Source organism: Flavobacterium sp. N2820 (genome assembly GCF_025947285.1).
GTDB lineage: Bacteria > Bacteroidota > Bacteroidia > Flavobacteriales > Flavobacteriaceae > Flavobacterium.
The window spans coordinates 2,866,472-2,981,814 of record NZ_CP110008.1 but is presented as its reverse complement, the minus strand read 5'-3'; the positions used below and the strand labels follow the sequence as shown (position 1 = coordinate 2,981,814).

Genomic DNA, 115,343 nt, shown 5'->3' with positions numbered 1-115,343 from the left:
TTGGAATGTTTCAGGCGTTTTACAAGGAGAATAATTTTAGGAATAACAGAAATTGTTCAAAAATTAACCGCAAAGTTCGCAAGGTTTAAAGCAAAGTTCGCAAAGTTTTTATTGCGTTCTTAGCGATTTTCTTAGCGCTCTTTGCGGTTAAATAAATTTAATATTATTTTATTGAACCAATAATATCATATTTAGTAATAATATGATGTTTTCCATTTCCTAAATCTACTAAAACCGCTTGGTTATCTTTAGTAATTAGTTTAGAAACATCTTCTACAGGTGTCCCAATTTTTACGATTGGAAATGGTTTTCCCATTACTTCTCGAATAGGTCGTTCAGCTGTATTTTTATCTGAAATAAAACTTTGAAATAAGTCTGATTCATCTACAGATCCAACAAATCCATTAACATCGATTACAGGAATTTGAGAAATTTTGTATTTTCTCATTCTTTCAATGGCGTGCGAAACTAATTCTTCTGTACGAACTACAACTAATGGTTTGTCAATGTGTTCTTTTATTAAATCTTCAGCTTTTGTAATTTCTTCATCTAAGAAACCTCTTTCGCGCATCCAATCATCATTAAACATTTTACCAACATAACGACTTCCAGAATCGTGAAATAAGACCACAACTACATCTTCTGGACTAAAGTGTTCTTTTAACTGCAATAAACCCTTTACAGCTGCTCCTGCGGAGTTTCCAACAAAAATTCCTTCTTCTAAAGCTATTTTTCGGGTATAAACGGCTGCGTCTTTATCGGTAACTTTTGTAAAACCATCAATTAATGAAAAATCAACATTTTTAGGTAAAATATCTTCACCAATTCCTTCAGTGATGTATGAATAAATTTCATTTTCATCAAAAATTCCTGTTTCGTGGTATTTTTTAAAAACTGAACCATATGTATCAATTCCCCAAATCTTAATGTTTGGATTTTTTTCTTTTAAGTATTTAGCAACACCAGAAATAGTTCCACCGGTTCCAACACCTACCACGAAATGTGTAATTTTGCCTTCCGTTTGTTCCCAAATTTCTGGTCCTGTTTGTTCGTAATGTGCGATTGCGTTACTAGGATTATCATATTGATTTACGTACCAAGAATTTGGAATTTCTTCACCTAATTTTTTGGAAACCGAATAATACGAACGTGGATCTGTTGGTTCTACATCTGTTGGACAAACAATTACTTTTGCACCAACGGCACGAAGAATATCTGATTTTTCTTTAGATTGTTTGTCTGAAATTACAAAAATACATTTGTATCCCTTAACGATGGCAGCTAAAGCCAAACCCATTCCAGTGTTCCCTGAAGTTCCTTCAATAATTGTTCCTCCTGGTTTTAAACGACCATCTGCTTCTGCATCTTCAATCATTTTTACGGCCATTCTATCTTTTACAGAATTTCCTGGATTAAATGTTTCAACCTTAGCTAACACAAGTGCATCAACTTCTGCAGTAACTTTATTTAGTTGGACTAAAGGAGTATTTCCAATAGTTTCTAATATATTTTTAGCGTATTTCATTTTAAAAATTAGAATTTATAAATTTAAATTTAGAAAACAAGAATGCTTTCAAAATCTTTTGCAAAGATAGTGTGAATATTATGAATACAAAAATGAATGTCTTTCTAACCCTGATGTCAACGGTAGCCCTTTCTTTTTTAAACAAAAAATATAGTAAACAGTAGTAAAATGGATTACAAAAACAGCACTAACGATAAATTGCTATTTAAAGAAATTCCACACTAAACCAAAACGAATCATAAAATCGCGATAGGGATAATTTGGTGCAGAATAATAATTATTTCCTGTAAAAGAAGAGTTAAAATGCTCCGCTTTTAGAAAAAGTCTAGTTTGACGAATTCTTGCATTGATAAAAAAGTCAAACATTGGAAAGCCTCCGATTTTTTTCTCGTTTTGCACATAAAATTCTCCAATTAAAGGATTATAATCGTTTGCATAATAGTTAGTAAAGTATTGAAAAGTAACTCCTGTTTGAATAAGCATAGCTTTTTTGAATACGTAATCTGAAAAATAAAGCGTATTTCTAGTGATTAGTTGTGGAACATTAAGCACATCTTCAGATTGATCAACAGTTTGATACAAAAGAGTATTATCTAATGCAAGTTTCCAAAATTTAATTTCTTTGTTTGCTTTTACAGAAAAATAGTTGATTGTTTTATCGTATTGAAAAGGTTTAACTGTTAAAGTATCAATCGTATTTGTGATATTATCAAAATACAAATGGTCGTTAATTATTTTATATTGAACAGAGAAATTAATCCATTTTGAATTGGCATTGAAAGTAATTTGATTAAATTTTTCTGTTTTAAAACTATTAAACCAATTATAATCTACATAACTACTTTGATATAAGGTATAATTTAAGTTAGGTAAACTATTTAATTTTTGATAATTGAACTCGAATTGCAAATCCTCATTAAATTTATATTTTGCATTAGCTTCAATATTTGAAATTCCTTGATCACTAACCGATTGAGAAACTGAAAGCTTTGCAACTAGTTTATTTGCAAAATAGGTATAATTTCCACCTATCATATTAATTCTATCAGAAATTGAATTTGGCGCAATTAAATTTCCAGAAGTATCAAAAACTATACTGCTGTAATAATAATTGTAATTATTGTCTTCAATAAAAAATTCTAAATTACCATACGATTTTGTCTTGTAGGCAACTCCAAATTTATTATATAAATTATTATAACGTGTTTTATTTTTGATTTTATTAGAAAAAGAAGAACCAAATCGTGTATTTGCGTTATCCTGATTAAATTCAAAAAACTTATATTCTTGACTAAATTGGTGTGTAAAAACTAAACTGTTTGGATTGTTTTTACTTAATTTAAATGAATGATCTATAAAAAATCTATTCCCTTTTAATAATGAAGTAGCGTCTTCGAAAAAAACTTCAATTCTATCACGTTCAGAAAACTGATCGCCTTCGTTAATTTCAAAGTCATCAGTATTTATGATTCCACCATTTTCCTGGTTTGAGATATCTTGACCAGTAAAATGAGCATTTAAAAAATACCTTTTATCTTTTGTGAAATAACTTGAAGTAAATCTAAAATTCCCCGAACTAGTTAATAAATTAACGTATTTTCCTAAAGAGCGAAGACCTTTATAAGCAATAGAAAAATTTAAATTAGGCTTAGTATTAACCGTCAAAAAAGCATCGAGTGATTGTCCTTGTTCCATTACCGTTTTAAAATACAAATCTGTCAAAGGAGTTGGAACGGAATAATATTTAACATCATTAGATGCTAAATAATTAAAATGTTTTGCTGTGAAACCAATTGAAGGTAAAATTGAATATTGTTTTAAACCAAAGTCTAAAGTATTATAGGTTTGTCCTTCATTAGAAAAAGGCATCAATCCAAAAATGTCTTTTCTAAGAAGATTGTGATTATACTCACTTTTGATAGTCAGACTTGTATCAACATACGTTGTATCCTTTTGAAGAGTATATATTTTATAAAGTTCAACAGAAGGTTTTACTTCTTTTCCTTGAACTAATCCTTTGGTATTATCTAGACCATCATCTTGTGAAAAAACACCTATGCTTAAAGAAAGTAAAAAGAATAAAAAATATTTTTTCATAAGAAATATATAAGAACTGCAAATGTATAAGAAAATAGGGAATAAAAAAAGAGCTACATAAATGTAGCTCTTTTATATAATTTTATTAAAAAATTATTTTTTTCTAACAATTACTGGCTTAACATTTTTAGGTGTCATAGCAGCTCTTCCTGTTGCAAGTACAGAATTATCTGGAGCATACAATGTGAATGTTGAACCTGCTTTTTCAATATAAGCAGCGTAAATATCAGCAGCTGGACCAGTTCCAGAACCTAAATCATCTGAAGACCAAATTCCACTTAAGTCAATTGTATGAACCCAAGCTCCTGGCTTACTAATAGTTAACATTGGTTTGAATAATTGTTTAGTAACAGCAGGTTCAGCTGAAGTAGTGTCCCATAAGTCAACATAGATATCATAAAAACCATTTGGAGCTGTAGAAGCAATACCAATATATTCTGGGTGATTACCTGTAGCACCTCCTAAATCATTTGCAGGTCCGATGATGAATGTATCAAAATCAAAGTCAGCATATGAATGTGTATCTTCATCAGTACCAGTATATTCAATATCAACGATATTACCATGAGCATTAGTACGAGAAGCCCAAGTTAAATCAGCTTGAATTTCATCAAGAACTACATTAGCTAAATTAACTGTGATAGTTTCTGAAGCAGCGTCAACTAAAGAAGTAGAATTACCCATTGGATATAATCTAAATACTAAAGACTCTGTTCCTTCTGGTAAATAGTCAATAAAAGTTGAAATTGTAAATGAAGCACTAGTTGCATAAGCAGGGAAAGTAACTTTGTGACCAATAATTCCATAACCATCATCAATAACAGTTTCTTCATCAGTATCAGGGTTATTATCACCATCAACAGTATAGTCTCTAAAAGCACCTGTACCACCAACTAATTCTAATTTAAAATCAGATCTTTTGTTTAATGGTTTGTCAATAGTTAAAGTAATTGTAGCATCTTGACCTTCATTAAGATTAAATGAAGTTAAATCAGCAGTAACAACAGACTTTTCTATTCTTTCACTTGTAGCATCTTCATCATCACTACAAGCAACGAAAGAAGTCACTAAAGCTGTAGCAAACATGAATTTGTATATATTTCTTAGTTTCATATATAATATTTGTTAAAATTTATAATTTAGTGTAGAATGTTTTGAAAACTCTATTAGATAATCCTGGATAAGGAACTACATCATAAACTGTATAAAGTTGAGTAGTACTTGTAACTTCTCCATCGTTTGGAACATCGTCTTCAACACCACCTTTTACTTCGTTAGAGAATTGACCAAGATTTTGATCTAAAACAGTAATTTCTCCACAAATATCAACGAATTCATAACCTTCTGGTGTAAAAGTGCCAATATTCCAGTTTCCAACATAACGAGTTCTAAATTTATTTACATCAACTAAAGTAAATACTTCATTAGTTCTAGTAAAAGAATTCGCTCCATTATTCCAAGTTGTAACTTTTTGATAGTTACCTGCTAACTGAGATAAACAACCAACGAAAATAATTTTCAATTGGCTATATTGAGCACCTACAGTTGAACCTGGAGAAGAAGTAGTTAAATTTAAAATTAACTCTGTTTTAGCAGTAGCATTTAATTGACCAGTATTAACTTCTAAAGGGAATTCACCAAAAGAAGCTCCAGCTGGAATAACAATTTTTCCAGAAGTTTCAACCATGTTAAACTCTACACCATCAGTAGCTGTACTTGCAGCATCAATTACATAAGAAACTTCAATATCAGTATCAGAATACTGACCATTACCCATTCCTATTAAGTCTAAAGGAAATTTTCTTAAAACTACACCTTCGTCAGCAAAGTAAGTAACAGTTTGAAAGTTTGGAGTAAAACCAACAACTTTAGGACCGCTAGCTAAATTTTGCTCTGTTCTAATATCGTCATCAGTACAAGCAAAAGCTGTAGCAATAACAATCATTAATGATAAAATCTTTTTCATATTTAAAATAATTTAAAAGTTATTTCTTATTTCCAGAAAACGCCTGTTGTAAATACATCATTTACTGACTGAGCAGGAACATTAGCAGAATTACTTGCTAATTCAGATGTAGGATACATTAAACGTAATGGTTTTTGATTTGTTGGAGATGAAGAATTTAAAGGCATTGGAATATTATTAATAAGACCAGTACGTGTATACTCAATCCAAACCTCTAAACCATTAATTCCATTTAAAGCTATAGATTTTTGATACATGATAGCTTGAATTTTATTAACACTAGCAGCATAACCTTTACCGTCAACTAAGTTAACATCTGAAACGTAAGTTCCAGGAGTAGCCCCTAATTGGTTCATAGATGCAACAATAGCAGCATCAAATAAAGATTGAGCATCACCAGGAATAAATCCTCTTTCAACAGCTTCAGCTTGTAATAACAAACTTTCAGCTAATAACATAACATATCCATCTTGAGCTGAATTAATAACTAATCCAGGACCTAATTTAGACATATCAGCTGGAGCAGTTCCAGAAGGAGCAGATGAATCACCTTGATTTACACCTACAACATTTCCACTAATTAAAGTAAAAATTCTACCTCTACGTGGATCTGGTGGTGTATTATTCAATCTACCAGCAATGTAAGAAGAAGCTCTTCTGAAGTTGTAAGCCGTTCTGTAAGTAATTGTTTCTTCGTTAAGATTTTGCATCAAGTTCATCCAAGGATTTTGTTGCACATCACTTGCATTTGAATAACCTGGATTGATTGTGATATCTTCGTTAACGAAATTCAAATCTAAATTTGCAAATTCAGTATTTAAATAAGTAGCTAAAGTAGCATCAGTTTCAGCTTTTGTAGATTGACGCAATAAAATTCTTAATTTTAAAGTGTTCGCAAATCTCTTCCAGCCATCCATGTTACCACCTAACATTACGTCTTCACCACCTACAGCAACTGTATTAGCTGGTGCATTATCAATCATGTCAATTGCACTATCTAATTGTACAATTAAGTCTTGATAAATAGCTTGATCATCATCATAAGCAGGGTTAACATTATTAACACCTAAATGAGCTTGAGAGTAAGGAATATCACCATACATATCTACTAAATACTGAAAGTAAAATGATTTCATAATTTTAGCAATTGCTTTATGATGATCATAATCAGCAGATGGGTGATTGATTATATTTGTATACTCATATGTATTTCTATATAAACTATTCCATACATCTTCGTAAAAATTATTACTCATAGTAATACCAAATTCTTCAGCATAACCACCAGTAAATGAATTTACGTTAGCTCCCCAGTTATTCATAAAAACGTTACCTAATTCATTCATTCTACGTACTAAAACTGAGTAAGAACTAGTTTGAACCGCAGAAATAGATAAGTTAGGCGTAACTTGAGAAGCATTTGGATCGTTTGGAGATTCATTTATATCCAAATAATTGTCGCACGAAAATAGCGTAAAAGCTATTAAAGGCAATATTAATTTTATTTTTTTCATAACTAATTTAATTAAAATGAAGCATTAAGAGAGAAACCGAAAGTTCTAGTTGCAGGATATTGACCTGTAACTGCTAAACCTTGATCATTACCTGAAGATCTTGATTGCTCTGGATCATGATAACCTCTATTTTCTTTAGGTAATACAATGAAAGGATTTCTTGCATTAACACCTAAACGAAGCGAAGTTAAACCTGTTTTTTCAATAGACTTAGCAGGAATAGTATAACTTAATGAAAGTTCTCTCACTTTAAATGCTGTAGCATCTAATACGAAGTTTTCAACTACAGCTCTATATTCGTTAGAGAAATAATTTAAATAACTTGTATAAGTTGTACCACCAGTAACAACGCTTGTATTTTCAGTATATACACCTGGAGCAGTTTCAATAGCAGAATTAGGGAAAATAAATCCATTTCTACCGTTTTCAGCTGACTCATATAAGTGACCTGACCAAGATAACCAATCTTTAGTACCAGCCCAGAATTGGTGACCAGTTCTATAATCCATAACAGCAGCTAAACGGAATCCTTTGAACTCAACAGCTGTATTATAGTTAATGATATAATCTGGTGTAGCTTTACCTAAAACTTTATATTCTGTAGTTCTAATTGGATTACCAGTTACTGGATCAATTAATACTCTACCTTGATCATCTCTTTCATAAGCAATACCTTTAATTAAAGGAAACTCTTCTCCTTCAGTTGCAAAAATACCAACTCCATTACCTGTGAAATTTACTAAAGCAATTTCATCTGCAGTAGCTGAAACGTCATTAACAATAGTTTTATTAGTTGAGTAAGCAATACGATTTTCCCATTTCAAACCTAAGTCATTAAAGTCAGAAGCTTTGATAGGAGTAAAACCTAATTCAATTTCATAACCATCAGTAGTCGCTTTACCTAAGTTAGTTAAGTATGTAGAAATACCTGAACCAGCAGAAGTTGATTGGTTAGTAATTAAGTCTGTAGAAACCGTTCTATAAATAGATGCATCTAAAGTAACTCTACTTTTGAATAATTCTAAGTTCACACCAAAATCAACTGTAGTTAAGAACTCAGGAGATAATGCAGGGTTAACTGGAGTTTGATCTGGAGCAAAAGAACTTAATGCACCAAATGGATAACCAGCTGCCGTAGCATATAATGAATTTAAACCATATGCCCCTAATGATGAAGCATTACCAACACGTACAATATTTCCGTATACTTTTAAATAATTAACACCTTTATCAGATTTTAAACCATCAAAAGCTTTTGTAGGAATGAAAGAAACCCCAGCAGAAGGATAGAAATAATTATCTTTTTCACCACCTGTAAATGTAGAATTCCAGTCGTTACGACCTGTTAAATTCAAGAATAAATATTCTTTATAACCTAAGTCAACGTTAGCAAATAAAGAAAATCTTCTTGTTCTTGTAAATCCATTATCTCTTCTTGGGTCTCCAGTAATATTACTGATATTGTATAAACCTGGAACTGTTAAGTTATTTCCACCAACAGAAGTGAATTCAGTCATACTATCTTGCATGTTAGATCCAATATTCGCTTTGAAAGAAATATTATCTGTTAACATGTAATCAAAGTTCACCATAAAGTCTCCGTAAAAACTTCTAGAGTATTGAGTTGAAGCATCAAAAGAAGAAACAATTGTTTGATCTCCACCTCCAACTTGCAATAAGTCAGTATATCCATTAGTATATGATAAACCACTTGCATCAGAAAGTCTTAAGTTAGCTACATAATTAAAATTGATGTTTTTATTCAATTCATAATTTAATGTACCAATCATACTTACATAATTAGAACGGTTTGTATTTCTAACATTATCTCTTAACCAATAAGGGTTATTGTAGTAAGAAGTCCAGTGTCCTGATTGTCCAGAATTTTCAAAACGCTCAATTGGAATATTTGTAGCTGTTTGTAATAAATCTGTAAACAAGTTTGATGAAGTTGTTTCAGTTCTTTGAGTAATGTAGTTAATATTACCATCAACTGTCCACTTATCAAATTTCTTACCTGCTTTAAACAAGAATGAATTTCTATTTAACTCATCACCGTCAACAACAAAGTTTGTATTTTGTTTATTAGCAGACAACAACACATAACCATCGTTAATGTTACCACCACTAATAGATAAACCATTTTGAAAAACAGTACCTGTTTCAAAAAATTCTTTAATATTATCTTCAATTGGTGAATATGGAGCCATGATATATGTACCATCTGCTTGAGCCATACCTACTGGTCTAACTACGCCGTCCATTTCAGCACCCCATCCTCCATTTTCATAAGAGATATGTTGTCCATTCCATCCTTGTCCATAACGCTCTTGACGTTGAGCAATGAATGAAACGCTTTCAAAATCAACAGAAGAATTCAAAGAAACTCTTAATTTACCGTCTTTATCACCTTTTTTAGTTGTAACAATAATTACACCATTTCTACCTTGCTCACCATATAAAGCTGCACCTTGCATACCTTTAATAATGTTAGTAGATTCAATTAATTCAGGAGCTAAAGCTTGTAAAACAGAAGCTGAAGATATAACGTTATCGATTACAACTAATGCTTGGTTATCTCCAGAAATAGATCTTGTACCACGTAATACAATTCTAGTTGTTGCATTTACACCATTATTAGTAGTGTTAATTTGCAAACCAGAAACTTTACCTGCTAAAGATTGTACAACGTTAGGGTTACCAGCTTGAGTAATTTCTTTAGCGTTAACCACTTGGTTTGTAGATGTTAATTCATCAACTTTACGCTTAATACCCATTACACCAACAACAACCGTTTCATCAATCTCTACCACTTTTAAAGTAACATTGTAAGTATTTCCAGCACCAACAGTAACACTTTGTGTACTTCCAGCGTAAGAAATTACTAAAACATCACCTTGTTTTGCACTGATGGAATAATTACCATCAAAATCAGTTGTAGTACCTGTTGTTGTTCCTTTTACAACAACGTTAGCACCAGCAACAGGGCCTAGGTCATCAGAAACCACACCCGTAACAGTTTTCTGTTGCGCGAACGAAAACTGCATCGTAAACGCTACTAAAAGCGTAAAAATCCATTTGAACTTCGATCTCATATTAAATTTATTTGAGTTAGTTATTCCGCAAACTTCTTAATAATTTCTTAAATAAACAAATAATACTTCGGAATATTACTAATTTATTTTTGTTAAAGTTTTAGTTTTAAAAAAACATTTTATGGAACAATCTCATTATAAAGATGAATATATAGCAAAAAGGTTGCGTGAAAAATTATATTTTTGTCAAAAAAAGTGATGTTAAGTAAAAGTTATAGCAATTTAGTTTTAGAGTGCGGAACCGACGAAGCAGGAAGAGGGTGTTTAGCTGGTCCTGTAACTGCTGCTGCCATTTTACTTCCAACAGAATTTGAGCTTACTTTACTCAACGACTCCAAACAATTATCAGAAAAAATACGAGAGAAATTAAAACCAATAATTGAAACTACTGCCGTTTCATTTTCTGTGACTCATATACATAATACAGAAATTGACGAAATCAATATTTTAAATGCCTCCATGAAAGCCATGCAAGAATGTATTTTAAAATTAAACCCTACTCCTGAATTTATAATTGTAGATGGAAATCGACCCTTGAATGGAAAATTAGGTATGAAACAAAAAACAGGAAAAATATTTACCTCGGATGAAATTGAATTATTAAAATCAATCCCCAATACAAGCATTATTAAAGGAGATAGCAAATACTTGAGTATTGCAGCCGCATCTGTTTTAGCAAAAACGTATCGCGATGAGTATATGAATAAAATTCATGAGGAATTTCCAATGTATAACTGGAAGAAAAACAAAGGGTATCCTACAAAAGATCACAGAGAAGCAATAAAAAAATATGGCCCTTGTAAATACCATCGAATGAGTTTCCGATTATTACCTGAGCAATTGACTTTAGATTTTTAAATAATCTCGGTTTCAAACAAATTTTGAAAATGTTTTAGAATTTTTCCTTTAACTTCTTGTTCGTTTATTTCTTTACCTAATTCAGCATGCATTGAAGTTACAGCTTTACCTTTTATCCCACATGGAATAATATTATCAAAATAGCCCAAATCGGCATTTACATTTAATGCAAAACCATGCATGGTTACCCAACGCGAAGCACGAACACCCATAGCACAAATTTTTCTTGCAAATGGCGTTCCTACATCAAACCAAACTCCTGTTTCTCCTTCGCTTCTGGTTCCATGTAAACCATATTCTGCTAAAGTTAAAATAATAGCTTCTTCTAGGAAACGTAAATATTTATGGATGTCGGTAAAAAAATTTTCTAAATCTAAAATAGGGTAACCCACAATTTGCCCTGGCCCATGATACGTAATATCTCCACCTCTATTAATTTTATAAAAAGTGGCTCCTTTTGCTTCCAATTGCTTTTCAGAAAGTAATAAATTAGTTACGTCTCCACTTTTTCCTAAAGTATAAACATGAGGATGTTCTACGTATAAGAAATAATTTGGAGTAGGAATCAAAGTTTCCTCTCTCCTATTTTGAATTTTAATGTCCACAATTTCTTTGAATAATGCTTCTTGATAATCCCAAGTATCTTTATAATCTTTATTTCCTAAATCTTGAAGTTGGACTTTTTTATTCATGATAACCGAAATTGTGTTTTGAAAAAGTTTCGCAAAGATACAAATAGTTTGCTAATTAGCCCTGACAGGAGCGACATCCTTTTTGAAAAAAAGATATAACGGATGGCAGGAAAATAGAAACCAAAAAAGCCCGAACTATTATCTCCAAAAAACATTAAACTTTGAACTTGAAACTTGAAACAAAATAAATTATCTTTGCACGCTTAAATACAATACTATGCAACTTTCAGAACAAGAAATCATTAGAAGAGACAAATTAAACGCTTTACGCGAACTTGGAATTAACCCTTATCCAGCGGATTTATTTCCGGTGAGTCACACTTCAAAGCAAGTGAAGGAAAATTTTGAAGAAGGTAAGAAGGTTATTTTGGCTGGACGTTTGATGAGTGTTCGTGATCAAGGAAAAGCTTCGTTTGCTGAATTACAAGACAGCGAAGGAAGAATTCAGTTGTATTTTAATCGCGATGTACTTTGCGAAGGCGAAGACAAAACGCTTTACAATCAAGTTTTCAAAAAATTAACCGATTTAGGTGATTTTATTGGAATTGAAGGTGAATTATTCATGACGAAAGTAGGCGCTATGTGTGTTCGTGTAGATGATTTTAAAATGTTGAGTAAAACATTAAAACCGCTTCCGTTACCAAAAACTGACGAAGAAGGTCATGTATTTGATGCGTTTACTGACCCAGAATTACGCTACCGTATGCGTTATGTAGATTTAGTAGTAAATCCACATGTGAAAGAAGTGTTCATGAAAAGAACCAAATTGTTCACCGCTATGCGAACTTTCTTTAATGAAGCAGGTTATATGGAAGTAGAAACTCCTGTTCTACAATCGATTCCTGGTGGAGCGGCAGCGCGTCCTTTTATTACACATCATAACAGTTTAGATATTCCGTTATACATGCGAATTGCTAACGAATTATATTTGAAAAGATTAATCGTTGGTGGATTTGATGGCGTTTACGAATTTTCGAAAAATTTCCGTAACGAAGGAATGGACAGAACCCACAATCCAGAATTTACCGCAATGGAAATTTATGTAGCCTACAAAGACTACAATTGGATGATGGAAATGACCGAGAATTTATTAGAATATTGTGCCACTCAAGTAAACGGAACTACGGAAGCTACTTTTGGCGAACATAAAGTAAACTTCAAAGCTCCTTACGCAAGAGTGACAATGACCGATGCTATCAAACAATTCACTGGTTATGACATTACAGGAAAATCGGAAGATGAATTGCGCGAAGCTGCCAAGTCTATGGGAATCGAAGTAAACGATACCATGGGTAAAGGAAAATTAATTGATGAGATTTTTGGTGAAAAATGTGAAGGTAACTTCATTCAACCAACTTTTATCACCGATTATCCAAAAGAAATGTCGCCTTTATGTAAATCGCACCGAGATAATCCTGAATTAACAGAACGTTTTGAATTGATGGTTTGTGGTAAAGAAATCGCTAACGCATATTCAGAATTAAACGACCCAATTGATCAACGCGAACGTTTTGAAGCGCAAATGGCTTTAGCCGAAAAAGGTGATGATGAAGCCAACGGAATTATTGATGAAGATTTCTTAAGAGCATTAGAATACGGAATGCCGCCAACTTCTGGATTAGGAATTGGAATGGATCGATTAATCATGTTTTTAACGAATAATCCATCGATTCAAGAAGTGTTGTTCTTTCCACAAATGCGACCAGAGAAAAAAGGACCAGAATTAACGGAAGATGAAAAACACATCATCGAAATTTTAAAAGCAAACCAAGGTATCTCAATTGGAGATTTAAAAATAAAAGCCGATTTAAGCGGTAAAAAATGGGACGCTGCCAGCAAAGGAATTAGCAAACATGGCTTAATGAAAATTACTGTTGACGGTGATAATAAAATTGCTGAATATTTAGGGAAATAAATAAAAAAAGGAACTCAAAATGAGTTCCTTTTTTTATTACAAACTATAATTTAAATTTAAACTCCAACGGTAATTGGCTTCTAAATTACCACCATTCAAATTTTGGGTAATTGGCAACATTACATTTGCTCCAACAGAAAATTTATCTTTTCCTATTTCAAAGCCTAATTTACCAAAGAAAATATCGCCAGCAGTATTACGAACTTTTTGTCCTAACTGATAATTATCTTTATATACTTCTCCTGCAAAACCAAGTTGCGGAGCTATTGAATACTTTTCTTTTTCATACAAATAGAAAAAAGTTCCTGAATAATTGAATTGATTTCCGAAACGATAATTTTTATTGTTTTCTGTTTTTATCACATAGTTTAAAAGTGTATTTAGTCCAAATTTTTTTCTTTTTACTACATATTCAGTAGCTAAAAGATAATCCAAACTTCCTGTTCCTACTTGATAACTTGGATTGAAACTACCGTTATTTGCTTCATCAAATTTTCCAGTTGGAACTTTTATTCCTGCTCCAGCCTGCAATGAATGAACCAAAAAAGTGCTGTCTTTATGTGTTTTGTATAATTGATACATTCCTAAAATGGTGATATCTCCAATCCCGCTAACATTTTGTTTTCCATTTGCCGATTCTCGATTATGAAAATGATACGGAATTAAAGCAGAAATTTGTACTTGTTTCACCACCGGAATTCTTGCCCAAACCTGCATCGTATTGTAACTTTCGTTGTACCAAGCCGAGTTACTATACAAGCCATCCGTACTTTTATACGACTGATTAAAATAACGAATTCCAACAAAATTGGTATTTAACATAGAAGCAAAACCCATACTTCCGCCGCTTGCCGAACAGCCACAAGCATCGCAATCATCAAAAAAATCCTCAGAAACTTGATGAAATTTTAAAAACGGATTAATTGTTGACAAACTGTCTTTTTCGGTTGTAAATCCATATTGAAAAATCAATAGGAAAACGATGATATATTTTTTCATTTTAAAATTCAGAAAATTGTGGATTCGTTAAAAATTCGTTATCCGTTAAGGTTTTTAAGAAGGCAATAAGTTGTAATTTTTCGGTTGCAGTCAACGGAATTCCTAATGTTCCGCCATTGTTTAAACTTGCGTCTAAATTTTGAGTATTAGAAACACTTGACGCATAATGATTTAACACTGCTTCTAAAGTATAAAAACGACCATCGTGCATGTAAGGTGCCGTTTTTTCGATATTTCGCAAACTTGGCACTTTAAACTTGTATTTGTCAATATCCAATTCGGTTACAAGATATCTTCCTTTGTCGTTTATTGACGGATTTATTGGTAATCCATTGTTTCTAAACGAATTATCAGTAAATATATCCGTGGCATGACACGAAGCACATTTTTGATTGAACAAATCATAACCCGCTAATTCGTCTGAAGTTAATGTTCCTCCCGCTTCATTTCTTCTATATTTATCAAAACGTGAATTGGAAGAAGTGAGTAGGGTCATAAATTGTGATAATGCTTTTAACATGTTTTCGGAATTGATTTCTTCTTCTGGAAAAGCTTGACGGAATAATTTTTTATACTCACTATCATTATTCATCATATTGATAATGTTGATGATATTGCCATTCATTTCTAATTCGTTTGAAATTGGCGCCATTGATAGCAATTCGATATGATCGGCAGCTCCGTCCCAAAAAAACTGGGTTTGATAGGCCATGTTTTGAATAGGTGGTGCATTTCGAGTTCCAATTCCGTCGCCAACACCGTGACTAAAGGTGTGACCGTGATGTGTAAACGCGACTTCTTGAATGTGACAAAAACCACAAGAAACCACTCCATCTGAAGCCAAGCGACCATCGTAAAAGATTTTTTTTCCTAATTCAAAACCTTTTTCGGTTAATGGGTTATTAGCCATGTTGTAAGCTAATGGTGGAAAATTTGAAGGCACTTGATAATCAATTGGAATGTTTTGGTATTCTGAAGAATCGTCTGATGCGCAACTGCATAAAAATCCAATTGCTAATAAAATTAAATATTTTGCTTGCATAATGCTATGTTTTAGCCCAGATGGGAATGAAAAGCCCGTAAAGGAAAAACAAATTGATTTTGTTGCTAAAAAATGGCGACCTAAGAAGCCCATTTTTTTTGCTTACAAAATTTTTGTTTTTCCTGCGGACTTGTAATGTATAGCTGGATTAGCTTCTACTTAAATTAATCGTTGTGAACGTGGTGTACTTCAAACATTGTAGGAACGTTGTTAGCCGAAATGTTTTGCACTTTTGTTCCTCCCATTACGTCTAAACCTTCTTCAAAATTGATAACTGTTGTACCATCAACAATCTTCTTTAAATCGGCCATGATATGAACCTGAGGTGTAATGTTTGTTCTAACTAAAGCATTATCTGGTAAATCTAAAACAACTTCAGCATAATTGTATACATCGCCAGTTTTTCCAGTATGCACTCTGTAATTTGCATCTGTGTGCGTTGCTGAAGTAACTGTTCCTTCAAATTTTACAAATTTATATCCGGCAGCCCAAGACCATGTCATGCCTAATGCTTGCGCATCTGTCCACATGCTTCCTTGTCCGTCTGCTCCAGCATTAAATTGTGCTTGATCAACACCAATTCCGAACGTAACTTTTGTGTAATTTCCTGCTGGAATGTTTGGTAAATTTAACAATGTACTTGCCGCATCTGCTTCGTTTACAAAGAAATAGCTTTCGCTTTTAGGCACAGTATAAGTTGAACCATCTTCTTTAGTTAAAACGATATTACTCACAATATAAATTGCATTTGAAGCTTTAACAACTTCTCCGTTTGAGTTGGTGTAAGGTGTATCAAAAGCAAAATCTGCATCGCCATAAACGTTATCGAATTCTAATTTTAAGTTTCCTTCGCCGGTTATTGCGTTATTATCATCGTCTGAACATGAAGTGAATGCTAAAGCTAAAGCCATTACAGCTACTATATTTTTTAATTGAAATTTCATTTTTTGAAAATTTTTTAGTTTAAAATTTATTATTATTTGTGTTTAAATGTTGATTTCTTTAAACAAATTTGGACATAGATATCCTATCGATTCTTTGAATTAGAACCGATTGCAATAAAAAAATTAAACTAAAAAGGTGGGTGGATGAAAAGTGGACTGTATTGCAGTCAAAGCATACAAATTCTGATAGTCAGAATTTATTTTTTTGTTTGTGAAAACGAAATTTTCAGCAAAAGAAACTGCTTTAAAATCTTGACAAAACATGGTTTCAATTTCTTGTTTTACGTTTTGCTTTTTGTCAGAAGAAATAGGTTTTTCTTCTTCAGCAGATTTTGCTAATTGCTTCGCCAAGTGACATTTACCATTACATTTAAGTATTGGTTTATCCTTATTTTCACAAAGCTCTTTTACAATATAGTCATAATTAACAACATATTCCAAAAATGGAATAGCCGGCTTTGCCAGCATAAAAAAAGCGATTAAAACGACTAAATTTTTCACTTTGCAAATATACAAACGTTTTTACTATTGCAATTGATAAAAACACATTTTAATAATTTTTTGTTAAAGATTAAACCTTTTTAAATTGGCTATGTCTTATCATCAAACAATTAAAAAAATAGAAAAATGAAAAAATTAATTTTAGTCGTAACTTTAGTAGTATCGACATTAACTTTCGCACAAGAAAGAAGCAGAAAAGGAGAAAAACTAACTCCTGAGCAACAAACTGAATTACAAGTTAAAAAAATGACTTTGGAATTGGATTTAGATGCAAAACAACAGAAAGAATTAAAGGCAATTTTGTTAGAACAAGCTCAAAAAAGAGAAGTAAAAATCGCTGAAATAAAAGCAAAAAGAGAAAAAGAAGAAAAACTATCAGCAGATGAACGCTTTGAAATGAAAAATAAAATGCTTGACAATCAAATTGAACACAAAGCTCAAATGAAAAAAATTCTAAACGAAGAGCAGTTCAAGAAATGGGAAGAAAAACAAGAAAATAGAAAAGAAAAAATGAGCGAGAGAAAACAAAAAGGGAGTGAAAAAAGAAAAAAAGGGCAACCTGTAGAAAAATAGTTTTTATCTTTTTTTGGTTATCCCAAAAAAAACAATTAGTTTTGAGTTTCGAAAACTATTAAAACTATAATAATATGAAAAAATTAATTGCAGTTATTGCTTTGTTTTTTGCTTTTACAATAGGAGCTTTTGCACAAGAATCTAACGCAGAAACTTTAGCAAAAAAAGATGCTACTGAGTTGACATCAGTTCTAAAATTAAATAACGAAGTTTCTGATAGAGTATATCAAATATTCATTACTAAACACAAAACTTTAGCTTTAAATCCTTCTGAGGATGATAAAAAAGTTTTATTCAAAAACATTAGAAAAGAAATTAAAGACATGCTAACACATGAGCAATTAGTTCTTTTAGAAAACAACAGTAAAGTTTTTAATAATCTTACTTTGAAATAAAAAAAATCCCGCAAATGCGGGATTTTTTTATAACTCTTTAGCTACTTCTGCAATAGCGTGAATGGTGAAATCTAAATCCTCATAAGATAAAGCATCTGTAATAAACCACGTTTCATATGCAGAAGGTGCAATATAAACACCACGATTTAACAAACCATGAAAGAACTTCTTAAATGTTTCGTTATCGCCGTTCTTAGCTGTATTGAAGTCGTAAACAGGATTAGCATCAAAATGTACCGAAATCATAGAACCCACTCTATTGATTGTGAATTGAATATTTGCATCAGTTAAAACAGTACCAATGCCTTTTTCTAAATAAGCCGTTTTTTCTTCTAAACTTTTAAAAATTGCAGGGTTGTTATTTAAAGCTTTTAACATTTCTAGACCAGCTGCCATAGCCAATGGATTCCCAGAAAGTGTTCCCGCTTGATAAACTGGTCCAAGTGGTGCTAGATAATTCATAATTTCTTCTCGTGCAGCAAAAGCCCCAACTGGCAAACCGCCTCCAATTACTTTTCCGAAACAAACAATGTCGGCTTGAATATCGTATAATTCTTGTGCTCCACCTTTAGCAAGACGAAATCCAGTCATAACTTCATCAAAGATAAGCATTGTTTTGTTTTCAGAACAAATTGCTCTTAAAGCTTCTAAAAAACCTTTTACAGGCGGAATACACCCCATGTTTCCAGCCACTGGTTCTATTATAATCGCAGCAATTTCATTTTTATTGGCATCAAATAACGCTTTAACGTTCTCAATATCATTATAACTTGCTAACAATGTGTCTTTTGCAGTTCCTGCAGTTACCCCTGGGCTATTTGGCACACCAAAAGTACTTAAACCACTCCCTGCTGCAATTAAAAAGGAATCAGAATGACCGTGATAACAGCCTGAAAATTTAATTATTTTATCTCGTTTTGTATACCCTCGCGCTAAGCGAATTGCACTCATACAAGCTTCTGTACCAGAATTTACAAATCGAATTTTATCGATATTTGGAACCATTGAAACCGCTAATTCTGCAATTTGCGTTTCTAATGCTGTTGGCATCCCAAAAGAGGTTCCTTTTTTTGCTTTTTCAATTACTGCATTTACAACTGGTTCGTAAGCATGACCCAATATCATTGGACCCCAAGAATTGATGTAATCAATCAAGCGATTTCCATCTTCATCATACAAATAAGCCCCTTTTGCTTCTTTTACAAAAATTGGGGTTCCTCCTACTCCTTTAAATGCTCTAACAGGTGAATTTACACCGCCAGGAATTACTTTATTTGCAGCTACAAATAGTTCACTACTTCTTTTATATAACATTATTTAATTTTTATTTTTTGGCCAATATTGATGGCGTTGTCTGACAAATCATTTAGTTTTTTTAAATCTTCGACTGAAAGATTAAATTTTTTTGAAAGTGAATAAAGCGTATCTCCTTGTTGAATAGTGTATAATCCTTCTGAATTTTCTACCAAAGAATCTTTCTTTACTGGCACATATTCACGACTTAAAACCTCGTTGTCATATTTATACAATTCAAAACGTTCAATTAATCCAATTAATTTATCAGGATATTTTCTATCTGTTGCATAACCCGCATCCTTTAAGCCTTTTGCCCACGCTTCATAATCTCCTTTATCCAATTTAAATAAGTTTGCATAGCGGCTTCTAGAAGTTAGAAACAATGAATGGTCTCTGTAGGATTCTGATGGATGATTATATTTTCTAAAACATTCTTGAGCTGCATCGTCATCATGCTTTACACTTTCACCCGTCCATCCCGTATGACATTTTATTCCGAAATGATTATTTGCAGCTTGTGCTAATTTTCCTTTTCCTGCACCCGATTCTAAAATTCCTTGCGCTAAGGTAATACTAGCTGGAATTCCGTGCGACTTCATATTGTTTTTTGCAATTTCCTGAAAATTAGAAATATACAACTTAATTTCATCATCATAAGTACGTATATTTGAGGTTGCTTCTAATTGAACCTCATTCCCTTTATTTTCGCCTGAAGCTTTAGGAGTGGTTGATTTTGTTGATGCGTTTTGAGCTACTGGTTTTTTGGTAGTAGTTGTTTTAGGTTTTGATTTAGAAGTTGTTCTAACAACAGGTCGTGTACTATTACAACTTGCAACCAACACAACTATCAATAATAGGGCAATTTTCTTAATCATTATAGTTTATTGTTTCTTTATTTTTTTTTCTTAATAAATCGTTCATACCCGAAATTCCTTGTAAGCCACCCGTGTGAATCGCTAGAATTTTTGATTTTGGAGGAAAGTAATCTTTTTGAATTAAATCCAATATTCCATACATCATTTTTCCTGTATAAACGGGGTCCAACGGAACATTTGTTTGTTTGTAAAACGCATTCAAAAATCCGATTAATTCGTCAGTCATTTTTCCATACCCTCCAAAATGATAGTCGCAATTAACGTTCCAATTTTCTTTCTGTACAAAATTACGAATTACATCAGATAAAAAATCACCTTTTAAGGAAGAAAATCCAATAATTTGTTGCTTTTCCGTTGACGAATTGATAATTCCTGCAATCGTTCCGCCTGTTCCAACTGCAGTACAAACATAGTCAAAGGTAGATTTATCAGTAGCTGTTAAAATCTCTTCACATCCTTTTACTGCTAATTCATTAGTTCCTCCTTCTGGAATTAGATAAAAATCCCCGTATAAATCGTGCAAACTTTCCATGAATTTTTTATCTGATTTATCTCGATAAGTTGTTCGGTCTACAAAATGAAATTTCATCCCGTTTTGTTGGGCACATTTTAAAGAAGGATTTTCATTAATTTTATCTATTAATTCTTCACCACGAATTACCCCGAAAGTTTCAAAACCTAAGGATAGACCTGCTCCTGCTACAGCTACAATATGATTTGAAAAAGCGCCACCAAAAGTCAATAATTTAGTATGTCCCAAAAATTTTGCTTGTTGCAAATTGTATTTCAATTTTCTAAATTTATTTCCAGAAATTACAGGGTGCAACAAATCATCTCTTTTAACATAGAGTTCTATTCCGTTAGGAAATATAATTTCAATTCTTTGATTTTGACTTTTTCCCATAAAAAAAGCAGCTTAAAAAAGCTGCTTTCAAATATACTATAATAAGTTTTTATTTTTTGTAAATAGAAACTTTTTTACTCACATTAACATTATCAGCTGTAGTTACTTTTACAACATATACCCCATCACTTAATGTTCCAGTAGAAAATTGATACGAATCATTCGTTCCTAAGTTTTGTTTATTTAGAATCAATTTACCCGTAATATCATATAGTGTAATTGATTTGATATCTTTTTTATAAGTATTCAAAATAGTTAACAATCCTTGATCATTATTTTGAACTACTGCAAACATGTTATTTGCTTCATCAGGTGTAGTTAACGTTTCATCTGTATTTTTAAAAGTTACTTCGAAACGAGTTCTATCATCACCTGCTGGCAATGACATTTCAAACACACCATCTTTAATATCATAGTAGATATCCGTTGATTTATCATGAATATATACCTTTTGATTTGGATCAAAATCAACTACGTCTTTAACTTGAATTCTAAAAGAAGTTTGTGCATTACATCTAAATCCAACTGGAATCTTTTTATTTATATCAAATTGAACAGCTGTTGCTACATATTCATGAGGCATGTCTGACAAAATGTAATAAAACTCAGCCGCTTCTGAAGAAGGAGATCTACCATCAGCACCATAATCAAAACCATCAGTTGCGGTTTCTAAAAACGCTATAGTTGTTGGTCTAACACCACCTTCGTTATACATTGCATGAATTCTAATGTAGGGAGCTGTACCTTTTTTGATTGTTGTATAATCTGTTCCAGCAACATTTGGAATTTCAGGAAAGTATTCAGAATTTGGATCATATACATCTGTTGAAGCTAAAGTAGCAAGCTTTGCAAATTGAGATTGATTTACAGCACCTTCTCTAACAAATACTCTAAAAGAATTGCGCATTGTTACATTTCCAGATGCAGTTCCCATTACCATAAAACCCTGCCCAACAGGACTAAATCTTCTTTGAAAAAATGTCCCAGGACCAATAGGCACACCTTGATTACCGGCACCGTCATAGGTATAGAATGCTGCAGGAGTATAAATACTTGTACCAGGATTATAAACCCCATACCCGCCTTGATATTGATTCAACATATGTGAATTTACTACAACTTGTTCCCAAAAATAAGCTTGACCATTAATAACAGCCGCATTAGCTGGGTTTAATAAATAAGCATTTAAATCTATTGCACTTGGATAAGGATTTCCCACTAATGTAAAATTTCCAGCAGAAACTGCCACTGGAATAGTACCATCATTTGGTTTTCCTCTAAAATCATATCGTTGACCCCCTGAATTATTTGCAACTCCTTCTGTTGCATCAGCAATTGTTGCATCAGTTCCTGAAACTCCTTTCATTGAAAAACCTTCGCCTGCATTTATTGTGGAAGCAGATCCAACAAAAGCCCATTGCGCATAAGTAGAAGAAGTAACAAATTTCCATATCCAATATGGAGCAATAGCCAAAGGACTTGAAGTACCATTATAGTTTGAGGTAGGTAATATAGTAGCTGCAGTACTAGCCGTTAAACCAGTAGGTCTATATAGTCTTGTAATTCCAAATGGATTATTACCAGCCGCTGCTAAAGGAGCCCCAACAGGTGAACACCAATAATTATACTGAAAATTATTAACCGTTCCTTCTTGAAAAACAGATAAATCTCCAGCGCCAGCATTAGCACCAGCACCAGTACCCCCTTGTAACAATTGAGATGTGTTTCTTAAATAAAAGTTACCCGTGTTTTGAATGTTTACATCTTGTGTAACATACACATACTGGTTGTTAACGAATACGTAACTGCTAGGGGAAACATACATTTGAGCTTTAGCAGTAAAAATAAAGCTCAACAAAGGGACAAATAAAAGGATTTTTCTTATCATAATCTAATGGTTTAGATATATTTATAGTGCACAAATATACGTATATAATGTTATTTTACAATCAATTAAAAAAAAATCTTAAAATCTTGCTATGCTATTAATCTACGAAATTTAAACAAAATTAGTTTTAAAAATAAATAATTTTTTAACTCTACACTAGCTTAGAAGCTATTTAAAGCCAAGATGGATAAGTTTACTTTGGAAATCTCAAGCCAATAAATCCCAAAAAATATAAAAATTAAAATAATCTAGTATAAAGAAAACGAAACGATTTGCAATTCACTTAAAATAGAGACTATTAAAGACAATATATTTAATTAATTCATTTTATCGATGATATGTGTCGTTCGTCGATTAATAACAAAAATTAAGTATTGTGTTAATTTTTTTTTAATACTTTAACAAAATATTTGTATTATCAATAATAAACCCCTACTTATTATGAAAAAATTCTTACTTTTAAGCACAATACTATTCCCTATTAGTATTTTGGCACAAGTTGGCGTTGGCACTACTACACCTGCCGGCGCATTAGATGTGAGCTCATCAACAAATGGTTTGATACCCCCAAGAGTTGCATTAACTGCAACAAATGTTGCTGCACCAGTTGTTAATCCTCAAGGAGGACCTTTGGTTGCAGGAACATTAGTTTGGAATACAGCAACAGCAGGCGTAATACCTAATAATATAATACCTGGAATGTACTATTGGGACGGAACTCGATGGGTTTCGCTTGCAGGATCACCTGGAGGTTTAGATTGGTCTTTATCAGGAAATACAGGAACGAATCCAGCAACAAATTATGTAGGAACTACAGATAATGTACCCTTGATTTTAAGAGCTAATAGCATTGAAAGGATTCGAATGGGTACAACAGAAACTGTTATTAATGAAGATGCTCAAAATTATGATTTTAGAGTTGAAGGTACTGGTGAAACAGAAATGTTTTTTGTAGATGCTAGTACTAATCATGTTCATATTAGAGCAGCATCCCCATTTCCAACGATAGATATGTTTACTGCCGTGAGCACAGCTAATGATTATCCAATTAATGGCTACACTACCGGACAAGGAAATGCAGCTATTTATGGTCAACATAACACATTAGCAACTGCAGGAAACACAAATGTAGCAGGAGCATTTGACGGAATTGGCACTGGGTATTCAACACAACCAGGCTGGAATATTGGCGTAGCTGGAACTGGAGATGAGGCCGGTGTTTATGGTAGCTCTAGCACCTCATCTGGAAATAGACAAGGAGGATATTTTACTACAACTAATGGAACTAGCACACAGTCAATTGCAAGTGTAGCAGGATTTACAACAACCGGAAACGATTATTATGGAGGTTTCTTTGATGGAAATCAAAATACTGGAGATTGGGCTTATGTGGGAATTAGATCAAGTGGTACAAACTATAAAATAATTGGAGGAGGCAGTGTTTCCACTGTTGTTAAAGACGAAAATAACCAAAATAGAGTTTTATTTTGCCCAGAATCACCAGAAATAACATTTACTGATTCAGGAACCGGAAAATTAACTAATGGAATTGCTGAAATTAAAATTGACCCTATTTTATCAAAAAACATTTTTGTAGACGAAAAACATCCTTTAAAAGTTTTTGTACAATTAGAAGGAGATTGTAATGGTGTATATGTTACAGAAAAATCTACAGAAGGATTCATAGTCAAAGAACTTCAAAATGGAAACTCAAATGTTGCTTTCTCTTGGCAATTAATAGCAAGCAGAGCCGATGATAAAAACAGTAATGGCACAGTGATTTCAAAACATGTAGATGTAAGATTTCCTATTGGACCAGAAAAATTAAAATACTCAGAATCTAAATTATCAAAAACACCAAGGGAAAAATAAACCAACCAAAATAAACACGTTCAAAAGAGCTAATTTATTAGCTCTTTTTTATTAGATTACAAACAAGTTAACCACATTTTATACAGCCAACAGGATGTTTATAAAATTTTGATTAAAATTTCACTTAACACAATTTTAAACCCAAAAGAAAACAATCTTATCAACAAAATAACATTTTTTTAACAATTGTTATATTTTTTGTTGTTTTTTAAACAAAAAAAAATACATTTGTAATAATTCTATTAACCCCCTAACTATAAAATCATGAAAAAGAGCCTACTAGAAAGCAATTTTCATACATTAACTATTGTAAAAAACATTAAATTATTTATTCCTCTTTTTGTTATTTTTCTTTTTTCAAATGATTCATTAGCACAAGGTGTGGACTGTTTAAATGCTACTCCAATTATTGTCAATGGTCCTTGTTTAACAAGTACAACTTCAAATATATTAGACACTACACAAGACACTCCATTAGCATCTGGATGCTCGTTTAACACTTTTCGAAGAGAGGGATGGTATTCATTTACAGTTGTTGGAGGCCCACTAAACATAACTATTACAGCTGAGGCAAACAATAGAAATCTATTTCTTCAATTAATTTCCTCAAGTTCTTCATGCGCTGGATTATCACAAATAGGATGTGCTAATGCCGATACTACAAACAATTCATTACAAACAGAAACAATAACTGCCACATTAGGAAATGGTATATATTATGTAAAAGTTATTAACAATGGTGGAGATAACAATATGAGATTGAACAGCATATGTGTGACAAGCGCAGCTTTCTCAGGTTGTACGAATACTGATGCATTTGGAACAGCTACTGCACCCACAAATAACATCCCAGTTGAAATTTCATCATGTCAATTTCAGGATGAATACAGCACTATTAATGGTGTAGTTGCTGGCAATACCTATCTTTTAAGTAATTCATCGGGAGGCTATGTTACCGTTAGATCTGGTACATTTAATGGTCCGGTTGTTGCGAACGGCAATTCTGCTTTAAGTTTTGTAGCTCCAAGCTCGGGAACATTTTATGCGCATTGGAATACAAATGCAAGTTGTGGGACAGCCTCATCTTGTACAACTACAACAATTTCTTGTACTTCATGTGCTGCACCAATTGCACCAATTAATGACAACTGTAGCGGAGCAACTTTACTAACTGTAAATACCGATTTAAGTTGTACAACTACAACAGCTGGAACAGTTGAATCTGCAACAGATTCTGGAGTGAGCAGCAGTTGTTTTGGAACAGATGATGACGATGTATGGTACAGTTTTGTTGCAACAAATACAACACATTACGTAAGTTTATTAAACATTACAGGAAGCACAACAGATATGTATCATGCTGTTTATTCAGGAGCATCTGGTTGTGGAACTTTAGGCGCTGCACTAATTTGTTCAGATGATGAATCTAGTATGGTTTCAGGTTTAACTATTGGACAAACTTATTTCGTTCAAGTATACACTTACACAAGTGCTTCAGGACAAACAAGCTCATTCAATATTTGTATTGGCACACCTTGTAATGGTAATGGACCTGGAACAGGAACCACGACTCTGGGGTGTCCTTCAGTGATTTCTGGTGGTTTAGGACTAAATGGTGCCGATCCAATTCCGTTTGACTGTACTGCAGCTTCAACATGTGTGGATTTAGAAGCTACTTATTTAGATTTAGGAGATACTACTACTTACACTGTTGAATCAATACCTTATGCGCCACCTTATCAATTTGGATGTTTAGCAAATGCGGTTAGTGTAAATACAGACGACGTTTGGTCTCCTGCTATAGGCCTTCCTTTTGACTTTTGCTTCTATGGAACTAGTTATAACCAATGCACAATTGGATCTAACGGAATTTTATCTTTTGATATAACAAATGCAGGAACAAGTAGTGGCTATTCATTTAGTAATAATTTACCAAGTACTACTGGTGCATTATTTGAAAATACTATTTATGGTGTATATCACGATATTGATCCAGGCGCTGGTGGTGAAGTTGGCTGGGAATTAATCACTTTAAATACCGGATGTAGAGCATTAGTTGCTTCATGGAATAACGTACCTATGTTTTCTGACAATTCCATTTTATACACTGGAATGATGGTACTTTATGAAAATACAAATGTAATAGAAGTGTATATTCAAGAAAAAAACATTGACGACAATAATATTACTCCATGGAACGATGGTAATGCAATTGTAGGTATCCTAAACGGTACTGGAACAGCTGCGGTAGTTGCCCCAGGACGTAATGGTTTAGACACCAACTGGACTGCAACCAACGAAGCTTGGCGCTTTGTTCCTGCTGGAACATCTATTACTTCTTTAGCATGGCATGAAGGATCTGGTACCACTGGACCTGTAATTGGCACAACCGATGTAATAAATGTTTGCCCAACTTCAACTACAACATATACTGCAGAAATAACTTATACTTTATGCGATGGCTCTACACTTATTGAAACAGAAGAAACTACTGTAACAGTTAGCGGAAGCAAAGTTTGGGATGGTTCTGTTAGCACAAACTGGAATGACGCCAACAACTGGACTCCTTCGGGCGTTCCTACATTGGCAGATTGTGTTGTGGTGCCCAACACAGCTAATGACCCTATAGTATCTGGCGCAAGTTATGATGCTTTAGGGTTGAATTTAACCATTCAAAATGGAGCCGTTCTAACTGTAAATTCAACAAATGATATCATAATAAATGATTGGGTAAATATCAATGCTGGAGGTGACTTACAATTAAACAATAACGCAAGTTTAATTCAGATAAATAATAACTCAAATACAGGAACTATGCATATGGATAGAACTGTAAATATGCGTAGGTTAGACTATGTATATTGGTCTTCTCCAGTAACTTCATTCGGAAGCAATGCCATTTCCCCTGGTACTTCTGCCGGCTATATTTACAAATGGATACCAACTATTGGAACCAATACAAATGGCTTTGGAAACTGGACTTCCGGTATTGAAAATATGGTTATAGGTAAAGGATATATCGTTAGAGGGCCAGATGCTTTTACGGCTACTCCTGCGCCTTTCACAGCTACATTCATGGGAACTCCAAATAATGGTATAATTACAACCCCTATTTTGAGAGGAACTTGGAACGGAGGAACTTATTTAACAGGAGTTTCAACAACTTTAGGAACAAACTATGATGACAATTGGAATTTAATTGGAAATCCTTATCCATCAGCTGTAAATGCAATTGCTTTTTTAACTGCAAACACAAATATTGATGGATTTATTAAGATTTGGACTCATGGAACATTACCAAGCAGCGCAATCGCTGATCCGTTTTATAATGATTATACCTACAACTACACGCCTGCCGATTATATAACATATAACAGTACAGGAACTTCAACAGGGCCTGGAGTATTTGGCGGAAACATTGCATCTGGACAAGGCTTCTTTGTATCTATGTTACACTCATCAGGTGCAACATCAGAAAATGTTACGTTCAATAATTCAATGAGAAACACATCAAATAGTAATAGTCAGTTTTTTAGAAGTTCATCTGAAATTGGAAACACGAACGAAGGCCGAATTTGGTTAGACTTAATCGATTCTAATGGCATAGCAATTCGTAACTTAGTGGGATATATCAATGGAGCAACAAACAATAGAGATCGATTGTATGATGCTCTTACCGACGAAAAATTGAATTTTAATCTATATTCAAAAATAGGTGCTGAAATCATGACAATACAAGGAAGAAGTTTGCCATTTGATCCAAGCGATTTAATTCCAATGGGAATTAAAGTACCTCAAAACGGAAATTACTCAATAGGGATTGGAGCAATAGATGGACTTTTTACCAACACAAGTCAAGATATCTATTTAGAAGATTTAGAAACAAACATTATACACGATTTAAGACAAAATCCATATAACTTTACCGCAATTGCAGGAGAGTATACAGATCGATTTATACTTCGTTTCACAAATAGCACATTAGGTAATGATGAAATAATAAATGAAGATGCAAATGTATGGGCAATAACTACTAATAATTTATCTGTAAAATCAACAAAAAATACGATGAAAGCTGTTAGAGTATTTGATGTTTTAGGAAGACTTTTAGCGGACTATCAAGAAGTGAATAGCTATGAAATTCCATTAACAAAAATCCAAAAAAATAATGTTGCGCTAATTATTCAGGTCACATTATCAAATGGAACTATCATAAATAAAAAAGTGATTTATTAATTTTTATCTACTTTATTAAAAAAGGCAATCGAATGATTGCCTTTTTTTGTTTTTAATCGACAAAATTAAACACTTCAACTAATTAATTATTAACCACATAATCAATTGAAAAAATAATTATTAGATTGTTCCGCAAAATCATATTAACCCTACTTTTTATGAAAAAATATTTACTTATATTCATATTTTATGGATTTTATGCTACTGCTCAAGTTGGAATAGGAACAACAGTTCCAAATGGCGCACTAGATGTGACCTCCACAAATAATGGATTATTATTACCTAGAATAGGATTAACCTCTACAACAGACGCAGTTACAGTTGTAAATCAAATAACATCAAATCCGCTTGTAAATGGAACCGCAATTTACAATACAGCTACTTCTGGCGTATATCCTAACAATGTAAGTCCGGGTTTTTATTATTGGAATACCAATAAATGGGAACGCATTAATAACGGAACAAAAACTGAATTAGCTACAAACAACACAGTAGCTGCACCAAATTCAAATATGCCAAATACTTATACAGGAAGTAATTCAACGGCAAGCACATTTGATCTCTCAACTCAAACCAGATTAATCACTATTACCGGAGCAACTGGCACTACAACTTTAATAACATGTAATGTACAAATTAGTCATTCATACGCTGCAGATATTGATTTGTACTTACAATCTCCAACTGGTCAAATTATAGAATTATCAACAGATAATGGGCCTTTTGCAGGAACTAACTTTAATGTAACTTTTGCAGATTCAGGCGCAACCAACATTACATCATGGACTACAGGAAATGTTTCAGGAACTTACAGACCAGAAGGCACATTAACAACAGATGTTCTTACACCAACTATTACAACCATGGCTGGATTTAATGGAAATTCTCCGAACGGAAATTGGACATTACACCTCAGAGATGATTTTGCTGCAGATTTTTTAAATTTTATTGATTTTAGCTTAACAATTGAAACAAATTCAACTTCTGACTATCGACTAGTAAGTGAAATTCCCGTAATCTACAAAGCAGGTCATGATGTGTTAATTAACTCGGCATATAGTGCTAATTGTTCTGATAGTAACGGTGTAATTACAGCAATAACAGCCAGCACTTCATCTGCCGGTGCAATTGGAACAGCAGTTACAGATTTAACTTCACCTAGTTATACAAAACTATCATACACATCAAATACTGCAAAATCTATTTCTAAAAATCATTGGTTATCTTCCCGAAACCAAGCAATTTCTTCAGGTCTTACTGACGGCACAACATACTATTATCAACTATGGGCTAAAGGAAACATAGAAACCCCATTATCGTCTAACGAGCAATGGTCAATGGCACCAATTCAATTACAAAAATAAACTACTCAAATTATAATCGATGAAAAAAAATATCTTACTTTTAGTTTTAACACTAATCAGTTCTTTTTCTTATGCTCAAATTGGAATAGGAACAACAGCTCCGGAAGGCGCTTTAGATATAACCTCAGCAAATAATGGATTTCTTCCTCCAAGAATTGCTTTAACATCTACTTTAGACAATACGAGTGTTGTAAATCCAAACACTCCAAATCCGCTTGTTAATGGGACTATAATTTACAATACAGCAACAGCAGGAACAAGTCCAAATAACGTTACGCCAGGTTATTATAGTTGGAGCTCTACTCGTTGGGAAAGAATGGGAAATACTACTAAATCTGAAACATCAAGTTCTTCAACAGTTAGTGAACCAAATATAACTTTTAGTCAAGTTACCACGTCTTTAACAAATAATACAGCTGGTTTTTTTAGTCTTAGCTCGGGTACAAGAGTAATAGCAGCGACAGGATTAACTGGAACAATTACTAATATTACTTGTAATGTTAGGATTGATCAAGAAAGATACTGCAATAACATCGACTTATATCTTCAATCTCCGACAGGACAAATTATTGAACTGACGACAGACCTTGATCCTACTTTTGACAATGGTGCTGGTAATATAATAACATTTGATGTAACCTTTTCAGATGCTGGCACAGTCAACATTTCAACAGTTTCTGGAGCGGCTACAATTACAGGAACTTACCAACCAGAAGGATCTTTAACTACTGATGTAATTACGCCAACAATCACCGCAATGAATGGATTTAACGGAGTATCACCTAATGGAAACTGGACTTTAACGATTAGAGACGATCAAAGCGGTGGCGGAAACGAAATGTTTTTCATTAGCTATACCTTAAATATCACTACTGCAATAGCAACCAACTACAGATTAGTAAGCGAAACTCCAATAGTATACAAAGCTGGTCACGATGTAATTGTAAACACTACTTATAGCGCCAATTGTTCAGATAATGAAGGTGCAATTACGGCAATTACTAGAACAACAACTTCTGCTGGAGCAATTGGAACTACAGCAACAAATTTATCAGCTTATACACAATTATCATACGCATCAGATTCTCCTATTCAAGGTTCTGGAAACTATTGGATGAACACCTTTAACCAAACCGTGTCAAATGGATTGACCGATGGAACAACCTATTATTATCAGCTATGGGTAAAAGGAAATGTTGAAACACCAACAACTTCTAATGAACAATGGTCAATGATTCCAATGCAGGTTCAAAAATAGTAATTAAAAATACCTCAAAAACCTCCAAAAAGACCTTGACTTTAAATACTCAAGGTCTTTTTCATTGGCATAAGCTTCTTTCTCAAATGATATAGAATAGTAGGCCTTTTTTCTATTTCTAAATTGAAGCAATCGAATTAAATATTCAATAAAATACCAAAGGTAAAATGGCACAATTAACAACTCCAATTGCTGTCTAATATGGATTTTTTCATGATTAATAAAAACCTCATTCAACCTATCATCCTTATCTGCTAAAAAAACAAACGGATAAAATGTTAAACCTCGAAAACCTTTTGGTATTAAATATTTAAAAACTAGTAGTATCATTTGATGCAAAGTTGCTAAATTTGTACTTATGAATGAAGATTTAAATCCGAAAAATTTAAAAGAAGGAGAAGATTACTATTTAACTCCTGAAGGCTATCGCTGTTTCACAGAAAAATATCATTTAAAACGTGGTTATTGTTGCAAAAGCGGCTGTAGACATTGTCCATATGGATTTGACAAGAAAACGGGAACAACAAAAAAGTAATCAGTATTCCGTTAAAAAAATATACAACATTACAATATACATCAAAAAATGACTTTTCAAGAACAAATACTACAAGGAATTCCATCGATTTTACCAAATCCAAAACCGTATGAGGCCGAAATAAATCATGCGCCAAAACGAAAAGAAATTCTTTCTGACGAGGAAAAAAAATTAGCCTTAAAAAATGCTTTACGCTATTTTGAACCTAAACATCATGCCGAATTACTTCCCGAATTCAAAGCCGAATTAGAAACCTACGGAAGAATTTACATGTACCGTTTGCGACCTGATTATAAGATGTACGCACGACCAATTTCAGAATATCCTGGAAAATGCGAACAAGCAAAAGCTATTATGTTGATGATTCAAAATAATTTGGATTATGCCGTTGCACAACATCCACATGAACTAATAACTTATGGTGGAAATGGTGCTGTTTTTCAAAATTGGGCACAGTATTTATTGACCATGAAATATTTGGCAGAAATGACCGATGAACAAACTTTAGCCATGTATTCTGGTCATCCAATGGGATTATTTCCATCACATAAAGAAGCGCCAAGAGTGGTTGTTACAAACGGAATGGTAATTCCAAATTATTCCAAACCAGACGATTGGGAAAAAATGAATGCTCTAGGAGTTTCGCAATACGGACAAATGACTGCAGGAAGTTATATGTATATCGGTCCACAAGGAATTGTTCACGGCACTACAATTACCGTTTTAAACGGATTCCGAAAAATAAAAAAATCCCCAAAAGGTGGATTATTCGTAACTTCTGGATTGGGAGGAATGTCTGGCGCACAACCAAAAGCAGGAAATATTGCCGGTTGCGTTACTGTTTGTGCAGAAGTAAATCCGAAAATTACACACATTCGTCATTCACAAGGTTGGATTAATGAAGTAATTGAAAACATTGACGAATTAGTTCCAAGAGTTAAAAACGCTCTAGCAAATAATGAAGTGGTTTCCATTGCTTATCTCGGAAATGTAGTTGATGTTTGGGAGCGATTTGACCAAGAAAACCTGCATATCGATTTAGGTTCCGATCAAACTTCATTACACAATCCTTGGGCTGGAGGTTATTATCCAATTGGTTACACATTCGAAGAATCTAACGATTTAATGGCCAATAATCCTGATAAATTCAAGGAAGAAGTTCAAAAAACATTGCGTCGTCATGCGGCTGCAATTAATAAACATACCAAAAAAGGAACGTATTTCTTCGATTACGGAAATGCTTTTTTACTTGAAGCTTCGCGTGCTGGGGCTGATGTTTTTGCAGAAAACCACATCGATTTCAAGTACAATAGCTACGTTCAAGATATTATGGGACCAATGTGTTTCGATTACGGATTTGGTCCATTCCGATGGGTTTGTGCTTCAGGAAATCCCGAAGATTTAGCCAAAACCGACAAAATCGCTTGTGATGTTCTTGAGGAAATGATGAAAAATTCTCCAGAGGAAATCCAACAGCAGATGGCCGATAACATCCAATGGATAAAAGGCGCGCAAGAAAATAAATTGGTCGTTGGCTCACAAGCAAGAATTCTGTATGCTGATGCCGAAGGAAGAATTAAAATTGCAGAAGCTTTCAATCAAGCCATTGCAAAAGGAGAAATAGGATATGTTATTTTAGGACGAGATCATCACGACGTTTCAGGAACCGATTCGCCTTATAGAGAAACATCTAACATTTATGACGGTTCACGATTTACTGCAGATATGGCTATTCAAAACGTTATCGGAGATAGTTTTCGAGGCGCTACTTGGGTTTCCATTCACAATGGTGGAGGCGTTGGTTGGGGCGAAGTAATTAATGGTGGTTTTGGTATGGTTCTTGATGGTACTAAAGAAGCATCTAAACGATTAGAGTCGATGCTTTTTTGGGATGTAAACAACGGAATTTCAAGAAGAAGTTGGGCAAGAAACGAAGGAGCTATTTTTGCAATAAAAAGAGCCATGGAGACGCAACCTTTATTGAAAGTTACCATCCCTAATATAGTTGAAGACCAGTTGTTAGATTTTTAGATTTTTTTTAGAATTATCTAATAAATCTAACGATTTAAAAGTTCTAATAATCTTAAATTCTATAAAATGAAAACATTAAAATTACTTTCGATACTTTTGATAGCAACTTTAGCTTCTTGTAGTTCAGTTAGAGTAAATGCTGATTATGACAAAAAAGCCGTTTTTACAAATTACAAATCCTATGCTTATTTAAAAAATGGTATTGATAAAGCTGAAATTTCAGATTTAGATAAAAAAAGAATCCTTTACTCAATTGACGAAGTAATGTCTGCTAAAGGATTTGTTAAATCAGAAAACCCTGATGTGTTAATCAGTATTTTTACGAAAGAAAGAGAACGCGTTGATATTTACAACAATATGGGATTTGGCTGGGGCTGGAATCCTTATTGGGGCATGGGATATTCTAACGTAACCACCTCTCAAGAGGGAAGCCTTTTTATTGATATTATCGATGCGAAAACGAAAGAATTAGTTTGGCAAGGTGAAGGAACTGGCTCTCTTACAAAAAACACAGACAAAAAAGACGCTCGAATTAAAGAATTTGTTTCTAAAATTTTAGAGCAATATCCTCCAAAATAAGAAAAAAAACAAAAGGTGTAAAGTAAAATTTACACCTTTTTTAATAATATTAATTTTTTAATAATATTAGAATCTTTCGCTTTTCGTAACTTTGTGCCGCTTTTCAAATTAAGCCGCAATTAGAATGAAATTTTATAAGATTTTACCCTTATTAATCACCTTTTTTTTCTTACCAAATAACTCTTTCTCTCAATGTTTTGAAATCGAAAGCATTTTAGTTGATGCTTGTGATGACGGAACCAATGAAGGTTACAATGAAATGTTTCGTATGAAAATTGGAGCGACTCCACTAAACACAAGTACTTTAAACATCAATTGGCCCGCTCAAACTTGGCTAGGATTAGTGCAAAATGCAACCACAGCCTCAAAAGTTAATCAACTAAATACCGCTATTGCTGCGGCTGGAGGTTGCGGTCAAATTTTAGAACCTATTGGAGGAGTTCTGCCCGCTAATTCAACAGCAATTGTTGTTACAAGCCCAAACTTAGACACAACATTAAACTCTTTCGGGGCATTGACTTCAAATATTTATATGCTATTTCAAGACACCCCTTCAAACCCAAATGCAGGTCACTTCGGAAATTATAACGCTACTCCTGCTACACGAACTTTAAGTGTTACATTTGGAGGAAGCTGTTCTGATAGTGTAACATATCAAAGAGCCAATTTAATTAATATTTTTGGTGCGGTTGGAGGAGCAATATCTGATCTAAATGGTTCAACTGTAAATTTTAGTCCAACTGGAACTCCAACCTATGTAAACAATGGTTGTACAGCACCAATACCTCCTTTTACTGTAGAAGCTGGAACAACACCATTAACTGCTTGTCCGGGACAAACTATTAATTTATCAGGGACTGCTCAAGGTCAAACAAGTATAGCCTGGTCTGCTCCTATTGGAAGTTTTTCTAATTCAAGTAACTTAGTTACAAATTACACAATTCCAACTACTGCCATATCAGGCAGCACAATAACTTTAACTCTAACTGTTACAAATGTTTGTAATACCTCACTTTCTGATAATATAGTAATTAACATTAGCGGAAGTACATTATCCTTATCTAGTGCAATTGGAACAACTAATCAATCCATTTGTTCTGGAACTGCTATTGCACCTATTCAATATACTTTTGGTGGTGGTGCAACTAGTGCAACGGTTTTTGGTTTACCAACTGGTGTAACAGCTTCGACTTCTGGAAATGTAGTTACCATTAGCGGAACTCCTTCAGCTGATTTTTCTTATAATATTGATACCGTAGGCGGTTGTGGTTCGGTTAGTTTGAATGGAACTGTATCGCTTTCAAACAATGCAACGCTAACTTTAGACTCTGCGAATAACAATCAATCCATTTGTTCTGGAACTGCTATTGCACCTATTCAATATACTTTTGGAGGTGGCGCAACTAGTGCAACGGTTTCTGGTTTACCAACTGGTGTAACAGCTTCGACTTCTGGAAATGTAGTTACCATTAGCGGAACTCCTTCAGCTGATTTTTCTTATACTATTAATACCGTAGGCGGTTGTGGTTCGGTTAGTTTGAATGGAACTGTATCGCTTTCAAACAATGCAACGCTAACTTTAGACTCTGCGAATAACAATCAATCCATTTGCTCTGGAACTACTATTGCACCTATTCAATATACTTTTGGAGGTGGCGCAACTAGCGCAACGGTTTCTGGTTTACCAACTGGTGTAACAGCTTCGACTTCTGGAAATGTAGTTACCATTAGCGGAACTCCTTCAGCTGATTTTTCTTATACTATTAATACCGTAGGCGGTTGTGGTTCGGTTAGTTTGAATGGAACTGTATCGCTTTCAAACAATGCAACGCTAACTTTAGACTCTGCGAATAACAATCAATCCATTTGTTCTGGAACTGCTATTGCACCTATTCAATATACTTTTGGAGGTGGCGCAACTAGTGCAACGGTTTCTGGTTTACCAACTGGTGTAACAGCTTCGACTTCTGGAAATGTAGTTACCATTAGCGGAACTCCTTCAGCTGATTTTTCTTATACTATTAATACCGTAGGCGGTTGTGGTTCGGTTAGTTTGAATGGAACTGTATCGCTTTCAAACAATGCAACGCTAACTTTAGACTCTGCAAATAACAATCAATCCATTTGTTCTGGAACTGCTATTACACCTATTCACTATACTTTTGGTGGTGGTGCAACTAGCGCAACGGTTTCTGGTTTACCAACTGGTGTAACAGCTTCGACTTCTGGAAATGTAGTTACCATTAGCGGAACTCCTTCAGCTGATTTTTCTTATACTATTGATACCGTAGGCGGTTGTGGTTCGGTTAGTTTGAATGGAACTGTATCGCTTTCAAACAATGCAACGCTAACTTTAGACTCTGCAAATAACAATCAATCCATTTGTTCTGGAACTGCTATTACACCTATTCACTATACTTTTGGTGGTGGTGCAACTAGCGCAACGGTTTCTGGTTTACCAACTGGTGTAACAGCTTCGACTTCTGGAAATGTAGTTACCATTAGCGGAACTCCTTCAGCTGATTTTTCTTATACTATTAATACCGTAGGCGGTTGTGGTTCGGTTAGTTTGAATGGAACTGTATCGCTTTCAAACAATGCAACGCTAACTTTAGACTCTGCGAATAACAATCAATCCATTTGCTCTGGAACTGCTATTGCACCTATTCAATATACTTTTGGAGGTGGCGCAACTAGCGCAACGGTTTCTGGTTTACCAGCAGGTGTAACAGCTTCGACTTCTGGAAATGTAGTTACTATAAGTGGTACGCCAACATCAGCAACAGCTGCGACTTTTAATTATACAATTACGGCTACAGGAAGTATTTGTGGTACACCGAGTTTATCGGGCAGTATTACTCTTACAAACGGAATTGCACCAATTTTCACGCAAGCAAATGCGGTTTGTGATGGAGTAACAATAAATTTACCAACTACATCAACCAATGGTATTACAGGTGCATGGCAACTTATAAGTTCTACACCAACCGATGCAACATATGAGTTTACACCCGATGCAGGACAATGTGCATTGAATACACAAATGACCGTTCAAATATATCCACGCCCGGTGGTAACAGCTACTGTTTTACCAAGTACAGGTGTTCTTTGTTCAGGAGATGTTGTAGATATTCAATTGAGCAGTAATGTTCCTGGGGCTATTTTTTCATGGACCTCTAGTAGTGCAACAGTTACAGGTCATTCATCATCAGTAGTTGGTTCTACCGATACGTTTATCAACCAGACTTTGGTTTTAAATTCAGGAATTACAGGAACAGGAGAGGTTGTTTATGGAATAGTTGCAGAGGCCAATGGATGTGTTGGGGAAACAGTTTTCGTTACGATTTCAGTAAATCCTATACCCGATGTTACGGTAACCGGTGATGGCCAAACGATTTGTTCTGGCGAGACGACAAATATTTCTTTTGAGGGCACAGTAAACAATACCGTTTTCACATGGGTTGTTCAAAGTAGCACAGGAGTTTCAGGCGCATCAAATGGATCAGGAAGCTCAATTGCACAAGTATTGGAAACAACAGGATTATCTCAAGGCGTTGTTGTGTATCAAGTAACACCAAGTTTAAATGGTTGTGTAGGTGCATCTGCGACAATTACAGTATATGTTAATCCAATTCCGGAGTTATTTGGAAGTCCAAACCATCCAGAATTATGTAGTGGTGTGGGTAGCACGTTTATCAATTTCTCTACCTTTAATGCCAACACCATATTTACATGGACCGTGAATCAAGTAGGAGTAACAGGGGCAACCGCTGATACAAGTACAGGATCTACATTATTAATAGAGCAAGTATTAGAAACAACAGGTAACACACAAGGTTATGTTGATTATGTAATTACGCCAACATTAAATGGATGTTCAGGTACCTCAGTTACGGTTCGAGTTTATGTAAATCCTTTACCGCAGCCTGTTTTAGCAGATGGAACAATATGTGTTGATGCAGCAGGAGTTACCTTCCAGACGTATTTATTAGACACAGGTTTAGATGCAAGTATGTATGATTTTGTTTGGTATATTGATGGAGTTGCTCAAGCAAATTCAGATGCAGCCACATTTACAGCCTCAGTTGTGGGTGTTTATAGTGTTATAGCAACCAATTCGGTTACGAATTGTGTTTCAGAAGAAGAGTTTGCAGCAGTTACTGCTACTACACCAGCAGATTCGTTTACCACATTGGTAACCGATGCATTTTCAGACAATGCAACAATCACAGTAACCGTTTCAGGTGGTTCAGGTACTTTGTTGTATCAATTAGATGAGGGTTCTTTCCAATCATCAAATATTTTTACAGGAGTAAGCGCAGGAGAGCACACAGTTACAGTAATAGATAGTGAAGGTTGTACATTTATAACACAAAACGTAACAGTGATTGATTACCCAAAATACTTTACACCAAATGGCGATGGTCACAACGACACGTGGAATATAGTAGGAATGAATCAAGCAGATGCGAAGTTGTATATTTTTGATAGATACGGAAAGTTAATCAAACAATTAAGTGCAACGGACACAAGTAACGGATGGGATGGAACCTATAACGGACAACAATTACCATCTACAGATTACTGGTTTACACTAGACTACACTGAAAATGGAGCTGCAAAACAATTTAAAGCACATTTTTCAATGAAAAGATAAGAGAAAATAAAAAATTAAATATAAAAAAGGGGACTCAATTGAGTCCCCTTTTTTATATTTAAAAACATATGTTAATTAAAAGTTAATCAAATTGTTTGTTTTTTAACAAAAAAATATTAAATTGTCGCATATTTAACCGATGAAAGTTATAAAAATCCGATAAATAGCGATTTAAAAAAGAAATAATTTATCTGCTTTTAATTCTAAACAACCCTATTATTAACCAATAATATTTATATACATGAAAATAGTATTAATGAATATGTTAGCTTTTTTTTACATTATTTTATTTTTAAATGACACTAATTCTTTAAAGATTTATAATCAAAATAAAGAAGTCTCTAGTAGCAATTTTTATTCTGATGAGCAAATAGAAAATTTTATAAGGGAGGTTTTTTTGAATTATTCAGATGAATTAGTTTTTAATTCAAATTCTCAACGTTACGAACTAATTAAGGACTTTTTAAACAATCGGTTTAAAATAGAATATCGACCAGAATATAAGGGCAAAAATTTTAACTTGTTATCTAGTGTAAGTATAAACAATAAGTATAATACTAATTTAAAAATAGATACTAAAATTGACTTAGTTACATTCAATCCATTGAAATATAATTTTTTAATGAATTCAAGGACAAAACACATATATAGAGTTGATAATACCGATTTTATAATTACAATTTTACCCATAAATTAGCATTTGAGAAATATGAAAAAAAAATTACTAATCTTAGTGTTTTTTACCATTTTTGGTAAAAACTATTCTCAAACATATACTATGCAAAATGGAACATTTAACACATGTTCAGGAATTTTTTATGATTCTGGTGGTTTAAGCGGAGATTATCTTTCGAATGAATCATTTACTATGACATTTTGCCCAAGTTCTCCTGGAACATATGTTCAATTTGATTTTTCAACATGGGATGTTGAGGGTGAACCTTTCGATTTTATGACATTTTATGAAGGTATTAATACATCTGGAACTGTTATTGGTACTTATGGAAGTACATCTCCTATTGCAAATGGTTGCGGTACAATAACTAATTATATTGCATCCAGTCATCCTTCAGGATGTATTACTGTAACTTTTGTTTCAGACACTTCAGTTCAAATGGGTGGATGGGCTGCAACTATATCTTGTACAACGGTTGCTGGAGGTGACCTAATTCAGACGATAACGCCACCAGCAAATTCAGTTTGTTCAGGTTCAGACCCCTTTTGTGCAGATGCCGGCCCATTAGAATTTCCAAATGTTAGCAATTCAGATTGTGTACCAGATGCTCCCGCTGTAATTGTATCTAATACTTGTCTTTTTTCAGCACCAAATCCTGCATGGTACTATCTAGAAATAGATCAAGCTGGACCATTAAATTTACAAATTTCACAAACAACAGGTCCCGGAGGTACAGGCGCTACTTTAGATGTAGATTATGCTTTATGGGGACCTTTTTCAAGCGCGAGCGCAGCTTGTGCAGATTTCACTTTGGGTGATTGTACGGCTGATCATGCATGTACAGGGACAGTAATAGATTGTAGCTATAGTATATCTGCTACAGAAACTGCTTCTATCCCCAATGCACAAGTTGGAGAAGTATATATGGTATTAATTACTAATTATGATGGTGCTGCAGGTTATATTACTATGACACAAACAAATGCAGGTGTAGGTGGAGCAGGATCAACAGACTGTACAATTGTTTGTCCTGTAGCAATAGGTACAAATCCTTCTTGTAATTCTTCTGATGGTATAATTACAATAGAAGGATTAGATGCAGCTACATCATACAATGTTACTTATTTTGATGATGGTACTCCAATTGCTATAACATTAATTAGCGATGCGTCTGGAAATATAATGATTACTGGTTTAAATGCAGGAAATTATACTGATATTGTGACTAATTTTCCTGGATGTACTACATTTACATCTAATGTTACTTTAACAAGTAATGGAACTCCCGCAACACTGACTAGTATAACTAATAATTCACCCATTTGTGAACCTGATAATGCTATATTTAATCTAACAGGTACTCCCAATTCAATTGTAGCATATACAATTAATAGTGGGATTTCTCAAACAGTGACAATAGATAGTGCAGGAAATGCTACAGTAACTGTTCCTCTTGTAACAACAAGTACGACATTAACTACAACTTCAATTTCTTCATTAGGAACTCCAATTACAGGTAACGGTTTAAGTGCTTCAGGAGGAAACACACCTGTAAATTCAACGGGAACCATTTCTACGATAGGTACTCCTGCAACTGCAGCAAATTGTGCTTTTGTAAACAATGCAAATACTACATTAACAATAACTCTACAAGATATAGTTCCAGCAGGCACACCGATAATTATTAGTTTAGCTCGAGATAATAATGCTGGAGATGTTACAATAGCATCAGGAGGTGCATCAACTACCTTTAATGTAGGTCCGAATGATATTTTACAACAAATTACATTAACCACTATAACTTCAACAAATACTGTTATTATTACAAGAACGGCTGGAATAGTTTGGGTGGATGGGGTTCAGTATTCAATTTCTTCACCGGGTTGTACGGTAGCAATTTCAAATTCAAGTACAGTAATTGTTAATTCACAACCAAATGCAGGAACAAATGGAACTCTATCAATTTGCGATTCAAGTGTAACAGCCATCGATTTATTCAGTTTAATTTCTGGAGAACAATCTGGCGGTACTTGGTCCCAAACATCCGGAAGTGGTGGCACTTTTGATGCCGTTTTAGGAACATTCACTCCTGCTGTGGGCGCAACATCAAGCTCTTTCACTTATACTTTACCAGGAACAGCACCTTGTTCTAACGTAACTAGTTTAGCAACCATAAATATCATTCCAGAATCAAATGCAGGACTTGATGGTGTCATTAACGTGTGTTCTTCAACAGCTTCTGCTATACATTTAGATGATATTATAACAGGAGAACAAACTGGAGGTGTATGGAACCAAACGTCGGGTTTAGGTGGCACCTTTAATCCGATGGCTGGAATTTTTACCCCTTCTGTTGGTTCAACTTCAGCGACTTTTACCTATACAGTCCCTGGTGTTTTTCCTTGTCCTGATGATGTAAGCATTGCTACTGTAAATGTTTCTGCACCTGTAAACGCAGGAACAGATGGAACCCTATCAATTTGCGATTCAAGTACAACAGCAATAGATTTATTCAGTTTAATTTCTGGAGAACAATCTGGCGGTACTTGGTCCCAAACATCCGGAAGTGGTGGTACTTTTGATGCCGTTTTAGGAACATTCACTCCTGCTGCGGGCGCAACTTCAAGTACTTTTACTTATACTTTAGCTGGAACAGCTCCTTGTGTTAATGCAACTAGTTTGGCAACCATAAATATCAGTCCTCAACCAAATGCAGGAACAGATGGAACTCTATCAATTTGCGATTCAAGTACAACAACAATAGATTTATTCAGTTTAATCTCTGGAGAACAATCTGGCGGTACTTGGACCCAAACATCCGGAAGTGGTGGTACTTTTGATGCCGTTTTAGGAACATTCACTCCTGCTGCGGGCGCAACTTCAAGTACTTTTACTTATACTTTAGCTGGAACAGCTCCTTGTGTTAATGCAACTAGTTTGGCAACCATAAATATCAGTCCTCAACCAAATGCAGGAACAGATGGAACTCTATCAATTTGCGATTCAAGTACAACAACAATAGATTTATTCAGTTTAATCTCTGGAGAACAATCTGGCGGTACTTGGACCCAAACATCCGGAAGTGGTGGTACTTTTGATGCCGTTTTAGGAACATTCACTCCTGCTGCGGGCGCAACTTCAAGTACTTTTACTTATACTTTAGCTGGAACAGCTCCTTGTGTTAATGCAACTAGTTTGGCAACCATAAATATCAGTCCTCAACCAAATGCAGGAACAGATGGAACTCTATCAATTTGCGATTCAAGTACAACAGCAATAGATTTATTCAGTTTAATTTCTGGAGAACAATCTGGCGGTACTTGGTCCCAAACATCCGGAAGTGGTGGTACTTTTGATGCCGTTTTAGGAACATTCACTCCTGCTGCGGGTGCAACATCAAGTACTTTTACTTATACTTTAGCTGGAACAGCTCCTTGTGTTAATGCAACTAGTTTGGCAACCATAAATATCAGTCCTCAACCAAATGCAGGAACAGATGGAACTCTATCAATTTGCGATTCAAGTACAACAACAATAGATTTATTCAGTTTAATCTCTGGAGAACAATCTGGCGGTACTTGGACCCAAACATCCGGAAGTGGTGGTACTTTTGATGCCGTTTTAGGAACATTCACTCCTGCTGCGGGCGCAACTTCAAGTACTTTTACTTATACTTTAGCTGGAACAGCTCCTTGTGTTAATGCAACTAGTTTGGCAACCATAAATATCAGTCCTCAACCAAATGCAGGAACAGATGGAACTCTATCAATTTGCGATTCAAGTACAACAACAATAGATTTATTCAGTTTAATCTCTGGAGAACAATCTGGCGGTACTTGGACCCAAACATCCGGAAGTGGTGGTACTTTTGATGCCGTTTTAGGAACATTCACTCCTGCTGCAGGCGCAACTTCAAGTACTTTTACTTATACTTTAGCTGGAACAGCTCCTTGTGTTAATGCAACTAGTTTGGCAACCATAAATATCAGTCCTCAACCAAATGCAGGAACAGATGGAACTCTATCAATTTGCGATTCAAGTACAACAGCAATAGATTTATTCAGTTTAATTTCTGGAGAACAATCTGGCGGTACTTGGTCCCAAACATCAGGAAGCGGTGGTACTTTTGATGCCGTTTTAGGAACATTCACTCCTGCTGCGGGTGCAACTTCAAGTACTTTTACTTATACTTTAGCTGGAACAGCTCCTTGTGTTAATGCAACTAGTTTGGCAACCATAAATATCAGTCCTCAACCAAATGCAGGAACAGATGGAACTCTATCAATTTGCGATTCAAGTACAACAGCAATAGATTTATTCAGTTTAATTTCTGGAGAACAATCTGGCGGTACTTGGTCCCAAACATCAGGAAGCGGTGGTACTTTTGATGCCGTTTTAGGAACATTCACTCCTGCTGCAGGCGCAACTTCAAGTGCTTTTACTTATACTTTAGCTGGAACAGCTCCTTGTGTTAATGCAACTAGTTTGGCAACCATAAATATCAGTCCTCAACCAAATGCAGGAACAGATGGAACTCTATCAATTTGCGATTCAAGTGTAACAGCCATAGATTTATTCAGTTTAATTTCTGGAGAACAATCTGGCGGTACTTGGTCCCAAACATCCGGAAGTGGTGGTACTTTTGATGCCGTTTTAGGAACATTCACTCCTGCTGCGGGTGCAACTTCAAGTACTTTTACTTATACTTTAGCTGGAACAGCTCCTTGTGTTAATGCAACTAGTTTGGCAACCATAAATATCAGTCCTCAACCAAATGCAGGAACAGATGGAACTCTATCAATTTGCGATTCAAGTGTAACAGCCATAGATTTATTCAGTTTAATTTCAGGAGAACAATCTGGCGGTACTTGGTCCCAAACATCAGGAAGTGGTGGTACTTTTGATGCCGTTTTAGGAACATTCACTCCTGCTGCGGGTGCTACATCAAGTACTTTTACTTATACTTTAGCTGGAACAGCTCCTTGTGTTAATGCAACTAGTTTGGCAACCATAAATATTGACCAAAATCCTACTGCATCTATTAATTACTCTTCTGCACAGTACTGTATATCTAATTCAACTGCTAATGCTATTTTAACAGGTACAGGCTCATACGAAAATGGTGTTTTCAGTTCATTACCAACAGGTTTGTCAATTGATATAAATACTGGTAATATTGATTTAAATAATAGTTTACCAGGCACTTATACAGTAACTTATATTATTCCTACTTTTGGAAGCTGTCTTTCAAATTCAGTTAATACTTCAGTAACCATTTCTCCACGCCCGGTGGTAACAGCTACTGTTTTACCGAGTACAGGTGTTCTTTGTTCAGGAGATGTTGTAGATATTCAATTGAGCAGTAATGTTCCTGGGGCTATTTTTTCATGGACCTCTAGTAGTGCAACAGTTACAGGTCATTCATCATCAGTAGTTGGTTCTACCGATACGTTTATCAACCAGACTTTGGTTTTAAATTCAGGAATTACAGGAACAGGAGAGGTTGTTTATGGAATAGTTGCAGAGGCCAATGGATGTGTTGGGGAAACAGTTTTCGTTACGATTTCAGTAAATCCTATACCTGATGTTACGGTAACCGGTGATGGCCAAACGATTTGTTCTGGCGAGACGACAAATATTTCTTTTGAGGGCACCGTAAACAATACCGTTTTCACATGGGTTGTTCAAAGCAGCACAGGAGTTTCAGGCGCATCAAATGGATCAGGAAGTTCAATTGCACAAGTATTGGAAACAACAGGATTGTCTCAAGGCGTTGTTGTGTATCAAGTAACACCAAGTTTAAATGGTTGTGTAGGTGCATCTGCGACAATTACAGTATATGTTAATCCAATTCCGGAGTTATTTGGAAGTCCAAACCATCCAGAATTATGTAGTGGTGTGGGTAGCACGTTTATCAATTTCTCTACCTTTAATGCCAACACCATATTTACATGGACCGTGAATCAAGTAGGAGTAACAGGGGCAACCGCTGATACAAGTACAGGATCTACATTATTAATAGAGCAAGTATTAGAAACAACAGGTAACACACAAGGTTATGTTGATTATGTAATTACGCCAACATTAAATGGATGTTCAGGCACTTCAGTTACGGTTCGAATTTATGTAAATCCTTTACCACAGCCTGTTTTAGCAGATGGAACAATATGTGTTGATGCAGCAGGAGTTACCTTCCAGACGTATTTATTAGACACAGGTTTAGATGCGAGTATGTATGATTTTGTTTGGTATATTGATGGAGTTGCTCAAGCAAATTCAGATGCAGCCACATTTACAGCTTCAGTTGTGGGTGTTTATAGTGTTATAGCAACCAATTCGGTTACGAATTGTGTTTCAGAAGAAGAGTTTGCAGCAGTTACTGCTACTACACCAGCAGATTCGTTTACCACATTGGTAACCGATGCATTTTCAGACAATGCAACAATCACAGTAACCGTTTCAGGTGGTTCAGGCACTTTGTTGTATCAATTAGATGAGGGTTCTTTCCAATCATCGAATGTTTTTACAGGAGTAAGCGCAGGAGAGCACACAGTTACAGTAATAGATAGTGAAGGTTGTACATTTATAACACAAAACGTAACAGTGATTGATTACCCAAAATACTTTACACCAAATGGCGATGGTCACAACGACACGTGGAATATCGTAGGAATGAATCAAGCAGATGCGAAGTTGTATATTTTTGATAGATACGGAAAGTTAATCAAACAATTAAGTGCAACGGACACAAGTAACGGATGGGATGGAACCTATAACGGACAACAATTACCATCTACAGATTACTGGTTTACACTAGACTACACTGAAAATGGAGCTGCAAAACAATTTAAAGCACATTTTTCAATGAAAAGATAAGAGAAAAAAGAGTTAGCTAATACTAACTCTTTTTTTTTACATTTTAATATTGGAGAACATTTTTATAGTAATTTTGCAGTTCTCTCTACAACTATAAAAATGAAAAAAAACAATAAATCGCTACTTTTTAAAATTTTAAAAATAACAGGTATTACATTTGTAATCAGCTTATTGCTGTTAATATTACTTCCTATTCTATTTGCGGATACAATTACTGAAAGAGTTAAAATCTTAGCAAATAATCATCTTGAAGGGGAACTGAATTTTAAAGATTCCGAATTATCTTTTTTTAAACACTTTCCTTCGTTAACATTAACGCTAAACGAATTAAACCTAAACGGATCAAAACCATTTAAAGAAAAATCATTAGTCGCTGCAAAAGAAATTGGGTTTGGGATAGATGTCTGGAGTGTTGTTTTTGGAAGCCAAACACAAATTGAAGAACTATTTTTAGAAGAAGCGAAAATCAATATTTTAGTCAATAAGAAAGGAGAGGCAAACTATAATATTTACAAATCAACTTCAAAAGACACCACAACTTCATCAGAAAGCGCCTCATTAAATCTTGAAAACATACAAATTAACAACAGTCATTTAATTTATAACGATAAATCAACTAAAATACAAATTGAAGCAAAAGGTTTTAACTACAAAGGAAAAGGTGATTTATTGGCATCCAATTTCAATTTAAAAACTTCGGCACAAATTGATAGTTTGAGTTTCGTTTATGACAAAAGTGAATATTTAAAAAACAAAAAAGTAAAAGCCGATTTAATAACAAAAATCAACACCAATTCACTTTCTTTTGTTTTTGAAAAAAATGATTTAGTCATCAATAAACTTCCTGTAGAATTTACTGGCTTTTTTGATTTCCTCAAAAACGGTTATCAAATGGATTTTAAATTAAAAACCGAAGATAGTAACTTGGATGATTTATTTACAGCTTTACCAGCCGAATATGTCTCTTGGATGACCGAAACCAAAATGAAAGGAAAAACCTCTGCTTTCCTAACTTTAAAAGGAAAATACATTGCTGCTGAAAATTTAAGTCCCGAATTGAATTTCAACATTAAAGTACGAGATGGCTATGTAAAACACACAAAAGCACCTTATCCAGTTGAAGGTATTTATTTAAATCTAGACACTAAACTTCCAAATTTAGATATCAATCAACTCAAAGTACGATTGGATTCATTATATTTTGATGTAAATAAAAACAATTTGAGTGCCATTTTAATTTCGGATGGGTTTGGCGAAAAAATGACTGTTGATTCAAAAATAAAATCAAAATTAGACTTGGCTTTCTTAAACAATGCACTTCAAATTCCAAATTTCAAATTAGCCGGAAATTTAGATGCAGACATTATTTCTAAAGGAAATTACAGCAAAAAAGAAAAAAAATTCCCTGTAACCAGCGGAAATTTCGAACTCAAAAACGGATTCATACAAACCGCTTATTATCCAAAACCTATACAAAACATCAATTTAAAAGCAAAATTGAACAGCACAACGGGTAATTTTAAAGATGCATCTTTTGTGCTTTCTCCAGCAAATTTTACCTTTGAAGGTGAGCCGTTTACCATGACTGCTTCTTTTAAAAACTTTGACGATATTAATTATGACGTAAAAGCAAAAGGAACTTTAAACGTTGCCCGAATTTACAAAGTTTTCTCTCAAAAAGGATTAGATGTTGATGGTTTTATCAAAGCTGATTTGAGTTTGGCTGGAAAACAAAGCGATGCATCAAACGGAAGAATTGGTAATTTAAAAAACAGCGGAACGCTTGAAGTGAAAAACATCAAAACCACCAGTGATTACCTAGCAAAACCATTCTTAATCGAAAACGGATTATTCACGTTCAATCAGGATAAAATGTATTTTTCTAATTTCAATGGGAAATATGGAACATCTGACATTACCATGAATGGAAATTTAGAAAACGTTATCAACTTTGTTCTTTCGGAAAATCAAATTTTAAAAGGAAACTTTAATCTAACTTCAAATTTTTTACACATTAACGAATTTATTCCAACAACAACTTTTGAAAATGAAGACGAAAATGAAGTTAGAACAGAAGTATCAGGAGTAGTTGAAATTCCAACGAACTTAAATGTTTCTATCCAAACCAATGCTGTAAAAACACAATACGACGATATTACTATTGAAAATTTAAGCGGAAACATTCTTATTGAAAACGGAACATTAAAACTTACAAATGGCACAATTGGTATTATTGGAGCTACAGCAAAAATGGATGCTTTTTATAAAAATGAAGGCACTCAAAAAGCCTATTTTGATTATAAAATTAATGCATCTGAGTTTGATATTAAACGGGCTTACAACGAAATTAAAATGTTCCGAGAAATTGTAACTGCTGCTGAAAATGCAGAAGGAATTGTTGGATTGAATTATTCGATAAAAGGTGTTTTAAACAATCAAATGGAACCTGTTATGCCTTCTTTGGAAGGAAAGGGAACCCTTTCTGTAAAGAAAGTTAAAATGAAAGGTTTTAAATTATTGAATGTTGTTTCAGCAAAAACCGAAAATCCAGATATTAAAGATCCCGATATTTCTAAGGTAGACATTAAAACCACTATAAAAAATAATATTGTAACTGTTGAACGTTTCAAATTTAAAGTAGCTGGTTTTAGATTACGATTTGAAGGACAAACAAGTTTAGACGGAAAATTAAATTTAAAAATGCGCATTGGATTACCGCCATTAGGAATTATTGGAATTCCAATTAAAATACAAGGAACACAAGAAAATCCAGCAATTAAATTAGGTAGAAAATCAGAAGATTTAGAAGAAACCGAATATATTGATGGGATAAGCCCAGTTAATTTAGGCGAACCAACACTAAATAATACAACTCCAACTATTCAAAATGATAGTGTTCCAAAAGTAGCGCCAACTGTTCCTTCCACAAAAGAACCAACACCTACTCCATCGCTTCAAAACGATAGCATTCCGAAAGTAGTACCTGGTGTTCCTGTTGAAAAAGTAGATTGATAATTTGCAATTAGTTTTATCAAATCGTTAAAAAGCTTTCCTGATTTCTTAAAAATTCGTAATTTTACGTCAAACATGACGAATAAAATTATGGAAACGCATTTTGAAAGCAATCCGCTGATTGACAGATTACCAAAGCATTTAAAACAATTCATTAAACCTCAAGTTTATGATGATTACACACCAATAAACCAAGCGGTTTGGCGTTATGTAATGCGTAAAAATGTGTCTTATCTTTCAAAAGTAGCGCATAACTCCTATTTAGAAGGTTTAGAAAAAACGGGATTAGAAATCGATAACATTCCAAATATGTATGGAATGAATCGAATTTTAAAAGAAATTGGTTGGGCTGCAGTTGCTGTTGACGGATTTATTCCACCCAATGCTTTTATGGAATTTCAAGCCTATAATGTGTTGGTTATTGCTTGTGATATTCGCCAATTAGAACATATTGAATATACTCCAGCACCTGATATTATTCACGAAGGTGCAGGCCACGCCCCTATTATTGCCAATCCGGAATATGCAGAATATTTAAGACGTTTTGGCGAAATTGGTTGTAAAGCCATTTCTTCTTCACGCGATTACGAATTGTACGAAGCCATTCGTTTGCTTTCGATTTTGAAAGAAGCAGAAGGAACTCCGCAAGAAGAAATAAAAAAAGCAGAAGAGCAAGTTGATTTCCTACAGAATAATATGGGCGAATTATCAGAAATGTCGCGCATTAGAAACCTACATTGGTGGACGGTTGAATACGGTTTAATAGGAACTATTGAAAATCCAAAAATTTATGGAGCAGGTTTACTTTCTTCCATTGGAGAAAGCGCTTGGTGTATGACCGACAATGTAAAGAAAATTCCATATGATATTTCGGCGGCAGACCAAAGTTTTGATATTACAAAACCTCAACCACAACTATATGTTACTCCCGATTTTGCTCAACTAAATTCGGTTTTAGAAGAATTTGCTAATACGATGGCACTTCGAAAAGGTGGTCCAAAGAGTGTTCAAAAATTAATCGATTCAAAAGCATTAGGAACCATTGAATTGAGCACAGGAATTCAGATTTCAGGGATTTTTACCAATGTAATTGAACACGAAGGGAAATCGGTTTATGTTCAAACAACTGGAAAAACGGCACTTTCCTACAGAGAAAAAGAATTAGTAGGTCATGGAACAGAATATCATGCTGAAGGTTTTGGTTCACCAATTGGAAAACTAAAAGGCATCAACTTGGCGATTGAAGAAATGAGTCCAAGAGATTTACGTGCATATGATATTTACGAAGGCGAACAAGTTACTTTAGAATTCGAAGGAAATATAAAGGTTAAAGGAGAAATCATCACAGGTTCTCGCAATTTACAAGGTGAAATTTTATTGATTAAATTCAAAAATTGTACAGTTACCCATAACGACACCATCCTTTTTCAACCAGAATGGGGAATTTATGATATGGCTGTAGGTAAAAAAGTAATTTCTGCTTTTTCAGGTCCAGCTGATGTGAATAGTTTTGACATGATTAATCACGTTCCATCATCGCAAACTATAAAACAAAAAAAATCACCTGAAAGAGAAGAATTGGAAAAACTATATGCTAGTATTCGCAATATTAGAGAGCATAAACCGGCAATTACCACTTTGAAAGAAGCTTTTGCATCAGTTACAGCAAATCATCCAAACGATTGGTTATTATCAGTAGAAATTGCTGAATTGGCTAAAAAAGAAAACAATTCGGATTTAGTGGATAAAGTTTTAAATCATTTAGAAAAAGTTAAAACCAATCGCCCAGAAGTTGCTCACCTAATTGACGGTGGATTAGAATTGATTTTTGAGAAAGCAAACGTTTAACTAAAGTAACTTTTGTTACTGAAAAGCTATACAATCGCGTTTATCTTTGTCAAAAAAAAGAAACAATTATGGGAATTTTAGATTTTTTAGGATTAGGAAATAAAACCAATGAGGTGCAAGAATACGTTCAAAAAGGGGCTATTATTTTAGATGTTAGAACGCCAGATGAATTTAGAGAAGGACACATTAAAGGGTCAAAAAATATTGCATTACAAGTTTTAAACGGAAATATCGAAACCATCAAAAAATGGAACAAACCAGTTATTGCATGTTGCCGTTCTGGAATGCGAAGTGCTCAAGCAACTTCCATTTTAAAACAAAACGGAATTGATTGCATTAATGGTGGTGGTTGGAACAGTTTAGAAAACAAATTATAAAAAAAAGTCCCGATTGAATCGGGACTTTTTTAATTCACCATATTTAATTGCAAATCTTTATCAGATTTTATTTCATTTCCTTTGTAAGATAACGTCCAACCCATAGAATTTGTGAGAATCAACATTTTTGAAAGCTCACTCAACAATCGGTTTTGAGCATTTGTTTTTAATGTAGATTTTTCAATTTTTTTGGCCAAATTTGCTCTTGCAATTTTATTTATCTTATTATAATCTTCACCTGTAAACTCGTTAAACGTAGAAGATTCGGTGTCATAATATTTAAAATCTGGACTAATTTTAATCTCTTCTTTTGGTATGTTTGTGATTGTCAAAATTTTGTTTTTTGCATCAATATCATACGTTACTTTGCTCAAATCAAAACCTACCGTAACATCAGCATTAATCACAACTAACGCTTTTTTATCAAAAGACAATCCAGGGATATACGTCTCCTTTTTATCTTTATAGGTTAAAACCTCAGCGAAATGCCCTTCAGTTACGACCAATTTACCAACATTCTTTATTTGAACTTGAATCAAATTGGTGTCATATTCAATAGTTGATGTTTCTGATTTCCTAGTAAAAAACTGAAAGACAAAATAACCAATTACAAAAAAAACAATAATGTATAACAATTTTCCAGAACGTCCAATGGCTTGAACAATTGGAATTAACATGTTTTTTATTTGAGTTTCAGAAGAAGAAGTTCGTGCCATGATTAAAATTTTACACGAAGATAGGAAGATTTTTACTTAAATGGATGGCGTTGTTGCCAATTTAATTCAGGCTCTAATTGTTTAAAAATTTTAGCCATAAATCTATTAATCAATTTATTATTATGAAAGATAAAACCCGACATATTCACAGGTTTTGCACCTATAGAACTTTTAATTTCTAATGCGGTTCTGCCAAAAATAATACGCTTAAATCCATTTTCAATGCCATACTCGGTCATATTGTACAACATGTTCAAATACAACATATTTTCTTTCTGTATGGTTTCATCATAGCCTAAAAAATAAGTCTCTAAAGTTTCATCATTTAATAAAAGCGTATGAAAACCTACTAATTTTTCATTCAAAAAATAACCAAAAATCTGAAATCGATTGCCACATTGTCCTTTTAAAGTTGAAAAATGATTTTTTGCTAAGAAAAAAGTATTAAACGGAGCATTTTTAGCCACATAATGATACAAATCGTAAATGGTGTTTTCATGTAAAATTACTTCTTCAAATAGTAAATTTTTAACTACAATTCCATCAAATTTCTTATGCGCACGTTTGTATTGATCACGGTATTTTTTTGAAAGTGCATTGATATAATCTTCAGCCGATTTCCAATTTGCGTCTAAATAAAAAATCATATTAGGCTGCGTGTTGAACTCGTAGGTCTCTTTAAAACGATACTTTTTCAATTCAACGGAACAATTTTCATAGAAATCTTTAAATGAAACCAAATGAATTTTTACACCCTTTTGTTTGAAATACTTTGTGATTTCATCGGCACTTTGCAATAAAATTTCGCTAATACATTCAAAAGCTATTTCTTTTGAAAAAACATATCCATTTTGACCCGTAATCATATTATTTCCAAGAAAAAGGGTATGCGAAGCAAAATTTTTGAAAATAAAATTACGAAGCGCAATTTTAAATGATTTATCTCTTTCACCGAAGGACTCTAATTTATTCAAATCTAAATATTGTGCTAAAGAAACACCAATTAGTGTAGATTTTTCAAAAATTCCAATGTAAAAACACTCCATATTTACTGGAGCAGATTTTTCTAAAACCGTTAAATAAGGTTTTTGAAGAAAAACATTACTCTGAGCCACAGCGTCCCAAAGAGAAGGTAATTCTTTAACTGAATTGAATATTTTAAATGAAATTTCGTCCAATGTATAAATAAAATCGCCCCACAAAAGTAGAGCGATTCCTATATAATTAAATGTTAAATTTTAATTTATTTCCAACCACAAATAATAGCTCCCATTAAAGTCATTACCAATATCCAATAACCCGATGTTATTGCTGCATATTTAAAAGATTTTTGTTCAAATAAACAATTGGTTGCTATTACGGGAACCACAACAAATAATGAAGCAAAAAATCCATGTAAAGCTCCATGTCCAAAACTTCTGAACATGTGTCCATGAACTTGCATATAGGCTAAAAAAGCCTCATCTTTTTCATTTCCACCAGCTAATTGTAAAGCACCTATTTGATGAATTACTAATGTAGGCATCATAAAAGCTAACAAAAAAGCAAAAACGAATGTTAACCCAAAGATTTTTGCCATATTTCCTGTTTTAGCTTTTTCTTCGGTCATTCCGATTTCATTCATCCAAATGGTTCCAAAAACTTTTGGATTGTACCAAACAAATCCGACAACAAAACTTGATAAAGCAGCTACTAAAATAGCTAAATAATTCATTTCCATAATTGATATAGTTTATTGGTTAGTCCATCAAACTTACATAAATTTTGGCAATTAAAAAACGGATAGGCAAATTTATGTAGGCTCTTTATTCCTTTGGCAAAACTATATTTCGGAAAAAAATATAAAAAATTATTCAAAAACCGACATTGCTGGTAATGCCTTATGATTAAAATCCCAAAGAGCTTGATTTTCCCATGAAGAACCATTTGTAGATGTTGCTCCTCTAAAAGCGATCCATTCAGTTCCCCAATAACAAAATCCTAATCCATTTGGTGTGTTTTTTACAGTATTTTTAATCTGTTGTAAGAAAGCTTTTTGACCTTCTGGAGAAGCAGGAAAATTGGGATGAATTTGATTTGGCAAACCAATTACATTATTGGTCCAATCGTTCCAATCCAATGTAAATGGATAGGAAGTTTCGGCAACTAATACTTTTTTATTGTGTGTTTGACCCAATGAAGTCATGGTTTGCTGCAATAAATTGATATCCGTTCCATGCCAAATTGGATAATAAGACAATCCAATATAATCATAATCAATTGCTGCAGTTTTTGAAAAAAACCAAGACGCACCATCAATTCCGGCATAGTGTAACATAATTTTTGTTGATGGGCTATTGGCTCTAATTACAGTGCTTGCACTAGCTAATAGTGATAAGAATTGAGACTCATTTGATGTCAAATTTCCTTCAGGAAAAATAAAACCATTATTGATTTCATTACCAATTTGAAAAATATCGGGTTGAATTTCGTTTAGTATTGTTGCTGTGTAATTTTCAAATTGCGCTTTTAACTGCATAAAAGTCAAACTATTCCATGCCGATGGTTTTATTTGATTTCCGGGATCTGCCCAAGTATCAGAATAATGAACGCTTAACCAAACCTTCATACCATTATTTTTAACCCGCTGCGCTAGAGCTTTCACTTCATTAAAACCTGATTGATTTACAGTTGGTGTATGCCAAAGCCTAATTCGAATTGTATTGCAACCTGCTTTTTTTAGTGTTAGCAGTGCATCTTCGGGAATAGTGTTGTTATTGTAGTAAATAGTTCCTTCAGACTCTATCAAAGGCAACATTGATAGGTCTGCTGCCTTGATAAACTCTTGTGAATTATTCGTTACTTCATCTTTAGAACAAGAAAAAGTAATGAGAATATATAATAATGCTATTAATTTTATCCTAATTTTCATTGGATAAAAGTACAAAAAACTATTATTCGCTTGCCACTAATTTTGAGGCACTTCGGTATAAAAATTCATTATAAATGTGTCTTCTTGCAAAACGACTAGGCGATTCTGCATTTACCATTTTAATGTAAGTTACTTTTGGCACACTAAAATACTCGTAGTTGCTACCGTCTAAAAACGAAATATACAACACGCCATTATCCATATAAAAATCTTGGATGTTAACCGTTGTAGTTGTTTTTTGGTATACTTCTTTATTTTTTTCTTGCGTTTCAGGAGCAATACTTACTAGGAAATGATAAGCTTCAATAATATTTTTACTTCTTTCTTCTGCTGCTAAACGCTCCACCGGATCAGCTATAGTATCAGGATGATCTTCTTTCATACTATTTCTGTAAATCGTTTTTAATTCTTTTAGCGTAGCTGTTTTAGTAACATCAAGTAACTTTCTGTACTCGGCAATTTTCTTTGGATTCATATTTTTAAAATAAAGGTGCAAAAGTAGTGTTTTATTATTAAATTCAGCAAAAAACAACAGAAAAGAAAGTCTAATTATTTATCAATGAATTAATTACATAAAAAAAGCTCCACATTTCTGTGAAGCTTCTTAGTAGCGGGAACAGGACTCGAACCTGTGACCTTCGGGTTATGAGCCCGACGAGCTGCCTACTGCTCTATCCCGCGATGTACGGTTGTAATTCAATAAATTTGTAGCGGGAACAGGACTCGAACCTGTGACCTTCGGGTTATGAGCCCGACGAGCTGCCTACTGCTCTATCCCGCGATTTGTGAGTGCAAAGGTACAATCTTTATTTAAAATTACAAGACTTTTTTAAAAATAATGTTTTCTTTCTACTATTTCAGGCGTTATCACTACCTTTGTACCCATAAATAAATTGAAATGGAGCACAGAGCAGGTTATGTAAATATTATTGGAAATCCGAATGTAGGAAAATCAACTCTTATGAATGCGTTTGTAGGTGAGCGTCTTTCTATTATCACATCGAAAGCACAAACTACAAGACATCGTATTCTAGGGATTGTAAATGGGGATGATTTTCAAGTTTTATTTTCAGATACGCCAGGAATTATAAAACCGGCGTATGAATTGCAAAATTCGATGATGGATTTTGTAAAATCGGCTTTTGAAGATGCTGACATTTTAGTTTATATGGTGGAAATTGGAGAAAAAGAATTAAAAGATGAAGCGTTTTTTAATAAAATTATCCATTCTAAAATCCCAGTTTTGTTATTATTGAACAAAATTGACAAATCGAACCAAGAACAATTAGAAGAACAAGTACAAGCCTGGAAAGAAAAAGTACCTAATGCAGAACTTTTTCCTATTTCGGCATTAGAGAATTTTAATGTACAAACCGTTTTTGATAGAATTATCGAATTACTTCCGGTGTCTCCAGCATTTTACCCTAAAGATGCTTTAACAGATAAACCAGAACGTTTCTTTGTTAACGAAACCATTCGTGAGAAAATCTTGTTGAATTACGATAAAGAAATTCCGTATGCCGTAGAAATTGAAACGGAAGAATTCATTGAAGACGATAACATTATTAGAATTCGTGCCGTGATTATGGTGGAACGCGATACTCAAAAAGGAATTATCATTGGTCACAAAGGTGCTGCTTTGAAACGTGTTGGAATTCAAGCAAGAGAAGATTTAGAAAAATTCTTTGGAAAACAAATTCACTTGGCTACTTACGTTAAAGTAAATAAAGATTGGAGAAGCAGTGCTTATCAACTAAAACGTTTTGGGTATAACCAGAAATAAGAAGAAGAAGCAAAGAAGAAAGATAAAAGATGCCTGATGAATATTCATCAGGTTTTTTTATTCCAAAACCTTATACATCAAATCTTCTAATTCGTGCATTTGTGGCACACCGCGTTCTCTGTTTAATCGCGCCATAAAATAGAGCGAAAACCAAAAAACTACCATGATTCCCATGATGCTGAAATCTAAAACCGTGGATTGTTTTAGCGACCAATGCGTGTAAGCCATCATTGCAAACACTAAAAATAATCCTGCAATAATAAAGTGTAAAAACATAAACAGTGTCCATAACAATTGCTCTGGACCAAATAATCCTTTTACTGTTGTTTTATCTTCATTAGCTTCTAATTCCAAATGTAAAAACGGGGAATAGTATTTTCGTTTTTCTTTGCTGAAATAGAAATACAAATGCGCATCGATTATTTTAATTTGGTAATCAGCTTTGAGTTCAGTTTTTAGCTGGTTTGCTTTTTCTAAAATCTTATCGACACTGTTTTTTGATTCGACTTCAAACTTTGGTCGTAGTGCAATACTTTTTTCAGGCTCCATTTCTTCTGATTTTAAAGCTAATATATACATTTTTAACAAATGTTGAACAAATTTCACGCCCTAGCCCAGATAAAAACGGAAACCCCGCAAATTTTTGACCTATTTTTTCTTTTTATTTGGACAGCGACCTTAGAAGCTGACCGAATAAATTTAGAAAAAAAGAGCTAAAATTGTGGTGTTGTAGTGGATAGCTGGAAAAAGCTCCAAAAAAAATCGTACTTTTGCCGATTCAAAATAAGATTATGAATAATATTGTTGCCATTGTAGGAAGACCAAATGTTGGAAAATCCACATTTTTTAACCGTTTAATTCAGCGAAGAGAAGCTATTGTTGACTCGGTAAGCGGTGTTACGCGTGATAGAAATTATGGAAAAAGTGAGTGGAATGGAAAGGAGTTTTCTGTAATTGATACGGGAGGTTACATCAAAGGATCGGACGATATTTTTGAAGCTGAAATTCGTCGTCAAGTAGAATTAGCTATTGATGAAGCAGATGCAATCATTTTTGTAGTGGATGTAGAGGAAGGTATTACGCCGATGGATGATGAAGTGGCTAAATTGCTTAGAAAAGTTACAAAACCTGTTTTATTAGTTGTAAATAAGGTTGACAACGCCATGCGTGAAAAAGACGCGGTTGAGTTTTATAATTTAGGATTAGGAGAATACTATTCAATTTCGGGAATGAGCGGAAGTGGAACAGGAGAACTTTTAGACAAATTAGTCGAAGTGTTGCCTGAAATGCCAGAAGTTACTGAAGAAGTAGAACCATTACCACGTTTTTGCGTAGTAGGAAGACCAAATGCTGGAAAATCATCTTTCATCAACGCTTTAATTGGCGAAGATAGATTTGTGGTAACCGACATTGCTGGAACTACTCGTGACGCAATTGATACGAAATACAACCGTTTTGGATTTGAATTCAACTTGGTTGATACTGCCGGAATTAGACGTAAAGCGAAAGTAAAAGAAGATTTAGAGTTTTACTCTGTAATGCGTTCGGTGAGAGCTATTGAACACAGCGATGTTTGTTTATTAGTTATTGATGCCACTCGTGGATTTGAAGGACAAGATCAAAGTATTTTTTGGTTGGCTGAAAAAAACCGAAAAGGTGTGGTTATTCTTGTAAACAAATGGGATTTAGTAGAAAAAGATACCATGAGTACTCGTGACTACGAACGTAAAATTAGAGAAGAGTTACAACCTTTTACAGATGTACCTATCCTTTTTATATCTGCTTTAACCAAACAACGTTTATTAAAAGCATTAGAAACTGCCGTTGAAGTCTTTGAAAACAGAAAACAGCGTATTTCGACTTCAAAATTCAACGAGTTGATGTTGCCAATTATAGAAGCAACACCACCACCAGCTTTGAAAGGAAAATATGTAAAAATTAAATATTGTATGCAGTTGCCAACACCAACTCCTCAGTTTGTATTTTTTGCCAACTTACCGCAATATGTGAAAGATCCATACAAACGTTTTATAGAAAATAAATTAAGAGAACAATACAACTTTAGTGGTGTTCCAATAGATATTTATTTCAGACAGAAATAGTTGAAAACCGAAGTTAACGCTTCGGTTTTTTTATGGTTATTATGAATTTCATGTTAAATTTTTCGTAAGAAAATTTTTAATTACACAATAAATTTTTTAATTCGTTGTTTAATACACTTAACAACTAACAAAACGATCTCATTTTATGTTTCAAAAATTAGCTTTTGCGTTCTTTCTACTTTGTTTTACAATTAATTATAGCCAAAATACCATTGTATTAAAAGGAAAAATTATTGACCAAAACACTTCACTCCCACTAGAATCGGCAACAATCTATTTAAAATCGGTAAAAGATTCAGCTGTAGTAGATTATACTATTTCAGATAAAAACGGGAACTTTGAAATAAAGACCAAGAAAAACGAATCCCCAGTTTTCTTCAAAGTTTCTTATATCGGCTATACAGATTATACAGAAAAATTGGAAAGCTTAAACAAGGATAAAGATTTCAGTTTTGTAAAATTAGCCGAAAACGTAAGCACTTTAAACGAAGTAATTGTAAAATCAGAAGCACCACCAATTACCATCAAGAATGATACATTAGAATTCAATGCATCATCATTCAAAGTAAGACCTGATGCTAACGTAGAAGCTTTATTAAAACAACTTCCTGGCGTTGAAATAGATGAAGAAGGCAAAATTACTGTCAACGGAAAAGAAGTAAACAATATTTTAGTCAACGGAAAACCATTCTTTGGCAAAGATGGTAAAATAGCAACCCAAAATTTACCTGCAGAAATAATCAATAAAGTTCAAGTAACCGATACCAAAACCAAAGAAGAAGAATTATCCGGTCAAGATGCCACTTCAGATGAAAAAACCATCAATTTAACCATTCAGGAAGATAAAAACAAAGGTGTATTTGGTAAAGCAAACGTGGGTTATGGCACAGATGACAGATATGAATCGAGCTTATTGTTTAATTATTTTAAAGACACCCAAAAAATTAGTATTCTAGGTTCTGCCAATAACATTAACTCCATCGGGTTTTCAATGGATGAAATTTTTGACAATATGGGCGGCGGAAGAAATAGCTCTATTTGGGTAAATGATAACGGTAGTTTTGGCATTAATGGAATGCAGTTTGGCGGAAATAACGGAATTACCACATCTAATATGATAGGGATAAACTTTGCAGATGAATGGGCTAAAAAGAAAATTAATCCAAACGGAAGTTATTATTATTCAAACGCAGAAACCAACAATAATAACAGAACTAATCGAATTAATTTACTTCCAACTGGCAATACAAACACATTAGCAGCATCAAAAACCAAATCTATCACTGACGGACATAGCATTGCAATGGATTTTGAAGTAAAAATCGATTCTACTACAACGCTATACATGAGTCCTAGTTTTTCTAAAAGCGAAATGAAAAACAAAAATACCGGATTTGATGCAACTTTCGACGAATCTGGAACGGCCTTAAATGAAAACACCAGCGACAACAATTGGTCTAGCCAAAACAATACATTCAAAAACAGCCTTTATTTATACAAACAGTTTAAGAAAAAAGGAAGAGGAATGAGCTTTTCAATGAGTAATGAAAACAGCAAAAACGAAGCTGATTTATTTACCAAAACAACAACTACATTTTTTCAATCGGGAAATACTGATGACGATAGAGATCAATTTAGAATTGACGATTCAAAAAATGATAGTTTTAGGGCAGAAATTGGCTACTCTGAACCTTTAAGAGATTCATTGGTATTTAATTTTAAAACATCATATAGCTATAAAAAAACAAATGACAATAGAGAAACCTATGATTTTGATAGTGGACTAAATGCATATTCAGACTTTAATGATTTGCTTTCAAATGATATTGTTTCTAGAACTTCTTCAGTGATTCCTATGGTTGGAATTAGCTTACGAAAAAAGAAAATTAGAGGTAGTTTTTCTATGGGAACAGAGATTATTAATTTCAATAATCAATCCAACTATTTGGCAACCAAAACTTCGGTAAATAAAAACTATATGTATCCAAAAATGAATGGATATTTGAGTGTTACATTAGGCAAATCAAAATCAATTTACAGTTATTATTCATACGAAGTCAATTTACCTACTGCTAATCAAATTTTACCTTTTGAAAATCTAGGCAACCCTTTAAATACTTTTATTGGAAATGCAGAATTAAAACCTAATGAAAATTACTCTCTTTATACGAACTTCAACAATTATGATTATGCTACACGAAGCGGTTTTTATGCATACGCTGGAGGAGATTACAACGTGAACCAAATCGTAGCTTCTACAACTTATGATGCGGATTTTAAAGCAATAACAACTTATCAAAACGTAAGCAAAGCATATAACACCTATGTAGGTTTTAGCTTAAACAAATCTATAAAGAAAGAAAAAAGAACACTTAAATATGGCTTAGGAATGCAATTGGGATACAATTACGACCAAGGTTTAACCAACGCAGAATTGTTTGAATCAAAAGGATTGACCTTAAATCCAAGAGCCAATATATCTTGGTCAATTGATGAAATGATAACGATTAGCCCATCTTACAAATACACTTATATTACCAATGATTATACAAATTATGTAATTGATAACACTAAAAATTTCAAGCACAGTGCCAAGTTAGAAATCACAAGTTATTGGCCTAAAAAAGTGGTTTTAGGTAGTGATTTTGGTTACAATTACAACTCTAATATTGCAGATGGATTTCAAAAAGATTTTTATCTATGGAACTTGAGTTTGGGATATAATTTCTTTCAAGATAAATTATTAGCAAAAGTAAAAGTGTATGATGTTTTAAACCAAAACATCAGTGCAACCCGAAGCATTACTCCAACTGCCATTACCGATATGGAAAATACAGTTTTACAACAATATGCAATGTTTTCTTTAACCTATAAATTAGAAAAATTTGGCGGTAAGAAAAAAGATGGCAATTCGTTCATCATGGTAGATTAAAAAAAAACTCGTTAGTGAACCTAACGAGTTTTTTTAAGTATAATAGTTTCTATTTAAAACGATTTAGTCAAAGTAATTCCTAGACCTGTACTAGGCGGAACAAATCTACAAACACCTCCAGCGCAAACTAAACCACCTCTTTGACGTCCATAGTTTATAGCAAGTCTTGTACTCCCTTTTTTATAAGCACCACCAAAATTATAGAAATGAATATCAAATTGGTCAGTTGTATCATCGATTAATATAGAAGGGTCATGTTTATAACCATAATTATACATATCTGAAGCAAAGACAGAAAATTTGGTGTTTAAATTATATTCTACTAAAATAGCAGCCCAATTCTTTCTATCATTATCAGCCCACATATGTTCTAATGCGATTTTCGCTGCTCTACCTTTAGAAAATTTATAATCCCCTTCAACAGCAAGAATATTAGTTTTAACTGTTACTCTTGATGCTCCTGTAATTAATCGATTGTTATAATATTGATTGATGTATGCAAAATTATAAGTTGCTTTAGAAGATACTCTTTTAGTCACTTCTAAGTTAAAATCTGAAAAATATTTTTTACCAAAACCAAAAAATTCGGTTTTATAATCTGGCGGAAATAAAACATAATCAGCTTTTAAATTATTCCAATTGCTAAAATTAACAGCAATTTTAGTTCCATATTTTCCTCCTAATTTAGTATCTTTTTTAAAATCATAAAATAAGTCAATTTGCCCGCCAATTTCGCCTGCTTTTGTTACTCCCGTATCAGGATCAATTAAAACTTGAGCTTGGGCTTGATATACATAAATATTGGCTAAATTAAAATGATGTTGCTTCGTTAAACTTGGTACAAAATTCATCATTTTATCATTAAAATTGATACTTGTTGCCAAAGCTTCAGGATAATCCTCTGGAACTCTTTCAGAATAAAAACTCATGTTTTCAATTCTTCTAAAATTCACATCCATTCCAAATCCTTTTTTTGAATAACCAAAATTCAGCAACAAAGCAGAACCGGGCTTAACAAAATCATTATTTATCGCTAAATTATACAATACAGCATCATCTGATTTGTAGTTGTATTCAGTAAACAAATAAAAATTATTTTTAGAAAAATTAATTCTTCCAGCAAAAGCGTTGGTAAGTTTATCGAAATTTGGATCTACCACATCTGTTTTTTCATATCTACCTACATAAGAAAAACCTACAGATAAATCAGAACCTTCTATTTTTAGCATTTTAAAAAGGTTAATATCCGAATTGAATCCATAAATATCACCGTCTGAAACATCAAAACCTGTTCTGTGATTTCCATAAAGTGCTGTAAACAACAAGTTATCTGTTGGCGTGAAAGTTACCTTTCCTCCACGAATGGCATTGTTAATTCCTAATGATCGGTCTTCCCAGCTTCTTAGCAATAATCCGCTACCAAATTGTTCGTAGAAGTATCCAGCTGTAACGTCTAACTTTGTAGACTTATAAGTTGCATAATAAGTTGCTACTTTCGTTTGGTTATACTTTGGATTATAATTCAACAGTGCATTTGGTTCATATGCTTCACCTTGAATACCTGCTGACCATCTACCATAATTAAGATTCAAATTCAAATAGCTGTTTGAACGAAATGGATCTTCTGGATGATTAATTTCTCTTTCTTTATCGTTTGTATACCATTGTGAATTTGATTCTAATCCTCCAAAAAAGTTTAGTTTAGTTTTTTCTGTAGTGGTATCATTTGTTTGACCAAAAACTGCAGTGCTTAATGATACTAAAAATAATAGCGAAAATTTTTTCATGATTTATAAACTCTTTAATTTTTCAAGTAATTCTTCTTCGGCACCAGGCGTGTGCCCATTTTGGATAAAGACAATTTTTCCATTTTTAACAACTACTAAGTAAGGAATATTTGCAATTGACAATCTTCTTTTCAAATCTTGATTCGTATCCAAAAGAACAGTATAGGCCCATCCTTTACCATTAATTAATGGTTTTACACGCTTCTGAGTTCTTGAATCATCCGTTGAAACAGCTATTATTTCAACATTAATTTGCGTTTTCCAATCTTCATAAACTTCACTAATTGCTTCTAACTCTTGTATACATGGTGCACACCAAGTAGCCCAAAAAGAAAACACATAAAGTTTGTCATTTTCATTAAATGATGAAGTGCTTACTGTCTCACTTTCAAGAGATTTTAAATCAACTGTTGGAAATTCTTGCTGTGCAAAGGATATATTTGCAACTAACAAAATAAATAAGAATATTTTTTTCATTTATAGAAATTATTTGTTTTATTTGCAAATAAAAAGAATAAAATTAACATTTTATAACATTTTTTTAACTTTAATTAACTTAACTTAACTAACAACCAAATTATGAAAAAAATTTTATTAGCATTTGCTATTCTAACATCACTGATTTACACGTCTTGTAGTAGTGATGGAGGTTCTGGAAATAATACAACTGTTTCTGTAACTTCTGATTTTACATCAAGATATGTAAATGAAAATATTACCTTAACTGCTACTGATGGTGATGGAAATAATGTAACTAGCGATGCTACTTTTTATGTAAATGACGTTGCAATTGTTGGCAATGTTTACACATCTGCAACTGCAGGGACTTTTAATGTAAAAGCTACTTATGATGGAGCAACTAGCTCAAATTTAAGTGTTGTTTTTAATGCAGTGCCTATTCCTTTAACTTCGATTACGGTAACTTCTAATCCAAGTTTTATTGACGCAGGAGGTGTATTAAATTTTGCTTGTTTAGGCAATAACGGAAGTAGTGTAACAGCAAATTCTACTTTCTTTGTAAATGGTTCTGCCGTTACAGGAAGTTCTTACACTACAGATGTTGCTGGAACTTTAGATGTTTATGCTACACATGTTAATTCACTTGGAGCAACTTTAACTTCACCAACAATTCAAGTTACAGTTAACCCAGTTATCAACTTTAATAAAAGAGTTTTAATTGAAGATTTCACAGGTACTTGGTGTCAGTTTTGCCCAAGAGTATCTTATGCAATTGAGCAAGTTAAAGCACAAACATCTGACGTGGTTGTAACTGCAATTCACAGAGGTTCAGATCCATACAATTTTACTGGAGCCACAGCTTTAGAAAATCAAATTGGATTAACAGGTTACCCAACAGCAATGCTAAATAGAAATACTGAATGGAATTATCCTGAAACTTCAAATGCTTCAATAAATCAAGCCGTTAATTTAACTTCAGGAGTAAATCCTAAATTAGGTGTTGCAATGGAAACAACAACTTCTGGAAACACTTCAACCGTTAATGTTAAGGTTAAATTTGGAAAAAGCTTTAGCAATTTAAAATTGGTTGTTTATGCACTAGAAGATAACTTAATTTACAATCAAACCAATTCAACTTCCTATTATGGTGGTGTAAATCCTATTGTTGGTTTTGAACATGACCATGTATTAAGAGCGGTATTATCAAGTAGCATTTTAGGTGAAACTATTACAGGTTCTACAAACCTTAATGATGAATTTTCTAAATCGTTTACTTATACAATTCCTGGAAATGTAAATGCAAGTAATGTTCGTTTTGTTGCGTTTGTAATTGACTCATCAAACAAAGCTTTAAACGCTAGACAAGCTGGACCAAACGAAAACCAATCATTTGAGATTGAATAAACTACCCCTAAACTATATGACAAAAAAGCCCGCAATTGCGGGCTTTTTTTATATTATAATTTTGATTACCAACTTCCGCTAGCTCCTCCACCTGAAAATCCACCGCCTCCGAAGCCACCGCCGAATCCACCAGATGAACCACCTCCAAAGCTTCCACCTCCACCAAAACCTCCACCACTTCTACCTAAACTACTTAAGATAATAATATCTGCTAAATCAATTCCGCCTGAACCACCTGAACGGCCTCCTCCTTTTGATTTAGAAATAATTAAGATAATAACGAAAATAAAAATAATGACGGGCAAAATAGGAAAACTCTTGCTTTTCTCTTTTCGAGTGCCTTTGTACTTCCCCTTTAATACATCAAAAATTGCATCAGCACCTTTGTCTAACCCTTCAAAATAATTATCCGTTTTAAAATAGGGTGTAATTATGTTTCTAATAATTTCGCCTGTTATACCTGCTGTCATGCGATCTTCTAAACCATAGCCTGATCGAATAGAAATTTCTCTATCATTTTTAGAAAGCAAAATAATCATTCCGTTGTCTTCATCTTTTTGACCAATTCCCCATTTATGCGCCCAATTCGTGGCAAGAACTCCAACATCTTCACCTTGTAAACTTGGAATTGTAATAACCACAATCTGTGTAGATGTCGAATCAGAATAGCGAACTAATTTTTCTTCTAATCGTTTTTCATCTGATGTGTTTAAAATATCTTCATAATCATAAACACTCGTTTGAAAACTAGGTTTTTTTGGAATATCAAACTGCGCATGAGCCATCAATCCGCTTAAAGCTAATACAAATAAAAATAACTTTTTCATATTAACTTCTTGAGATTTCGTTAGACAATTCGTTGGTATCATCAGATTGATAAGGGAAATATTTTTTCAATCGTTCGCCTGCTCTAAGAATTCCTTCTACCAAGCCTTTCTTGAAGTTACCTTCTTTAAAACTAGCAATTACCGTATCTTTTGTACAATCCCAAAAATCAGATTCTACTGCTTCATTGATTCCTTTATCACCCAAAATAGCAAACTTTTTATCCGAAACACATATGTAAAACAAAACGCCATTTCGATCTTGCGTTTCGTCCATTTTCAATTCAAAAAAAACCTCCTGAGCTCTCTCAAGAGGTGATTTTTCTGTATGTTCTTCAATGTGCACACGAATTTCTCCCGAAGTATTTTTTTCGGCTTCAACAATAGCTTGAACAATTTCTTGCTCTTCTGCTTTTGATAAGAAATCTTCGGTTTTTGACATTATTTTTTCTCGTTATTAAAATCAAATTCTACATCCACTGGTTTTTCAGCACCTGCAACTGCTTTAAATACTGCCTTTTCTTTATAATCTGACAAAATTAAACTTCTTGGCATTTTTAAAACATAGTTGTTATACTTTTCAACAGACTCATTAAAACGTGTTCTTGCTGTTAAAATCTGATTTTCTGTACTAGCCAATTCATCTTGTAATTTCAAGAAATTTTGATTCGCTTTTAAATCAGGATATCTTTCAACCGTTACTAATAATCTTGATAAAGCAGAAGAAACACCACTTTGTGCTTGATTAAATTGTTCAAATTGTTCAGGTGTAATATTTGTTGGATCAACAGTTATTGATGTCGCTTTTGCTCTTGCTGAAATAACAGCCTCTAAAGTAGATTTTTCAAAATCAGCAGCTCCTTTTACTGTTTTAACTAAATTTCCAATCAAATCATTTCTTCTTTGGTAAGATGTTTCCACATTTCCCCATTCTTTCTTCACGGCTTGATCTACTGTGATTGCTCCGTTTTTAACACTAATATACCAAAATATAAGGATTAAAAGTAATCCACCACCAATCATCCAAGGCAAAAATTTTCTCATCATTTTTTTAAATTTTTAAAGTTTATTAATTTGTTTATAGTTGATTTTTAATCGTATTCAGTTGTGCTTTAATCGTTTCTAATTTGCTAATAATTTCAAATTTATCGAGCGTTTTTTTCTGACCTTCTTTCAAATGTGTTTTTGCACCTTCTAGAGTAAACCCACGTTCTTTTACCAAATGATAAATCAATTGCAAATTCTTAACGTCTTCTGGCGTAAACATTCTATTCCCTTTGGCGTTTTTCTTTGGTTTTAGAATATCGAATTCTTTATCCCAAAAACGAATTAGGGATGCGTTGACATCAAATGCTTTGGCTATTTCGCCAATGCTGTAATATCTTTTGTTTGGTGCTAATTCTAAATGCATTAATCTAATGATTGGTTTTCTTGATTTGCTAATTTTGAAATCTCTATATATTCTTTTGCTGAAATACTTCCATAATAAAAGTTCAGCGGATTTACGCGTTCCCCATTTTTAAATACTTCATAATGTAAATGTGGCGCCTGACTTCTTCCGGTGCTTCCTACATATCCAATAATATCGCCTCGCTTTACACGTTGTCCTGGTCTGCATTTGTATTTGCTTAAATGTGCGTACAACGTTTTATAGCCATAACCATGATTAATTTCAATGTGATTTCCATAACCCGATAACGATGCATCAGCTTTAAAAACTACTCCATCACCTGTAGCATAAATTGGCGTTCCTGTTTTGGCTGTAAAATCCATGCCATAATGAAACTTTCTTATTTTTGTAAACGGATCACTTCGATAACCATAACCCGAAGCCATATGCTTTAAGTCTTCGTTTTTAACCGGTTGAATCGCAGGAATTGCTGCTAACAACTTCTCTTTTTGTTTAGCTAAAGCAACTATTTCATCTAACGATTTGGATTGAATAACCAACTCTTTTGTTAATACATCCACACGTTTTGTTGTGTTTTCCATTAACTCCGAATTATTAAAACCTTGCAAATCTTTGTATCTATTTACACCTCCAAAACCAGCTTTTCGTTCTTCCTCTGAAATTGGTGAAGTATTAAAATATATTCTATAAATATTATTATCTCTATTTTCAATGGCTTCCAAAACTTCATTCATTAAATCCAGTTTTTTGTTCAAAACCTTGTAATTTAAAGCTAAAGTTTCTATTTCTCGTGCCTGAATTTTATCTTTTGGCGTTTCAAAATAACTGGTGTTTATCAACAACAAAAAAATTAAGAACCCAAACAAAGCCGAAGACACTAAAAACAACACAATATAGCCAAACTTCTTCCTTTTTTTAGTCTGAATACGCTTGTAGGCTAAATTTTCTGAATCGTAATAATATTTTACCTTCGACATAAATGAAAATATACTATTTTTGTGCCAAATTTATTGATTGACATAGGTTATACGAACAAATTTAAGAAATGTTTCATTCTAAAGCTATTTTATTTTTTAGTTGGGATGTTTTTCGAAAATCTAATTTCATATTCTTATCAAAATCAATAATTAAAACTAGAACTAAATAATTGATAATGAAATCACAAGACATTCGTAAACAGTTTTTACAATTCTTCGAATCTAACGGACACTTAATTGTTCCTTCTGCGCCAATCGTTTTAAAAGACGATCCAACCCTGATGTTTAACAACTCGGGAATGGCCCAATTCAAAGAATATTTCTTAGGCAATGGCACTCCAAAAAGCCCAAGAATAGCCGATACGCAAAAATGTCTTCGTGTTTCTGGAAAGCATAATGATTTAGAAGATGTAGGTTTTGATACTTATCACCATACCATGTTCGAAATGTTGGGCAACTGGTCTTTTGGCGATTATTTCAAAAAAGAAGCCATCAACTGGGCTTGGCAATTATTAACGGAAGTCTATAAAATTCCGAAAGAAAATCTATATGTTTCTGTTTTTGAAGGAAATCCTGATGAGAATGTGCCGTTTGATCAAGAAGCATGGGATATTTGGAAGGAATTAATTAGCGAAGACCGCATTATTTTAGGAAACAAAAAAGATAATTTCTGGGAAATGGGTGACCAAGGACCATGTGGACCTTGTTCTGAAATCCACGTTGATTTACGTACGGAAGCAGAAAAATCGTTAGTTTCTGGAAAAAGTTTAGTGAATAACGACCATCCACAAGTAGTGGAAATTTGGAACAACGTATTCATGGAATTCAACCGAAAAGCTGATGGTTCACTAGAAAAATTGCCAGCGCAACACGTTGATACCGGAATGGGATTTGAGCGTTTGTGTATGGCATTACAAGGAAAAACATCAAACTATGATACCGATGTTTTTACACCGCTTATTGAAAAAGTAGAACAAATTACAGGATTAAAATACACTTCTAACGAAGTTAAAAACATTTCAGAAGAACAAAACAAAACCAACATTGCGATTCGTGTAATTGTGGATCACGTTCGTGCTGTAGCATTTGCAATTGCTGATGGACAATTACCATCGAATACTGGTGCTGGTTATGTAATTCGTAGAATTTTACGCCGTGCAATTCGTTACGGATTTACGTTTTTAGGCACTAAAGAGCCTTTCATTAATAAATTGGTAGAAGTATTAGCGAATCAAATGGGCGAATTTTTTCCAGAGATTAAATCGCAACAACAATTGGTTACTAATGTAATTCGTGAAGAAGAAGCTTCTTTCTTGAGAACTTTAGAACAAGGATTACAATTATTAGAAAACGTAATGGCTGAAACCACTGGAAAAGAAGTTTCTGGCGCAAAAGCGTTTGAATTGTATGATACTTTTGGTTTTCCAATTGATTTAACAGCCCTAATTCTTCGTGAAAAAGGATACGATTTAGATGAAGCTGGTTTCAATGTAGCAATGCAAGAACAAAAAGCGCGTTCACGTGCAGCTTCAGAAGTTTCTACTGAAGATTGGAATGTTTTAATTCCAGGAAATGTCGAAACATTTGTAGGATATGACAAAACCGAGAATGAAGTAAAAATTACGCGTATTCGTAAAGTAGATTCAAAAAAAGATGGTGTTTTGTACCAAATTGTTTTAGACAATACGCCTTTTTACCCAGAAGGTGGAGGACAAGTTGGTGATAAAGGCACATTAGTTTCAGCAAACGAAACGATAGAAATTATTGACACTAAAAAAGAAAACAACTTAATATTACATTTTGCAAAACAACTTCCAGAAAACATTGAAGCTGGATTTGTAGCAAAAGTAAATACCGATTTAAGAACTTCGACTTCTAAAAACCACTCGGCTACGCACTTGATGCATTTGGCTTTGAGAACCATTTTAGGAACACATGTGGAACAAAAAGGTTCTTTAGTGAATCCAAATTACTTGCGTTTTGACTTTTCGCATTTCAGTAAAGTTTCGGATGACGAATTACGTCAGGTTGAAGCAAGTGTAAATGCACAAATCGAAGCACAATTACAATTGGTAGAACATAGAAATATTCCAATCAAAGAAGCATTAGACAAAGGTGCAATGGCATTATTTGGGGAAAAATATGGAGACAATGTTCGTATGATTGAATTTGGCGATAGTAAAGAATTATGTGGTGGAATTCACGTGAAAAACACCGCTGAAATCTGGCATTTCAAAATCATTTCTGAAGGAGCAGTTGCTGCTGGAATTCGTCGTATAGAAGCAATTACGGGTGATGCTGTGAAAGATTTTTATACTTCACAAGAAAACACATTGGCGGAAATAAAAGAAGTATTGAAAAATCCACAAGATGTTTTAAAATCAGTTGCTTCATTACAAGATGATAATGCGAAATTGAAAAAACAATTAGAGCAATTAGTAAAAGAAAAAATCGAAGGATTAAAAAATACGTTAGTTGCCGATTTCCAAGAAATCAACGGAATCCAATTTTTAGCAAAACAAGTAGATTTATCAATGAGTTCGACTAAAGATTTAACTCAAGCTATTGGAACTTCAAAACCAAACGCATTTGTATTTTTAGCATCAATTGAAGATAACACTCCAAATATTCACTGTTATATTTCTAAAGAATTAGTTGCTGCAAAAGGATTAAATGCAGGAACTATAATCAGAGAATTAGGAAAATTCATTGATGGAAATGGTGGTGGACAACCATTCTTCGCTTCTGGAAAAGGAAAAAATGTAGATGGAATTAAAGAAACATTAGAGAAGGCTGTGGACTTTTTAAAATAAAAAAATGAAATTTATAATAACTTTATTACTGTTAATTCTTACTAATTTAGGCCATTCACAAAGGTTTCCAACACCTCCTTCAAGTAGACAAATTAATAATCAATTAATGAGTCAACATAATCAAATGATGCAACAGCAACAGATGATGCGAATGTTACAAAATAGAGTAGTTACTAATGAAGAAAAATTAGTTAATGAAACAACCAAGAAGGAAAAATTCGAACAAAAACAAGAAGAATTAGATATTAAACTGACCCAATTAACAGAGGAATTAGTTGAAATTGATAATAACAAGGACCTTTCTTTAGAAGAGAAAACAAAAAAAACAAATAAAATAAATAAGGAGATTGACAAGACTCTTGACAAGATTGAGAAAAATTCTGAAAAAATTAAAACTTCCGAAAAGAAAATTGAAGGATTAGAACAAAAAATCGAAGCTTCAAAAAAAGAGATAGAAGCAGAAGAAAAAAAAGAAGCAGAAGAAAAAAAATAAACTCAAAACCCGATACGTTTAAAACCTATCGGGTTTTTTCATTCTATCACAGCAATCGCTTCTATCTCAATCAGCCATTCTTTTCTTCCTAAGCTTTGAATTCCGACTAAAGTACTTGCAGGATAATTTTCATTCCCAAGAAAATCTTTTCTCACTTTTCTGAAAATTGGCAAATCGATTTCTGGATTAAAATTTACGATGTAAGTATTCATTTTTACCACATCTTTAAAAGCAGCATTACTATTTTTAAGTTGTTTTTCTAAATTCTGAAACACAGCAATAGTTTGTGCTTCTAAATTTAGGCCATCGCCAATTTGCCCTGAAATATATATTGTTTTAAAACTTCCTGTTTTTACAATTACTGTTTGAGAAAAACCTTCATTAGGTTCTAAATAATCTTTTATAATCATTTTTAATGCATTAAATACTTCGTAAAATTAATCGTTTATTTATAATTCTAATTTAAAACTTACCTCTAAAACTGAATTGTCATTGGCTTAACAATATCAAACTTAAAAAATGTTTATCTTTGAGAAACTAAAATTCTATTTTTATGAAAAATATTATAATAGCTATAGCCTTTTTCTTTTTATCGTTTGTAAATGCTCAAGATAAACAAATATATTCCTTAGAGTTTTATTCTTGGGTAGGAGCTAATGATAATATATCGTATGAAATGGCTTCAATTATTTTTGATTCAAATCTTGACACAGAAGATTACTATTGCAACAGTAAAGAATATGATGCGTTAATAAGAGTGAAATATTCAGAAAAAGGAATAGAAAAAATATTTGATTACAATGCATATGTAACCATATTATATCTTGATAATCAAACTGAAATACAAAATAAAAAAGGTAATTTTTACAGTATGATTATTGACGGCTACGCTCCTGCAAAGTTAATTAAAGGCAGTGGAAGTTATAATCCTGATAATTTTGTAGTTACTGGTATTGTTACTGGAAATAAACCTCATGTTATTAGTGCTCATCAACTAGATGATGCTGAATTTCTTCAACAAAATATTAAATATGCACCCATAAAATCAGATTATATTAAAACCGCAGATGAAGGTCGTACTAAAATAAAAAAATTCTTTTCTTCAACTGATGAATTATACAGATCATTAATGCTTTTTATGGCTAATTTTGACTAGTTTTTTATAATTTTTTTTAAGATTAAACAATGCACTTCACCACAAAAATTCCGATTCAAAAAAATAATTACCCGATAGACTATTCTTCTAAAATAGTTTTATTTGGTTCTTGTTTTGCTTCAACAATGGGTGAAAAATTTAAATATTTTAAGTTTCAAACAACACTTAATCCGTTTGGGATTATTTTTAATTCCGTTTCTTTAAAAAAAATCATTGAAAGAAGTATTGAAAAAAACTATTTCACAGAAAACGATATTTTCTTTCATAATGAGTTATGGCATTGTTTTGAAGTACATTCGGAACTCTCAAATTCGGATAAAAATGTATTTTTGAATTCCTTAAACGAATGTATTGATGCCACACATAAACAATTAAAGGATGCAACACACATTATCATAACACTAGGAACGTCTTGGGTGTATCGAAACATCAAAACCAACCAAGTAGTTGCCAATTGCCATAAAGTGCCGCAAAAACAGTTTACAAAAGAATTACTTACTATTGAAGAAACTGAGAAAAGTTTGAAGAATATCCATACTTTAATTCATTCGGTTAACCCTAATTGTAAATTCATTTATACGGTTTCTCCTGTTCGGCATATTAAAGATGGTTTTATGGAAAATACGCTGAGCAAAGCACATTTGATTGCTGCTTTACATGCCTACAATTTCCAATTTCCTTCTTCCAGCTATTTCCCTTCTTATGAAATCATGATGGATGAACTGCGTGATTATCGTTTTTATGCCGAAGATATGTTACATCCTAATCAAACAGCTATAGATTACATATGGATTAAATTTTTTGAAAATACTATTTCGGAAACAGAATTTGGATTAATGAATGAGATTTGCTCCATTCAAAGAGGACTGAAGCATCGTCCGTTTAATAAGAATACGGAAAGTCATCAGAAGTTTATAGCAGATTTAAAAACAAAAATGACAACTATTGAAAAAAAGTTGCCATTTATATCTTTTGAAAGTTAAAAAACTAACTATTCAACTCTTCAATTTCTAATTGTATATTTTCCCAATCTTCTAATAATTTTTCCAACTCTTTTTTCTTTTTTTCGTAAGCTGCAAAAAAAGTAGCATCTTCAATATGTTTGTCGTAATTTGAGGCTAAGGCTTTATCGTCGTGCTGAATGTCTTTTTCTAATTGCTGAATTTGACTTTCAATTTTACTTAATCTATTTTGCAATGATTTAGCTTTCTTTTGATCTTCGTATGAAATATTTTTTGCTGCTTTATTCGCATTTGCATTCGTAACTACATCTTTCTTTTCAATTTCGCGCATATTCATCGCATTTTTCTGTTCTAAGAAAAAGTTAATGTCGCCTAAATATTCTCTAATTTTCTGATCTTTGAATTCGTACACAATATTAGACATGCCTTGCAAGAAATCACGGTCATGAGAAACCAATAACAAAGTTCCTTCAAACTGCTTTAAAGCGGCCTTTAAAACGTTTTTAGACTTAATATCTAAGTGATTGGTCGGCTCATCCATAACCAAAACGTTTATAGGTTGTAAAAGCAATTTACAAAGCGCCAAACGATTTCGTTCGCCACCCGAAAGCACTTTTACTTTTTTCTCTACATCATCACCACGAAATAAAAACGAACCCAACATATCGCGAACTTTAGAACGATTCGTATCCGTTGCAGCGTCTTCCATAGTTTGTAACAATGTGATTTCGCCATCTAAATATTCCGCTTGATTTTGCGCAAAGTAACCCAATTGCACATTATGACCTAATTTAATAGAACCTTCGTATTCAAATTCGTTTACAATGGCTTTCATAAATGTTGATTTTCCCTGTCCGTTTTGACCAACGAAAGCCACTTTACTTCCTCTTTCTACTAAAAGTGAAATATCTTTTAAAATGGTTTTGTCACCATACGCTTTGGTAACGTGTTCTGCTTCAACAACAACTCTTCCTGGTGTTTGTGAAACTGGAAACGATATATTCATCACCGAATTATCGTCTTCATCCACTTCAATTCGTTCAACTTTATCTAATTTTTTAATCAACGATTGCGCCATTGAAGCTTTTGAAGCCTTGGCACGAAATTTCTCAATTAGTTTCTCCGTTTCTTCTATTTTTTTAGCCTGATTTTTTTGAGTTGCCAATTGCTTTTCACGAATTTCCTGACGCAATACCAAATATTCTGAATACGGTTTATTAAAATCGTAGGCTTTTCCTAAAGAAATTTCAATGGTTCGATTGGTAACATTATCCAAAAACATTTTATCGTGCGAAACAATTACGACTACTCCGGGGAAATTTCGCAAAAAACCTTCCAACCAAATGATACTTTCAATATCCAAGTGATTGGTTGGCTCATCTAAAAGTAGGATATCGTTTGATTGTAATAATAATTTTGCTAATTCGATACGCATTCTCCAACCGCCTGAAAAAGTATCAGTTTGATTTTCAAAATCTTCCCTTTTAAATCCAAGACCTAAAAGAATTTTTTCGGTATCTCCAACATAATTATAACCACCTAATACTTCATAATGATGCGTTACATCGCTCAATTCTTCAATTAAATCGGAATATTCCTGACTTTCATAATCGGTTCTTGTAACTAGTTGGTGATTGATTTCGTCGATTCGAAATTCGGCACGTTTAATTTCTTCAAAAGCTTGGTAGGCTTCTTCCAAAACAGTTCTTCCCTTGACAAAATCGATATCCTGACGAAGAAATCCCATTTTTACTTCCTTCTCTGTAGCTATTTGACCCGAATCTGGAGCAAAATCTTTGGCTAAAATTTTCAACATAGTTGATTTTCCAGCACCGTTTTTTCCAACTAGTCCTACTCTATCTCCAGAACCTAGTCTAAAAGTAACTTCTTCAAAAAGATAAGTTCCACCAAATGAAACCGATAAATTATGTATGTTTAGCATTTAAAAAGTATATGAGTTTAAAAGCTTATGAGTTTAAAAGTCTACAACTAAAAAAAACAAATTCTCGTTAAACAAATTGATATTTGTAATAATTGTTACACAACAGATTATTTGTTATTGTACCTTTGTGTAAAATATTTTGCAAATGTTAAAAAAAGGATCCAAATTAAATAGTATTTTAACAGGAAGTTGTCCAACTTGTCATGAAGAAAGCATGTATTTAGACAAAAATCCGTATAATGTTGTTGATGTTTATAAAATGCACGAAAATTGTAGTCATTGTGGAACCAAATATAAAATGGAACCTTCTTTTTTTTATGGAGCCATGTATGTGAGTTATGCACTTGGAATTGCATTTGGTGTAGCTGCATTTATTATCACTTATTTCTTTGTTGGTGAAAAAAGTTTAATTAATAATTTCATCGTAATTATTGCAACATTAATCGTTTTTATGCCAGTAATTATGCGTTTATCAAGAAACGTATGGATTAATATGTTTATGAGTTATGATAAGGACTGGGAAAAACACAAAGGAGAGAAAAAAGCGACACTTAGATAACCAAAAAACCGAAACAATTTAGTTTCGGTTTTTTTTATAACATCTAGTAATATCAATTTCTTTTTCCAAAGGAATACTATTTTCAATATGCTGAAATAGTTGATTCGCTAAATAAGGACCAAGCATAACTCCACGAGTACCTAAACCGTTTAAAACATGCAATTGCGAATGAATTGGATGTGTTCCAACTAATGGTCTTCTGTCTTTAACTGTTGGGCGAACACCCGCAAAATGTTTTATAATTTCAAAATCACACGAAATTAATTCAGAAAGTTTTTCAACTAATTCTTGTTTTCCAGCTTCGGTTGGCTTGTTCGTTTTATCTGACCAATCATACGTTGCTCCAACTTTGTATAAATCTTTACCTATGGGTAAAATAAAAACACTTGATTTTACAACTACATCTAATTGCAATTTTGGTGCTTTTATAATTAACAATTCACCTTTAGTTCCGTCTAACGGCAAATCATTAAAATAAGGATTAGCGTGTAATCCAAAACCTTCTGCAAAGATAATATGCCTAGCTTTAATGTTTTTATATTGAATGAATCCATCTAAAAATTCAATTTCATCATAAACAAAAGCATCGTCAGAAAAACTATTTAGTGATTTCAGATAATTAGAATACGCTCCTATTAAAATTGAAATTTCAAGATAACCAGTATGATTCACTTTTCCATAGTGAAATGGAGAAGCAATACTTTCATAAGAATTTGTAACTAATTTTGAATCTAAAAAAGGTGCTAAATTTGGTTTATCAGCTGCTTGGAACCAATTATTTTGTTCTTCTATAGAAAATAATTTACGAAGAATTGGCATTTCAAAATCGAAAACCACATCTAATTTAGTTTGAATATTATGATACAACGGGAATGCAAAGTCGATTTGTTCTTTAGCTTTCCAAACTTCACTGAAACGCTTTAACACAACTGGATTATATAATCCACCGGCTACGCGAGATGAAGGTTGCGAATTATTATCAAATACAAAAACTGATTTATTGTTTTGTAGGGCAATTTCAGCAAATGAAATACCAGCTAAACCATTTCCAACGATTAAAAAATCTATCATGGTGTAAAATTAAAAAACTCTTACCAATGGTAAGAGTTTTTTTAAATGAAATTGGAGAAATAAAATTAATAATTCCACATATCTTGTTCAAAGTCGCGAATTTTTTCTTTTACGCGCTCAGATTCTAATAATTGCATTTGTGCATTTTCTTTCATATAATCTTTAATCATACGATCGCCATACACATTTTCTTCTTGATAAACTACTCCACTGAAACGTCTTGCATTTAATAAATGGTCAAATGTAAAAGACATTGCAGAGTTTCTGTTATTAAAAGCTTTAGCTTCATGTAATACATCTCTAGAAGCTGGGAAATAAACCCAAAATAATTCAACCATTTCTTCCTCTGTTTCTTCATTTCCCATTGTATAAACATCGGGAACCATAGGACAAATACCTAACATTCTGTATTTTAATTCTCCTTGACGTTTATCAAAATACCAGTATCCAACAACTTTATATGCATCAACATTGTAAGCTTGAATTTCTGTTTTTCTAATATACTCTTCAGAAATTTGTTTAGAACCTTGTCTGTAAGCATCAATATCTTCATTCATTTGTTCTCTACCAACATCAGATGTGTCAATTTTAAACAAAGAAGCTTCAATATCTTTTAATGTTTTCTTAGTAGTGAAATAACTAGAATCATATACTTCAGAAATTTTTCCTTCTTTAATTGCAGAAATTAAAACATTATAAAGTGGTCTTCTATCTGGAGAAGACATAACATCACCATCTACAGGAAAATAAAGCGGAAAGTTTACTCTTTCATCTAAATCAATAACTTCCCACATACGTTTACCCATTAAGATATCTCTGTCATGAACATATCCGTAAGGTAATGGTTTATCATTGTCTGCACTTAATTCTGCTTCCGTTTTTTTCCCGATTTGATCAGGTGTTTTAGCGTTCAAAAGATTAGACTGAGCAAAGGTAAAAGAAGTACTTAAACCTAATACTAAAATTGCAATACTATTTCTCCAATTCATCTTTATTCATTTTTATTTGGTTTATACTATAAACACAAAATATAGTTTTTTATTGTATTTCGTAAGTACAAGGCGATACACGTTTTGCAACCTGATCAATTCCTTGGAAACTTGCTTTAATTTCAGAAATGATAACAATATCTCCTCTTGAAGCTTTAGCAATTGCTGCTCTTGCTCTTGAATCCATCTTGCTCCCAGATACAACAATAGTTGGCTGACCTGGAACTTTAATATTAAATTGAGTTACATTAACGCTAACTGGAAAATCAAAATCTTCCATAACAGCAGTAACTGAACACACTTCTAAATTAGATTTTGGACCTTTATTTTTGTCAGTACCTCCAACTTTACCAGTTGGTGCAGGCAAACCTTTAATTCTAAATACTTGAGCACTTGACATTGGTTTACCATCAGGCATTGTAGCTGTTACACTAATTTTAACTTCAGCACCTGATTGAGGTTTTAACATAAACTTTCCATCTCCTACTTTAGTCATTCCAGGAGCACTTGCATTAACTTTGTTAGAAGCTATACCAGGAACAGAAACAGAGATAGGATTAGGTACTCCACGATAAACAACATTCATTTTATCAGCTGAAATTATTGCTTGATTAGGGCGAGGTACTACAACATAAGTACCTTTAAATGGAAGATTAATTGGTTTACCATTTTCTTTAAAATTAAAAGAACCAGCTAAAGTTTGTTCACCAATACCTCCAGCGGTAGTTGAAATAACAGCTTGACCATTTACTAATTTCCCAGGACCAACAAAACCTTCAAATTTTGCGTTTGGATCATATTTACCCAAAACAACTTTACCAGAAACTTGTTCACCTGCAAAATAAGCATTCTTTTCTAAAACAACAATTGCTTCAAATTTACTATAAGAAGATTCATCAACAGCAGCTTTACCAAGTGCAGAATTAATTACATCAGTTTCGATTTTTTTAATATCGCTTTGCCATGCAGACAACTTAGCTAATGATGCAATCTGAGGAAATCCTTTAAAATGATAATCTAGAAATTTAACACTTACTCCTTCTTTATTTTTAACATCCGCAGTATTAAAAGCATCATTAACTTGTTTTAAGATAACACTATACTTAGAATCACTCAAAGCAGATTTCATTTCTGATTTATAGCTTTCAATAGCTGACATAACTTCATTACCTCTTTTAGTATAACCATCGCCAGTAAACCAACTATGATCTAAGTTATCAGCTTTATCCATAGCTTCATAAGGCAATTTACCATCTTCAGACTCAGTTCCTTTTAAATTTTCTATTTTCAAAGTTTCTATAAAACTATAAAACTTTTTAGATGCATCAGATACTTTATGTGCTGTTACAGCAGCATTTATAAATTCTCCTTTTGATTCTTTAGCCTTTAAATCTAAAGCAGCTAAACTTTGCTCATTAGATTTAGAAGCAGATTCATTTGATGTTTCGAATTTTTCATTCATCAAACCAAAAGCCGAAAGTACTTCTTTTGACATATTCATTGCCAACATTGCGATAAAAACCAAGTACATTAGGTTAATCATCTTCTGTCTAGGGGTTAATTTTCCTCCTGCCATTTTTTCTTTAAATTAGTTTTAATTAATAAATATTTAACGATAAAACTAATTATCCTCTGTTACTCATTGCAGTAAGCATACCTCCGTAAACAGCATTTAAAGATGCAATGTTTGAAGTCATAGATTGCATTTGTTCTTTTAATTTAGCTGCATTATCAGCAATCTCTTGATTTGCAGTAGCATTTCTAGAAGCACTGTCTAATTGTAATTTATATAAGTTATTTAAAGCTTCCATTTGCGCAGCTGCCGTAGACATTTCTTCAGCATATTTCTTTTGACCAGCCATAGCATCTACAGTTGGAGAAATAGATTTTGCAGCTCCTTCGAAATTTTTAATACTATTTCCTAAGCTTGCCATTAATTCACCATCAATTTTAGCTTCTTTTAACATATTATCTAATTTTTGAGATAATAATCCTTGTGCTTCAGCAGGATTTTCAGTTTTTGCTTTTTTTCCAGTAGCTTCACCACCTGCTAATTCAGGGTAAACTAATGACCAATCAAGTTCTTTTGCCGGCTCTTCAAACGCAGAAATTGCAAAAATTGCAGCTTCTGTTACAAGACCAATGGTTAACATAACAGTACCCGTTAAAGGTCCAATTTCAAAGTGAGCAATTTTGAATAATGCTCCAATAATAACAATCGCAGCTCCCATACCATATGAGAAATTCATAACTTTTGGTGATAATAATGCCATAATAAATAAATTTTAGTTAGTTAAGTTAATTATATAAAAATTGGTTAAATACTATTTTGGTCTGTTACCAGTTGCAGCTGTCCCCATGTAATCTTGAACAGTTCTAAAACCGATGTAACTTCTTGCTGAATCAGCGTATTCGAAATCACGAGTAGAAACTTGTAACATGTAACCTACATCTTTCCAAGAACCACCACGAACAACTTTACGTTGGTTTGTTTTGTCCGCTACGTGTGGATTCATAGTTGAAACAAATTCGTATGCCTCAGCAAAATATGAAGATTCTGTCCATTCAGCGACATTACCCGCCATATTGTACAAATTATAATCATTAGGCTCATATGATTTTGCTTCTACTGTATATAAAGCACCATCTGCAGCGTAATCTCCACGGTTTGGTTTGAAATTAGCCATAAAGCAACCTCTGTCATTTTTAGCATAAGGACCACCCCAAGGATATGTTGCTCCTGAAATACCACCTCTTGCAGCATATTCCCATTCAGCCTCAGTTGGTAAACGGAATGAATTTACTTGATCTCTTCCTTTTTTCTTTTTAACATAAGCATTTTTATACATTGTTCTCCAAGCACAAAATGCTTTAGCCTGATTCCAAGACACCCCTACTACTGGATAATCTCCATATGCTTGATGCCAAAAATAGTCATTATGCATTGGTTCATTATATGAGTAAGCAAAATCTTTAATCCATGCTGTTGTATCAGGATAAATTTCAATTGGCGGCGCATCTTCATAAAAGTTTTTACGCCCCTTTTTCTTTACCGCTTTATTTAAATCAACTTGATTGTATTTAAATTTTAATTTCGAAGCATCGATAGTCTTTAAACCATTATACGACTCAGACTCAGGTAAATACATTGAATCCATTACTTCTACATAAAATTCATCAGGATATTTAGAAGGTTCTTTTATCAATTTTACTTTTCTGTTCAATTTTCTCCCTGCATAAATATCATCATCAGTACCAAGACTGTAATAATTTTCATACATATATTTATCATAAGGAGTCATTTTTGCTGGATCAACATCAGCAAAGGCAAAATCACCAATACCATCACCAGGTTTTTTACCTTGTTCGTCTGCTAAAATAGCTAAACGAGTCATTATTGTTGAGTCTTTTACCCATTCAACAAATTGACGATACTCACTGTTTGTGATTTCTGTTTCATCCATATAAAATGAACGTACGGTAACTGTTTTTGTAGGTGCGTCTTGTATATTAGCTAAATCATCATCTGATTTACCCATAATAAAGGCTCCTCCAGGAACTAATGTCATCCCATAAGGCTTCTCAGGATGCCATTTTCTTCCTTTAACTCCTACTACTTCTCCTTTATCGCCTTTACCACAACTGATAAACAATGACAAAATTGCTGAAAATGCAACAAACTTCTTCATATAAATTTGGGTTAAATGTAACTTCTTTTTAAGGGCGTAAACCTATTCAATAATTTTCAAAAAAACAATTTTTTTTTTAAAAACGTACAAAAAATATTAAAAATTAATAATACTCTTACACAATCGGACTCTTAAGCACTGCAAAACAACTGATTTACAATACATTTCTTCGCTGCGCTTTCCACCATCTTTCAGGTATTTCTTGCTCGCAAGCTGCTAAATAATCTTCATTTGTGCAAGGTAATAACGTAATTCTTTTTAATTTATTGTTAACATTTGTTAAAAAAGGTATTTCTATCCACCAACGACCTGTTTTATTACTCTTGTAAAAAATCAACTCTTCGTTTTCTATAGGTACAATATATTTAATATAATTATCTTTTGTCCCAAAAGGGTACTCGTTTGAACGAAAACTAAAACCTTCAATAAAATACCAAATCATTTGCGCAATTAAAACATTTTCTTGGGCTATGCCATTAAAATTAAAAATTCCTAACGATGAAACTTTATCACTTATTCCAGCGTAACGTGTTAATGCACAAATCTCTTTCCCATTGAATCCATTAGGACTGAATTGTTTGAAATTTCCAGAAAATGCAGACTGAACCGACGAAAGATCAATACTTACTAAATCCGCATCCCTAAAAACAGGTTCTGCTACAGAAATAGTATTAGAAACCTCACCTAAACGATAAGCTTCAAAATATAGTTTCTCGATTAAATCAATCTCTTCTTGCGAATTATAATAAGTTTGGTAGCCTAAATTTGCATAATTGAATAGATTATTTGGCTCCTCTACAATAATTTTTGACAAAAATGAACTTGATGCAAAAGCACCTTCTTTAGCAAAATCAAATTGATTATCCACAGCCACCAGGTTCACCATTTGATCTAAATTATCATATGCACGATACATGGCGTAGGTTAAATCCTGACTTCCTCCTATAATAATTGGTGTAATATTTTTCTTTATAAGATCTTCAACAAGTTTTTTTACAACAAAATAAGTATCCTCAACACTTGCACCGGCTTCAATAGTTCCTAAATCTACAATAGAAACATTCCAATTTCCTGGATATAAACTGTAAAATTGTTTTCTAAAATCTTCAAAACCAAAATCTTCGTTTGTTCCATTTCCTCCTCTGTTTTCATTTACTGTAATAATTGATAATGAAACATTTTCTAAAACTGGAAAATCGGTTTGTGTATGCAGCGCAACTTTTTTACCTAATGTTTGATTAGATAATTTTGAAATAAATTCTTCAACTGAAGCTGAAACAGGTTGTAAAAAATCAAAAACCATTGATTATTTCTTTTTTGCGGTTGTTTTCTTTGCTGGTGCTTTTTTTGCTGGAGCTTTTTTGGCAGGTGTTTTTTTCTCAATCATTTCTTGAACTTGCGCCAAGGTTAATTTAGAAGCATCAACATCTTTACTCAATTCAATTTTAATTTTTCCTTTTGTAATTACCGAACGCCCCCAACGTGCCTTTTCTACTTTGATACCTTCTTCTTTCCAATCGTGAACTACTTTATCAATGTCTTTTTGCTGTTTTTCTTCGATTAACTCGTTTAAATCTGATTGAGATAAATGATCAAAATTGTATTTTTTATTTACATTGATAAACATTCCATTCCATTTGATGAAAGGACCAAAACGACCAACACCTTTTTGAATTGGTAAATTATCATAAGTTCCAATTGGAGCATCAGCTTGTACTTTTTCATCAATTAAACCTTGAGCCGTTTCCATGGTTACATCCATTGGATCAACGCCTTTTGGCAATGAAATAAATTGGGTTCCAAATTTAACATAAGGTCCAAAACGACCATTATTTACTTCAATTTCTTCCCCTTTGTATGTTCCTAATTGCTTTGGAAGTAAAAACAAATTCAATACTTCTTCTAATGTAATATTTCCAATGTTTTGATCTTGACGTAAACTTGCAAATTGCTTGTTTTCTTCGTCAATATCTCCAATTTGAGCCATTGCTCCATATTTTCCTAAACGTACAGAAACTTGTTTGCCCGAAACAGGATGCACACCTAAAATACGCTCACCACTTTCTCTATCCGCATTTTTTTCAACATCAACTACATTTGGATGGAAATGCTTGTAGAAATCATTCATCATTTTTGCCCAATCCACTTTCCCTTCTGCAATTTCGTCAAAATCTTGCTCCACTTTTGCTGTGAAGTTATAATCTAAAATAGTTCCGAAATTTTTTACTAAGAAATCATTTACAATAATTCCAATATCAGTTGGAACTAACTTTCCTTTGTCTGAACCTACATTTTCGGTTAAAACTTGTGCTTTTACTTCGCTATTTTTTAAAACTATTTGTGTGTATTTTCGTTCTTGACCTTCAAAACTTCCTTTTTCTACATAAGTTCTGGCAATAATCGTAGAAATAGTTGGCGCATAAGTAGACGGACGACCTATTCCTAATTCTTCTAATTTTTTTACCAAAGAAGCTTCGGTGTAACGACTTGGCGGACGTGAAAAACGTTCCGTAGCCGTGATATAATTATTGGTAAGTTTTTCATTAACTTTTAAGGCAGGCAACATTCCTTCTTGTTCTTCATCGTCGTCGTCATTGCCTTCTAAATATACTTTCAAGAAACCTTCAAATTTGATAACTTCTCCAGTTGCTGTAAAAATTTCTGAATGATTACTTGCTTCTATTTTTACATTGGTTCTTTCTAATTCGGCATCGCTCATTTGAGAAGCTAACGTTCTTTTCCAAATTAAATCGTATAAACGCGCTTGGTCTCTATCAATATCAACTGTGTGACGCGACATATCCGTTGGACGAATTGCCTCATGCGCTTCTTGTGCTCCTTTTGATTTGGTATTAAAACTTCTTGGTTTAGAAAATTCCTTTCCATAATAACTAGTAATTTCAGCTTGAGCGGCTGCCATTGCTTCTTGCGAAAGGTTTACACTATCCGTTCTCATATACGTTATAAGTCCGGCTTCGTATAAACGTTGTGCAATTTGCATCGTAATTCCAACAGGTAAATACAACTTTCTAGCCGCTTCTTGTTGTAACGTTGAAGTGGTAAAAGGTGCTGCTGGTGATTTTTTTGTAGGTTTGGTTTCTAAATCTCCTACTTTGTAAGAGGAACCAATATTTTTAGTTAAGAAATCTTCTGCTTCTTTTTTAGTGGCGAAGTTCTTAGGTAATTTTGCTTTGAATGTTTTTCCAGTTTCGTTAGTGAATTCCGCTGTAATACTGTAAGAAGCTTCTGGGTTGAAATTTTGAATTTCTCTTTCGCGTTCTACAATCAAACGAACAGAAACCGATTGCACACGACCTGCAGATAATCCGCCTTTTACTTTTTTCCAAAGCACTGGTGACAATTCGTAACCTACTAATCTATCTAAAACTCTACGCGCTTGTTGTGCGTTTACTAAATTATAATCAATTCCTCTCGGATTTTCAATTGCTTTTTGGATAGCCGATTTCGTAATTTCGTGAAAAACGATACGTTTCGTTTTTTCTGGCTTTAGTTTTAGCTCTTCAGATAAGTGCCAAGAAATTGCTTCTCCCTCGCGGTCCTCATCGGAAGCCAACCAAACCATTTCGGCATTTTTAGCTAATCCTTTTAATTTGGTCACTAATGCTTTTTTATCAGCAGAAACTTCATATTTAGGTTTAAAACCATTTTCTACATCTACACCAATTTCTCTTGAAGGCAAGTCGGCAATATGGCCGTAACTCGACTCTACTTGATACTCACTTCCCAGAAATTTCTCGATGGTTTTTGCCTTAGCTGGTGACTCAACGATTACTAAATTCTTTGCCATTTCACATTTTTTTGAATCGCAAAAGTATCTATTTTTTTTAAATTTCACCTTCTTGAATGCATTTTTACCAATAATTAATTCATTTATAACATAATTTACACCTATATATATAGGTGTAAAATGTAGCAAAAACATAGTTCTATCATCTCAAAATAAAAATAATTAAAATTTCATGTTAAACCTTTTCTGCCATCTTGTCAGATTTTATAATTTAGTATTATCTTTGCAGACTGATTTAAAGGAAATCTTTATATGGAAAAGGAAATTGACGAGAAAAAACAAGGTCAGAGTTTAGTGCTTGACCAAAAAGAAGGAAATACAAAAAAACTTTTTATAGAGAGTTATGGTTGCCAAATGAATTTTTCGGACAGCGAAATTGTGGCGTCTATTCTTTATGAAAACGGATATAATACTACTCAAAACTTAGAAGATGCTGATTTAGTTTTGGTAAATACTTGTTCTATTCGCGATAAAGCAGAACAAACGATTCGTAAACGTTTAGAAAAATACAACGCTGTAAAGAAAATCAATCCAACCATGAAAGTTGGGGTTTTAGGTTGTATGGCAGAACGTTTAAAAAGTCAGTTTTTAGAAGAAGAAAAAATTGTAGACATGGTGGTTGGACCCGATGCTTACAAAGATTTACCAAATTTATTAGCCGAAGTAGAAGAAGGTAGAGATGCCATCAACGTAATTCTTTCGAAAGAAGAAACGTATGGCGATATTTCACCTGTTCGTTTAAACAGTAACGGCGTTAATGCTTTTGTTTCGATTACTAGAGGTTGCGACAATATGTGCACGTTTTGCGTTGTTCCTTTTACACGTGGTCGTGAGCGTAGCCGTGAACCACAAAGTATTATTGATGAAATTCAAGATTTATACGATAGAGGATTTAAAGAAGTAACCTTGTTAGGACAAAATGTAGACAGTTACCTTTGGTATGGCGGTGGTTTGAAAAAAGACTACGACAAAGCTACAGAAATGCAAAAAGCTACTGCTATGGATTTTGCGCAATTGTTAGACAAATGTGCTACATTGTTCCCAAAAATGCGTTTTAGATTTTCTACTTCGAATCCGCAAGATATGCATGAAGAAGTATTGCATGTTATTGCGAAACACCATAACATTTGCAACTACATTCACTTACCTGTTCAAAGTGGAAGCACAAGAATTTTAAAAGAAATGAATCGTCAACACACCCGTGAAGAATACATGGCGTTGATTGATAAAATATATTCAATTATTCCAGACATTTCATTGTCGCAAGATATGATTGCAGGTTTCCCAACAGAAACTGAAGAAGATCATCAGGACACCTTGAGTTTGATGGAATATGTAAAATATGATTTTGGATTTATGTTTGCGTATTCAGAACGCCCAGGAACATTAGCTGCTAGAAAAATGGAAGACGATGTGCCAGAAGAAGTTAAAAAACGTAGGTTAACCGAAATTGTAGATTTACAACAAAAACACGGATTAGAAAGAACACAACGTTTCATTGGACAAGAAGTGGAAGTATTGATTGAAAAAGAATCAAAACGTTCTGATGTGCACTGGAGCGGAAGAAACTCTCAAAATACAGTAGTGGTTTTCCCAAAAGAAAATTACAAAGTAGGCGAATTCGTATTAGTAAAAATCACAGATTGTACCGCTGCAACTTTAATTGGAGAAGCGGTTGGATATTCTGAAATAATGAACTAAAACAATTAAAAATTAACAATGGATAATGAACAATTAGAAAATATCTAAATTATCAATTGTCAATTATTAATTATAAATTATAAAATGGAATCAGTACAAGCTATAAAACAACGATTTGAAATTATTGGGAACGACCCAAAACTCAATCGTGCCGTGGAGAAAGCCATTCAGGTTGCTCCAACGGATATTTCGGTATTGGTAACAGGTGAAAGTGGTGTTGGAAAAGAAAGTATTCCAAAAATCATTCACTCACTTTCGCACAGAAAACATGGAAAATATATTGCAGTAAACTGCGGTGCAATTCCTGAAGGAACAATTGATAGTGAACTTTTTGGTCACGAAAAAGGCTCGTTTACTGGTGCAACTAACACGCGTGAAGGGTATTTTGAGGTAGCTGATGGCGGAACTATATTTTTAGATGAAGTTGGTGAATTACCATTAACCACTCAAGTACGCTTATTACGTGTTTTAGAAAATGGGGAATTTATCAAAGTCGGTTCTTCGCAAGTACAAAAAACAAATGTTCGTATTGTAGCTGCTACCAACGTAAACATGTTTGATGCGATTGAAAAAGGCAAATTTCGTGAAGATTTATTTTATAGATTGAGTACGGTTGACATTATGTTGCCACCACTTCGCGAACGCAAAGAAGACATTCATTTATTGTTTAGAAAATTTGCTGCCGATTTTGCACACAAATACAAAATGCCACCTATTAAATTAGATGACGATGCAATTCAATTACTTATAAAATACAGATGGAGCGGAAATATCCGTCAATTGCGCAATGTAGCCGAACAAATTTCAGTTTTAGAAACGAAGCGTGAGATTTCTTTGCAAACACTTCACTCCTATTTACCTCAGGAAAACGCAAATTTACCTTCGGTAATTGGAACTAAAAAATCGGAAAGTGATTTTAGCAACGAAAGAGAAATTTTGTACAAAGTTCTTTTTGATATGAAAAGCGATTTGAACGATTTGAAAAAGCTTACGATGGAATTAATGCAAAACGGAAGTTCAAAAGTGCAAGAAGCCAATAAAGGATTAATTCAGAAAATTTACGGTAAGCCCGAAGAAAATACTATTTTCGAAGAAGAGCCAAGAGTTGAAATGCTTCCAAATCAAAATAATCTATTGCAAGAAGAATTTGAAGACGATGACGATGAAAATTATCTATTTGCAGAAACCGTTGATGAAGAAGAGACTTTGAGTTTAGAAGCAAAAGAAATTGAGTTAATCAAAAAATCTTTGGATCGAAATAAAGGAAAACGAAAAGCAGCAGCTGACGAATTAGGCATTTCAGAACGAACACTTTATAGAAAAATAAAACAATACGATTTATAATGAGATATTTAATAATCGCTTTTAGTATAGCCATTTCACTTGTTGTAAACAGTTGTGGTGTTTATAATTTAACTGGAACTGGACAAATAGATGCCGAAACTTTTCAGGTAAATTATTTTCAAAATAATGCTGAATTAATCGAACCTGGCATTGAAAGAACATTCACTTTAGAATTACAAGATATCATTCAAAGTCAAACCAATTTGAACTTGACTTCTGAAGGAGGAGACCTACTTTATGAAGGTGAAATTGTTGAATATCGAATTACGCCTATGACTGCTACGGCAGATCAAAGAGCTGCTCAAAATAGATTAACCATTGCTGTAATGGTTCGATTTGTCAATAGAAAAAAAGAAGATGATAATTTTGAAAAACGTTTTTCATTTTTTTATGATTTTGATGCCAATCAACAATTAGTAGGTTCACAATTAACTACAGCTTTAGATGTAATTTTTGAACGAATCACACAAGATGTTTTTAACGAATCACTAGCAAAATGGTAATTAATATATAAACTTTGAATATATCTGATTTAACATACCTTTTAAACAAACCTGAAGCTACCAACGAAAAACAAACGATAGCTTTAGAAAATGTTGTCTTGCAGTTTCCATACTTTCAAGCAGCTCGTGCTTTGCATTTAAAAGGATTGTATAATCAAGAAAGTTTTAGATACAACTACGAATTAAAAAAAACAGCAGCACATACAACGGATAGAACTGTTTTATTTGAGTTTATAACATCCGCAAATTTCGTTTCAATTCAGCAAGATAAAATTGATGAGATTCATAAATCGTTGCTTAATATAGAAGTACATCATATAGAAGAAGTTATTGTTTTACCTGAAATAGAAATTGTACCCAAAAATGAAGGAACAATTAAAACAGAATTAACAGAAACAACTACAGAAGAAAAATTAGAAATTGGAAAACCATTGCCTTTTACGCCTTCTGAGAAACACTCATTTCAGGAATGGTTGCAATTGACAAAATTTACACCTATAGAACGTAATTTTGAAGAAAATCAACCAGAAATTGATTCCGACAAACAAAAAAAAATAGATATAATTGATAAATTTATTGAAGCCAATCCAAAAATTGCTCCAGTAAAAGATATAACGAAAACTCCTGCAAATATTACTAAAAGCGTTGAAGAACCAACACATTTAATGACTGAAACACTAGCAAAAGTGTATTTGGAACAAAAAAAATATAACAAAGCAATACAAGCTTATGAAATATTAATTTTGAAATATCCAGAAAAAAGTAGTTTCTTTGCAGACCGAATAAATGAAATCAAAAATTTACAACAAAATAATAATTAATTATGGGATTTACAGGTTTTTTAATTGCGATAACAATTGTTTGTTTTTTATTAATCTTAGCTATTATGGTTCAAAACCCTAAAGGTGGAGGTTTATCTTCTTCTTTTGGTGGTTCTCAACAATTAGGTGGTGTACAAAAAACTACAGACTTTTTAGATAAAAGTACTTGGACATTAGGAGGAATTTTAATTGCTTTAATATTACTTTCAAGCTTAAGTTTTGATGGTGGTGGAGCAACGGGTTCAAAAATCTTAGGAGAAGAAGAAATGAGTGTTCCAACAACTACAATTCCAACAACACCTCAAGCAAACCAACAAACACCTGCTACTGCAGCACCTGTTGCAACTGATTCTACAAAATAAGAATTGATATTAAATATACAAATGCCAGCATGTCAGTGCTGGCATTTTTTTTACCGAAAAATTGTCAGAAAATAGCTTTGGCACAATTTCTGAAAAACTGTTAGCAACAAATTAATTTTAATAAACAAAATATACAATTATGTCATTAAACATTAAACCTATTTCAGATCGCGTAGTAATTGCTCCATTAGCAGCAGAAACTACAACCGCTTCAGGAATTATTATTCCTGATACTGCAAAAGAGAAACCACAAAAAGGTACTGTAGTAGCCGTGGGAAATGGCAAAAAAGACTACACCATGACTGTAAAAATTGGAGATACAGTTTTATATGGTAAATATTCAGGAACAGAATTCAAATATGAGGGTAAAGATTACCTGATTATGAGAGAAGACGAAATTTATGCTATTCTTTAATCGTAGATTAAACAAAAACATTTAAACGTTAAACAATAAACAAAAATAAAATGGCAAAAGATATAAAATTTGATATTGAAGCTCGCGATGGTTTAAAACGCGGTGTTGACGCATTAGCAAATGCAGTAAAAGTTACTTTAGGACCAAAAGGAAGAAATGTAATTATTTCAAAATCATTTGGAGGACCAACAGTTACTAAAGATGGTGTTTCGGTAGCAAAAGAAATTGAACTACAAGACCCTTTAGAAAACATGGGAGCACAAATGGTCAAAGAAGTAGCTTCTAAAACCAATGATTTAGCAGGTGATGGAACAACAACTGCGACTGTTTTGGCGCAAGCCATCGTTAAAGAAGGTTTGAAAAATGTAGCCGCAGGAGCTAACCCAATGGATTTAAAAAGAGGAATAGATAAAGCTGTTGAAACTATTGTTGCTGAATTAGGAAAACAATCAGTAGCAGTTGGTGATTCTTCAGAAAAAATCAAGCAAGTTGCCTCTATTTCTGCGAATAATGATGATACTATTGGTGATTTAATTGCTGTAGCTTTTTCAAAAGTAGGAAAAGAAGGAGTTATCACTGTAGAAGAAGCAAAAGGAATGGACACTTACGTTGATGTGGTGGAAGGAATGCAATTCGACAGAGGTTATTTGTCGCCTTACTTCGTAACTGACGCAGATAAAATGGTAGCTGAATTAAGCAATCCATACGTTTTATTATACGATAAAAAAATATCAAACTTACAAGAATTATTACCCGTTTTAGAACCAGTAGCACAATCTGGAAGACCGTTATTAATTATTGCAGAAGATGTAGATGGACAAGCATTAGCAACTTTGGTAGTTAATAAATTGCGTGGTGGTTTAAAAATTGCCGCAGTTAAAGCACCTGGTTTTGGCGACAGAAGAAAAGCAATGCTAGAAGACATCGCAATCTTAACTGGTGGAACTGTAATTGCAGAAGAAAGTGGATATTCATTAGAAAATACTACTTTAGACATGCTTGGAACAGCAGAAAACATTACTATTGACAAAGACAACACAACAATTGTAAATGGTGCTGGTGATGCAGAAAACATAAAAGCAAGAGTGAACCAAATCAAATCGCAAATTGAAACTACAACTTCGGATTATGATAGAGAAAAACTGCAAGAACGTTTAGCTAAATTAGCAGGAGGTGTTGCAGTACTATATGTTGGAGCTGCTTCTGAAGTAGAAATGAAAGAGAAAAAAGACCGAGTTGACGATGCTTTACATGCTACTCGTGCAGCAGTTGAAGAAGGAATTGTTGCTGGTGGTGGTGTTGCTTTAGTAAGAGCAAAAGCAGCATTAGTAAACATCAAAGCAGAAAATGCAGACGAAGCAACAGGAATACAAATCATAAATAAAGCTGTAGAATCTCCTTTGAGAACTATTGTTGAAAATGCAGGTGGCGAAGGTTCTGTCGTTATTGCTAAAGTCACAGAAGGAAAAGACGATTTCGGATTTAATGCAAAAACTGGTGAATACGTTCAAATGTTAGCCGCTGGAATTATCGACCCTAAAAAAGTAACACGTGTAGCTTTAGAAAACGCAGCTTCTGTAGCTGGGATGATTTTAACTACTGAGTGTGCTTTAATAGACATCAAAGAAGAATCATCTAGTATGCCAATGGGCGGAGGAATGCCAGGAATGATGTAATATTTTTCTTAAAAATATTTTTTTAAACTGCTAGATGATATCTAGCAGTTTTTTTTATATTTACACCAATAAAAATTTAAGCCATGAAAAAATATTTCCTCATAACTATCTTATTATTAAGTATTCAATCCTTTTCTCAAAACTTGAATAAAAGTAAAATAGATGAAACTTTAATTAATTATTTTAAATTGGATCGTGAAAATATTTTTTTACACCTCAATAAATCCAATTATTTAACAAATGAAACCATCTGGTTCAAGGGGTACATTATCGAAAAGAAAGAATCTAAGCTTAATTTTGAAACCACAAATGTATATGTTTCACTTTTAGATGAAAACGGTTTAGAAATTTCTAATCATCTTTTCTATGCTTCAAATGGAATTGTATTGGGGCAAATAAAAATAAATGAATCTTTACCGTCGGGCAATTATTATATTCATGTTTACACAAATTACATGAATAACTTTAAAGAAAACGAATCAACAATTCAACCTTTAAAAATAATTAATATTTCTGACAAAATTGTTCCAACAAATAGCAATGAAACATCAGATCCTTCTATAAAAATTTCTTATGAAGGCGGAAAATTACTTGCCAATACTGACAATACCGTTGGTGTAAACATAGTAGACTGCTTCGGAAATGGATTAAAGATTAGCACCATAAAAGTAAAAAACAGTAAAGGTGAAATTGTAAATTCGTTTGCAACGAACAATGAAGGTTTTGGAAAATTTGAAATTCTGAATGCGAACATAGAAAATTACACCCTTGAAATTGAACACAATTCAAAAATTATTTTAAAAACGTTAGACCTTCCTGTTACAGAAGGAATAAATCTTTCTGCAATAAACTACATTGATGAAGAGAAAATTATTATCACAGTTAAAACTAATGAAGAGAGCTTAAAAAAATTTAAAAACAAACCTTACTCAATAATTATTCAAAAAAATGATCAAGGAAATATTGTTGATTTTACTTTAGATGCTACACAGAAAAAATTTGTTATTAATCAATCCAATCTGCCTGAAGGAATTAATTCAATTCGATTAATTAACAGTGATTTAGAATCTATCGCTGAAAGAGTAATTTATAATGACGTAATTCCAAACAAAATTACGCTTACAACAATTAAAACAAAAGACAGTATTAAAGTCTCTGGAAAAATCAATAACCGAATTGGAAATTTTAGTGTTAGCACACTTCCAATTGCAAGTACAATTAATAAATCCAATACTATAATTTCAAATTTAGTATTTAAAAACTATTGTTCAATTGAAAATCTAAATACAGATTACTACTTTGAAAATTTTAATAAAAGAAAAAAATATGAATTGGATTTAGTCCTTTTACATTCTAAAACAAATTATAAATGGAATTCAATGTTAACTGAAATTCCAAAAGAAACTTATTCATTTGATATTGGTATAAATATAGAAGGAAAAGTTAACCAAAAAGTTGGACCAAAAGAAAAATTAAGATTGTTTTCGGTTAATAATATAGATGAGACAACGACTTTAAATGATAAAAATGAATTTGAATTTAAAAATATATTAGCAGTAGATTCTTCAAATTTTCACTTTTCATTAATTAAAAACGATGAAAAGTTACAAAGTCTAAATATTTATTCAAGAATTATAAATAACAACAGAAAATTCAACAAAAAGAGTGAAATAAAAAAGTCTTTCTGCATTACTGAAAAATTTGTTAAAAACGATTTTGATACGAATTTTGATTTTCCAAGATTAGAAAATGTTACTGTTCTTGAAGATGTTCAAGTAATAGAAGTTAAAAAAGAGAAACTTGAAAAAGAAAGAGAATACAACAATTCAATGGCTAAAGGTTATAAAATAAATGATAGCGACGTTACTTCATTTAGAGATGTTTTATCTTTTATTGCTTCTCACGGCTATGATGTAAGCCAAGAAGCAGGAACTGTTGCAATTAGAAGCCGTTCTATACGGTCAATTATGGGGTCAAGAAGTCCTGCTGTATTTTTAGATAATGGACCCGTTAGTGATTTTTCCCTTTTAACTAACATTCTATTAATAGATGTTGATGAAATTTACATCAATAAACATGGATATGGTATGGGTGGAGATGGTTCTAATGGTTCTATCAGAATTTACACAAAAAGAACGTATGGAATTAATCAGAATAGAAACAATATAAAATCTAAATCTTTAATTATAAAAGGTGGTTTTCAACCGCTACTAGAGTTCGAAAATCCTAAATATGTTTCATACTCTGGCGAATCATTTCAGAAACACGGAACAATAGACTGGATACCAAATATTTATACTGATGAAAATGGGAATTTCGAATTTACAATTCCGCACTTTAATCAAGAAAAAATAAAACTAAACATTCAAGGAATTGATAATTTTGGGCAACTGTATTACAATAATTTTGAAATTGATGTAAAATAATAATAAACCCCGATTTGAAATTTTAAATCGGGGTTTTGTTTTTATTTTCTCCAATCAAAATTAGTAACATAAGTTAATCTTACTGTCGGATTATTTTCTTGAAATGTATTCGTATAATTCCAAATATTTTGATGAATATAACTCAATTGAATCTGATGATTTTTATCGAAATTATAACCTACTCCACCAATTATTCTATTTTGATTTAAAAACGTTTTTCCTGCATTCGAACCAATATTCATAAAAACCTCATCGCCAAGCAAAGCAAATAACTTCGTTACTTCTTCATTTTTTATCAAAGGATAATTGAATAAAAGCATATATCGCATTCGGTTTCTATAATCATAATGATCAATCTCTAAATCACCATTAGATTGCATTGCGGGAACTCCAACATATCGAAATTCATCACGTAATCGATGTGTAATTTTTAATTGTCCACTATTATGGACAAACGTTCCTTGAATCCAAAAATGATTTTCAGGAATACTAATTTTATTCATCGCCGGATTTCCGTAGGAATAGGTATTGTAATGACTAAATCCAACACTTCCCATAAATTTCTTGGAAAATTGGTAATCCACTGATGGACGAATAAAATATTGTTGTTTTTCAGAAAATCCATTGGCATATCGCATTGTGGCTTCAAATGAAAAAGAAAACTTTTCCGTAATCATATTCTTTCCAAAATAATGCAACCAAATATCGTTATTACTTTCTTTTACTTGTGCTTGACTACTATTCACAGTAAATAAGCTCGCTATTCCGATAAAGAATAGCAAGCACATTTTTATATTTTTCATCATTATTCTACAATTAGATTTTTTCTTGAAGCTTTTGGGTGCGAAGATAAGGGTTTATGATTTTCTAAACCAATTATAGTAACAGTTCCTCCATCATCATGCGCTTCATAATCATGTTTAAAATGCTCTAAATTTTCCATTACAGAATGGTCAACTAGCTTCGTTTTTTTCAAACAAATCCTCACTTGATATCCAGGTGGTATCTCTTCCAATTTTCTTTTGATTCCTAAATAATTAGAAAAAATAGCGGCTTTATTAATTTCAACTTTATACTCATTATCCACGAAGGAAACAACTGTAGGCGCTTTAAAGAAAGAAGAAATTGGTGTACCATTTACAACATGAATAATCATTTTAACCAACATTCCTGCGGCAATTCCAAGTAATAAATCTTCAAATAAAGTTACCAAAACAGTAACTGTGAAAATGAATAATTGTTCTTTTCCAATATGTAACATGTGTATGAATTCTTTTGGATGCGCCAGTTTAATTCCCACACTAATTAACATTGCGGCTAAAGCTGCGTTAGGAATCATTTCTAATAATGGAGCAGCTAATAAAACAAAAAGCAAAATGAAAAATCCGTGAAAGAAATTTGCCCAACGCGTTTTTGCACCATTACTAACATTCGAAGAACTACGAGCAACTTCTGAAATCATTGGTAAACCTCCTAAAAAAGCAGCTAGTGTATTTCCAATTCCAACCGCAATTAAATCTTTATTCGTGTTTGATTTTCTTTTAAACGGATCTAACAAATCGATAGCTTTTACCGTTAACAACGATTCTAAAGTACCAACCAAAGCAAACATAATGACATATTTAATGAATAATCCGGTTTGATTAATTCCTGAAAAATCGACATTCCAGTTAATATTATCTACTAAATTTCCGATTTTTACCAAAGCGTAAGGTGGTTCGGTATGCGCGAAATCCATAAATAATTCACATGGAATAGCAAATAACAACACTACCAAAGGCGCTGGAATCATCTTAATAGATTTATTTTTGATATACGGCCAGCCCAACATAATTGCCAAACTCACCACTCCAATAATCGAAGCTTTTGTATCTAAATTGATGATGAATTTCGGAATGTTTAATAACAATTCGATTGGCCCCATTCCTTTTGCTAAAGCAGGATTATCATTCAATAAAACAGGAATTTGTTTGGCTATAATAATAATACCAATAGCTGCTAACATTCCGTGAATAGTTGAAAGCGGGAAGAAATCGGCTAACTTACCCAATTTCAAAACACCAAAAAGAATTTGGATAATTCCGGCAACAACCATTGCTCCAAGGGCTAATTTCCAACCTAAATCGTTGTTTCCTTGCCCAAACTCGGCAACAGCGCCAGCAACAATAACAATTAAACCAGCCGCTGGTCCTTTAATCGTCAAGCGAGAACCCATAAAAAACGAAACGACTAAACCACCAATTATAGCAGTAATTAATCCCATAATTGGAGGAAAATCTGAAGCTTTTGCAATTCCTAAACTTAAAGGTAAGGCTAATAAAAACACGATAAAACCAGAAATTGCATCCGATTTAAAATTCTCTTTTAAGCCCGCCAATCCATCAGCAGGTATATATTTTTTAATTTTTGAAGTCATTTTTAAGTAATTTTATGATGATTTGTAAGGTGACTCATGATATGTTTTTACATGAGGACCAAGAAATAAACGTGCATAAATTCGGATTCCAGCAATACCTGAAACCACAAAACTTGATGCTACGAAAAAGGCAAGAATAACTTGATTACTGCCGATGTGACTAAAAATCAAATCTTCGCCAATAAATGTTGAAGTGATTGGAAATCCAGTAATTCCAAGTGTTGCCAACAGGAAAAAGAAAGCAAATTTTGGATGTTCGTAAACATGTCCTAAATATTGACTAATTAAAATCCGCATTTCTATTTTTTTCAGTTGAAGCAAAGCAATATAACCTATGCCTCCTGCAAGAATAATTCCTGCCAAATAAAAAGCAATTTCGCTTACGCTAACTTTGTCGTTGAACACAATGGCTAAAGCAATCCAAAAATGATTTAACACGATTAATATCCATGCTAAAAATGGGCTTTTTCGTTCTGAAAAGGATTTAAAAACAAATACCAATCCAATAAACGCAAAGACTTCAGGTAAAACCGAAATAAGTTGTTGTGGCAAATCTACTTTGAATTTATAAGCTAAAAAGCCCAACACAAAAAGCGGAATAAAAAAGTAATACACTCTTTTAATATTTAAAAAATCTAATAATTTTCCGATTGTTTTTAAAGGTTTCCAAAGCACTAAATTTAAGAAGCCTTCCAAATTAAATTCCTTTAAAGCAAGAATATACAAAGTATTTTCAATTCGTTTTGGGAAAAAGAAATTAGCTTTTTTATTTTTTGGCTGGAAATTGTAAAATTGGTCTCGAATCAAATAACTCACCACAGATGGCGAAACTAACAGTTGGTACGTTCTTAAAAATGCATTTCCTGCAAAGTGAATTAAAGCCAACGTTTCAAATCCTAATGCTATTTCGATGAAAATAATACCAATTTGAGATATAGAACTATAAGCTACCTGACTTTTTACAGAGGATTGCACTCTTGCCATTAATGAAGCTGCAATACTGGTTGTAAATCCCATTAACCCAATTGCAATTCGCATAGTGGTTTGATGTTCCCAAAATGGATAGGTTCGTAACATCAGAAAAACCCCTAAATGCACAGATAGTGAACCATAAAAAATTGCACTTGATGGAGTTGGTCCTTCCATTGCTCTTGGCAACCATGATGAGAACGGGATTTGAGCCGATTTTGCCGCAGCAGCACAAGCCAAACATAGTGCTATAAAAACACCAATAAATGAATGACTTTGTAAATGCTCGTTAACCAATTCATAATTATTCAACTTCATGAATGTAATATTTTCATGAAATAAATGATGACTTGCCCACATGGTTAATAGTAATCCAACATCGCCAATTCTGTAAATTGAAAACACTTTAAATGCATTTTTTACTGGCAAATAACGTTCTCTATAAAATGCGATTAATAAAAATGATGAAATTCCGATGATTTCCCAACCAATAAATAAGGTTTCGAAATTACCTGCTAAAATGGCCAAATTATAACCAAAAAAGAAAAACAAAACGGTATTAAAAAAACGTTTGTATCCTTTTTCTCTGTGCAAATAATAGCGACTATAAGTAGTTATCATTGAGGTTAATAAAGCCCCAACAAACAAATAAACCGCACCAATTTTATCAAAATAAAAATCTATAAAAAACTCATAATGATCTGTTTTTAAAAGTGTTATTTCTTTTAAATTCAAATCTTCTGAACCATTAATAATCCAAAAACCGATAAACAATACCAATCCTAAAAATTGAATAAAAACCGTTCCGAAAGCAATTCCCGAAATTAGTTTTTCGTTTTTTTCTGGTAAAAAGATACTAACGATAAACCCTAAAAAAGGTACTACTAAAAAATATTGAAGTATTTGTTCCATGATATTATGCGTTAGTTAGAATTCCTACCGGAAGATTTTCCTTTGTTTTTTCAGCTAATGCTAACTCATTTTCAATATGACTAGCTTTTTGAATTGGATGATATTCGATAAATTCTTCTTGTTCAAAAACAAAAATCTGTTTCGTTTCTGGATGAACAACCGCTAATCGTAACCACTCGTTTTTATACCATTCATAAGTAGCTGGATTTTTAGAAATCGCATTTTTAACTACTTCTGGATAATGCTCAACAACCGCTAATAATCGAATTGGATCATGAACTTCTATCATTTGACTGGGTAAACCCGGACGCAAATCGCCATCAATTCCGTTGGCAACACCAATTAATCCCATCACATTATGAGGTAACTTTGAACCTGCACCTAATTTTTGATTATCTACTCTCGAAAAATAATATTCCAAATTAATTCCTCCTGCAACTGGTGCTACTTGACCAAGAATTACTGCTAAATAGTCACCTGAAGCATCAATTTTATAATCATAAGAGTTTAAAAAAGAACGTCTGTCTAAAAATAATTGTTTCGACAAACTTCTTCTTCCTACAACACACATGGCGTTTGTAGCATGATTTAATTCTGGTCGAGGTTCAAATAAAGAAAAAGCGCGTTTTTTTACGTTTTCATGAATTGTTTCAATTGTTTCGGTTGAATCAATCGTATCAAATCTTCTGGAACGTTCTTTTGCATTATTTGCTAATGCTCTATCAAAGGTGAATTTATTTTCTTGATGTAACTTTTTATTGATATCGTTCAAAATATCTTCATCATAAAATGCAATTTCATCGCGTGTGGTGTCGTGTAAAGCTGGTAAAAATTGCGTTTCTGCTGGAATATTAATTCCTCTTTCTTTCAAAACAGCTCTCACACCTGCATGATTAGCCGCATAAGATGCCACTTTTGCGTTTACCGAACTTGGTCTTCCACAACAAGCGCCACAATCATAACCTGCATAATGTGTATTATTTACACTTGTTGCTCCATGACCTACCACATAAACAATTGGAGCAAAATCAGTTACCAATCCAATGCTTTTTAGTAGACCTTCTACCCTATTTGCCATCTCTTCAATGGTAAAACCAACTTGCAAATCGTCAACTTTTTCATTGTTATTGTTTTCAATAATCAATTTTGATTTTTTATGCAAATGCTTAAAAGAAGCTGTAGTTGCAGGTGACATCGAAGGTTTGAAAATATTCAAAAACAACTTAAATGCAGATGAAAATCCTAAAGTTTGACTAATTATCCAACCAAATAACAACGAATGAGATTGCTTGTGGTATACTAAATCTTTAGCTTGTTTTTTCTTTCTGTGTTCTTCCTTGATTAAATAGTTAGGCGTTACTGGCGCTGGACATAATTTAGTGTGAAATTTTCCGCCAACAGGTTGAAAGTAGAATTCAAAATTAAAAAAAGCAGCTGTTCCAAAAGTTACTGCTTGTTTGTCGATATGTTCTATGTGTCTTCTAAACGAACATTCTCTATCGTCCATGCAAAACAATCCTTGAAAACTTGGAATTTCTTTGACGTTGATTTCTTTTACTTCTTTTACACCAGACAGTACTTCATCGTAAAAGCTAAATTCAAAAGCTTGTTGCCAAAGCGATAAAACATCATATAATTCGTTATATTTTATAGGATCAAACAAATGATATTCTTCTGCTCTTACTTTTAGTCCTAATGGCGACCAATTACTATTGAACTTTTTATCTAAAACATCAATTTCTAATAGCAATTCAAATTGCACTAATTCTTCAAACGTAATGGGTTTGCTATCTAAAAGCGAACTTGGATTGGATTCAATAGTAGCAATCATGCCACTCCATCCGGGATGCGAAAATTGTTGATCAAACAAATAATGCTCGTACAATTCTTCTTTTCCAACAACAATTTCTAACAATTGTGTTATTGAAGCCTTATTGTATAATAATTCTTTTACTCTTTTTGAAGTGAAAATTCCAGTTGCTGTATTTTTTTCTAAAGCAATTATTGAGTTTAGAAAACTGTTTTCATCTTCTGGAAAAGTCCACATTGCAATTCCTTGGTCTAGATAGCTACACAAAACTCTAAACAACAAACTGTGTGTTGATTTTTCAAGATTTATAGCATATTCTTTTTTCCAATTGGCTCGTAAATTTCCTATTCTTGATTGAACGGATTCATCATAGGATTGCTGTACTAATTTATGCTTCCAAGATTCTAGATTATAAATTCCTTTATTTTTCGAAATAATATAGTCTAAAACGTTTTCCTTAATCTCATTTTTAGCGAATCTATTTCTAAACTCTACCAAAGAAAGATAGGTCTTATAACCAAAAATTGCATTAGCTTTTGCTAAAGCTTCGTGAAATTCTTTATGTTGAAATGCGTGTAATGTATTGTGATGCACAAAGTCTTTCAACGGATTTTGTGCTGGTAAATAATGGGTTAAGTGATGAAGCACTTTGTGTTCATCAAAACCAACATTTTGTGTTTTCATTTTATAATGAAATTGAATTAATACAAATAAATCATTGATTTCAAAGGGTTTGAAATCTTAAAAAATAATTATCGCACTAAGACAAATGGAATTTCCAATTACAATACAAATCGTAAAGTGGAATTATTTTTTTTGAGGAAAAATTAGAAAATTCTTGAAATTGAATTTTCTTTTCTTTAAGTGTTAAATTGAAATTAAAGGCGCCATTTTCAAATCCAAACCATTCAATATCAGTTTCAATTTCTGGTTCAGATTCAATTATAATAATCTCACCTTCTTCAAAACTTGAATTTGTAACCTTGGTTATTTCTTTGTTTTTATGCTCTTGTGAAAACTTCGAATACGAAAAATCTTGAATTGTATTTAAATTTTGACCAATGCCAAAAACCCACATTGATATTGCGAGTAATGGAAAAATAAAAAATAGTCGTTTACTATTGCTCAAAATTGGTTTCACTTTCTACCTAAAAGAAAGTACAAATGTATAGTATATTTTGATTCAGCAATTTAAATCACAAAAAAAATTAACAAAAAATCCGATTAGAAATTTCTAATCGGATTTTTTACTATTTCATTCGTTCATAATTACAACAACTATGTAACTTGTCGTAATCCTCGTCTTTTGCTTTTGCAAATTGTGTATCGTGACCTACAGCAGCAATTGCCTTTGCCACATCTTCGGCAGAACATTTTGTTTCATCAATAATCAAATGGATATCGCCATGATCAGCATGCCATTCAGCACTTTTTACTCCTTTTACAGAAAAAGCAGCTTTTTCAACACGCTTTTCGCACATTTCGCAATTCCCTGCTACTTTAAATTCTACTTTTTTGTTTTTGCTTTTCTTTTCCTGTGCTTGAACTGATATTCCAATTAATGAAACCAGCATAATTAAAATAAATTTTTTCATTTTATTGTTTTTTGTCTTAATACTCAAATCTTAATACTACTTAATTTTAAATCGTAATCCCGCATAATACATAGCGCCAAAAGTTGGTCCATAAATCATACTACTATCAAAATAAGTACCAAAAGGGTTCTCATTTTGAACAATTCCATTATTTTGTTTGAAATTACCAATGTTTTCACCTCCAACATATACTTCAAATGTACTTGAAAATGTTCTGGTAACTTGTGCATTTACCACTGCAAAAGCTGGTGCATAATCTCCTAATTGATATGCCACAGGATTTGAGGATGTATTAGGTAAACGTTGCTCACCTAACCAATTGTAGGTAGCATCAAACTTCCACTGTTGTCCTTTGTCTTTGATATGTGTTTCATAAGCTACATTTGCAAAAAAACGATGCTTTGCTTGCAATGCTCTTTGTAATTGACCGGTTTGAAACTGGGTTTGTACATCGTAATATTTATAAGATGTTTTAAAATTTAGGTGACGAATTAATTCGATATTAAATTCGGCTTGAAATGAATTGGCAAAACTTTTCCCTTCTAAATTGTAAAACAAAACTTGTTGTGGAGAAGCATCAACATCAACTACTGCTTGATTTTGAAAATCAGTGCGGTAATAATCTAAAATTACTTCAGCATCTTTTCCTGCTACTTTGAATTTTTGGATAAAACTCAAACCATAATTCCATGCAATTTCTGGATTTAAACCATATAGTTTTCCATCGTTATTTAAAATGGAGAAAATTCTATTTGAAGCAAACAATTGTTGGTTTTCGGCAAAAATATTCGCTGCACGTTTTCCTCTACCAGCTGAAGCTCTAACTACTGCTTCTTTCCAAGGATTGTAACGAATGTGTAATCTTGGTGTAACAAAAGTTCCTAAACGATTGTGATTATCAACTCGTGCTCCGGCAACTAAACTGAAATTATCGGTGTTGTCATAGGTGTATTCAAAAAAAGCACCTACCGAATTATCAATTCTTGAAAAATCTCGAGAAAAATCCACATCAACGAATTCATTATAATCATCGTAAGTGAAATTTATACCTGTTGTGAATTTATTTTTTGTATTTGATATAATCGAATTAAACAACAAATTCGAATAAAAACTTTTCTGATGAATATCATACTGATTTAAACCAAAATACGAATCTTGTTTGTGCGATTGAAACGAATTTTGAAATCCAAAACTTTGATAAGGCATTTCTGGAAAAACGTAACCTGTTTTGTTTGAAATTTCTATTTTTTCAGTATTAATTTCGCTTCCCCAAGCATTTGTTGTTAACTTATCAGTATCTGGATTGAAATCCATTTCTCCCGCTTGTTTTTCATCATTCATATAACGAACATTTAAAAAACTCACAATACCCTTTTCTGCATCGTTATATTGCCAACGATTTAAAATATTGACTTGTTTGCCAATTGGGCCATCTAAAAATCCATCATCGTTCATGTCATTTTTTCCTACACGCGTGTTGCCATGTAAAAATAAAGTCGAACTCAATTTATCAGAAAATTTGTTGTTGAAATGCGTATTAATTTCATAGCGTTCATCTTGTGAAGCATACGCATTTAAAAAAAACGGAATATCATTCACTGGTTTTAAAACCTCATAATTAATTTGACCCGAAATACTTTCATAACCATTAATTACGCTTCCTGCTCCTTTAGTAATTTGGATACTTTCTACCCAAGTTCCGGGCACAAAAGATAATCCGTAAGCTTGCGAAGCGCCACGAACCGAAGGAATATTTTCTTCAGCAATTAAAATATAAGGACTTGTTAAACCCAACATTTTAATTTGACGATTTCCTGTTACGGCATCCGAAAAATTCACATCGATAGATGGGTTCGTACTAAAACTTTCTGACAAATTACAACAAGCTGCTTTTAACAACTCTTTTTGTCCCATTATCTGGACATTCGTTACTTTATAAAGTGATTGTTCTGTGCTTTTTTTGGTTTTAGTAACCGTAACATCTTTTAATGTTGTAGTTTCCCTTAAAATGACAGCAATTGAATTTGTAGTGACTTCAATTTTTTGGGTTTCAAACCCAATGTAACTCACTACCAAAAAAGTTGTTTCTGTTGATTTTTTTAATGAAAATTTACCATTTTCATCAGTTATTGTTCCTAATGACGAGTTCAGCCAAAACACATTGGCTCCAAATAATGGTTGATTATTTTCGTCTGTAACTATTCCTTTTACAGTTTCTTGAGAATAAATTAAATTAGAAATAAAGAATAGCAAAAACGCTATATTTTTAAACATAATAAAGTTATTTATTGTTATTAATTCTTTGATTTACAGAATAAAAAACAATAAAATTATGCGTAAAAAACCAATTGACAGTAGAGTTTGTAGAGTGGTGGCGCATGAGAATCGCAGTAAAAATCCACTTCGTTAGAAGGTATTTCAACTGATTCAAATGCGATAAAATTTGGTTTCCAATAGGCGCTAAAAACAGCTGGTTCAAGATCTAACTGAAAGGTTTTAACCAATATATCATCGGTCTTTTTTTCAACTTTGATTAGTTTGTTTGAACAACAAGAACTATGAGAATCTTCTTTTGCACAACAAGATTTCACATCTTCAACACAAGGCTCGTCTTCTTGATATTGAAAAGAAACCGATGCAATTTCATCTTTACAATAATGCACAGCAAAACTCAATCCTAAATTGGCAAGCAAAATAAGAGACGCTAATACAATACTTATGTGTTTTCTGAAATTCATCGATACAAAAGTAGGAATTAGAAAATAAATATCCGTTAAAATTTACTAAATTTCAATGACTTGCCCTAAAAATGGGACTTGAGTCTCAAAACCATATTGTTCTTTAACTTTTAATCGAAGTTCATCTGCTGCTTCATTTTCACCATGAACTAGAAATACTTTTTTAGGTTTTGTTTTCAATTCGGATAACCAATTGAGTAAATCTTTTTGGTCGCCATGTGCGGATAAACTTTCAATCAATAAAATATTCGCTTGAACAGGATAATATTTTCCATAAATCTTAATTTCTTGAGCGCCTTCTAATAATTTTCTGCCACGTGTTCCTTCTGCTTGATAACCTACCAATGTTAGAGTTGTTTCGGGTTGATCAATTAATCGCTCTAAATACGATAAAACTCTTCCGCCAGTAATCATCCCGCTAGCCGCAATGACTACTTTTGGTTGTTTGTCATTAACGGCATTCATACTGTCTTTGTAATCAGAGATTAGCGTAAACACTTTGCACATTTCATCACAATCTTCGAAAGAGAGTTTATGCCAAGTGCGATTGTTTTTAAAAACATCTAAAACGCTAATTCCCATTGGCGTATCAATTATATAAGGCATATTAGGAATGCGTTCTTCTTTTTTTAGTTGCCAAATCAAATACATCATAGTTTGCACTCTTTCTACAGCAAAACTAGGAATTACAACGGTTCCGCCTTTATTAAAAGTGTTATTGATGATGATTTCTAACTCTAATAAAGCATTGGTAGGTGGATGAAGTCGATTTCCGTAGGTACTTTCTAAAAAAATATAATCCGCTTTTTGAGGTTTTTGAGGTGGAAACATCAACACATCATCATCTTGACCAATATCTCCCGAAAAAACCAAAACTTTCCCATCGATAGTTAATTCAATTGAACAAGCACCTAAAATATGACTCGCATAGAAGAATTTGAATGAAACATCATCATCTAATGTTACCTCTATATCTTTATCAACTACTCTAAACTTTGGAATTACAGCATCTACATCAGATTCTGTGTATAAAGGTTCAGCTGGATCGTGTTTTGAAAAATGTTCTTCATTGGCCTTTTTAGCTTCTTCCTCCTGAATTTTCGCACTATCATACAAAATTAATCTTGAAATTTCTTTGGTTGGTCGCGTGCAGAAAATTTTTCCTTCAAAACCTTCATTTACCAATTTTGGCAACCAACCACAATGATCTAAATGTCCGTGAGTAAGCAATACAAAATCAATTGTTTCAGGCAAAATAGAAAGCGGTTCCCGGTTTAATTCGCGCAATGCTTTTATACCTTGAAACATACCACAATCAACCAAAATTCGAAGATTATTATGCTCTATTAAAGTTTTAGAACCCGTTACAGTTCCAGCTCCACCCAAAAAATGAATTTTCATGATTTTTTACTTTTAACTTAACAATTGATTCGCTTCTTTTAAAACGTTTTTTATCCGATTATGACTTAGTTCAATTTTATTTAAAATCGACGAATTGGCAACTAAATCTTTTACGGTTATACAATCCAAAATCAATAATTTGTCTTTTTCAATTTGAGTCAATGTAGTTAAACAAGTAATTGGATAAACCGAATATAAATCGATAATATCTTTAATTCCTTTTTTAAGAGGATAATCCCAACTCCACATTTTCAACCCCGAACATTCTCCAAACTGAATTGCATCAGTTGTAAAACGATTATTTGTAACAATTATACAATCTGAAATAGTTTCATTTGGCATAAACAAATGGTGCTTTCTGTCTTTTACATCGTTAAATCTTGACAAAATATACATTGGAACTTTTACATCTGTTTTTGCATCTTGACCCGAATGAAATTTACATTCAATCATAGCAATAGTGTGTTCCTTTTTGAGCACAACATCAATCTCGTGTGAAATACATTTCCCAGTTAAAGAAATATTCGTTTTGGTTTGAAATTTTTGTTCTTGAAATAGTTTGGCGATAAATTTTTCAAAGAAAAAACCTGCTGGTCCAAGTCCCATAAGTGCAGTTCTAAGATTGTAACGAGCTGCGTGAGCATTAGATATATTTTTCAGTAATTGAAACGCTAATTTGTATATTTTTTTTGAAGCAATTCCTTCATACAATTCGCTTTCTATTTTTTTTACAATAGTTTCAGCCACAGCTTTATCTGCTCCAGATTTTCGGAGTGAATTAATCAACTTTTGTTCATCGTAATGAACCAATTCACCAGAATATTTTGTGACTTTCATAATCAAAAAATGATTACATAAAGATACAAAAAATTAACGAACCATTTGCTGATAATAAAATGCTGGAATAAAAAGAACTAAAAACAAAGGTTGGATTAAAAATCGTCTCAGATAAAACAATACTAAATAATCAGGTTGTTCAAAAAAATACAAGGTTCCAAAAAACAAAATCATCAATGCAAAAAATAAAAGGATAAATAACATTGTTGAAAATTTGAGTAGCTGGCTTTTTTTAAATAATAAATAGATAATTCCTAGTGAAAAAAACATATTTAATACATACCGAAATAAAAGGCCAACAGCTAATTTAGATTTATCAAAAGCAGGCAATGGTTTGTTTTGATAATCATATTTGAAAAATTGCAAAAAAGGATCATAAAAAAGTTGGTCTTCAAATGCTCGAACCAATACCAATCCTAAAGCAAATAAAATTAAAAGAAGAATACTCACCTTATTGTTAAGAACTTTTTTTAGCATAGCCTGAAAATTTAGTTACCCATAAAATCCATAACAAAAATACCACTCCATAAATAAATAAGGGAAAAATAGTACCGTGCAAAATTTCTTCATATTCTGGATAAGAATACAGTGCAAAAGACAATAATGTGATTCTAATAATATTTAAAACATGAATTAGAATAATTCCTAAAACAATATACAATCCTGTTTTTTTCCATTGGGTAGAAAAAGCAAAAATAAAGGCTGCAAACAAAATCATGACACTAATGGCATTACAACCCTCAATGATGCGAGCAACATATAAATTATTGTAAAAAATTTTTATAGAAGGCTCCGAATTATGAGGTGAAATACTTGTGTTTTCAACAAAAAAACCTAATAATTTTCCCGTTTGATTTGCTACAACTTTTGTAAAAAAATCCACTTCGTTTTTTGCAATATCATACTGATCTAAATACATTTTGTATCCAAAAGTAAAAACCACATAAAACAGTAAAAACTTTGATAAAAAAGTAAAGAAAGGTTTGTATTGCAAAAAAATGTTTTTCAAAATGTGTATTTTTAACAAAAATATAGATTTTTTTATACGAAGGAATAAATACTTTTGTAAAAAAATAAAAAAATGTCTTTTGAAAATTTAAAACCATTAGTTACTGCAATAGTTGCCAAAGAAAATACCTCTAGAGATGAAAAACTTCTAGCCATTTGCCAATTATTAGCAGATGCTGTAGAATATTACAATTGGGTGGGTTATTATTTTGCCAATCACGAGGCGAAAACGTTACATTTAGGACCTTATGTTGGTGCAGAAACCGACCACACTATAATTCCTTTTGGAAAAGGAATTTGTGGGCAAGTCGCTGTATCAAATAGCAATTTTGTAGTTCCTGATGTTGCAGCACAAGATAACTATATCGCTTGTAGTTTTACGGTAAAATCTGAAATTGTGGTTCCTTTATTTGTAAATGGAATAAACATAGGACAAATCGATATTGATTCGCATGTATTAGATCCATTTACTGAAGCAGATGAGCGTTTTCTAGAATTTGTAAATCAAGAAGTTGGAAGATTATTCTTGTAATTACTTGTGATTTAAAAAAATAAAACTACCTTTGCATCCGAATTGCAACTATACAATTCATACATAAAAATCATTTAAAACAATATTGGCATGTACTTGACAAAAGAAACAAAAGCTGAAATTTTCGCAAAACACGGAGGTAAAGCTGAAAACACTGGATCTGCTGAAGGGCAAATCGCATTATTTACATTTAGAATTTCGCACTTAACTGAGCATTTGAAAAAAAATCGTCATGATTTTAACACAGAGCGTTCGTTAGTACTTTTAGTAGGAAAAAGAAGAAGTCTTCTTGACTATTTAAAGAAAAAAGATATCAACAGATATCGTGAGATTATTAAAGAATTAGGAATTAGAAAATAATCAACTAAAGGGGCTTTGTGCCCCTTTTTGTTTTTTTATATTGACAGAAAAAGTTTGGTTTTTCATTGGGTTACAAACAACTACACACAACAACAACACAACTAAAACCCATGTTTAATCAATTAGAGAATTAATTATGATTCCACAATTATTTGTAGAAAGCATCGATTTAGGTGATGGCAGAAGCATCACAATCGAGACAGGACGTTTAGCTAAACAAGCAGACGGTTCTGTAGTAGTAAGAATTGGAAAAACTGTTATTTTAGGTACAGTTGTTTCCGCAAGAAAAGCAAGTCCAGGTATCGATTTTTTACCGTTAACGGTAGATTATCGTGAAAAATTTGCTGCAGCTGGTCGTTTTCCAGGTGGTTTCTTTAAAAGAGAAGCACGTCCAAGCGATAGCGAAGTATTAACCATGAGATTAGTTGACCGTGTTTTACGTCCACTTTTCCCAAGTGATTACCACGCAGAAGTTCAAGTTATGATTCAGTTAATGTCACATGATGAGGACGTTATGCCAGATGCATTAGCAGGTTTAGCAGCTTCGGCAGCGCTTGCTTTGTCTGACATTCCATTTGAAACTTTAATTTCAGAAGCAAGAGTTGGAAGAATTGATGGCAAATTCATCATTAATCCTTCGCGTGCACAATTAGAATTATCTGATATAGATATGATGATTGGAGCTTCAAGAGATTCTATTGCAATGGTAGAAGGCGAAATGAAAGAAATTTCAGAAAAAGAAATGGTAGAAGCAATTAAATTTGCTCATGAACATATTAAAGTACAAATCGACGCTCAAGAAAGATTGGCAGCTGCATTTGGAAAAAAAGAAGTTCGTACTTACGAAACTGAAAAATCAGATGATGCTATTTACGCTAAAGTAAGAGAAGCAGCTTATGATAAAATATACGCAATTGCAAGCAAAGGTTCGGCTAAACACGAACGTTCGGCTGCATTTGATGCTGTAAAAGAAGAAGTAAAAGCATTATTTACTGAGGAAGAATTAACTGAAAACGGAGATTTAGTATCTAAATACTTCTATAAAGTTAATAAAGAAGCCGTTCGTAATGTAACCTTAGATTTAGGAACGCGTTTAGACGGAAGAAAAACTACTGAAATCAGACCAATTTGGTGTGAAGTAGATTATTTACCATCAGTTCACGGTTCTGCATTATTTACACGTGGAGAAACTCAGGCTTTGGCAACTGCAACTTTAGGAACATCTAGAGAAGCTAACCAAATTGATTCACCATCAGAACAAGGAGAAGAAAAATTCTATTTACATTATAATTTTCCACCATTTTCAACAGGAGAAGCTCGTCCGTTAAGAGGAACTTCAAGAAGAGAAGTTGGTCACGGAAACTTGGCGCAACGTGCCTTAAAAAACATGATTCCTGCTGAAAATCCGTATACTATCAGAATTGTTTCTGAAGTATTAGAATCTAACGGTTCGTCTTCAATGGCAACTGTTTGTGCTGGAACATTAGCTTTAATGGATGCTGGAGTTCAAATGATTCGTCCAGTTTCTGGAATTGCAATGGGACTAATTACTGATGGAGAACGTTTTGCGGTTTTATCTGATATTTTAGGTGATGAAGATCATTTAGGAGATATGGACTTCAAAGTAACTGGAACTTCAGAAGGAATTACAGCTTGTCAAATGGACATTAAAATTGACGGATTGAAATATGAAATCATGGAGCAAGCATTAGCTCAAGCTCGTGATGGACGTTTACATATCTTAGGAAAATTAACTGAAACATTAGCAAAACCAAATGCAGATGTGAAAGTTCATGCTCCAAAAATCATCATGAGAACTATTCCTGGCGCTTTCATTGGAGCCTTAATTGGTCCTGGTGGAAAAGTAATTCAAGAGTTACAAAAAGCTACGGGTACTACCATTGTAATTAATGAAGTAGATGAGCAAGGTGTAGTTGAAATTTTAGGAACTGATCCAGACGGAATTGCAACAGTATTGGCAAAAATTGATTCTATCATCTTTAAACCAGTAATGGGAGAAGCTTATGAAGTAAAAGTAATTAAAATGCTAGATTTTGGAGCAGTTGTAGAATATACACAAGCACCAGGAAATGAGGTTTTATTACACGTATCTGAATTAGCTTGGGAAAGAACAGAAAATGTTACAGATGTCGTAAATATGGGAGATGTATTTATGGTAAAATATTTAGGAGTGGATCCTAAAACTAGAAAAGAAAAGGTTTCTAGAAAAGCACTTTTACCAAGACCTCCAAGAGAAGAAAGACCAATTGAAAAAAAGGATACACCTCAAGGATAATACTTTTAATTAGTAGTTTATAAAAAACCCCAATTCATTAATTTGAATTGGGGTTTTTAGTTATAAAACACCCACAAAACTTTCGTAAGAATAATTTTAACTTTTTACTTCACAAAAAAGAGTTAACTTGCTTAAAATTTGAAAAAATGAAAAATAAGGCTTTCAAAAAAATAATTTTTACAAGTTACTTACTCTTTAGTTTAATTTCTTACGCTCAAAATAGTGTAGAAAGCTATTTTGATAATGAATTAAAAAAAGAAAATCTCGTAATTAGTAATGGTAAATTATTTACTAATAGTTTTAAAACACTTGAAACTGACCAATTTTACACCACTAAATATTCTATTGAGACACTTCAATATAAAAATCAAACCTATGCTGATGTATCACTAAAATATGATATCCATAGAGACATTCTGATTTTTAGACCTTTTGGGGAATCTGAAAATTTTGGTATAGAATTAATTTCTGAGCACGTAAATTCATTTACTTTAAAAAACAAAACATTTGTAAATTTAAGTCTCGCAACCAACGACAGCATTGATTTTGTAAAAGGATATTTTGAAGAAAATTTTAAAAGTGAAAAAATAAACTTTTACATTAAACATAAAAAAGATACTAAAGAATTTATAAACAATCAAAGAATTTATAACCGTTTTCAAAACTACAACAGATACATTCTTTCATTAAATAATGTTTTTTACGAAATAAAAAACACCAAAGATTTAATAAAAATATTTCCATCCTTAAAAAAAGACTTAAAACAATTTAGCAATGAAAACACTTCATTATTAAAAACAGATAAAGATGCTTTTTTTGAAAAAATGATAAAAAAAATAAGCACTTTAATACAATAAATCAATCTTTAATATGAAATTAAAATTTATCCTATTATTGCTTTTTTGTTCTTGCACTGTTTTTTCACAAGAAGAAAAAATTAAAATAGAATTTAATAATTTAACAATCGAGGAATGTCTTCGAGAAATTGAAAGTAAAACAAATTATCAATTTTATTTTAAAAACGAGTGGCTAAACTCAAACAATAAAGTAAATTTTACTTTAGAATCTGCTACTTTAGAGGAAGTTTTAAGTGAACTTTTTAAGGAAACAGATATCAATTATTTGATAAGTAACAACAAAGTAGTTCTTTCAAAAAATAATATAATTCACAGTAAAGTATCTTCTTTATTTCTCAATAAATCAGATGATATTGATAAAATTAATGAAGAGATAACACCTGAATTATTATCTAATGAAAGTACTGCCACTGCTAACAGCGAAGAAAATAAATCTCTAAAAATAATTGGAAAAGAATCCAAAGAAAAAAGAGGAACTCTGTATGAGATTAGCGGCGTTGTTACCAATAAAAACAATGGAGAACCAGTTGCGAGTGCAGTTGTTAGAATTCTAGAAAAAAACATAGTTATCACAACAGATAACAATGGTTTTTATAAACTAAAATTACCTTACGGAAAATATTCAATTGAGATTATTTCTATGGGTTTCAAAAAAACCATTCACAATATAATGGTTTACAATAGTGGTATTGTGAATTTTGACATCAAAGAATCAATAACTGAATTGAATGAAGTAATTGTAGAAGCAAAAAGTGATAACAACATAAAAAACACAACTACTGGCGTAACTTCATTTAATATGGAAGAAGTTAAAAATGTCCCAATGGTTTTAGGTGAAAGAGACATTCTAAAAGTTGCGACTACAATGCCTGGAATAAAAACAACTGGCGAAGGATCTTCTGGAGTTAATGTAAGAGGTGGAAAAGAAGATCAAAACTTGTTTTTATTGGATAATGCAACCATCTATAATCCTACACACTTTTTTGGGTTTTTCTCATCGATTAACCCTTATTTAATTAATAATGCCGAAATATATAAAGCTAGTATTCCAGCAGAATTTGGAGGAAGAATTGCTTCAGTTTTTGATATTCAAACAAAAAAGGAGATACTCAAAAAGTATCTGGAGAAGGCGGAATTGGCCCTGTTACAAGTAATATTACATTAAACGTTCCCATT

General features: G+C 32.9%; 90 protein-coding genes and 2 tRNA genes (1 of these 92 cut by a window edge). 40 read left to right on the top strand and 52 right to left on the bottom strand.

Annotated features, from left to right (window positions below; all coding sequences use genetic code 11):
* Positions 1-34, top strand: the final stretch of a protein-coding gene (locus tag OLM52_RS13920; RefSeq protein WP_264549090.1) for a GLPGLI family protein. 1,655 nt of this gene lie to the left of the window's left edge; 34 of the gene's 1,689 nt are visible here — the last part of the coding sequence; its start codon lies beyond the left edge, outside the window; its stop codon occupies positions 32-34.
* A 129-nt stretch (positions 35-163) separates the two neighbouring features.
* Here OLM52_RS13920 and OLM52_RS13915 read toward each other — a convergent pair whose 3' ends face one another.
* The 6 genes from OLM52_RS13915 to OLM52_RS13890 form a co-directional block, all read right to left on the bottom strand.
* Positions 164-1,525 carry a pyridoxal-phosphate dependent enzyme gene (locus OLM52_RS13915; protein ID WP_264549089.1) on the bottom strand — a complete coding sequence of 454 codons (1,362 nt, stop codon included), beginning with the start codon at positions 1,523-1,525 and terminating at the stop codon, positions 164-166.
* Between the two features lie 201 nt (positions 1,526-1,726).
* The gene (locus tag OLM52_RS13910; RefSeq protein WP_264549088.1) at positions 1,727-3,622 is read right to left on the bottom strand and encodes a putative porin; all 1,896 of its coding nucleotides are present in this window, start codon (positions 3,620-3,622) and stop codon (positions 1,727-1,729) included.
* Between the two features lie 93 nt (positions 3,623-3,715).
* On the bottom strand, positions 3,716-4,735 hold the full coding sequence (locus OLM52_RS13905; protein WP_264549087.1) for a hypothetical protein: 1,020 nt from the start codon (positions 4,733-4,735) through the stop codon (positions 3,716-3,718).
* Positions 4,736-4,754: 19 nt separating this feature from the next.
* Positions 4,755-5,588, bottom strand: coding sequence for a hypothetical protein (locus tag OLM52_RS13900; protein WP_264549086.1), 834 nt, complete (start codon positions 5,586-5,588; stop codon positions 4,755-4,757).
* Between the two features lie 26 nt (positions 5,589-5,614).
* The gene (locus OLM52_RS13895) at positions 5,615-7,102 is read right to left on the bottom strand and encodes a SusD/RagB family nutrient-binding outer membrane lipoprotein (protein ID WP_264549085.1); all 1,488 of its coding nucleotides are present in this window, start codon (positions 7,100-7,102) and stop codon (positions 5,615-5,617) included.
* A gap of 11 nt (positions 7,103-7,113) precedes the next feature.
* Entirely contained in the window at positions 7,114-10,197 is a 3,084-nt protein-coding gene (locus OLM52_RS13890; RefSeq protein ID WP_264549084.1) for a SusC/RagA family TonB-linked outer membrane protein, read from the bottom strand.
* Positions 10,198-10,395: 198 nt separating this feature from the next.
* On the opposite strand from OLM52_RS13890, the gene OLM52_RS13885 reads away from it, so the two are divergent.
* Positions 10,396-11,055 (top strand): ribonuclease HII, encoded by a 660-nt coding sequence (locus tag OLM52_RS13885; protein ID WP_264550557.1) that lies wholly within the window; start codon positions 10,396-10,398, stop codon positions 11,053-11,055.
* Here OLM52_RS13885 and lipB read toward each other — a convergent pair.
* On the bottom strand, positions 11,052-11,747 hold the full coding sequence (gene lipB, locus OLM52_RS13880; RefSeq protein ID WP_264549083.1) for a lipoyl(octanoyl) transferase LipB: 696 nt from the start codon (positions 11,745-11,747) through the stop codon (positions 11,052-11,054). The two genes, OLM52_RS13885 and lipB, sit on opposite strands and share 4 nt — an antisense overlap.
* A 217-nt stretch (positions 11,748-11,964) precedes the next feature.
* Between lipB and lysS the strand changes: the two genes are divergently transcribed.
* The gene (gene lysS, locus OLM52_RS13875; RefSeq protein ID WP_264549082.1) at positions 11,965-13,662 is read left to right on the top strand and encodes a lysine--tRNA ligase; all 1,698 of its coding nucleotides are present in this window, start codon (positions 11,965-11,967) and stop codon (positions 13,660-13,662) included.
* Between the two features lie 36 nt (positions 13,663-13,698).
* On the opposite strand, the gene OLM52_RS13870 is transcribed toward lysS, so the two are convergent.
* The 4 genes from OLM52_RS13870 to OLM52_RS13855 form a co-directional block, all read right to left on the bottom strand.
* Positions 13,699-14,661, bottom strand: a complete 963-nt coding sequence (locus OLM52_RS13870) for a transporter (RefSeq protein ID WP_264549081.1) — start codon at positions 14,659-14,661, stop codon at positions 13,699-13,701.
* A gap of 1 nt (position 14,662) precedes the next feature.
* Complete coding sequence (locus OLM52_RS13865) at positions 14,663-15,703, bottom strand: cytochrome-c peroxidase (protein WP_264549080.1); 1,041 nt, start codon at positions 15,701-15,703, stop codon at positions 14,663-14,665.
* 164 nt (positions 15,704-15,867) lie between these two features.
* Positions 15,868-16,647, bottom strand: a complete 780-nt coding sequence (locus tag OLM52_RS13860; protein ID WP_264549079.1) for an MbnP family protein — start codon at positions 16,645-16,647, stop codon at positions 15,868-15,870.
* 123 nt (positions 16,648-16,770) lie between these two features.
* A complete protein-coding gene (locus OLM52_RS13855) occupies positions 16,771-17,115 on the bottom strand; it encodes a hypothetical protein (protein WP_264549078.1) in 345 nt (114 codons plus the stop codon).
* 159 nt (positions 17,116-17,274) lie between these two features.
* On the opposite strand from OLM52_RS13855, the gene OLM52_RS13850 reads away from it, so the two are divergent.
* The gene (locus OLM52_RS13850; protein ID WP_264549077.1) at positions 17,275-17,721 is read left to right on the top strand and encodes a hypothetical protein; all 447 of its coding nucleotides are present in this window, start codon (positions 17,275-17,277) and stop codon (positions 17,719-17,721) included.
* A gap of 74 nt (positions 17,722-17,795) precedes the next feature.
* On the top strand, positions 17,796-18,116 hold the full coding sequence (locus OLM52_RS13845; RefSeq protein WP_264549076.1) for a hypothetical protein: 321 nt from the start codon (positions 17,796-17,798) through the stop codon (positions 18,114-18,116).
* A gap of 27 nt (positions 18,117-18,143) precedes the next feature.
* Here the strand turns inward: OLM52_RS13845 and hemL are convergent, their stop codons facing one another.
* Genes hemL through OLM52_RS13825 form a run of 4 tightly spaced genes read right to left on the bottom strand, consistent with a single transcriptional unit; the run spans position 18,144 to position 23,079 of the window.
* Positions 18,144-19,430, bottom strand: a complete 1,287-nt coding sequence (gene hemL / locus OLM52_RS13840) for a glutamate-1-semialdehyde 2,1-aminomutase (protein WP_264549075.1) — start codon at positions 19,428-19,430, stop codon at positions 18,144-18,146.
* The gene (locus OLM52_RS13835) at positions 19,430-20,287 is read right to left on the bottom strand and encodes a glucosaminidase domain-containing protein (RefSeq protein ID WP_264549074.1); all 858 of its coding nucleotides are present in this window, start codon (positions 20,285-20,287) and stop codon (positions 19,430-19,432) included. Before OLM52_RS13835 ends, hemL begins: the two co-directional genes overlap by 1 nt.
* The gene (locus tag OLM52_RS13830) at positions 20,280-21,191 is read right to left on the bottom strand and encodes a 1-aminocyclopropane-1-carboxylate deaminase/D-cysteine desulfhydrase (RefSeq protein ID WP_264549073.1); all 912 of its coding nucleotides are present in this window, start codon (positions 21,189-21,191) and stop codon (positions 20,280-20,282) included. Before OLM52_RS13830 ends, OLM52_RS13835 begins: the two co-directional genes overlap by 8 nt.
* Positions 21,192-21,240: 49 nt before the next feature.
* Entirely contained in the window at positions 21,241-23,079 is a 1,839-nt protein-coding gene (locus OLM52_RS13825; RefSeq protein ID WP_264549072.1) for a T9SS sorting signal type C domain-containing protein, read from the bottom strand.
* 441 nt (positions 23,080-23,520) lie between these two features.
* Between OLM52_RS13825 and OLM52_RS13820 the strand changes: the two genes are divergently transcribed.
* From OLM52_RS13820 to OLM52_RS13805, 4 genes are all read left to right on the top strand, one after another.
* A complete protein-coding gene (locus tag OLM52_RS13820) occupies positions 23,521-24,951 on the top strand; it encodes a hypothetical protein (RefSeq protein ID WP_264549071.1) in 1,431 nt (476 codons plus the stop codon).
* A 264-nt stretch (positions 24,952-25,215) separates the two neighbouring features.
* A complete protein-coding gene (locus OLM52_RS13815; protein WP_264549070.1) occupies positions 25,216-29,187 on the top strand; it encodes a hypothetical protein in 3,972 nt (1,323 codons plus the stop codon).
* 158 nt (positions 29,188-29,345) lie between these two features.
* A complete protein-coding gene (locus tag OLM52_RS13810) occupies positions 29,346-30,551 on the top strand; it encodes a proprotein convertase P-domain-containing protein (protein WP_264549069.1) in 1,206 nt (401 codons plus the stop codon).
* A gap of 19 nt (positions 30,552-30,570) precedes the next feature.
* Complete coding sequence (locus OLM52_RS13805; protein ID WP_264549068.1) at positions 30,571-31,809, top strand: hypothetical protein; 1,239 nt, start codon at positions 30,571-30,573, stop codon at positions 31,807-31,809.
* 3 nt (positions 31,810-31,812) lie between these two features.
* Here the strand turns inward: OLM52_RS13805 and OLM52_RS13800 are convergent, their stop codons facing one another.
* On the bottom strand, positions 31,813-32,139 hold the full coding sequence (locus OLM52_RS13800; RefSeq protein WP_264549067.1) for a hypothetical protein: 327 nt from the start codon (positions 32,137-32,139) through the stop codon (positions 31,813-31,815).
* Positions 32,140-32,167: 28 nt separating this feature from the next.
* Between OLM52_RS13800 and OLM52_RS13795 the strand changes: the two genes are divergently transcribed.
* From OLM52_RS13795 to OLM52_RS13755, 9 genes are all read left to right on the top strand, one after another.
* On the top strand, positions 32,168-32,344 hold the full coding sequence (locus tag OLM52_RS13795; RefSeq protein WP_264549066.1) for a DUF5522 domain-containing protein: 177 nt from the start codon (positions 32,168-32,170) through the stop codon (positions 32,342-32,344).
* A 48-nt stretch (positions 32,345-32,392) separates the two neighbouring features.
* Positions 32,393-34,375 (top strand): urocanate hydratase, encoded by a 1,983-nt coding sequence (locus OLM52_RS13790; protein WP_264549065.1) that lies wholly within the window; start codon positions 32,393-32,395, stop codon positions 34,373-34,375.
* Positions 34,376-34,441: 66 nt separating this feature from the next.
* Complete coding sequence (locus OLM52_RS13785) at positions 34,442-34,954, top strand: DUF4136 domain-containing protein (RefSeq protein WP_264549064.1); 513 nt, start codon at positions 34,442-34,444, stop codon at positions 34,952-34,954.
* 124 nt (positions 34,955-35,078) lie between these two features.
* Positions 35,079-39,611: a T9SS type B sorting domain-containing protein gene (locus OLM52_RS13780; RefSeq protein WP_264549063.1), complete on the top strand. Its 4,533-nt coding sequence runs from the start codon at positions 35,079-35,081 to the stop codon at positions 39,609-39,611.
* A gap of 241 nt (positions 39,612-39,852) precedes the next feature.
* Entirely contained in the window at positions 39,853-40,308 is a 456-nt protein-coding gene (locus OLM52_RS13775; protein ID WP_264549062.1) for a hypothetical protein, read from the top strand.
* A 12-nt stretch (positions 40,309-40,320) separates the two neighbouring features.
* Positions 40,321-47,163 (top strand): T9SS type B sorting domain-containing protein, encoded by a 6,843-nt coding sequence (locus tag OLM52_RS13770; protein ID WP_264549061.1) that lies wholly within the window; start codon positions 40,321-40,323, stop codon positions 47,161-47,163.
* A 99-nt stretch (positions 47,164-47,262) separates the two neighbouring features.
* The gene (locus OLM52_RS13765) at positions 47,263-50,175 is read left to right on the top strand and encodes an AsmA-like C-terminal region-containing protein (protein ID WP_264549060.1); all 2,913 of its coding nucleotides are present in this window, start codon (positions 47,263-47,265) and stop codon (positions 50,173-50,175) included.
* 90 nt (positions 50,176-50,265) lie between these two features.
* Positions 50,266-52,023: an aromatic amino acid hydroxylase gene (locus OLM52_RS13760; protein ID WP_264549059.1), complete on the top strand. Its 1,758-nt coding sequence runs from the start codon at positions 50,266-50,268 to the stop codon at positions 52,021-52,023.
* Positions 52,024-52,091: 68 nt separating this feature from the next.
* Positions 52,092-52,400 carry a rhodanese-like domain-containing protein gene (locus tag OLM52_RS13755; protein WP_264549058.1) on the top strand — a complete coding sequence of 103 codons (309 nt, stop codon included), beginning with the start codon at positions 52,092-52,094 and terminating at the stop codon, positions 52,398-52,400.
* 29 nt (positions 52,401-52,429) lie between these two features.
* Here OLM52_RS13755 and OLM52_RS13750 read toward each other — a convergent pair whose 3' ends face one another.
* The 7 genes from OLM52_RS13750 to OLM52_RS13720 form a co-directional block, all read right to left on the bottom strand.
* Complete coding sequence (locus OLM52_RS13750; protein WP_264550556.1) at positions 52,430-53,077, bottom strand: DUF4230 domain-containing protein; 648 nt, start codon at positions 53,075-53,077, stop codon at positions 52,430-52,432.
* Positions 53,078-53,148: 71 nt separating this feature from the next.
* The gene (locus tag OLM52_RS13745; protein ID WP_264549057.1) at positions 53,149-54,294 is read right to left on the bottom strand and encodes a GNAT family N-acetyltransferase; all 1,146 of its coding nucleotides are present in this window, start codon (positions 54,292-54,294) and stop codon (positions 53,149-53,151) included.
* 65 nt (positions 54,295-54,359) lie between these two features.
* A complete protein-coding gene (locus OLM52_RS13740) occupies positions 54,360-54,836 on the bottom strand; it encodes a DUF1761 domain-containing protein (protein ID WP_264549056.1) in 477 nt (158 codons plus the stop codon).
* A gap of 129 nt (positions 54,837-54,965) precedes the next feature.
* Positions 54,966-56,027: an arabinogalactan endo-beta-1,4-galactanase gene (locus tag OLM52_RS13735; protein WP_264549055.1), complete on the bottom strand. Its 1,062-nt coding sequence runs from the start codon at positions 56,025-56,027 to the stop codon at positions 54,966-54,968.
* A gap of 22 nt (positions 56,028-56,049) precedes the next feature.
* The gene (locus OLM52_RS13730) at positions 56,050-56,502 is read right to left on the bottom strand and encodes a KTSC domain-containing protein (RefSeq protein WP_264549054.1); all 453 of its coding nucleotides are present in this window, start codon (positions 56,500-56,502) and stop codon (positions 56,050-56,052) included.
* Between the two features lie 133 nt (positions 56,503-56,635).
* Positions 56,636-56,708: transfer RNA gene (locus OLM52_RS13725), tRNA-Met, on the bottom strand.
* A 27-nt stretch (positions 56,709-56,735) separates the two neighbouring features.
* A tRNA-Met gene (locus OLM52_RS13720) sits at positions 56,736-56,808 on the bottom strand.
* Positions 56,809-56,925: 117 nt separating this feature from the next.
* Between OLM52_RS13720 and era the strand changes: the two genes are divergently transcribed.
* Positions 56,926-57,810: a GTPase Era gene (gene era / locus OLM52_RS13715; RefSeq protein WP_133608057.1), complete on the top strand. Its 885-nt coding sequence runs from the start codon at positions 56,926-56,928 to the stop codon at positions 57,808-57,810.
* A 57-nt stretch (positions 57,811-57,867) separates the two neighbouring features.
* On the opposite strand, the gene OLM52_RS13710 is transcribed toward era, so the two are convergent.
* Positions 57,868-58,389 (bottom strand): hypothetical protein, encoded by a 522-nt coding sequence (locus OLM52_RS13710; RefSeq protein WP_264549053.1) that lies wholly within the window; start codon positions 58,387-58,389, stop codon positions 57,868-57,870.
* Positions 58,390-58,601: 212 nt separating this feature from the next.
* On the opposite strand from OLM52_RS13710, the gene der reads away from it, so the two are divergent.
* Both der and OLM52_RS13700 read left to right on the top strand, forming a co-directional pair.
* Positions 58,602-59,912 (top strand): ribosome biogenesis GTPase Der, encoded by a 1,311-nt coding sequence (der, locus tag OLM52_RS13705; protein WP_264549052.1) that lies wholly within the window; start codon positions 58,602-58,604, stop codon positions 59,910-59,912.
* Between the two features lie 145 nt (positions 59,913-60,057).
* On the top strand, positions 60,058-62,844 hold the full coding sequence (locus tag OLM52_RS13700; RefSeq protein ID WP_264549051.1) for an outer membrane beta-barrel protein: 2,787 nt from the start codon (positions 60,058-60,060) through the stop codon (positions 62,842-62,844).
* A gap of 53 nt (positions 62,845-62,897) precedes the next feature.
* Here OLM52_RS13700 and OLM52_RS13695 read toward each other — a convergent pair whose 3' ends face one another.
* Positions 62,898-64,631 (bottom strand): DUF6029 family protein, encoded by a 1,734-nt coding sequence (locus OLM52_RS13695; protein ID WP_264549050.1) that lies wholly within the window; start codon positions 64,629-64,631, stop codon positions 62,898-62,900.
* Between the two features lie 3 nt (positions 64,632-64,634).
* Entirely contained in the window at positions 64,635-65,108 is a 474-nt protein-coding gene (locus OLM52_RS13690; RefSeq protein WP_264549049.1) for a TlpA family protein disulfide reductase, read from the bottom strand.
* A 102-nt stretch (positions 65,109-65,210) separates the two neighbouring features.
* Here OLM52_RS13690 and OLM52_RS13685 point away from each other — a divergent pair, with 102 nt between their 5' ends.
* A complete protein-coding gene (locus OLM52_RS13685) occupies positions 65,211-66,494 on the top strand; it encodes an Omp28-related outer membrane protein (RefSeq protein WP_264549048.1) in 1,284 nt (427 codons plus the stop codon).
* Between the two features lie 65 nt (positions 66,495-66,559).
* On the opposite strand, the gene OLM52_RS13680 is transcribed toward OLM52_RS13685, so the two are convergent.
* The 5 genes from OLM52_RS13680 to OLM52_RS13660 are packed head-to-tail and all read right to left on the bottom strand — an operon-like array spanning position 66,560 to position 69,706.
* Positions 66,560-67,321, bottom strand: a complete 762-nt coding sequence (locus OLM52_RS13680) for a TPM domain-containing protein (RefSeq protein ID WP_264549047.1) — start codon at positions 67,319-67,321, stop codon at positions 66,560-66,562.
* Position 67,322: 1 nt separating this feature from the next.
* The gene (locus OLM52_RS13675; RefSeq protein ID WP_264549046.1) at positions 67,323-67,760 is read right to left on the bottom strand and encodes a TPM domain-containing protein; all 438 of its coding nucleotides are present in this window, start codon (positions 67,758-67,760) and stop codon (positions 67,323-67,325) included.
* Positions 67,760-68,362, bottom strand: coding sequence for a LemA family protein (locus OLM52_RS13670; protein ID WP_264550555.1), 603 nt, complete (start codon positions 68,360-68,362; stop codon positions 67,760-67,762). Before OLM52_RS13670 ends, OLM52_RS13675 begins: the two co-directional genes overlap by 1 nt.
* 34 nt (positions 68,363-68,396) lie before the next feature.
* Positions 68,397-68,729, bottom strand: coding sequence for a MerR family transcriptional regulator (locus OLM52_RS13665; protein ID WP_008256484.1), 333 nt, complete (start codon positions 68,727-68,729; stop codon positions 68,397-68,399).
* Positions 68,729-69,706 (bottom strand): M23 family metallopeptidase, encoded by a 978-nt coding sequence (locus OLM52_RS13660; protein ID WP_264549045.1) that lies wholly within the window; start codon positions 69,704-69,706, stop codon positions 68,729-68,731. The genes OLM52_RS13665 and OLM52_RS13660 overlap by 1 nt, the downstream gene beginning before the upstream one ends.
* 176 nt (positions 69,707-69,882) lie before the next feature.
* Between OLM52_RS13660 and alaS the strand changes: the two genes are divergently transcribed.
* Entirely contained in the window at positions 69,883-72,519 is a 2,637-nt protein-coding gene (alaS, locus tag OLM52_RS13655; protein WP_264549044.1) for an alanine--tRNA ligase, read from the top strand.
* A gap of 4 nt (positions 72,520-72,523) precedes the next feature.
* Positions 72,524-73,012 carry a hypothetical protein gene (locus OLM52_RS13650; RefSeq protein WP_264549043.1) on the top strand — a complete coding sequence of 163 codons (489 nt, stop codon included), beginning with the start codon at positions 72,524-72,526 and terminating at the stop codon, positions 73,010-73,012.
* A gap of 38 nt (positions 73,013-73,050) precedes the next feature.
* On the opposite strand, the gene OLM52_RS13645 is transcribed toward OLM52_RS13650, so the two are convergent.
* Entirely contained in the window at positions 73,051-73,422 is a 372-nt protein-coding gene (locus OLM52_RS13645; RefSeq protein WP_264549042.1) for a RidA family protein, read from the bottom strand.
* 143 nt (positions 73,423-73,565) lie between these two features.
* Between OLM52_RS13645 and OLM52_RS13640 the strand changes: the two genes are divergently transcribed.
* Together OLM52_RS13640 and OLM52_RS13635 are read left to right on the top strand one after the other, a co-directional pair.
* A complete protein-coding gene (locus OLM52_RS13640) occupies positions 73,566-74,168 on the top strand; it encodes a hypothetical protein (protein WP_264549041.1) in 603 nt (200 codons plus the stop codon).
* Between the two features lie 29 nt (positions 74,169-74,197).
* The gene (locus OLM52_RS13635; RefSeq protein WP_264549040.1) at positions 74,198-75,151 is read left to right on the top strand and encodes a GSCFA domain-containing protein; all 954 of its coding nucleotides are present in this window, start codon (positions 74,198-74,200) and stop codon (positions 75,149-75,151) included.
* Between the two features lie 4 nt (positions 75,152-75,155).
* Here OLM52_RS13635 and OLM52_RS13630 read toward each other — a convergent pair whose 3' ends face one another.
* Positions 75,156-77,072 (bottom strand): ABC-F family ATP-binding cassette domain-containing protein, encoded by a 1,917-nt coding sequence (locus OLM52_RS13630; RefSeq protein ID WP_264549039.1) that lies wholly within the window; start codon positions 77,070-77,072, stop codon positions 75,156-75,158.
* Between the two features lie 145 nt (positions 77,073-77,217).
* Between OLM52_RS13630 and OLM52_RS13625 the strand changes: the two genes are divergently transcribed.
* The gene (locus tag OLM52_RS13625) at positions 77,218-77,631 is read left to right on the top strand and encodes a DUF983 domain-containing protein (RefSeq protein WP_264549038.1); all 414 of its coding nucleotides are present in this window, start codon (positions 77,218-77,220) and stop codon (positions 77,629-77,631) included.
* An 18-nt stretch (positions 77,632-77,649) separates the two neighbouring features.
* Here the strand turns inward: OLM52_RS13625 and OLM52_RS13620 are convergent, their stop codons facing one another.
* From OLM52_RS13620 to topA, 7 genes are all read right to left on the bottom strand, one after another.
* Positions 77,650-78,702, bottom strand: a complete 1,053-nt coding sequence (locus OLM52_RS13620; protein WP_264549037.1) for an NAD(P)/FAD-dependent oxidoreductase — start codon at positions 78,700-78,702, stop codon at positions 77,650-77,652.
* A 65-nt stretch (positions 78,703-78,767) separates the two neighbouring features.
* On the bottom strand, positions 78,768-79,691 hold the full coding sequence (gene gldN, locus OLM52_RS13615) for a gliding motility protein GldN (RefSeq protein ID WP_264549036.1): 924 nt from the start codon (positions 79,689-79,691) through the stop codon (positions 78,768-78,770).
* A gap of 49 nt (positions 79,692-79,740) precedes the next feature.
* Positions 79,741-81,267, bottom strand: a complete 1,527-nt coding sequence (gene gldM / locus OLM52_RS13610) for a gliding motility protein GldM (protein WP_264549035.1) — start codon at positions 81,265-81,267, stop codon at positions 79,741-79,743.
* A 49-nt stretch (positions 81,268-81,316) separates the two neighbouring features.
* Positions 81,317-81,964, bottom strand: a complete 648-nt coding sequence (gene gldL / locus OLM52_RS13605; RefSeq protein WP_264549034.1) for a gliding motility protein GldL — start codon at positions 81,962-81,964, stop codon at positions 81,317-81,319.
* A 51-nt stretch (positions 81,965-82,015) separates the two neighbouring features.
* Complete coding sequence (gene gldK / locus OLM52_RS13600; RefSeq protein WP_264549033.1) at positions 82,016-83,380, bottom strand: gliding motility lipoprotein GldK; 1,365 nt, start codon at positions 83,378-83,380, stop codon at positions 82,016-82,018.
* A 154-nt stretch (positions 83,381-83,534) separates the two neighbouring features.
* Positions 83,535-84,683: a formimidoylglutamase gene (locus OLM52_RS13595; RefSeq protein WP_264549032.1), complete on the bottom strand. Its 1,149-nt coding sequence runs from the start codon at positions 84,681-84,683 to the stop codon at positions 83,535-83,537.
* A gap of 3 nt (positions 84,684-84,686) precedes the next feature.
* Positions 84,687-87,188 carry a type I DNA topoisomerase gene (topA, locus tag OLM52_RS13590; protein ID WP_264549031.1) on the bottom strand — a complete coding sequence of 834 codons (2,502 nt, stop codon included), beginning with the start codon at positions 87,186-87,188 and terminating at the stop codon, positions 84,687-84,689.
* Between the two features lie 252 nt (positions 87,189-87,440).
* On the opposite strand from topA, the gene miaB reads away from it, so the two are divergent.
* From miaB to OLM52_RS13550, 8 genes are all read left to right on the top strand, one after another.
* Positions 87,441-88,889: a tRNA (N6-isopentenyl adenosine(37)-C2)-methylthiotransferase MiaB gene (miaB, locus tag OLM52_RS13585; protein ID WP_264549030.1), complete on the top strand. Its 1,449-nt coding sequence runs from the start codon at positions 87,441-87,443 to the stop codon at positions 88,887-88,889.
* Between the two features lie 84 nt (positions 88,890-88,973).
* Entirely contained in the window at positions 88,974-90,233 is a 1,260-nt protein-coding gene (locus tag OLM52_RS13580) for a sigma-54 interaction domain-containing protein (protein WP_264549029.1), read from the top strand.
* On the top strand, positions 90,233-90,736 hold the full coding sequence (gene lptE, locus OLM52_RS13575; protein ID WP_264549028.1) for an LPS assembly lipoprotein LptE: 504 nt from the start codon (positions 90,233-90,235) through the stop codon (positions 90,734-90,736). The genes OLM52_RS13580 and lptE overlap by 1 nt, the downstream gene beginning before the upstream one ends.
* A gap of 14 nt (positions 90,737-90,750) precedes the next feature.
* A complete protein-coding gene (locus OLM52_RS13570; protein WP_264549027.1) occupies positions 90,751-91,557 on the top strand; it encodes a tetratricopeptide repeat protein in 807 nt (268 codons plus the stop codon).
* On the top strand, positions 91,557-91,919 hold the full coding sequence (gene secG, locus OLM52_RS13565; protein WP_264550554.1) for a preprotein translocase subunit SecG: 363 nt from the start codon (positions 91,557-91,559) through the stop codon (positions 91,917-91,919). The genes OLM52_RS13570 and secG overlap by 1 nt, the downstream gene beginning before the upstream one ends.
* Before the next feature lie 139 nt (positions 91,920-92,058).
* On the top strand, positions 92,059-92,334 hold the full coding sequence (gene groES / locus OLM52_RS13560) for a co-chaperone GroES (RefSeq protein WP_166236625.1): 276 nt from the start codon (positions 92,059-92,061) through the stop codon (positions 92,332-92,334).
* 50 nt (positions 92,335-92,384) lie between these two features.
* Entirely contained in the window at positions 92,385-94,010 is a 1,626-nt protein-coding gene (gene groL, locus OLM52_RS13555) for a chaperonin GroEL (RefSeq protein WP_264549026.1), read from the top strand.
* A gap of 83 nt (positions 94,011-94,093) precedes the next feature.
* On the top strand, positions 94,094-96,436 hold the full coding sequence (locus tag OLM52_RS13550; RefSeq protein WP_264549025.1) for a hypothetical protein: 2,343 nt from the start codon (positions 94,094-94,096) through the stop codon (positions 96,434-96,436).
* A 41-nt stretch (positions 96,437-96,477) separates the two neighbouring features.
* On the opposite strand, the gene OLM52_RS13545 is transcribed toward OLM52_RS13550, so the two are convergent.
* The 12 genes from OLM52_RS13545 to xrtF all read right to left on the bottom strand — a co-directional run bounded on the left by OLM52_RS13545 (position 96,478) and on the right by xrtF (position 110,123).
* Entirely contained in the window at positions 96,478-97,242 is a 765-nt protein-coding gene (locus tag OLM52_RS13545; RefSeq protein ID WP_264549024.1) for a DUF2490 domain-containing protein, read from the bottom strand.
* Positions 97,242-98,852 carry a SulP family inorganic anion transporter gene (locus OLM52_RS13540; RefSeq protein ID WP_264549023.1) on the bottom strand — a complete coding sequence of 537 codons (1,611 nt, stop codon included), beginning with the start codon at positions 98,850-98,852 and terminating at the stop codon, positions 97,242-97,244. Before OLM52_RS13540 ends, OLM52_RS13545 begins: the two co-directional genes overlap by 1 nt.
* A gap of 12 nt (positions 98,853-98,864) precedes the next feature.
* Positions 98,865-100,733: a proton-conducting transporter membrane subunit gene (locus tag OLM52_RS13535; protein ID WP_264549022.1), complete on the bottom strand. Its 1,869-nt coding sequence runs from the start codon at positions 100,731-100,733 to the stop codon at positions 98,865-98,867.
* Between the two features lie 4 nt (positions 100,734-100,737).
* Positions 100,738-103,227 (bottom strand): YbcC family protein, encoded by a 2,490-nt coding sequence (locus OLM52_RS13530; RefSeq protein ID WP_264549021.1) that lies wholly within the window; start codon positions 103,225-103,227, stop codon positions 100,738-100,740.
* Between the two features lie 76 nt (positions 103,228-103,303).
* Positions 103,304-103,621, bottom strand: coding sequence for a hypothetical protein (locus OLM52_RS13525; RefSeq protein ID WP_264549020.1), 318 nt, complete (start codon positions 103,619-103,621; stop codon positions 103,304-103,306).
* Positions 103,622-103,793: 172 nt separating this feature from the next.
* Positions 103,794-104,138 (bottom strand): heavy-metal-associated domain-containing protein, encoded by a 345-nt coding sequence (locus tag OLM52_RS13520; RefSeq protein WP_264549019.1) that lies wholly within the window; start codon positions 104,136-104,138, stop codon positions 103,794-103,796.
* 36 nt (positions 104,139-104,174) lie between these two features.
* Positions 104,175-106,412 carry a TonB-dependent receptor gene (locus tag OLM52_RS13515; RefSeq protein ID WP_264549018.1) on the bottom strand — a complete coding sequence of 746 codons (2,238 nt, stop codon included), beginning with the start codon at positions 106,410-106,412 and terminating at the stop codon, positions 104,175-104,177.
* A 56-nt stretch (positions 106,413-106,468) separates the two neighbouring features.
* Positions 106,469-106,876 carry an HYC_CC_PP family protein gene (locus tag OLM52_RS13510; protein ID WP_264549017.1) on the bottom strand — a complete coding sequence of 136 codons (408 nt, stop codon included), beginning with the start codon at positions 106,874-106,876 and terminating at the stop codon, positions 106,469-106,471.
* Between the two features lie 45 nt (positions 106,877-106,921).
* Positions 106,922-108,277, bottom strand: a complete 1,356-nt coding sequence (locus tag OLM52_RS13505; protein WP_264549016.1) for an MBL fold metallo-hydrolase — start codon at positions 108,275-108,277, stop codon at positions 106,922-106,924.
* Positions 108,278-108,289: 12 nt separating this feature from the next.
* Complete coding sequence (locus OLM52_RS13500; RefSeq protein WP_264549015.1) at positions 108,290-109,114, bottom strand: restriction endonuclease; 825 nt, start codon at positions 109,112-109,114, stop codon at positions 108,290-108,292.
* 33 nt (positions 109,115-109,147) lie between these two features.
* On the bottom strand, positions 109,148-109,591 hold the full coding sequence (locus OLM52_RS13495; RefSeq protein ID WP_264549014.1) for an exosortase F system-associated membrane protein: 444 nt from the start codon (positions 109,589-109,591) through the stop codon (positions 109,148-109,150).
* Positions 109,572-110,123: an exosortase family protein XrtF gene (gene xrtF / locus OLM52_RS13490; RefSeq protein ID WP_264549013.1), complete on the bottom strand. Its 552-nt coding sequence runs from the start codon at positions 110,121-110,123 to the stop codon at positions 109,572-109,574. Before xrtF ends, OLM52_RS13495 begins: the two co-directional genes overlap by 20 nt.
* 72 nt (positions 110,124-110,195) lie before the next feature.
* Between xrtF and OLM52_RS13485 the strand changes: the two genes are divergently transcribed.
* The 5 genes from OLM52_RS13485 (at position 110,196) to OLM52_RS13465 (ending at position 115,332) form a co-directional block, all read left to right on the top strand.
* A complete protein-coding gene (locus OLM52_RS13485; RefSeq protein WP_264549012.1) occupies positions 110,196-110,654 on the top strand; it encodes a GAF domain-containing protein in 459 nt (152 codons plus the stop codon).
* A 90-nt stretch (positions 110,655-110,744) separates the two neighbouring features.
* The gene (rpsO, locus tag OLM52_RS13480; protein WP_008256427.1) at positions 110,745-111,014 is read left to right on the top strand and encodes a 30S ribosomal protein S15; all 270 of its coding nucleotides are present in this window, start codon (positions 110,745-110,747) and stop codon (positions 111,012-111,014) included.
* A 136-nt stretch (positions 111,015-111,150) separates the two neighbouring features.
* On the top strand, positions 111,151-113,310 hold the full coding sequence (locus tag OLM52_RS13475; RefSeq protein WP_264549011.1) for a polyribonucleotide nucleotidyltransferase: 2,160 nt from the start codon (positions 111,151-111,153) through the stop codon (positions 113,308-113,310).
* A 146-nt stretch (positions 113,311-113,456) separates the two neighbouring features.
* Positions 113,457-114,167, top strand: coding sequence for a hypothetical protein (locus OLM52_RS13470; RefSeq protein ID WP_264549010.1), 711 nt, complete (start codon positions 113,457-113,459; stop codon positions 114,165-114,167).
* A gap of 13 nt (positions 114,168-114,180) precedes the next feature.
* Positions 114,181-115,332 carry a carboxypeptidase-like regulatory domain-containing protein gene (locus tag OLM52_RS13465; protein ID WP_264549009.1) on the top strand — a complete coding sequence of 384 codons (1,152 nt, stop codon included), beginning with the start codon at positions 114,181-114,183 and terminating at the stop codon, positions 115,330-115,332.
* The last annotated feature ends 11 nt before the right edge of the window (positions 115,333-115,343 follow it).

Bases quoted from the DNA above. Each gene is read 5' to 3' on its own strand.
- OLM52_RS13545 (WP_264549024.1), bottom strand. From the start codon at position 97,242: ATGATGAAAAATATAAAAATGTGCTTGCTATTCTTTATCGGAATAGCG.
- OLM52_RS13765 (WP_264549060.1), top strand. From the start codon at position 47,263: ATGAAAAAAAACAATAAATCGCTACTTTTTAAAATTTTAAAAATAACA.
- lipB (WP_264549083.1), bottom strand. From the start codon at position 11,747: ATGAATAAAAAAGTCCAACTTCAAGATTTAGGAAATAAAGATTATAAA.
- OLM52_RS13540 (WP_264549023.1), bottom strand. From the start codon at position 98,852: ATGACTTCAAAAATTAAAAAATATATACCTGCTGATGGATTGGCGGGC.
- OLM52_RS13735 (WP_264549055.1), bottom strand. From the start codon at position 56,027: ATGAAAATTAGGATAAAATTAATAGCATTATTATATATTCTCATTACT.
- der (WP_264549052.1), top strand. From the start codon at position 58,602: ATGAATAATATTGTTGCCATTGTAGGAAGACCAAATGTTGGAAAATCC.
- OLM52_RS13815 (WP_264549070.1), top strand. From the start codon at position 25,216: ATGAAAAAGAGCCTACTAGAAAGCAATTTTCATACATTAACTATTGTA.
- OLM52_RS13905 (WP_264549087.1), bottom strand. From the start codon at position 4,735: ATGAAACTAAGAAATATATACAAATTCATGTTTGCTACAGCTTTAGTG.
- OLM52_RS13870 (WP_264549081.1), bottom strand. From the start codon at position 14,661: ATGAAAAAATATATCATCGTTTTCCTATTGATTTTTCAATATGGATTT.
- OLM52_RS13505 (WP_264549016.1), bottom strand. From the start codon at position 108,277: ATGAAAATTCATTTTTTGGGTGGAGCTGGAACTGTAACGGGTTCTAAA.
- OLM52_RS13670 (WP_264550555.1), bottom strand. From the start codon at position 68,362: ATGAGAAAATTTTTGCCTTGGATGATTGGTGGTGGATTACTTTTAATC.
- OLM52_RS13895 (WP_264549085.1), bottom strand. From the start codon at position 7,102: ATGAAAAAAATAAAATTAATATTGCCTTTAATAGCTTTTACGCTATTT.
- OLM52_RS13795 (WP_264549066.1), top strand. From the start codon at position 32,168: ATGAATGAAGATTTAAATCCGAAAAATTTAAAAGAAGGAGAAGATTAC.
- OLM52_RS13800 (WP_264549067.1), bottom strand. From the start codon at position 32,139: ATGATACTACTAGTTTTTAAATATTTAATACCAAAAGGTTTTCGAGGT.
- OLM52_RS13760 (WP_264549059.1), top strand. From the start codon at position 50,266: ATGGAAACGCATTTTGAAAGCAATCCGCTGATTGACAGATTACCAAAG.
- OLM52_RS13830 (WP_264549073.1), bottom strand. From the start codon at position 21,191: ATGGGAAAAAGTCAAAATCAAAGAATTGAAATTATATTTCCTAACGGA.
- hemL (WP_264549075.1), bottom strand. From the start codon at position 19,430: ATGTTATATAAAAGAAGTAGTGAACTATTTGTAGCTGCAAATAAAGTA.
- OLM52_RS13890 (WP_264549084.1), bottom strand. From the start codon at position 10,197: ATGAGATCGAAGTTCAAATGGATTTTTACGCTTTTAGTAGCGTTTACG.
- OLM52_RS13755 (WP_264549058.1), top strand. From the start codon at position 52,092: ATGGGAATTTTAGATTTTTTAGGATTAGGAAATAAAACCAATGAGGTG.
- OLM52_RS13740 (WP_264549056.1), bottom strand. From the start codon at position 54,836: ATGGAAATGAATTATTTAGCTATTTTAGTAGCTGCTTTATCAAGTTTT.
- lysS (WP_264549082.1), top strand. From the start codon at position 11,965: ATGCAACTTTCAGAACAAGAAATCATTAGAAGAGACAAATTAAACGCT.
- OLM52_RS13660 (WP_264549045.1), bottom strand. From the start codon at position 69,706: ATGTCGAAGGTAAAATATTATTACGATTCAGAAAATTTAGCCTACAAG.
- OLM52_RS13900 (WP_264549086.1), bottom strand. From the start codon at position 5,588: ATGAAAAAGATTTTATCATTAATGATTGTTATTGCTACAGCTTTTGCT.
- OLM52_RS13685 (WP_264549048.1), top strand. From the start codon at position 65,211: ATGAAAAAAATTTTATTAGCATTTGCTATTCTAACATCACTGATTTAC.
- OLM52_RS13915 (WP_264549089.1), bottom strand. From the start codon at position 1,525: ATGAAATACGCTAAAAATATATTAGAAACTATTGGAAATACTCCTTTA.
- lptE (WP_264549028.1), top strand. From the start codon at position 90,233: ATGAGATATTTAATAATCGCTTTTAGTATAGCCATTTCACTTGTTGTA.
- OLM52_RS13690 (WP_264549049.1), bottom strand. From the start codon at position 65,108: ATGAAAAAAATATTCTTATTTATTTTGTTAGTTGCAAATATATCCTTT.
- OLM52_RS13640 (WP_264549041.1), top strand. From the start codon at position 73,566: ATGAAAAATATTATAATAGCTATAGCCTTTTTCTTTTTATCGTTTGTA.
- OLM52_RS13550 (WP_264549025.1), top strand. From the start codon at position 94,094: ATGAAAAAATATTTCCTCATAACTATCTTATTATTAAGTATTCAATCC.
- gldL (WP_264549034.1), bottom strand. From the start codon at position 81,964: ATGGCATTATTATCACCAAAAGTTATGAATTTCTCATATGGTATGGGA.
- OLM52_RS13860 (WP_264549079.1), bottom strand. From the start codon at position 16,647: ATGAAATTTCAATTAAAAAATATAGTAGCTGTAATGGCTTTAGCTTTA.
- OLM52_RS13910 (WP_264549088.1), bottom strand. From the start codon at position 3,622: ATGAAAAAATATTTTTTATTCTTTTTACTTTCTTTAAGCATAGGTGTT.
- OLM52_RS13865 (WP_264549080.1), bottom strand. From the start codon at position 15,703: ATGCAAGCAAAATATTTAATTTTATTAGCAATTGGATTTTTATGCAGT.
- OLM52_RS13885 (WP_264550557.1), top strand. From the start codon at position 10,396: ATGTTAAGTAAAAGTTATAGCAATTTAGTTTTAGAGTGCGGAACCGAC.
- OLM52_RS13595 (WP_264549032.1), bottom strand. From the start codon at position 84,683: ATGGTTTTTGATTTTTTACAACCTGTTTCAGCTTCAGTTGAAGAATTT.
- OLM52_RS13665 (WP_008256484.1), bottom strand. From the start codon at position 68,729: ATGCATTTAGAATTAGCACCAAACAAAAGATATTACAGCATTGGCGAA.
- miaB (WP_264549030.1), top strand. From the start codon at position 87,441: ATGGAAAAGGAAATTGACGAGAAAAAACAAGGTCAGAGTTTAGTGCTT.
- alaS (WP_264549044.1), top strand. From the start codon at position 69,883: ATGAAATCACAAGACATTCGTAAACAGTTTTTACAATTCTTCGAATCT.
- OLM52_RS13845 (WP_264549076.1), top strand. From the start codon at position 17,796: ATGAAAAAATTAATTGCAGTTATTGCTTTGTTTTTTGCTTTTACAATA.
- OLM52_RS13625 (WP_264549038.1), top strand. From the start codon at position 77,218: ATGTTAAAAAAAGGATCCAAATTAAATAGTATTTTAACAGGAAGTTGT.
- OLM52_RS13535 (WP_264549022.1), bottom strand. From the start codon at position 100,733: ATGGAACAAATACTTCAATATTTTTTAGTAGTACCTTTTTTAGGGTTT.
- OLM52_RS13650 (WP_264549043.1), top strand. From the start codon at position 72,524: ATGAAATTTATAATAACTTTATTACTGTTAATTCTTACTAATTTAGGC.
- OLM52_RS13775 (WP_264549062.1), top strand. From the start codon at position 39,853: ATGAAAATAGTATTAATGAATATGTTAGCTTTTTTTTACATTATTTTA.
- OLM52_RS13810 (WP_264549069.1), top strand. From the start codon at position 29,346: ATGAAAAAATATTTACTTATATTCATATTTTATGGATTTTATGCTACT.
- groL (WP_264549026.1), top strand. From the start codon at position 92,385: ATGGCAAAAGATATAAAATTTGATATTGAAGCTCGCGATGGTTTAAAA.
- OLM52_RS13475 (WP_264549011.1), top strand. From the start codon at position 111,151: ATGATTCCACAATTATTTGTAGAAAGCATCGATTTAGGTGATGGCAGA.
- OLM52_RS13635 (WP_264549040.1), top strand. From the start codon at position 74,198: ATGCACTTCACCACAAAAATTCCGATTCAAAAAAATAATTACCCGATA.
- topA (WP_264549031.1), bottom strand. From the start codon at position 87,188: ATGGCAAAGAATTTAGTAATCGTTGAGTCACCAGCTAAGGCAAAAACC.
- OLM52_RS13785 (WP_264549064.1), top strand. From the start codon at position 34,442: ATGAAAACATTAAAATTACTTTCGATACTTTTGATAGCAACTTTAGCT.
- OLM52_RS13515 (WP_264549018.1), bottom strand. From the start codon at position 106,412: ATGTTTAAAAATATAGCGTTTTTGCTATTCTTTATTTCTAATTTAATT.
- OLM52_RS13485 (WP_264549012.1), top strand. From the start codon at position 110,196: ATGTCTTTTGAAAATTTAAAACCATTAGTTACTGCAATAGTTGCCAAA.
- era (WP_133608057.1), top strand. From the start codon at position 56,926: ATGGAGCACAGAGCAGGTTATGTAAATATTATTGGAAATCCGAATGTA.
- rpsO (WP_008256427.1), top strand. From the start codon at position 110,745: ATGTACTTGACAAAAGAAACAAAAGCTGAAATTTTCGCAAAACACGGA.
- OLM52_RS13695 (WP_264549050.1), bottom strand. From the start codon at position 64,631: ATGAAAAAATTTTCGCTATTATTTTTAGTATCATTAAGCACTGCAGTT.
- OLM52_RS13530 (WP_264549021.1), bottom strand. From the start codon at position 103,227: ATGAAAACACAAAATGTTGGTTTTGATGAACACAAAGTGCTTCATCAC.
- OLM52_RS13850 (WP_264549077.1), top strand. From the start codon at position 17,275: ATGAAAAAATTAATTTTAGTCGTAACTTTAGTAGTATCGACATTAACT.
- OLM52_RS13855 (WP_264549078.1), bottom strand. From the start codon at position 17,115: ATGCTGGCAAAGCCGGCTATTCCATTTTTGGAATATGTTGTTAATTAT.
- OLM52_RS13825 (WP_264549072.1), bottom strand. From the start codon at position 23,079: ATGATAAGAAAAATCCTTTTATTTGTCCCTTTGTTGAGCTTTATTTTT.
- OLM52_RS13805 (WP_264549068.1), top strand. From the start codon at position 30,571: ATGAAAAAAAATATCTTACTTTTAGTTTTAACACTAATCAGTTCTTTT.
- OLM52_RS13710 (WP_264549053.1), bottom strand. From the start codon at position 58,389: ATGTATATATTAGCTTTAAAATCAGAAGAAATGGAGCCTGAAAAAAGT.
- OLM52_RS13820 (WP_264549071.1), top strand. From the start codon at position 23,521: ATGAAAAAATTCTTACTTTTAAGCACAATACTATTCCCTATTAGTATT.
- OLM52_RS13470 (WP_264549010.1), top strand. From the start codon at position 113,457: ATGAAAAATAAGGCTTTCAAAAAAATAATTTTTACAAGTTACTTACTC.
- OLM52_RS13500 (WP_264549015.1), bottom strand. From the start codon at position 109,114: ATGAAAGTCACAAAATATTCTGGTGAATTGGTTCATTACGATGAACAA.
- OLM52_RS13645 (WP_264549042.1), bottom strand. From the start codon at position 73,422: ATGATTATAAAAGATTATTTAGAACCTAATGAAGGTTTTTCTCAAACA.
- OLM52_RS13750 (WP_264550556.1), bottom strand. From the start codon at position 53,077: ATGTTAATTCCAATTGTTCAAGCCATTGGACGTTCTGGAAAATTGTTA.
- OLM52_RS13700 (WP_264549051.1), top strand. From the start codon at position 60,058: ATGTTTCAAAAATTAGCTTTTGCGTTCTTTCTACTTTGTTTTACAATT.
- gldM (WP_264549035.1), bottom strand. From the start codon at position 81,267: ATGGCAGGAGGAAAATTAACCCCTAGACAGAAGATGATTAACCTAATG.
- OLM52_RS13580 (WP_264549029.1), top strand. From the start codon at position 88,974: ATGGAATCAGTACAAGCTATAAAACAACGATTTGAAATTATTGGGAAC.
- OLM52_RS13675 (WP_264549046.1), bottom strand. From the start codon at position 67,760: ATGTCAAAAACCGAAGATTTCTTATCAAAAGCAGAAGAGCAAGAAATT.
- OLM52_RS13630 (WP_264549039.1), bottom strand. From the start codon at position 77,072: ATGCTAAACATACATAATTTATCGGTTTCATTTGGTGGAACTTATCTT.
- OLM52_RS13495 (WP_264549014.1), bottom strand. From the start codon at position 109,591: ATGCTAAAAAAAGTTCTTAACAATAAGGTGAGTATTCTTCTTTTAATT.
- OLM52_RS13510 (WP_264549017.1), bottom strand. From the start codon at position 106,876: ATGAATTTCAGAAAACACATAAGTATTGTATTAGCGTCTCTTATTTTG.
- OLM52_RS13780 (WP_264549063.1), top strand. From the start codon at position 35,079: ATGAAATTTTATAAGATTTTACCCTTATTAATCACCTTTTTTTTCTTA.
- OLM52_RS13770 (WP_264549061.1), top strand. From the start codon at position 40,321: ATGAAAAAAAAATTACTAATCTTAGTGTTTTTTACCATTTTTGGTAAA.
- OLM52_RS13680 (WP_264549047.1), bottom strand. From the start codon at position 67,321: ATGAAAAAGTTATTTTTATTTGTATTAGCTTTAAGCGGATTGATGGCT.
- OLM52_RS13790 (WP_264549065.1), top strand. From the start codon at position 32,393: ATGACTTTTCAAGAACAAATACTACAAGGAATTCCATCGATTTTACCA.
- OLM52_RS13525 (WP_264549020.1), bottom strand. From the start codon at position 103,621: ATGTGGGTTTTTGGCATTGGTCAAAATTTAAATACAATTCAAGATTTT.
- OLM52_RS13620 (WP_264549037.1), bottom strand. From the start codon at position 78,702: ATGATAGATTTTTTAATCGTTGGAAATGGTTTAGCTGGTATTTCATTT.
- OLM52_RS13520 (WP_264549019.1), bottom strand. From the start codon at position 104,138: ATGAAAAAATTTATTTTAATTATGCTGGTTTCATTAATTGGAATATCA.
- OLM52_RS13465 (WP_264549009.1), top strand. From the start codon at position 114,181: ATGAAATTAAAATTTATCCTATTATTGCTTTTTTGTTCTTGCACTGTT.
- OLM52_RS13730 (WP_264549054.1), bottom strand. From the start codon at position 56,502: ATGAATCCAAAGAAAATTGCCGAGTACAGAAAGTTACTTGATGTTACT.
- gldN (WP_264549036.1), bottom strand. From the start codon at position 79,691: ATGAATTGGAGAAATAGTATTGCAATTTTAGTATTAGGTTTAAGTACT.
- OLM52_RS13835 (WP_264549074.1), bottom strand. From the start codon at position 20,287: ATGATTAAGAAAATTGCCCTATTATTGATAGTTGTGTTGGTTGCAAGT.
- groES (WP_166236625.1), top strand. From the start codon at position 92,059: ATGTCATTAAACATTAAACCTATTTCAGATCGCGTAGTAATTGCTCCA.
- gldK (WP_264549033.1), bottom strand. From the start codon at position 83,380: ATGAAGAAGTTTGTTGCATTTTCAGCAATTTTGTCATTGTTTATCAGT.